113 protein-coding genes, 1 tRNA gene, 1 pseudogene and 1 riboswitch (2 of these 116 cut by a window edge) are annotated in these 111668 nt (G+C 57.5%); of the genes and pseudogenes, 57 read left to right on the forward strand and 58 right to left on the reverse strand.

The annotated features are described in order from the left end of the window. Both dnaG and rpsU read right to left on the reverse strand, forming a co-directional pair. Positions 1-1405, reverse strand: partial view of a DNA primase gene (gene dnaG / locus AC0TN7_RS13355; RefSeq protein ID WP_023294585.1) — the 5' portion only. It extends 341 nt beyond the left edge of the window; the window shows 1405 of its 1746 coding nt (coding positions 1-1405); it begins with the start codon at positions 1403-1405; the stop codon falls past the left edge of the window. 115 nt (positions 1406-1520) lie between these two features. Beyond that, positions 1521-1736 (reverse strand): 30S ribosomal protein S21, encoded by a 216-nt coding sequence (gene rpsU / locus AC0TN7_RS13360; RefSeq protein ID WP_001144069.1) that lies wholly within the window; start codon positions 1734-1736, stop codon positions 1521-1523. 236 nt (positions 1737-1972) lie between these two features. On the opposite strand from rpsU, the gene tsaD reads away from it, so the two are divergent. Beyond that, complete coding sequence (gene tsaD, locus AC0TN7_RS13365) at positions 1973-2986, forward strand: tRNA (adenosine(37)-N6)-threonylcarbamoyltransferase complex transferase subunit TsaD (protein ID WP_032650276.1); 1014 nt, start codon at positions 1973-1975, stop codon at positions 2984-2986. A gap of 87 nt (positions 2987-3073) precedes the next feature. On the opposite strand, the gene ureG is transcribed toward tsaD, so the two are convergent. The 10 genes from ureG to plsY form a co-directional block, all read right to left on the reverse strand. Next, positions 3074-3691 (reverse strand): urease accessory protein UreG, encoded by a 618-nt coding sequence (ureG, locus tag AC0TN7_RS13370; protein ID WP_157189741.1) that lies wholly within the window; start codon positions 3689-3691, stop codon positions 3074-3076. A 9-nt stretch (positions 3692-3700) separates the two neighbouring features. Continuing rightward, complete coding sequence (locus tag AC0TN7_RS13375; RefSeq protein WP_032650275.1) at positions 3701-4375, reverse strand: urease accessory protein UreF; 675 nt, start codon at positions 4373-4375, stop codon at positions 3701-3703. Beyond that, positions 4375-4914 (reverse strand): HupE/UreJ family protein, encoded by a 540-nt coding sequence (locus AC0TN7_RS13380; protein ID WP_032653478.1) that lies wholly within the window; start codon positions 4912-4914, stop codon positions 4375-4377. Before AC0TN7_RS13380 ends, AC0TN7_RS13375 begins: the two co-directional genes overlap by 1 nt. A 9-nt stretch (positions 4915-4923) precedes the next feature. Beyond that, a complete protein-coding gene (gene ureE, locus AC0TN7_RS13385; protein ID WP_045909994.1) occupies positions 4924-5388 on the reverse strand; it encodes an urease accessory protein UreE in 465 nt (154 codons plus the stop codon). Positions 5389-5397: 9 nt separating this feature from the next. Next, positions 5398-7101, reverse strand: coding sequence for an urease subunit alpha (gene ureC / locus AC0TN7_RS13390; protein WP_473702198.1), 1704 nt, complete (start codon positions 7099-7101; stop codon positions 5398-5400). Next, positions 7094-7408, reverse strand: coding sequence for an urease subunit beta (locus tag AC0TN7_RS13395; RefSeq protein WP_024906478.1), 315 nt, complete (start codon positions 7406-7408; stop codon positions 7094-7096). The genes ureC and AC0TN7_RS13395 overlap by 8 nt, the downstream gene beginning before the upstream one ends. A gap of 10 nt (positions 7409-7418) precedes the next feature. After that, the gene (locus AC0TN7_RS13400; protein WP_003862556.1) at positions 7419-7721 is read right to left on the reverse strand and encodes an urease subunit gamma; all 303 of its coding nucleotides are present in this window, start codon (positions 7719-7721) and stop codon (positions 7419-7421) included. A gap of 10 nt (positions 7722-7731) precedes the next feature. Further along, positions 7732-8559, reverse strand: a complete 828-nt coding sequence (locus tag AC0TN7_RS13405; protein WP_473702199.1) for an urease accessory protein UreD — start codon at positions 8557-8559, stop codon at positions 7732-7734. Between the two features lie 116 nt (positions 8560-8675). Continuing rightward, positions 8676-10142 (reverse strand): MFS transporter, encoded by a 1467-nt coding sequence (locus tag AC0TN7_RS13410; RefSeq protein WP_024906480.1) that lies wholly within the window; start codon positions 10140-10142, stop codon positions 8676-8678. Positions 10143-10226: 84 nt separating this feature from the next. After that, a complete protein-coding gene (gene plsY / locus AC0TN7_RS13415; RefSeq protein WP_023309216.1) occupies positions 10227-10847 on the reverse strand; it encodes a glycerol-3-phosphate 1-O-acyltransferase PlsY in 621 nt (206 codons plus the stop codon). A gap of 107 nt (positions 10848-10954) precedes the next feature. Here plsY and folB point away from each other — a divergent pair, with 107 nt between their 5' ends. Together folB and bacA are read left to right on the forward strand one after the other, a co-directional pair. Continuing rightward, complete coding sequence (gene folB, locus AC0TN7_RS13420; protein WP_032645073.1) at positions 10955-11323, forward strand: bifunctional dihydroneopterin aldolase/7,8-dihydroneopterin epimerase; 369 nt, start codon at positions 10955-10957, stop codon at positions 11321-11323. A 105-nt stretch (positions 11324-11428) separates the two neighbouring features. After that, the gene (bacA, locus tag AC0TN7_RS13425; protein ID WP_024906482.1) at positions 11429-12250 is read left to right on the forward strand and encodes an undecaprenyl-diphosphate phosphatase; all 822 of its coding nucleotides are present in this window, start codon (positions 11429-11431) and stop codon (positions 12248-12250) included. Positions 12251-12260: 10 nt separating this feature from the next. On the opposite strand, the gene AC0TN7_RS13430 is transcribed toward bacA, so the two are convergent. Both AC0TN7_RS13430 and AC0TN7_RS13435 read right to left on the reverse strand, forming a co-directional pair. Then, the gene (locus AC0TN7_RS13430; protein WP_024906483.1) at positions 12261-13502 is read right to left on the reverse strand and encodes a multifunctional CCA addition/repair protein; all 1242 of its coding nucleotides are present in this window, start codon (positions 13500-13502) and stop codon (positions 12261-12263) included. Positions 13503-13562: 60 nt separating this feature from the next. Continuing rightward, complete coding sequence (locus tag AC0TN7_RS13435) at positions 13563-14183, reverse strand: TIGR04211 family SH3 domain-containing protein (RefSeq protein WP_024906484.1); 621 nt, start codon at positions 14181-14183, stop codon at positions 13563-13565. A 229-nt stretch (positions 14184-14412) separates the two neighbouring features. Here AC0TN7_RS13435 and AC0TN7_RS13440 point away from each other — a divergent pair, with 229 nt between their 5' ends. The 3 genes from AC0TN7_RS13440 to hldE are packed head-to-tail and all read left to right on the forward strand — an operon-like array spanning position 14413 to position 20062. Further along, complete coding sequence (locus tag AC0TN7_RS13440; protein WP_267217255.1) at positions 14413-15714, forward strand: CYTH domain-containing protein; 1302 nt, start codon at positions 14413-14415, stop codon at positions 15712-15714. 21 nt (positions 15715-15735) lie between these two features. Then, positions 15736-18591 (forward strand): bifunctional [glutamate--ammonia ligase]-adenylyl-L-tyrosine phosphorylase/[glutamate--ammonia-ligase] adenylyltransferase, encoded by a 2856-nt coding sequence (gene glnE, locus AC0TN7_RS13445; RefSeq protein WP_267217256.1) that lies wholly within the window; start codon positions 15736-15738, stop codon positions 18589-18591. 40 nt (positions 18592-18631) lie between these two features. After that, entirely contained in the window at positions 18632-20062 is a 1431-nt protein-coding gene (gene hldE, locus AC0TN7_RS13450) for a bifunctional D-glycero-beta-D-manno-heptose-7-phosphate kinase/D-glycero-beta-D-manno-heptose 1-phosphate adenylyltransferase HldE (protein WP_003862540.1), read from the forward strand. Between the two features lie 80 nt (positions 20063-20142). On the opposite strand, the gene ubiK is transcribed toward hldE, so the two are convergent. After that, positions 20143-20439, reverse strand: coding sequence for a ubiquinone biosynthesis accessory factor UbiK (gene ubiK / locus AC0TN7_RS13455; RefSeq protein WP_014071796.1), 297 nt, complete (start codon positions 20437-20439; stop codon positions 20143-20145). 119 nt (positions 20440-20558) lie between these two features. After that, positions 20559-20709: riboswitch (FMN riboswitch) on the forward strand. Between the two features lie 106 nt (positions 20710-20815). On the opposite strand from ubiK, the gene ribB reads away from it, so the two are divergent. Next, positions 20816-21469: a 3,4-dihydroxy-2-butanone-4-phosphate synthase gene (gene ribB / locus AC0TN7_RS13460; RefSeq protein ID WP_010435670.1), complete on the forward strand. Its 654-nt coding sequence runs from the start codon at positions 20816-20818 to the stop codon at positions 21467-21469. Positions 21470-21501: 32 nt separating this feature from the next. Here the strand turns inward: ribB and zupT are convergent, their stop codons facing one another. Beyond that, positions 21502-22275, reverse strand: coding sequence for a zinc transporter ZupT (zupT, locus tag AC0TN7_RS13465; protein ID WP_417927751.1), 774 nt, complete (start codon positions 22273-22275; stop codon positions 21502-21504). A 196-nt stretch (positions 22276-22471) separates the two neighbouring features. Between zupT and ygiD the strand changes: the two genes are divergently transcribed. Then, positions 22472-23260 carry a 4,5-DOPA-extradiol-dioxygenase gene (ygiD, locus tag AC0TN7_RS13470; protein WP_473702200.1) on the forward strand — a complete coding sequence of 263 codons (789 nt, stop codon included), beginning with the start codon at positions 22472-22474 and terminating at the stop codon, positions 23258-23260. Positions 23261-23353: 93 nt separating this feature from the next. On the opposite strand, the gene AC0TN7_RS13475 is transcribed toward ygiD, so the two are convergent. The 3 genes from AC0TN7_RS13475 to tolC all read right to left on the reverse strand — a co-directional run bounded on the left by AC0TN7_RS13475 (position 23354) and on the right by tolC (position 26863). Beyond that, positions 23354-24514 (reverse strand): glutathionylspermidine synthase family protein, encoded by a 1161-nt coding sequence (locus AC0TN7_RS13475; RefSeq protein ID WP_032650261.1) that lies wholly within the window; start codon positions 24512-24514, stop codon positions 23354-23356. 2 nt (positions 24515-24516) lie between these two features. Continuing rightward, on the reverse strand, positions 24517-25185 hold the full coding sequence (locus AC0TN7_RS13480) for a DUF1190 family protein (RefSeq protein ID WP_024906490.1): 669 nt from the start codon (positions 25183-25185) through the stop codon (positions 24517-24519). Positions 25186-25375: 190 nt separating this feature from the next. Further along, positions 25376-26863, reverse strand: coding sequence for an outer membrane channel protein TolC (tolC, locus tag AC0TN7_RS13485; protein WP_417927752.1), 1488 nt, complete (start codon positions 26861-26863; stop codon positions 25376-25378). Between the two features lie 204 nt (positions 26864-27067). Here tolC and nudF point away from each other — a divergent pair, with 204 nt between their 5' ends. From nudF to parE, 5 genes are read left to right on the forward strand one after another with little or no spacing between them, the layout of a single operon-like run. After that, positions 27068-27700 carry an ADP-ribose diphosphatase gene (gene nudF / locus AC0TN7_RS13490; RefSeq protein ID WP_024906492.1) on the forward strand — a complete coding sequence of 211 codons (633 nt, stop codon included), beginning with the start codon at positions 27068-27070 and terminating at the stop codon, positions 27698-27700. Next, on the forward strand, positions 27697-28119 hold the full coding sequence (locus AC0TN7_RS13495) for a DUF1249 family protein (RefSeq protein ID WP_014833293.1): 423 nt from the start codon (positions 27697-27699) through the stop codon (positions 28117-28119). The genes nudF and AC0TN7_RS13495 overlap by 4 nt, the downstream gene beginning before the upstream one ends. Positions 28120-28146: 27 nt before the next feature. Beyond that, the gene (gene cpdA / locus AC0TN7_RS13500) at positions 28147-28974 is read left to right on the forward strand and encodes a 3',5'-cyclic-AMP phosphodiesterase (protein ID WP_024906493.1); all 828 of its coding nucleotides are present in this window, start codon (positions 28147-28149) and stop codon (positions 28972-28974) included. Continuing rightward, positions 28974-29555: an esterase YqiA gene (gene yqiA / locus AC0TN7_RS13505; RefSeq protein ID WP_008502976.1), complete on the forward strand. Its 582-nt coding sequence runs from the start codon at positions 28974-28976 to the stop codon at positions 29553-29555. The genes cpdA and yqiA overlap by 1 nt, the downstream gene beginning before the upstream one ends. A gap of 28 nt (positions 29556-29583) precedes the next feature. Continuing rightward, on the forward strand, positions 29584-31476 hold the full coding sequence (gene parE / locus AC0TN7_RS13510; RefSeq protein ID WP_024906494.1) for a DNA topoisomerase IV subunit B: 1893 nt from the start codon (positions 29584-29586) through the stop codon (positions 31474-31476). 83 nt (positions 31477-31559) lie between these two features. Here the strand turns inward: parE and AC0TN7_RS13515 are convergent, their stop codons facing one another. Continuing rightward, the gene (locus AC0TN7_RS13515; protein ID WP_417927753.1) at positions 31560-33701 is read right to left on the reverse strand and encodes a TonB-dependent siderophore receptor; all 2142 of its coding nucleotides are present in this window, start codon (positions 33699-33701) and stop codon (positions 31560-31562) included. A gap of 382 nt (positions 33702-34083) precedes the next feature. Between AC0TN7_RS13515 and AC0TN7_RS13520 the strand changes: the two genes are divergently transcribed. From AC0TN7_RS13520 to AC0TN7_RS13540, 5 genes are read left to right on the forward strand one after another with little or no spacing between them, the layout of a single operon-like run. Then, the gene (locus AC0TN7_RS13520; RefSeq protein ID WP_024906496.1) at positions 34084-34896 is read left to right on the forward strand and encodes an ABC transporter ATP-binding protein; all 813 of its coding nucleotides are present in this window, start codon (positions 34084-34086) and stop codon (positions 34894-34896) included. Beyond that, complete coding sequence (locus AC0TN7_RS13525) at positions 34893-35876, forward strand: FecCD family ABC transporter permease (RefSeq protein WP_473702201.1); 984 nt, start codon at positions 34893-34895, stop codon at positions 35874-35876. The genes AC0TN7_RS13520 and AC0TN7_RS13525 overlap by 4 nt, the downstream gene beginning before the upstream one ends. Next, on the forward strand, positions 35873-36913 hold the full coding sequence (locus AC0TN7_RS13530; protein WP_048990497.1) for a FecCD family ABC transporter permease: 1041 nt from the start codon (positions 35873-35875) through the stop codon (positions 36911-36913). Before AC0TN7_RS13525 ends, AC0TN7_RS13530 begins: the two co-directional genes overlap by 4 nt. A gap of 9 nt (positions 36914-36922) precedes the next feature. Next, positions 36923-37873, forward strand: coding sequence for an iron-siderophore ABC transporter substrate-binding protein (locus AC0TN7_RS13535; protein WP_473702202.1), 951 nt, complete (start codon positions 36923-36925; stop codon positions 37871-37873). Beyond that, the gene (locus AC0TN7_RS13540) at positions 37870-38745 is read left to right on the forward strand and encodes a MurR/RpiR family transcriptional regulator (RefSeq protein WP_048990494.1); all 876 of its coding nucleotides are present in this window, start codon (positions 37870-37872) and stop codon (positions 38743-38745) included. Before AC0TN7_RS13535 ends, AC0TN7_RS13540 begins: the two co-directional genes overlap by 4 nt. A 96-nt stretch (positions 38746-38841) precedes the next feature. Here AC0TN7_RS13540 and AC0TN7_RS13545 read toward each other — a convergent pair whose 3' ends face one another. The 4 genes from AC0TN7_RS13545 to qseB form a co-directional block, all read right to left on the reverse strand. Further along, positions 38842-39156 (reverse strand): putative quinol monooxygenase, encoded by a 315-nt coding sequence (locus tag AC0TN7_RS13545; protein WP_032640570.1) that lies wholly within the window; start codon positions 39154-39156, stop codon positions 38842-38844. 31 nt (positions 39157-39187) lie between these two features. Next, positions 39188-39769, reverse strand: a complete 582-nt coding sequence (locus AC0TN7_RS13550; protein ID WP_047650114.1) for an NAD(P)H-dependent oxidoreductase — start codon at positions 39767-39769, stop codon at positions 39188-39190. Positions 39770-39874: 105 nt separating this feature from the next. Next, entirely contained in the window at positions 39875-41224 is a 1350-nt protein-coding gene (qseC, locus tag AC0TN7_RS13555; RefSeq protein WP_267217267.1) for a quorum sensing histidine kinase QseC, read from the reverse strand. After that, positions 41221-41880: a quorum sensing response regulator transcription factor QseB gene (gene qseB / locus AC0TN7_RS13560; RefSeq protein ID WP_090418686.1), complete on the reverse strand. Its 660-nt coding sequence runs from the start codon at positions 41878-41880 to the stop codon at positions 41221-41223. Before qseB ends, qseC begins: the two co-directional genes overlap by 4 nt. A 138-nt stretch (positions 41881-42018) precedes the next feature. On the opposite strand from qseB, the gene AC0TN7_RS13565 reads away from it, so the two are divergent. The 6 genes from AC0TN7_RS13565 to AC0TN7_RS13590 all read left to right on the forward strand — a co-directional run bounded on the left by AC0TN7_RS13565 (position 42019) and on the right by AC0TN7_RS13590 (position 49991). Then, a complete protein-coding gene (locus AC0TN7_RS13565) occupies positions 42019-42420 on the forward strand; it encodes a YgiW/YdeI family stress tolerance OB fold protein (RefSeq protein WP_023344926.1) in 402 nt (133 codons plus the stop codon). A 118-nt stretch (positions 42421-42538) separates the two neighbouring features. After that, a complete protein-coding gene (gene parC / locus AC0TN7_RS13570) occupies positions 42539-44797 on the forward strand; it encodes a DNA topoisomerase IV subunit A (RefSeq protein ID WP_032650247.1) in 2259 nt (752 codons plus the stop codon). Positions 44798-44960: 163 nt separating this feature from the next. Then, a complete protein-coding gene (gene plsC / locus AC0TN7_RS13575) occupies positions 44961-45698 on the forward strand; it encodes a 1-acylglycerol-3-phosphate O-acyltransferase (protein ID WP_024906505.1) in 738 nt (245 codons plus the stop codon). A gap of 58 nt (positions 45699-45756) precedes the next feature. Then, positions 45757-47169 (forward strand): cell division protein FtsP, encoded by a 1413-nt coding sequence (ftsP, locus tag AC0TN7_RS13580; protein ID WP_032650246.1) that lies wholly within the window; start codon positions 45757-45759, stop codon positions 47167-47169. Positions 47170-47300: 131 nt separating this feature from the next. Then, positions 47301-49475 (forward strand): YgiQ family radical SAM protein, encoded by a 2175-nt coding sequence (locus AC0TN7_RS13585; protein ID WP_473702203.1) that lies wholly within the window; start codon positions 47301-47303, stop codon positions 49473-49475. A 114-nt stretch (positions 49476-49589) separates the two neighbouring features. Beyond that, a complete protein-coding gene (locus AC0TN7_RS13590; RefSeq protein ID WP_024906508.1) occupies positions 49590-49991 on the forward strand; it encodes a transthyretin-like family protein in 402 nt (133 codons plus the stop codon). A 41-nt stretch (positions 49992-50032) separates the two neighbouring features. Here AC0TN7_RS13590 and dkgA read toward each other — a convergent pair whose 3' ends face one another. Both dkgA and yqhD read right to left on the reverse strand, forming a co-directional pair. Next, the gene (dkgA, locus tag AC0TN7_RS13595; protein WP_024906509.1) at positions 50033-50860 is read right to left on the reverse strand and encodes a 2,5-didehydrogluconate reductase DkgA; all 828 of its coding nucleotides are present in this window, start codon (positions 50858-50860) and stop codon (positions 50033-50035) included. 105 nt (positions 50861-50965) lie between these two features. Further along, the gene (gene yqhD, locus AC0TN7_RS13600; RefSeq protein WP_024906510.1) at positions 50966-52129 is read right to left on the reverse strand and encodes an alcohol dehydrogenase; all 1164 of its coding nucleotides are present in this window, start codon (positions 52127-52129) and stop codon (positions 50966-50968) included. Between the two features lie 195 nt (positions 52130-52324). Here yqhD and AC0TN7_RS13605 point away from each other — a divergent pair, with 195 nt between their 5' ends. Next, on the forward strand, positions 52325-53224 hold the full coding sequence (locus AC0TN7_RS13605; protein WP_473702204.1) for an AraC family transcriptional regulator: 900 nt from the start codon (positions 52325-52327) through the stop codon (positions 53222-53224). A 48-nt stretch (positions 53225-53272) separates the two neighbouring features. Here AC0TN7_RS13605 and yghB read toward each other — a convergent pair whose 3' ends face one another. Then, positions 53273-53932, reverse strand: coding sequence for a DedA family general envelope maintenance protein YghB (gene yghB / locus AC0TN7_RS13610; protein WP_024906512.1), 660 nt, complete (start codon positions 53930-53932; stop codon positions 53273-53275). 143 nt (positions 53933-54075) lie between these two features. After that, on the reverse strand, positions 54076-55263 hold the full coding sequence (gene metC, locus AC0TN7_RS13615) for a cystathionine beta-lyase (protein WP_407821001.1): 1188 nt from the start codon (positions 55261-55263) through the stop codon (positions 54076-54078). 251 nt (positions 55264-55514) lie between these two features. Here metC and exbB point away from each other — a divergent pair, with 251 nt between their 5' ends. The 3 genes from exbB (at position 55515) to AC0TN7_RS13630 (ending at position 58401) form a co-directional block, all read left to right on the forward strand. Beyond that, positions 55515-56246: a tol-pal system-associated acyl-CoA thioesterase gene (gene exbB / locus AC0TN7_RS13620; protein WP_024906514.1), complete on the forward strand. Its 732-nt coding sequence runs from the start codon at positions 55515-55517 to the stop codon at positions 56244-56246. A gap of 4 nt (positions 56247-56250) precedes the next feature. Next, positions 56251-56676, forward strand: coding sequence for a TonB system transport protein ExbD (gene exbD / locus AC0TN7_RS13625; RefSeq protein ID WP_024906515.1), 426 nt, complete (start codon positions 56251-56253; stop codon positions 56674-56676). 273 nt (positions 56677-56949) lie between these two features. Further along, on the forward strand, positions 56950-58401 hold the full coding sequence (locus AC0TN7_RS13630; protein ID WP_473702205.1) for a methyl-accepting chemotaxis protein: 1452 nt from the start codon (positions 56950-56952) through the stop codon (positions 58399-58401). On the opposite strand, the gene AC0TN7_RS13635 is transcribed toward AC0TN7_RS13630, so the two are convergent. Both AC0TN7_RS13635 and AC0TN7_RS13640 read right to left on the reverse strand, forming a co-directional pair. Further along, positions 58398-58844, reverse strand: coding sequence for a hypothetical protein (locus AC0TN7_RS13635; RefSeq protein WP_061714475.1), 447 nt, complete (start codon positions 58842-58844; stop codon positions 58398-58400). The genes AC0TN7_RS13630 and AC0TN7_RS13635 overlap by 4 nt on opposite strands. Before the next feature lies 1 nt (position 58845). Continuing rightward, on the reverse strand, positions 58846-59250 hold the full coding sequence (locus AC0TN7_RS13640; RefSeq protein ID WP_048990472.1) for a hypothetical protein: 405 nt from the start codon (positions 59248-59250) through the stop codon (positions 58846-58848). Positions 59251-59353: 103 nt separating this feature from the next. On the opposite strand from AC0TN7_RS13640, the gene AC0TN7_RS13645 reads away from it, so the two are divergent. Both AC0TN7_RS13645 and AC0TN7_RS13650 read left to right on the forward strand, forming a co-directional pair. After that, positions 59354-59857, forward strand: coding sequence for an ESA_00282 family adhesion-associated protein (locus AC0TN7_RS13645; protein WP_023309170.1), 504 nt, complete (start codon positions 59354-59356; stop codon positions 59855-59857). Positions 59858-59938: 81 nt separating this feature from the next. Further along, entirely contained in the window at positions 59939-60427 is a 489-nt protein-coding gene (locus tag AC0TN7_RS13650; RefSeq protein ID WP_023333400.1) for a TIGR00645 family protein, read from the forward strand. Positions 60428-60488: 61 nt separating this feature from the next. Here AC0TN7_RS13650 and AC0TN7_RS13655 read toward each other — a convergent pair whose 3' ends face one another. Next, positions 60489-61529 carry an aldo/keto reductase gene (locus AC0TN7_RS13655; RefSeq protein ID WP_473702206.1) on the reverse strand — a complete coding sequence of 347 codons (1041 nt, stop codon included), beginning with the start codon at positions 61527-61529 and terminating at the stop codon, positions 60489-60491. Between the two features lie 219 nt (positions 61530-61748). On the opposite strand from AC0TN7_RS13655, the gene AC0TN7_RS13660 reads away from it, so the two are divergent. The 3 genes from AC0TN7_RS13660 to AC0TN7_RS13670 all read left to right on the forward strand — a co-directional run bounded on the left by AC0TN7_RS13660 (position 61749) and on the right by AC0TN7_RS13670 (position 64153). Next, positions 61749-63296 carry a methyl-accepting chemotaxis protein gene (locus AC0TN7_RS13660; RefSeq protein WP_024906520.1) on the forward strand — a complete coding sequence of 516 codons (1548 nt, stop codon included), beginning with the start codon at positions 61749-61751 and terminating at the stop codon, positions 63294-63296. 127 nt (positions 63297-63423) lie between these two features. Beyond that, positions 63424-63678 (forward strand): hypothetical protein, encoded by a 255-nt coding sequence (locus AC0TN7_RS13665; RefSeq protein ID WP_473702207.1) that lies wholly within the window; start codon positions 63424-63426, stop codon positions 63676-63678. Positions 63679-63880: 202 nt separating this feature from the next. Beyond that, positions 63881-64153 carry a hypothetical protein gene (locus tag AC0TN7_RS13670; protein WP_463727311.1) on the forward strand — a complete coding sequence of 91 codons (273 nt, stop codon included), beginning with the start codon at positions 63881-63883 and terminating at the stop codon, positions 64151-64153. A gap of 119 nt (positions 64154-64272) precedes the next feature. On the opposite strand, the gene AC0TN7_RS13675 is transcribed toward AC0TN7_RS13670, so the two are convergent. Beyond that, a complete protein-coding gene (locus tag AC0TN7_RS13675) occupies positions 64273-64605 on the reverse strand; it encodes a glycine zipper domain-containing protein (protein ID WP_008499797.1) in 333 nt (110 codons plus the stop codon). A 158-nt stretch (positions 64606-64763) separates the two neighbouring features. After that, a complete protein-coding gene (gene yghU, locus AC0TN7_RS13680) occupies positions 64764-65630 on the reverse strand; it encodes a glutathione-dependent disulfide-bond oxidoreductase (protein ID WP_008499796.1) in 867 nt (288 codons plus the stop codon). A 245-nt stretch (positions 65631-65875) separates the two neighbouring features. Here yghU and AC0TN7_RS13685 point away from each other — a divergent pair, with 245 nt between their 5' ends. From AC0TN7_RS13685 to gss, 6 genes are all read left to right on the forward strand, one after another. Next, positions 65876-67465 (forward strand): ABC transporter substrate-binding protein, encoded by a 1590-nt coding sequence (locus AC0TN7_RS13685; protein ID WP_473702208.1) that lies wholly within the window; start codon positions 65876-65878, stop codon positions 67463-67465. Positions 67466-67510: 45 nt separating this feature from the next. Then, the gene (locus tag AC0TN7_RS13690) at positions 67511-68464 is read left to right on the forward strand and encodes an ABC transporter permease subunit (RefSeq protein WP_024906524.1); all 954 of its coding nucleotides are present in this window, start codon (positions 67511-67513) and stop codon (positions 68462-68464) included. A gap of 5 nt (positions 68465-68469) precedes the next feature. After that, a complete protein-coding gene (locus AC0TN7_RS13695; RefSeq protein ID WP_021242100.1) occupies positions 68470-69315 on the forward strand; it encodes an ABC transporter permease in 846 nt (281 codons plus the stop codon). Then, positions 69308-70285 (forward strand): ABC transporter ATP-binding protein, encoded by a 978-nt coding sequence (locus AC0TN7_RS13700; protein ID WP_157189719.1) that lies wholly within the window; start codon positions 69308-69310, stop codon positions 70283-70285. The genes AC0TN7_RS13695 and AC0TN7_RS13700 overlap by 8 nt, the downstream gene beginning before the upstream one ends. Then, positions 70282-71259: an ABC transporter ATP-binding protein gene (locus AC0TN7_RS13705; RefSeq protein ID WP_463727309.1), complete on the forward strand. Its 978-nt coding sequence runs from the start codon at positions 70282-70284 to the stop codon at positions 71257-71259. The genes AC0TN7_RS13700 and AC0TN7_RS13705 overlap by 4 nt, the downstream gene beginning before the upstream one ends. Before the next feature lie 111 nt (positions 71260-71370). Continuing rightward, positions 71371-73233, forward strand: a complete 1863-nt coding sequence (gss, locus tag AC0TN7_RS13710) for a bifunctional glutathionylspermidine amidase/synthase (RefSeq protein ID WP_061714481.1) — start codon at positions 71371-71373, stop codon at positions 73231-73233. Between the two features lie 52 nt (positions 73234-73285). Here gss and pgaD read toward each other — a convergent pair whose 3' ends face one another. Genes pgaD through pgaA form a run of 4 tightly spaced genes read right to left on the reverse strand, consistent with a single transcriptional unit; the run spans position 73286 to position 79422 of the window. Continuing rightward, positions 73286-73717 carry a poly-beta-1,6-N-acetyl-D-glucosamine biosynthesis protein PgaD gene (gene pgaD / locus AC0TN7_RS13715; protein WP_061714482.1) on the reverse strand — a complete coding sequence of 144 codons (432 nt, stop codon included), beginning with the start codon at positions 73715-73717 and terminating at the stop codon, positions 73286-73288. Then, positions 73714-75045, reverse strand: coding sequence for a poly-beta-1,6-N-acetyl-D-glucosamine synthase (gene pgaC / locus AC0TN7_RS13720; RefSeq protein WP_473702209.1), 1332 nt, complete (start codon positions 75043-75045; stop codon positions 73714-73716). The genes pgaD and pgaC overlap by 4 nt, the downstream gene beginning before the upstream one ends. Beyond that, positions 75038-76975, reverse strand: a complete 1938-nt coding sequence (gene pgaB / locus AC0TN7_RS13725) for a poly-beta-1,6-N-acetyl-D-glucosamine N-deacetylase PgaB (RefSeq protein ID WP_473702210.1) — start codon at positions 76973-76975, stop codon at positions 75038-75040. Before pgaB ends, pgaC begins: the two co-directional genes overlap by 8 nt. Positions 76976-76983: 8 nt before the next feature. Beyond that, positions 76984-79422, reverse strand: coding sequence for a poly-beta-1,6 N-acetyl-D-glucosamine export porin PgaA (gene pgaA / locus AC0TN7_RS13730; RefSeq protein ID WP_473702211.1), 2439 nt, complete (start codon positions 79420-79422; stop codon positions 76984-76986). Positions 79423-80094: 672 nt separating this feature from the next. On the opposite strand from pgaA, the gene AC0TN7_RS13735 reads away from it, so the two are divergent. Together AC0TN7_RS13735 and AC0TN7_RS13740 are read left to right on the forward strand one after the other, a co-directional pair. After that, positions 80095-80622: a helix-turn-helix domain-containing protein gene (locus AC0TN7_RS13735; RefSeq protein WP_048990453.1), complete on the forward strand. Its 528-nt coding sequence runs from the start codon at positions 80095-80097 to the stop codon at positions 80620-80622. A gap of 282 nt (positions 80623-80904) precedes the next feature. Further along, entirely contained in the window at positions 80905-81231 is a 327-nt protein-coding gene (locus tag AC0TN7_RS13740; RefSeq protein WP_071995311.1) for a hypothetical protein, read from the forward strand. Here the strand turns inward: AC0TN7_RS13740 and AC0TN7_RS13745 are convergent. Continuing rightward, positions 81209-82027 carry a DUF4225 domain-containing protein gene (locus AC0TN7_RS13745; protein WP_024906534.1) on the reverse strand — a complete coding sequence of 273 codons (819 nt, stop codon included), beginning with the start codon at positions 82025-82027 and terminating at the stop codon, positions 81209-81211. The two genes, AC0TN7_RS13740 and AC0TN7_RS13745, sit on opposite strands and share 23 nt — an antisense overlap. A gap of 321 nt (positions 82028-82348) precedes the next feature. Here AC0TN7_RS13745 and AC0TN7_RS13750 point away from each other — a divergent pair. The 3 genes and pseudogenes from AC0TN7_RS13750 to AC0TN7_RS13760 all read left to right on the forward strand — a co-directional run. Next, positions 82349-82549 (forward strand): annotated as a pseudogene (locus tag AC0TN7_RS13750) (hypothetical protein); the annotation flags it as partial. 108 nt (positions 82550-82657) lie between these two features. Then, entirely contained in the window at positions 82658-83110 is a 453-nt protein-coding gene (locus tag AC0TN7_RS13755; protein WP_024906536.1) for an STM2901 family protein, read from the forward strand. Beyond that, on the forward strand, positions 83110-83427 hold the full coding sequence (locus tag AC0TN7_RS13760; protein ID WP_024906537.1) for a DUF1493 family protein: 318 nt from the start codon (positions 83110-83112) through the stop codon (positions 83425-83427). Before AC0TN7_RS13755 ends, AC0TN7_RS13760 begins: the two co-directional genes overlap by 1 nt. Positions 83428-83451: 24 nt before the next feature. Here the strand turns inward: AC0TN7_RS13760 and AC0TN7_RS13765 are convergent, their stop codons facing one another. The 3 genes from AC0TN7_RS13765 to AC0TN7_RS13775 form a co-directional block, all read right to left on the reverse strand. Next, positions 83452-83934 (reverse strand): Hcp family type VI secretion system effector, encoded by a 483-nt coding sequence (locus AC0TN7_RS13765; RefSeq protein WP_024906538.1) that lies wholly within the window; start codon positions 83932-83934, stop codon positions 83452-83454. 272 nt (positions 83935-84206) lie between these two features. Beyond that, a tRNA-Phe gene (locus tag AC0TN7_RS13770) sits at positions 84207-84282 on the reverse strand. Between the two features lie 95 nt (positions 84283-84377). Next, positions 84378-85094 (reverse strand): DUF554 domain-containing protein, encoded by a 717-nt coding sequence (locus AC0TN7_RS13775; protein ID WP_048989588.1) that lies wholly within the window; start codon positions 85092-85094, stop codon positions 84378-84380. A 181-nt stretch (positions 85095-85275) separates the two neighbouring features. Between AC0TN7_RS13775 and AC0TN7_RS13780 the strand changes: the two genes are divergently transcribed. Further along, positions 85276-87411 carry an ornithine decarboxylase gene (locus AC0TN7_RS13780; RefSeq protein ID WP_473702212.1) on the forward strand — a complete coding sequence of 712 codons (2136 nt, stop codon included), beginning with the start codon at positions 85276-85278 and terminating at the stop codon, positions 87409-87411. 54 nt (positions 87412-87465) lie between these two features. Here AC0TN7_RS13780 and AC0TN7_RS13785 read toward each other — a convergent pair whose 3' ends face one another. Then, positions 87466-88158, reverse strand: a complete 693-nt coding sequence (locus tag AC0TN7_RS13785; RefSeq protein ID WP_473702213.1) for a response regulator — start codon at positions 88156-88158, stop codon at positions 87466-87468. Continuing rightward, positions 88148-89773, reverse strand: coding sequence for an ATP-binding protein (locus AC0TN7_RS13790; protein ID WP_061714489.1), 1626 nt, complete (start codon positions 89771-89773; stop codon positions 88148-88150). Before AC0TN7_RS13790 ends, AC0TN7_RS13785 begins: the two co-directional genes overlap by 11 nt. Positions 89774-90118: 345 nt before the next feature. On the opposite strand from AC0TN7_RS13790, the gene AC0TN7_RS13795 reads away from it, so the two are divergent. The 8 genes from AC0TN7_RS13795 to citG are packed head-to-tail and all read left to right on the forward strand — an operon-like array spanning position 90119 to position 97427. Continuing rightward, entirely contained in the window at positions 90119-91480 is a 1362-nt protein-coding gene (locus tag AC0TN7_RS13795; RefSeq protein ID WP_032650157.1) for a 2-hydroxycarboxylate transporter family protein, read from the forward strand. Between the two features lie 17 nt (positions 91481-91497). Further along, entirely contained in the window at positions 91498-92361 is an 864-nt protein-coding gene (locus AC0TN7_RS13800; RefSeq protein ID WP_045134818.1) for a fumarylacetoacetate hydrolase family protein, read from the forward strand. A 10-nt stretch (positions 92362-92371) separates the two neighbouring features. After that, on the forward strand, positions 92372-93394 hold the full coding sequence (gene citC / locus AC0TN7_RS13805; protein WP_061714490.1) for a [citrate (pro-3S)-lyase] ligase: 1023 nt from the start codon (positions 92372-92374) through the stop codon (positions 93392-93394). A gap of 16 nt (positions 93395-93410) precedes the next feature. Continuing rightward, positions 93411-93704, forward strand: coding sequence for a citrate lyase acyl carrier protein (citD, locus tag AC0TN7_RS13810; protein WP_021242087.1), 294 nt, complete (start codon positions 93411-93413; stop codon positions 93702-93704). Next, the gene (gene citE / locus AC0TN7_RS13815; RefSeq protein ID WP_023326048.1) at positions 93701-94576 is read left to right on the forward strand and encodes a citrate (pro-3S)-lyase subunit beta; all 876 of its coding nucleotides are present in this window, start codon (positions 93701-93703) and stop codon (positions 94574-94576) included. Before citD ends, citE begins: the two co-directional genes overlap by 4 nt. A 10-nt stretch (positions 94577-94586) precedes the next feature. Beyond that, a complete protein-coding gene (citF, locus tag AC0TN7_RS13820; protein WP_473702214.1) occupies positions 94587-96110 on the forward strand; it encodes a citrate lyase subunit alpha in 1524 nt (507 codons plus the stop codon). Beyond that, positions 96107-96646, forward strand: a complete 540-nt coding sequence (citX, locus tag AC0TN7_RS13825; protein ID WP_023618643.1) for a citrate lyase holo-[acyl-carrier protein] synthase — start codon at positions 96107-96109, stop codon at positions 96644-96646. The genes citF and citX overlap by 4 nt, the downstream gene beginning before the upstream one ends. After that, positions 96624-97427 carry a triphosphoribosyl-dephospho-CoA synthase CitG gene (gene citG / locus AC0TN7_RS13830; protein WP_061714492.1) on the forward strand — a complete coding sequence of 268 codons (804 nt, stop codon included), beginning with the start codon at positions 96624-96626 and terminating at the stop codon, positions 97425-97427. The genes citX and citG overlap by 23 nt, the downstream gene beginning before the upstream one ends. Positions 97428-97507: 80 nt before the next feature. Here the strand turns inward: citG and AC0TN7_RS13835 are convergent, their stop codons facing one another. From AC0TN7_RS13835 to mutY, 4 genes are all read right to left on the reverse strand, one after another. Continuing rightward, positions 97508-98764, reverse strand: coding sequence for a nucleoside permease (locus AC0TN7_RS13835; protein WP_008499767.1), 1257 nt, complete (start codon positions 98762-98764; stop codon positions 97508-97510). A 218-nt stretch (positions 98765-98982) separates the two neighbouring features. Next, entirely contained in the window at positions 98983-100059 is a 1077-nt protein-coding gene (gene mltC / locus AC0TN7_RS13840; protein ID WP_024906549.1) for a membrane-bound lytic murein transglycosylase MltC, read from the reverse strand. A 56-nt stretch (positions 100060-100115) separates the two neighbouring features. Beyond that, positions 100116-100388, reverse strand: a complete 273-nt coding sequence (locus tag AC0TN7_RS13845) for an oxidative damage protection protein (protein ID WP_023309138.1) — start codon at positions 100386-100388, stop codon at positions 100116-100118. A 26-nt stretch (positions 100389-100414) separates the two neighbouring features. Next, entirely contained in the window at positions 100415-101467 is a 1053-nt protein-coding gene (gene mutY, locus AC0TN7_RS13850) for an A/G-specific adenine glycosylase (protein ID WP_473702215.1), read from the reverse strand. A 144-nt stretch (positions 101468-101611) separates the two neighbouring features. Between mutY and trmB the strand changes: the two genes are divergently transcribed. Genes trmB through AC0TN7_RS13865 form a run of 3 tightly spaced genes read left to right on the forward strand, consistent with a single transcriptional unit; the run spans position 101612 to position 103430 of the window. Continuing rightward, positions 101612-102331, forward strand: a complete 720-nt coding sequence (gene trmB / locus AC0TN7_RS13855) for a tRNA (guanosine(46)-N7)-methyltransferase TrmB (protein ID WP_023333355.1) — start codon at positions 101612-101614, stop codon at positions 102329-102331. Next, entirely contained in the window at positions 102331-102657 is a 327-nt protein-coding gene (locus AC0TN7_RS13860) for a YggL family protein (RefSeq protein WP_014885198.1), read from the forward strand. The genes trmB and AC0TN7_RS13860 overlap by 1 nt, the downstream gene beginning before the upstream one ends. A 56-nt stretch (positions 102658-102713) precedes the next feature. After that, complete coding sequence (locus tag AC0TN7_RS13865; protein ID WP_024906551.1) at positions 102714-103430, forward strand: YggN family protein; 717 nt, start codon at positions 102714-102716, stop codon at positions 103428-103430. Between the two features lie 82 nt (positions 103431-103512). Here AC0TN7_RS13865 and AC0TN7_RS13870 read toward each other — a convergent pair whose 3' ends face one another. The 6 genes from AC0TN7_RS13870 to AC0TN7_RS13895 all read right to left on the reverse strand — a co-directional run bounded on the left by AC0TN7_RS13870 (position 103513) and on the right by AC0TN7_RS13895 (position 107229). Next, a complete protein-coding gene (locus AC0TN7_RS13870) occupies positions 103513-103851 on the reverse strand; it encodes an endonuclease domain-containing protein (protein ID WP_407820494.1) in 339 nt (112 codons plus the stop codon). Between the two features lie 63 nt (positions 103852-103914). Continuing rightward, a complete protein-coding gene (gene hemW, locus AC0TN7_RS13875; RefSeq protein ID WP_024906552.1) occupies positions 103915-105057 on the reverse strand; it encodes a radical SAM family heme chaperone HemW in 1143 nt (380 codons plus the stop codon). Next, the gene (locus AC0TN7_RS13880) at positions 105050-105643 is read right to left on the reverse strand and encodes an XTP/dITP diphosphatase (RefSeq protein WP_024906553.1); all 594 of its coding nucleotides are present in this window, start codon (positions 105641-105643) and stop codon (positions 105050-105052) included. The genes hemW and AC0TN7_RS13880 overlap by 8 nt, the downstream gene beginning before the upstream one ends. Positions 105644-105646: 3 nt before the next feature. Further along, complete coding sequence (gene yggU / locus AC0TN7_RS13885) at positions 105647-105943, reverse strand: DUF167 family protein YggU (protein WP_023309131.1); 297 nt, start codon at positions 105941-105943, stop codon at positions 105647-105649. Then, positions 105940-106506 (reverse strand): YggT family protein, encoded by a 567-nt coding sequence (locus AC0TN7_RS13890; protein ID WP_473702216.1) that lies wholly within the window; start codon positions 106504-106506, stop codon positions 105940-105942. Before AC0TN7_RS13890 ends, yggU begins: the two co-directional genes overlap by 4 nt. A 21-nt stretch (positions 106507-106527) precedes the next feature. Further along, positions 106528-107229: a YggS family pyridoxal phosphate-dependent enzyme gene (locus AC0TN7_RS13895; protein ID WP_024906555.1), complete on the reverse strand. Its 702-nt coding sequence runs from the start codon at positions 107227-107229 to the stop codon at positions 106528-106530. Positions 107230-107246: 17 nt separating this feature from the next. Between AC0TN7_RS13895 and AC0TN7_RS13900 the strand changes: the two genes are divergently transcribed. Then, positions 107247-108227 (forward strand): type IV pilus twitching motility protein PilT, encoded by a 981-nt coding sequence (locus AC0TN7_RS13900; RefSeq protein WP_061714497.1) that lies wholly within the window; start codon positions 107247-107249, stop codon positions 108225-108227. 10 nt (positions 108228-108237) lie between these two features. Here the strand turns inward: AC0TN7_RS13900 and ruvX are convergent, their stop codons facing one another. The 5 genes from ruvX to endA all read right to left on the reverse strand — a co-directional run. Beyond that, a complete protein-coding gene (ruvX, locus tag AC0TN7_RS13905) occupies positions 108238-108654 on the reverse strand; it encodes a Holliday junction resolvase RuvX (protein WP_021242076.1) in 417 nt (138 codons plus the stop codon). Then, the gene (locus AC0TN7_RS13910) at positions 108654-109214 is read right to left on the reverse strand and encodes a YqgE/AlgH family protein (protein ID WP_032645077.1); all 561 of its coding nucleotides are present in this window, start codon (positions 109212-109214) and stop codon (positions 108654-108656) included. The genes ruvX and AC0TN7_RS13910 overlap by 1 nt, the downstream gene beginning before the upstream one ends. 87 nt (positions 109215-109301) lie before the next feature. Continuing rightward, entirely contained in the window at positions 109302-110249 is a 948-nt protein-coding gene (gene gshB / locus AC0TN7_RS13915) for a glutathione synthase (protein ID WP_061714498.1), read from the reverse strand. 19 nt (positions 110250-110268) lie between these two features. Then, on the reverse strand, positions 110269-111000 hold the full coding sequence (gene rsmE / locus AC0TN7_RS13920) for a 16S rRNA (uracil(1498)-N(3))-methyltransferase (protein ID WP_024906558.1): 732 nt from the start codon (positions 110998-111000) through the stop codon (positions 110269-110271). Between the two features lie 51 nt (positions 111001-111051). Next, positions 111052-111668 carry the 3' portion of a deoxyribonuclease I gene (gene endA, locus AC0TN7_RS13925; protein WP_023333343.1) on the reverse strand. Its footprint extends 91 nt past the window's final position, so only the last 617 of its 708 coding nucleotides appear in the window; the start codon falls outside the window, past its right edge; its stop codon occupies positions 111052-111054.

The following is a 111668-nucleotide window of genomic DNA, read 5'->3' on the forward strand; positions in this document are numbered from 1 at the left end:
GCACCTGTGGCGCCAGTTCGGGGTTTTGCACCAGTAACCCTATCAGTATACGCATGGTTGTGCGTTTTAGCTGAGGCGCGGGGCGAACCGCGCCGTTTTCAGCCTGTTTAGGCATTAAACGTTCAAGCTGGCTGTCATCCAGAATGCCGAGCTTGTTGCCTAACTCCTGACGCAGATAGATGCGCAGCGTTTCGCCGGGCACCTGGCTGATTAACGGCAGCGCCAGCGTGCTGAGCTGCGCGCGCCCGTCAGGGGTACTCAAATCGACCTGCGGCATCAGGCTGTTAAACAAAAACGTGGAGAGCGGCTGAGCCTGCTCCATCCGCGCTTCAAACGCCGCTTTGCCCTCTTTACGCACCAGCGTATCCGGGTCTTCACCGTCGGGCAGAAACATAAAGCGTAGCTGACGCCCGTCGGTCATATAGGGTAGCGCGGTTTCCAGCGCGCGCCAGGCGGCGTCGCGTCCTGCGCGGTCACCGTCGTAACAGCAAATCACGTTGTTGGTCACGCGGAACAGCAGTTGAATGTGATCCGCTGTCGTGGACGTTCCTAACGACGCAACCGCGTAGTTGATGTCGTACTGCGCCAGTGCCACGACGTCCATATAGCCTTCGACGACCAGAAGACGCGGAGGTTCCGCGTTATCCTGCTGCGCCTCATAAAGACCGTAAAGCTGGCGGCCTTTATGGAAAATATCGGTTTCCGGGGAGTTGAGGTACTTCGGCAGGGCATCACCCAGCACGCGACCACCAAAACCAATTACCCGGCCTCGCTTGTCGCGGATTGGGAACATCACCCGTTCGCGGAAGCGGTCGTAGCTTCGTCCCTGGTCGTTGGTGACCAGCATGCCTGCATCGATGAGAGACTTACGATCTTCGCTATTGCCGCCAAAACGCTTTAACACGTTGTCCCAGCCGGGCGGGGCGTAGCCAATAGCGAAGCGCGCAATGACATCGTCGCTCAGTCCGCGCTTGTTCAGATACTGACGCGCAGGCTCAGCCGCAGAGTGCTTAAGAGACTGTTGGTAAAACGAATTCAGGCCATCCATCAGTTGATACAGCGTTTGCCGTTGATGGCGCTCGATCTGACTTGGCCCACTGCCTGCTTCATACGGCACTTCAAGGTTATGCATCGCCGCCAGCTCTTCGACGGTTTCAACGAACTCGAGCTTGTCGTAGTTCATCAAAAAATCGACGGCATTACCGTGTGCGCCACAGCCGAAGCAATGGTAGAACTGCTTTTCACCGTTTACGGTGAAGGAGGGGGTTTTTTCGTTATGGAACGGACAGCACGCATGGTAGTTCTTGCCCTGCTTTTTCAGCTTTACCCGCGCGTCGATGAGATCGACGATGTCGGTTCTGGCAAGCAGGTCATTGATGAAAACGCGTGGGATTCTTCCGGCCATATGCCCCAAAATTTTAAGCGACTTATAAACGAAAACAAGCCGCGCATTCCTTCCGGAAGCACGGCCTTACGACTATTACTCTGTCTGTCAATTGAGGGCTGAGGCCCTCAACCAATTAGTACAGACGAGTACGGCGTGCGTTTTCGCGAGCCAGTTTCTTCGCGTGACGTTTCACAGCGGAAGCTTTAGCGCGCTTACGTTCGGTCGTTGGTTTTTCATAAAACTCACGACGACGAACTTCAGCCAGAACACCTGCTTTCTCGCATGAACGTTTGAAGCGACGCAGTGCTACGTCGAACGGCTCGTTTTCACGTACTTTAATTACCGGCATGTAACTCTCACCTTTAATAAATTCGGTTTGCCGCTGGCATCAACGCCAGCTTATTTCAAAATGGTGCGGAATTTTACTGCAAATGCTGCTGCTTTGTAAAGCACCGATGCGATTTTGAAAGGGACTTTAATAAGGGTGAGGAGTATACACGAGCCTTCTTCCTGGGGCGAACAAAGTTTTACATCAACCCGCCCAGGCTCTACACTGCGCGGTATTGAAACGAGGTAAAACAAGTCATGCGTGTACTGGGTATTGAAACATCCTGCGATGAAACCGGCATCGCCATTTACGACGACGAAAAAGGGCTTCTGGCCAACCAACTGTATAGTCAGGTGAAATTGCACGCTGACTACGGCGGCGTCGTGCCTGAACTGGCCTCTCGTGACCACGTGCGTAAAACGGTTCCCCTGATTCAGGCGGCGCTGAAAGAAGCAGGATTAACGGCAAAAGAAATTGATGCAGTGGCGTATACCGCAGGCCCGGGCCTGGTCGGTGCGCTGCTGGTTGGCGCAACGGTTGGCCGTTCGCTGGCCTTCGCGTGGGATGTGCCGGCGATCCCGGTTCATCATATGGAAGGGCACCTTCTGGCGCCGATGCTGGAAGAGAATCCGCCTGAATTTCCGTTTGTGGCGCTGCTGGTCTCCGGCGGTCACACGCAGCTGATTAGCGTCACGGGCATTGGCAAGTACGAGCTGCTGGGCGAGTCGATCGACGATGCCGCCGGTGAAGCGTTCGACAAAACTGCCAAGCTGCTGGGGCTGGATTACCCTGGCGGCCCGATGCTGTCGAAAATGGCGTCACAGGGAACGGAAGGGCGCTTTGTCTTCCCGCGTCCGATGACCGACCGTCCGGGGCTGGACTTCAGCTTCTCCGGGCTGAAAACCTTCGCGGCCAATACGATCCGCAATAACGATGACAGCGAGCAGACCCGCGCCGATATCGCCCGCGCGTTTGAAGATGCGGTGGTGGATACGCTGATGATCAAGTGCAAGCGCGCGCTGGATCAGACCGGCTTCAAGCGTCTGGTGATGGCGGGCGGCGTGAGTGCCAACCGTACGCTGCGCGCGAAGCTCGCCGAGATGATGCAAAAGCGTCGCGGGGAAGTGTTCTATGCCCGTCCGGAATTCTGTACCGATAACGGGGCAATGATCGCCTACGCGGGTATGGTGCGCCTGAACGCTGGCGCAACGTCCGACCTGAGCGTGTCCGTGCGTCCGCGCTGGCCGCTGGCGGAACTGCCTGAAGCGTGAGTTTTTTTGCCCGGTGGCGCTGCGCTGACCGGGCCTACGGTTTTGTAGGCCGGGTCAGGCGAAGCCGCCACCCGGCAACAAACCGCACTACACCCGCAGCATCCCTTTCTCTTCCAGAAACGCAATAATCGTCGCTAAACCGTCCCCCGCCTTCAGGTTGGTAAACGTCCACGGACGATCGCCGCGCATGCGGTTGGTATCGCGCTCCATCACCTCCAGCGACGCGCCGACGTACGGCGCGAGATCGGTTTTGTTGATCACCAGAAAATCGGACTTAGTGATCCCCGGCCCGCCCTTGCGCGGGATTTTTTCCCCTTCGGCCACGTCGATCACGTAAATGGTCAGATCCGCCAGCTCCGGGCTGAACGTCGCGCTCAGGTTATCCCCGCCGCTTTCCACGAAGATCAGATCCAGGTTGCCGAACTTCTCGCTGAGCGCTTCCACCGCCGCCAGGTTCATTGAGGCGTCTTCGCGGATGGCGGTATGCGGACAGCCGCCCGTCTCCACGCCCACGATGCGCTCCGGCGCCAGCGCGCCCGCCTCGGTCAGGATGCGCTGATCCTCTTTGGTGTAGATATCGTTGGTTACCACCGCAAGATGGTAGGTATCGCGCATCGCCTTGCAGAGCGCTTCCAGCAGCGCGGTTTTGCCCGACCCTACCGGGCCGCCCACGCCCACGCGCAGGGGATGTTTGTAATCAGCCATGTTGACTCCTCAGGAACGGAATAGTCGTGAATATTGGGTTTCGTGGCGCGCGGAGGCGATGGCGGACAGCGGCGTTGCTGCCCCCAGCGCGTCGTCGCGACGTAAAAATGCCTGTTCAAAACCAGCGGCGTAGTGGTCGCTCAGTTCGATAATCAGCTGCTGTGCGGCCTGCTGCCCAAACGGCACCAGCTTGACGCCTGCCATCACCGCGCTCTCAATCCAGCTGTAGCCAAGGCTCAGCGCCAGCTCGCGCACGCTAATGCCCCAGCGTACGCCGAGCCAGGCCATGCCGCAGAGCTGGCTTTGCATAAACAGCGGCAGCCATTCGGGCGGACAGTCAGGTTCCCAGCTCTTAATCAGTCGCGTAAAGGCCGCCCCACGGTTGCGCTCCTCTTCGCGCAGCTCGCGCGTTTCACGGCAGGCGAGAAGGTATGCCGTCCAGCGTTTTGCATTTGTAAGAGAGGATTGCTCACAGGCCTGATAAAGACGGATAAACAGCGGCAGATCGACGCAGAAAAAGCTCTGCTCCATCTGCTGTATTTGCCAGCGTTTAAAGGCCCCGGCGTCCGTGACCCAGCCCGCCTCAACGGCCCACTCCAGGCCCTGGGACCAGGTAAACGACCCGACCGGCAGGCTGCTGCTGGAGAGCTGCATCAGGCGCAGCCTCTGGCGAGCGTGCTCCATCAGCTCATCAGCGCCAGCAGGGCGGAGACAATCAGCCCGCCGCCGAAGGTTTTACGCAGGCCGTCGTGACGGCGCAGCAGCAATCCTGCGGCGAAACTGGCGCACAGCACCGTGGCGCTGGCGAACATAAACCCGCTGGTGAAGAGCCAGAAGCTGTGGCCGGACATCTCCACGCCGTGCGCCCAGCCGTGGAACATCGCCAGGGCAGGCACCGCCAGCAGCAGACGGTTTTCCGTTTTAAACATCATCACGCCGCTGACCGCCAGCGAGGCGATAATCAGCATCTCCATGCCGCTGAAGCCGCCGAGCAGGCTGCCCGCAATGGCGCCGACAAGCATCATCCCGAGGGTGGCAAACGGCAGCAGGAGCTTGCGGCCGCTCAGCGCCGAGAGCACGCCTGCACCGGTCAGCATCAGGAGATGATCGAGCCCGGTCAGCGGGTGGAAAAAACCGGCCTGAAAGCTGTCGGCGCCGTGGCCGGGATGCGCGAGCGCGGGAACGGAAAAGGCCAGCAGTAACAGGGGGAGTAACTTGCGCATGATGGATCCTTAATGTGAATGGGTATGAGCGTGGCTATGGCTGTGGGCATCGCTGGCGTACGCGCCCGCTTCCGGTTCAAACGGCAGGCTGGCGTAGGTTACCTCCAGCCCAAACTGGCGCAGCATGTCGTCGAGAACGTGATCGTGGTGATAGCGCAGCTCGCCGGGCATGACCTGCAGCGGCACGTGGCGGTTGCCCAGGTGGTAGCAGGCGCGGGCGAGCAGGAACGGATCGGCACAGCGCACCACGGAAACCGACTCCGGGGCGGCGATCACTTCAATCACCTCGCTGCCGTCGTCGGTAGTCAGCAGGTCGCCCCCGCGCAGCAGCAGGCCGCGCGGCAGCATCAGCCCGGCTTCGCGGCCGTCGTTCAGCGCCACGCGGGCGCGGCTTTTCACCCGCACGTCAATCGGCAGCGTGACGCTGGCGGTAGTCTGATGCGCATGGTCCAGGCGTTGGGTTAAATAGATCATCATCACTCCTCAAAACAGGAAATAGCGTTGCGCCATCGGCAGAACGTCAGCCGGTTCGCTGGTAATCAGTTCGCCGTCGACGCGCACCTCGTAGGTTTGCGAGTCGACGGTGATATTCGGCTGCAGCCCGTTGTGGATCATGTCCGCCTTTTTCACCGTCCGGCAGCCTTTTACCACCGCGGTGGCGCTTTGCAGGTTGAGCTGCTGCGGGATACCGTTCGCACTGGCCGCCTGCGAGACAAACGTCAGTCGGGTGGCGTGGCGCGCGGCGCCCAGCGCGCCAAACATCGGGCGGTAATGCACCGGCTGCGGCGTGGGGATTGAGGCGTTGATATCCCCCATCGGCGCGCAGGCGATCATCCCGCCCTTGACGATGGTGGCGGGTTTGACGCCGAAGAACGCCGGAGACCAGACGACCAGATCCGCCAGCTTGCCCGCCTCAATCGAACCGACCTCATGGGCGATACCGTGGGTCAACGCCGGGTTGATGGTGTATTTGGCGACATAGCGCTTCACGCGGAAGTTATCGTTCTCGCCGGTCTCTTCCGGCAGCGCGCCGCGCTGGACCTTCATGCGGTGCGCGACCTGCCAGGTGCGGATAATCACTTCCCCGACGCGGCCCATGGCCTGAGAGTCTGACGAGGTGAGCGAGAACGCGCCGATGTCGTGCAGCACGTCTTCGGCGGCGATGGTCTCCCGGCGAATGCGGGATTCGGCAAACGCCACGTCCTCGGCGATATCCGGATCGAGGTGATGACAAACCATCAGCATGTCGAGATGCTCGTCGATGGTATTGACCGTGTAGGGCAGCGTCGGGTTAGTGGAGGAGGGCAGAATATTCGGGTGTGCGCAGGCGGTGATGATATCCGGCGCGTGGCCACCGCCCGCCCCTTCAGTGTGGAAGGTGTGGATGGTGCGCCCGCCAATGGCGGCCAGCGTATCTTCGACAAACCCGGACTCGTTCAGCGTGTCGCTGTGCAGCGCCACCTGAATGTCCATCTCTTCGGCCACCTCCAGAGAACAGTTGATCGCCGCAGGCGTCGCGCCCCAGTCTTCGTGGATTTTAAGCCCGATGGCGCCCGCGGCAATCTGCTCGCGCAGGGCGTCCGGATTGGATCCGTTACCTTTGCCGAGCAGGCCGATATTCACCGGCAGCGTATCGGCGGCCTGCAGCATGCGGGCGATATACCACGGCCCTGGCGTGCAGGTGGTGGCGTTGGTGCCCGCCGCCGGTCCGGTGCCGCCGCCGATCATGGTGGTGACGCCGGAGACCAGCGCCTCCTCCGCCTGCTGCGGGCAGATCCAGTGGATGTGGGTGTCGATCCCGCCTGCGGTGACGATCTTCCCTTCGGTGGCGATGACTTCGGTTGCGGCACCAATCGGGATCGTCACGCCGGGCTGAATGTCCGGGTTGCCGGCTTTGCCGACGGCCAAAATCCGCCCGTTCTTGACGCCGATATCGGCTTTCACGATCCCCCAGTGATCGACGATCAGCGCGTTGGTCAGCACCAGATCCACGCAGTCGTCTGCGGTCATCTGCCCCTGGCCCATGCCGTCGCGGATCACCTTCCCGCCGCCGAACTTGACCTCTTCGCCGTAGATCGTGAGATCGTCTTCCACTTCAATCCACAGCTCGCTGTCGGCCAGCCGCACTTTATCGCCGGTGGTGGGGCCGAACATATCGGCATAGGCCTGGCGCGAAATCTCAGCCATGTTTCACCTCGCCCATTACCTCGCCGCGAAAGCCGACAATGCGCTGCGCCCCCGTGACCTGAACCAGCGTCACTTCGCGCTTCTGGCCGGGCTCAAAGCGCACGGCGGTGCCTGCCGGGATGTTCAGCCGGTAGCCCCGGGTCACCTCACGGTCAAACTTCAGCGCCGGGTTGACCTCGTAAAAGTGATAGTGCGATCCGACCTGGATCGGCCTGTCGCCGTGATTTTCGACAATCACGGTTTGGGTTTCGCGCCCGACGTTGATCGCAATCGCGCCGGGCTGGATCTGGTATTCGCCTGGGATCATCACGCGCTCCTTAGACGATCGGGTTGTGGACGGTGACGAGCTTGGACCCGTCCGGGAAGGTGGCTTCCACCTGGATATCCGGAATCATCTCCGGTACGCCCTCCATCACCTGGTCGCGGGTCAGGACGTGGCGGCCTGCCTCCATCAGCGAGGCGACGGTTTCACCATCGCGCGCGCCTTCCATGATGAAGGCGCTGATCAGCGCGACCGATTCCGGGTAGTTGAGCTTTACCCCGCGCGCAAGGCGGCGTTCGGCAACCAGCGCGGCGGTGAACAACAACAGCTTGTCTTTTTCTCTGGGGGTCAGTTCCATAACGTTTCTCTTATGTCTGCCAGATACGCGGCGAACAGGCGGTTTTGGTGGTGAGAAGCGGGCGAAGCGACTGCCAGACGTCGCGCATCACCCGCTGACAAATCAGGTTGTCGTGGGAGAGAAAACGGACCGACAGCAGGTCATCGGTGAGCGTTGCACCTGCATAATTTTCCAGCGGTGCGAGGCGTTCACGCACCGCGTCGAGATGTTCTTCCTGGGCAGGGTAGAACAGCAGCGTGCCGAGCCACGGATGCCCGGCGACGGGCGTGAGATCGCCGTCGCTAAGGTGCTGACGCTCAATCAGGCGCGGCTCGTCATCTACCCACACCTCAAGACGGCTCTCGAGCGTGCCGTGGCTGAAGGTTTCGTTTATCACCGGGCGGCCCAGGCAGTACAGCTCCCATGCCAGCAGCGTGCTGGAGGCCTTCAGGTGGAAAACGGAGCGCAGCGCGGCATTCGCGCCGGGAAAAATAATCGTGTCCTGCGGCAGCCACTCCAGGGTGGAATCTTCCTCGAGATAAAAATGCTGGCTCAGACGAGCCTGCGGGCCGCTGCTGCGATAGAACTTGCTGGCGCCGGGCATGGTGATAAGCGCATGGCTTTTGGCGTCCAGACGCACGGTGATATCCAGCGTGTCACCGCCCACAATCCCGCCCGGCGGGTGCAGCAGGTAAAGGTGGCAGGTTTCCCCTTCGGGATAAAATGGACGCTGAACGGTAAGCGGCCCGACGTGGTGGGCGGAGTGCAGGAGGGTTTTCTCAGGGGTGTGACAAAACTGCAGGGCAAGCGATGCCTGCCAGCCTTTGTACGAATTATCAGTGACCTGAGCTGCTAACATGCTGCATCCATTTCCACACCATCGGGATACGTTTCAGTATGCCCTGGCGGAAATGAAGGCTGTCATATGAGTCGCTTATGGATAAAAAACCGGCTCTTGTGAGCCGGTTTGCGGGACTAGCGGTAATCCTCCGCATCCACATCATACCCCGACGGCTCCCAGCGGATTGCCAGCAGCGATGCCAGGCCGATAAACGGTGCCAGCGCAATCACCCAGAACACGGCGGTATCCAGCGAGGCGACCAGCAGCGGGAACAGGAACAGCGACAGCGTCGAGCTGCTGCGCATCAGCGTCTGGTTGAGACCCACACCCACGCCGCGCAGCGAGGTCGGGTAGCTCAGCGAGGCGAACGTCATGGTATGCGCGCCCGGGCCAAAGCCCTGACCGAACAGGAATAGCGCCAGCATCGCGACGGCGAGCACCCCTTCAGAAGCGCCTTCAGGGCGGCCAATCAGCGCCAGTCCCAGCAGCGCGACCAGCTGGCAGGCATAACCCGCAAGCGACATCCGCCAGGCACCGAAGCGCGGTACGTAGCGTACCGCCAGTAGTCCGCCAACGAAGGCAAACAGCAGGTTAAGAACCAGAGAAATGAGAATGGTGGTGAGCATCGACTGGACAAAGAAGCTGGAGATGATCACCGGCAGGCCAAACGCCACGGCGTTATAGGCAAACGAAGAGACGACGGACAGCAGCGTGGCGAGCGTCGTGCGGCGTAAGTAGATGCCGCGGAACAGGTTCAGGTAGTTGGACCATTTCGCTTTATTCACGACAGGGGCCGGCTGGCTGAGCGCGTCCTGCGGCACGTGGGCATTGATGTTATACGACTGGCGTAAAATGGACGCCGCCTCTTTCAGGTTGCCCTGATTCGCCGCCCAGACCGGCGATTCGCTCATGTAGCGGCTGCGTATGGCGATAATCACCAGCGCGGGCACCGCGCCAAAGCCGAGAATCAAACGCCACAGCCAGTCGCTGTGGCTTTCCGGCAGCACGGCGTAGAAGAAAAGCACCAGCAGGTAGGAGATACTGATGGCGGCATACCAGGTGGGGCACCACATCGCGACGCTGGAGGCCTTATTGCCGGGCCCTTTCAGCCTGGCGAACTCGCTTAAAAACGCCATCGCCACGGGAAGATCGATCCCGACCCCGAGCCCCATCACAAAGCGGGCGCCCGCGAGCACATATTCGTTCGGAGCCAGTGCACAGGCGATAGCGGCGACGACAAAGAAGATCATATCAGCCATAAACACGCGGTAGCGCCCGATTTTATCCGTGAGGTAACCGCCAAGCAGCGCCCCGACAATGGCGCCAAAGGTAATGGCCGAGGCCACCATACCGGTACCGGCGGGCGTCAGGTTAAATTCGCGGGTGATGTCTTTAATGCCGAATGCCAGCGCGCCCAGATCGTAGGCATCGAGGAAAATGCCGCCCAGCGCGATACCGACTACGATACGGGCGTTTGCCCGGCCCTGAGAACCGTCATTAACGAGGCGTGATACATCCGATGCGCTGCGCACCCACTGGATGTCGCCATCAGGGGGAATACCTGCCGTTGAAAGGGGAGTAGATTCTGTGATTTCAGCCATTTTCTTCTTATGTGGTTGTGTTGTGTCCCTAACAGTTACCACAGGCAGAAGGTGACCAAAATCACATTTGGCTATAAGGCATAACTAACCCTTCGGAGCGTCTTTTTTCTTTCTCTTGAGCTTCGTCCAGATTTTGGTCTCCTGACGACGCCACAGGCGCTGGATATTGTCGTGATGACGCAGCAGGATAAGACAGGAGAGCATCGACACCGGGAAGGTGAACTGGGGTTTGAACCACCAGACGTAGAACGGGGCGATCAGCGCGCTGACGATAGCGCCCAGCGACGAATAGCCGCTCAGCAGAATGGTCAGAAGCCAGGTCCCGGCCATCACGCCGGTCAGGTCCCAGCCGATGGGCGCAATGGCACCAAAGGCGGTCGCCACACCTTTACCACCTTTGAAGCCGAAGAATACGGGCCAGATGTGGCCGACGCAGGCAGCAATAGCAATGAGCCCCAGCCAGAACGGCGTGACGCCCAGCGCATACGCGCCCCAGACGGGTAGCATCCCTTTCAGAACATCAAAAATCAAAACCGCTACGGCTGCTCCCTTGCCGCCAATTCGTAGTACGTTGGTCGCCCCCGGATTCCCGGAACCATTTTCACGCGGGTCAGGTAACCCGGCAATGCGGCAGACCAGAATGGCGCTGGAGATTGAGCCGCAAAGATAGGCGAGGAGGATCATTCCAGGCGCGATTGCACTCATAACGCTGTTCCGTTTTGAAAATGTATCTGTATTCTCAGCATCTGTGGATAATACGCATAATTCGCCGGAAGTGGTATCCGGTTTAGCCAAAAAGCAGGCAGGTCGTGATGGATATTGTATTTATAGAGCAACTTTCGGTAATCACCACTATTGGTGTTTACGACTGGGAACAGACCATCGAGCAGAAACTGGTGTTCGATATCGAAATGGGCTGGGATAACCGCAAATCGGCAAAAAGCGATGACGTGAACGACTGTCTGAGCTATGCCGACATCAGTGAAACGGTCATCAACCATGTGGAAGGGCAACGTTTTGCGCTGGTCGAACGGGTGGCTGAAGAAGTCGCAGAATTGCTGCTGAAAAAATTCAACTCACCGTGGGTGCGCATCAAGCTGAGTAAACCGGGCGCGGTGGCGCGCGCCGCCAACGTTGGCGTCATCATTGAGCGTGGCACAAATCTGAAAGGCAAGAATTAACGTCATAATTGCTAAACCAATTTAGTTTATACCGGTCTCAGGACTGTATCTTATCGGTTGTCCGTGTGGGACACCGTTTTTTTATATCTTTTTAGGGGTTTATAGATGAGCGATATGCACTCGCTGCTGGTGGCGGCAATACTGGGTGTGGTCGAAGGATTGACGGAGTTTTTGCCGGTGTCCAGTACGGGCCATATGATTATCGTTGGCCATCTGCTGGGCTTTGAAGGCGATACCGCCAAAACGTTCGAAGTGGTGATCCAACTGGGGTCTATTCTGGCGGTGGTGGTGATGTTCTGGCGCCGTCTGTTTGGTCTGATCGGTATCCATTTTGGCCGTCCGCCGCAGCACGAAGGGATGAGTAAAGGTCGCCTGTCGCTGATCCATATTCTGCTAGGGATGATCCCTGCGGTGGTGCTGGGCCTGGTTTTCCACGACGCCATCAAATCGCTGTTTAACCCAATTAACGTGATGTACGCGCTGGTGGTGGGGGGCTTCCTGCTGATCGCCGCGGAAGTGCTGAAGCCAAAAACGCCGCGCGCGGAAGGTCTGGACGATATGACGTATCGTCAGGCGTTTATCATTGGCTGCTTCCAGTGTCTGGCGCTGTGGCCGGGCTTCTCGCGTTCAGGCGCTACCATCTCCGGCGGGATGCTGATGGGCGTAAGCCGTTACGCCGCGTCAGAGTTCTCGTTCCTGCTGGCAGTGCCGATGATGATGGGCGCTACTGTACTCGACGTCTATAAGAGCTATCACTTCCTGACGGCTGGCGACATTCCGATGTTCGCCGTTGGCTTCATCACCGCGTTTATCGTGGCGCTGATTGCCATCAAAACCTTCCTGCAGTTGATTAAGCGTATCTCGTTTATTCCGTTCGCGATCTATCGCTTTATCGTCGCGGCTGCGGTGTACGTGGTCTTCTTCTGACCGATGGCCCTCAGTCTTTTGGCTGAGGGCAATGCTTTTCTTTCCAGTCAGACACCGCCTGAATTCGCCGTTTCGTGAGTTCTTCGCGAATTTCCGGTCCTTTGAATCCCGCCTCGACAACGTCCTTCGTGGGCACCGCTTTCGCGACGTCCCAGGCTTTACGCAGTAAACGTCCCTGCGGGTAGTCGCACGCTTCAAACCCGGTACGCCCGCGCACGTCAGCTTCGCTGGTCAGCGCGATTTGCTCCACGCGCTGGGGTTTGCGCCAGGCGTCGATGTTATCGAAAAGCTTAACGATGGTGGCCGGTTTCAGGATCGGGAAGGTGTGGATCAGATCGTGGAATTCGGCCACCAGTTTCGCCAGATCGCGGATCTCGTTCGGCACGCGCAGACGCTGGCACAGCCCCTCGACCAGCTTCACCCCTGCCGGACCGTGTCCGTGGTGGCGAGGCCAGAATTCTTTTGGCGTTAAGCCTTTGCCGAGATCGTGGCACAGGGTGGAAAAGCGCACGTCCACGTCAGGGCTGAGCATGGCCGCCATGCTCAGGGTCATCAGCGTATGTACGCCGGTATCAATTTCCGGGTGCCATTTTGCCGGGGCAGGTACGCCAAACAGCGCGTCTATTTCCGGGAACAGCACCTTCAGCGCGCCGCAGTCGCGCAGGACCTGGAAAAAGACCTGCGGGTTGCGCGTGGTGAGCGCATTTTCCGTCTCTTTCCAGACGCGCTCTGGCGTCAGGTGTTCCAGCTCGCCCGCCTCGGTCATGGCGGTCATCAGCGCCATTGTCTCATCGGCAATACGGAAACTGAGATGGGCGTAACGCGCGGCAAAGCGCGCCACGCGCAGCACGCGGAGCGGATCTTCAGAAAACGCCGGGGAGACGTGACGTAAAAGACGGTTGCGCAGATCGTCCTGACCGCCATAGGCGTCAACGATCTGCCCGTGCTCGTCCTGCGCCAGCGCGTTGATGGTGAGATCGCGGCGCAGGAGATCTTGCTCCAGCGTCACGTCCGGCGCGGCATAGCAGGTGAAGCCCGTATAGCCCGAGCCCGATTTCCGCTCGGTACGCGCCAGGGCATACTCTTCACGGCTTTTCGGGTGCAGGAACACGGGAAAATCGCGGCCTACCTGCTGGTAGCCCGCGTCGAGCATCTCTTCAGGGGTGGCGCCAACCACCACCCAGTCTTTATCTTTGACCGGCAGACCTAACAACGCATCACGTACCGCACCACCGACCAGATAACTCTTCACGCCCAACTCTCCCGTTTTCTCTTTTCCAGAATGATACGTAAGTCTGGCAGAGAAGACGAATTAGTTCATCCAGCGGTCTTTACGCTTACGGCTTGGGATCAGATGCGGCAGGACCAGACCCAGTACCAGACCCACGCCCAGCACGCCACCGCCATACATAAACCACTGCATGATAATGGTGCGCTGTTTGTCGTCGAGCTGCAGGTTGGCGGCATTCACTTTCTTCTGCGCGACAATCAGCTCGTTTTTCAGTTTCTGGTTCTCTTCTTTCAGGCCGTTAATCACACCGTCGCTTTGCGCCACTTTCTGCTGCATTTCAGCGGTGCGCTGGTTCCAGGTGCCGTCGATGTTGTTCAGCTTGTCGGTCAGGGTCTTCACCTGGTTTTCCAGATCCGGCACGCGCGTGCGCAGGCTTGGCACGGTGCTCAACTCTTTCAGCGGGATCCAGGAAGTACGACCGGTACTGTCGCGAACCTGACCGTAGTTGGTGTCCGCATTGGTTTGTAACAGGGTGACTTCCTCGCCGGCATTTACCGTGCCCACGAGGCGATAATTATCTCCGGGGCCACTGCGTACCCAGGTGTTCAGTTCGTCAGAAACGTAACGCTTTTCTTCAGCGTGCACGGCGGTTGCGGCGCTAAAAGCGAGTAAAGTAAGTCCAATCAGGCGTAATTTAAGCATCATTAGTCGTTATTTTCATAAATAGTGGAACGATAGTAGTGGCAACAGTGTCTCTACGCAAAGCATTCGTCAGCAATCAGAATCATCTGTGTCACGACTCTACACATTTACGCCCGACAAATTGCTCATTGCATGGCAATTTGGCGCAAAATACTATGTACTGACAAACAAATGGCGAGGAAGTTCGCCCTCATTGACGCGTCTGTGACGCACGCAAAAGTACAAGGCTATGGCACAAGAAATCGAATTAAAGTTTATCGTCGAAAAAGACAGCGTTGACGCACTCCGCCAGCATCTGCATACGCTTTCCGGCGAACACCATGCACCGGTACAACTGCTTAATATCTATTACGAAACGCCAGACAACTGGCTGCGCCGCCACGATATGGGGCTGCGTATCCGCGGCGCGGGCGGGCGCTACGAGATGACGATGAAAATTGCCGGTCGCGTGGTCGGCGGTTTACATCAGCGCCCGGAATACAATATCGACATCAGCAAGCCAGAACTTGAGCTGGAACGTTTCCCGGCGGAGGTCTGGCCGGAAGGCGAACTGCCTTCCACGCTGGCGGAACAGGTACAGCCGCTGTTCAGCACCGATTTCTGGCGCGAAAAATGGCTGGTGACGGAAGGCAAAAGCCGCATCGAAATCGCCCTCGATCTGGGGGACGTGAAGGCGGGTGAGTTCCAGGAACCGATTTGCGAACTGGAGCTTGAGCTGCTGGAAGGTGACGCAAATGACGTGCTGAAGCTGGCGCGCAGGCTGGTAAACCAGTCCGGATTACGTCAGGGAAGCCTGAGTAAAGCCGCGCGAGGTTACCATCTGGCCGCCGGAAATGCGCCGCGCGTGCTGAAAGAGACGACCATTTTGCACGTTGCGCCGAAAGCCAGCGTTGAACAGGGTCTGGAAGCCGCGCTGGAGCTGGCGCTTTCTCAGTGGCAATACCATGAAGAGCTGTGGGTGCGGAATGTGAAAAACGCCAAATCCCACGTGCTGGTGGCGATTGCTCTGGTGCGCCATACCCTTGCGCTGTTCGGCGGTATTGTTCCTCGCAAAGCGAGCGCTCACTTACGTGACCTGCTGACGCAGACCGAAACGCTGATGCTCTCCGATGTCTCGGCGCAAACGGCGATCTACAGCCCGCAAACCGCCACGGCAAAACTGGCGCTGACCGAGTTTCTGGTGACGCGCGGCTGGCGCGCCTTCCTGGATGCGAAAGCAGAGGCCAAAATCGCGGAAAACTTTAAGCGTTTCGCGGATATTCATCTTTCCCGTCATGCCGCTGAACTGAAGAGCACCTTTGCCTATCCGCTCGGCGATAAGTATGGCGATCAGCTTCCCCGTCTGTCGCGCAACATCGACAGCATGCTGCTCCTTTCCGGTGCCTACGACGGGCCACAGGCGCAGGCGTGGCTGGAAAACTGGCAGGGGCTGAAGCATGCCATCGAAACCCGCCAGCATATTGAGATTGAGCATTTCCGTAACGAGGCCATTTCGCAGGAGCCGTTCTGGCTGCACAGCGGAAAACGTTAACTCTGGCAAGGAACCCCTAGAATGCCGCTTTCTTCACCGTTACAGCAGCAGTGGCAGACCGTTTGCGAACGTCTGCCTGAGTCATTACCGGCGTCATCGTTAAGCGAGCAGGCGAAAAGCGTGCTCGTCTTCAGTGATTTTGTGCAGGAAAGCATCACCGTCTTCCCGGACTGGCTGGCTGAGCTTGAGAACGCACCGCCGCAGGCGGACGAGTGGCGGCACTATGCCGGCTGGCTGCATGCCGCACTCGAAGACGTAGCGGATGAGACGACGCTGATGCGCGTCCTGCGTCAGTTCCGCCGTCGGGTGATGGTGCGCATTGCCTGGGCTCAGGCGCTGGAGCTGGTGAGCGAAGAGAGTACGCTGCAGCAGCTAAGCGAGCTGGCGCAAACGCTGATTGTCGCCGCGCGCGACTGGCTCTACGCCGCCTGCTGTAAAGAGTGGGGCACGCCTTGCAGCGAGGAAGGGGTTCCTCAGCCGCTGTTGATTCTGGGGATGGGCAAGCTGGGCGGCTGCGAGCTGAACTTCTCCTCCGATATCGACCTGATTTTTGCCTGGCCCGAGAACGGCTCCACGCGTGGCGGCCGTCGCGAGCTGGACAACGCCCAGTTCTTTACCCGTCTCGGGCAGCGTCTGATTAAGGCGCTGGATCAGCCCACGCAGGACGGCTTTGTTTACCGCGTGGACATGCGCCTGCGGCCGTTCGGTGACAGCGGCCCGCTGGTGCTGAGCTTTGCAGCGCTGGAAGATTATTACCAGGAGCAGGGGCGCGACTGGGAGCGTTATGCGATGGTTAAAGCGCGGATCATGGGCGACAGCGACGACGCCTACGCCAACGAGCTGCGCGCCATGCTGCGCCCGTTCGTGTTCCGTCGCTATATCGACTTCAGCGTCATCCAGTCCCTGCGCAATATGAAAGGGATGATCGCCCGTGAGGTTCGCCGTCGTGGGCTGAAGGACAACATCAAGCTTGGCGCGGGCGGCATTCGCGAAATCGAATTTATCGTCCAGGTCTTCCAGCTGATTCGCGGCGGGCGTGAGCCGTCGTTACAGTCCCGTTCACTGCTGCCGACGCTGAGCGCCATCGAGCAGCTGCACCTGCTGCCGGACGGCGACGCGCAAACCCTGCGCGAGGCCTATCTATTCCTGCGTCGTCTGGAGAACCTGCTGCAAAGTATCAACGACGAACAGACTCAGACCCTGCCGGGGGATGACCTTAACCGGGCGCGTCTGGCCTGGGGGATGCGCGTGGACGACTGGTCAATGCTGACCGAACGGCTCGATGCCCATATGGCAGGCGTGCGCCGCATCTTTAACGAACTGATCGGTGATGACGAAAGCGAATCGCAGGACGATGCGCTCTCCGAGCACTGGCGCGAGCTGTGGCAGGATGCGCTCCAGGAAGATGACACCACGCCGGTGCTGACGCACTTAACCGACGACGCGCGCCATCGCGTGGTGGCGCTGATCGCCGATTTCCGTCTTGAGCTGAACAAACGCGCCATCGGCCCGCGCGGCCGTCAGGTGCTGGATCACCTGATGCCGCACCTGCTGAGCGAGGTCTGCTCGCGGGCGGATGCGCCGGTGCCGCTGTCGCGCATGATGCCGCTGCTGAGCGGGATCATCACGCGTACCACGTACCTTGAGCTTTTGAGCGAGTTTCCGGGGGCGCTGAAGCATCTGATTACGCTCTGCGCCGCCTCGCCGATGGTGGCCAACAAGCTGGCGCGCTATCCGCTTCTGCTGGATGAACTGCTCGACCCGAACACCCTGTATCAACCCACGGCGACGGATGCCTACCGGGACGAGCTGCGTCAGTATCTGCTGCGCGTGCCGGAAGAGGACGAAGAGCAGCAGCTGGAGGCGCTGCGGCAGTTTAAGCAGGCCCAGATGCTTCGCGTGGCGGCTGCGGATATCGCCGGAACGCTGCCGGTGATGAAAGTGAGCGATCACTTAACCTGGCTCGCGGAGGCGATCATCGACGCGGTAGTGCAGCAGGCGTGGGTGCAGATGGTGGCCCGCTACGGCCAGCCGAAGCACCTTGCTGACCGTGAGGGGCGAGGCTTTGCCGTGGTCGGTTACGGCAAGCTCGGCGGCTGGGAGCTGGGATACAGCTCCGATCTGGATTTAATCTTCCTGCACGACTGCCCGGTTGACGTGATGACCGACGGCGAGCGCGAGATTGACGGGCGTCAGTTCTACCTGCGCCTGGCGCAGCGCATCATGCACCTGTTCAGCACCCGCACCTCGTCGGGCATTTTGTATGAAGTCGATGCGCGCCTGCGTCCGTCCGGCGCGGCGGGCATGCTGGTGACCTCAACGGAATCCTTCGCCGATTACCAGAAGAATGAAGCCTGGACGTGGGAGCATCAGGCGCTGGTGCGCGCCCGCGTGGTGTATGGCGATCCGCAGCTCAAAACGCAGTTCGATGCCATCCGTAAGGACGTCATGACCACCCCGCGCGAGGGCAGTACGCTGCAGACCGAAGTGCGCGAGATGCGCGAGAAAATGCGCGCGCATCTCGGCAATAAACACCGCGATCGTTTTGATATCAAAGCCGACGAGGGCGGGATCACCGATATTGAGTTCATTACCCAGTATCTGGTGCTGCTCCACGCCCACGACAAGCCGAAGCTGACCCGCTGGTCTGATAACGTGCGCATTCTGGAACTGCTGGCGCAAAACGACATCATGGACGAACAGGAGGCGCAGGCCTTAACCCGCGCCTACACGACGCTGCGCGACGAGCTTCATCACCTGGCGCTGCAGGAGGAACCGGGGCACGTGGCGCTGGACTGTTTCACTGCTGAACGCGCTCAGGTAACGGCCAGCTGGCAGAAGTGGCTGGTGGAACCGTGCGTAACAAATCAAGTGTGATATTATCGCGCGCAAATTGTGAATCTTTCTGGAGTCAGGAATGAAAGTAACACTGCCAGAGTTTGAACGTGCTGGGGTAATGGTTGTTGGGGATGTGATGCTGGATCGCTACTGGTATGGGCCGACCAGCCGCATCTCTCCGGAAGCACCGGTACCGGTGGTAAAGGTCGACACCATTGAAGAGCGTCCCGGCGGCGCGGCAAACGTGGCGATGAACATTGCCTCTCTGGGCGCGCACTCGCGTCTGGTTGGCCTGACCGGTATCGACGATGCGGCGCGCGCGCTGAGCAAGTCGCTGGCGGACGTGAACGTGAAGTGCGACTTCGTTTCGGTTCCGACCCACCCAACCATCACCAAGCTGCGCGTGCTGTCTCGCAACCAGCAGCTGATCCGCCTCGACTTTGAAGAAGGGTTCGAAGGCGTTGATCCCGAGCCGCTGCACGAGCGCATTAACCAGGCGCTGGGCAATATCGGCGCGCTGGTGCTGTCCGACTACGCGAAAGGCGCGCTGGCGAGCGTGCAGACGATGATCCAGCTGGCGCGTAAAGCCAGCGTGCCGGTGCTGATCGACCCGAAAGGCACCGACTTTGAGCGCTATCGCGGCGCGACGCTGCTGACGCCAAACCTCTCCGAGTTTGAGGCGGTGGCGGGCAAGTGCAAAACTGAGGAAGAACTGGTTGAGCGCGGCATGAAGATCATTGCTGACTTTGAGCTATCCGCGCTGCTGGTGACCCGCTCCGAGCAGGGGATGACGCTGTTGCAGCCGGGCAAGGCACCGCTGCATATGCCAACCCAGGCGCAGGAAGTGTACGATGTGACCGGTGCCGGTGATACGGTGATCGGCGTGCTGGCGGCGACGCTGGCCGCAGGAAACTCTCTGGAAGAGGCGTGCTACTTCGCTAACGCCGCGGCGGGTGTGGTCGTTGGTAAGCTCGGTACCTCAACCGTTTCCCCAATCGAGCTGGAAAACGCGGTGCGCGGCCGTGCGGACACCGGTTTTGGCGTTATGACCGAAGACGAGCTTAAAGTGGCTGTCGCCGCCGCGCGCAAGCGCGGTGAGAAAGTGGTGATGACCAACGGCGTGTTTGACATTCTGCACGCGGGTCACGTCTCCTATCTGGCGAATGCGCGCAAGCTGGGCGATCGCCTGATTGTGGCTGTGAACAGCGATGCGTCGACGAAACGCCTGAAGGGTGAAACGCGTCCGGTGAACCCACTTGAGCAGCGGATGATCGTACTCGGCGCGCTGGAAGCCGTGGACTGGGTAGTGTCGTTTGAAGAAGACACACCGCAGCGTCTGATTGCCGGTATTCTGCCGGATCTGCTGGTAAAAGGCGGTGATTACAAGCCGGAGCAAATCGCGGGCAGCGAAGAGGTCTGGGCCAATGGCGGTGAAGTGATGGTGCTCAACTTTGAGGACGGGTGTTCCACCACCAACATCATCAAGAAGATCCAGAAAGACAGTCAGTAAAAAAAACGGGCCAGCTGGCCCGTTTATTTTTTCACCCTCTCCCTGTGGGAGAGGGCTGGGGTGAGGGCATCAGGCCGCACTTACTCCTGGTCATCCACCGGTGGAATGGCCGGTGCTGGCTTCACTTCTTCCGGCGCATTGCGGTTTTCCAGCTCGGTCAGACGCTGTTCCAGCAGCGCCAGCTTCTCGCGGGTGCGCAGCAGAACCTGGGTCTGCACGTCAAACTCTTCGCGGCTGACTAAATCAAGGCGAACCAACTGCGCCTGCAGCGTCTGGCGGATTTTCTTCTCAACGTCATCACCAAATTCACGAATGCCTTTTGGCATGGATTCATGAACCTGACGCGCGATCTGCTCAATTTTCTTCGGGTCAATCATTGTCGTTTCCCTTGATGGAAAGGTGTTAGTGTCCATTGTAGCGCGTCATGCCCGGGGTAAACAAAATTGTTTGATGCTTATGCATTGCCCAGGATAATCAATAGCGTTATAGTTATCTCGCTTATTCTCAGGGCGGGGCGAAATTCCCCACCGGCGGTAAATCAGCGTGACGCTGAAAGCCCGCGAGCGCTTTGGGTGAAAACTCAAAGGTCAGCAGATCCGGTGTAATTCCGGGGCCGACGGTTAGAGTCCGGATGGGAGAGAGTAACGATCCAGTCGGGCATGGGCCCGCTCACGTTATCTTTTTGCCGCTTATACGGCGCTCCTAAGACTGCCCTGATTCTGGTAACCATAATGTTAATGAGGTTTTTTTACCATGAATCAGACGCTACTTTCCTCTTTTGGCACTTCAACTCAACGTGTTGAACATGCACTGGATGCACTGCGCGAAGGCCGCGGTGTGATGGTGCTTGACGATGAAAACCGTGAAAACGAAGGCGACATGATTTTCGCCGCCGAAAACATGACCGTTGAACAGATGGCGCTGACCATCCGTCACGGCAGCGGCATCGTATGCCTGTGTATTACCGAAGATCGTCGTAAGCAGCTCGAGCTGCCGATGATGGTCGAAAACAACACCAGCGCCTTTGGTACCGGTTTTACCGTGACTATTGAAGCGGCGCATGGCGTGACCACCGGTGTGTCTGCGGCTGACCGTCTGACCACCGTACGTGCCGCGATTGCTGACGGTGCGAAGCCATCCGATCTGCATCGTCCAGGCCACGTCTTCCCACTGCGCGCGCAGGCGGGCGGCGTCCTGACCCGCGGCGGTCACACCGAAGCGACCATCGACCTGGTGACGCTGGCGGGCTTCAAACCTGCGGGTGTGCTGTGTGAACTAACCAACGATGACGGCACCATGGCGCGCGCGCCGGAGTGCATCACCTTTGCGCGTCTGCACAACATGCCGGTGGTAACGATTGAAGATCTGGTGGAGTATCGCCAGGCGCACGAGCGCAAAGCCAGCTGATAATAAAAACGCCGGGATATCCCGGCGTTTTTTTACCCGATTCCTGCGGTCTGCAGCAGAACCAGGCTTAATCCCATCACCGACATTCCGCACAGCACGCCATAGCTGGGGTTGTTGTTAGGATCTATCTCCTTCGCCAGCGGCATCAGTTCATCCACCGAAAGTGCAACCATGATCCCGGCTACCGCTGCCATAATCGCCGCCATCACTACCGGAGAGACCAGGCTACCAAGGATCAGCCAGGCCAGCACGCCGCCAAGGATTTCGGCCATCCCGGAAATACCTGCCCAGAACACCGCGGTGCGTTTCGAGCCCGTGGCGGCATAGACCGGACCGGCGACGGCCAGTCCTTCAGGAATATTGTGTAAGGCGACCGCCAGCGCGATGCCAAAGCCCATTTCCAGATTGCTGCTGGCCGTCACGTAGGTGGCGACCCCTTCCGGGAAGTTATGCAGGCTGATGCCCAGCGTCAGCAGAACCGCCGTTCGCTTAATATTCCGCGGCATGGGCGTTACGCTTTTCTGCATTAAATCCTGCGGATGCGCGTGCGGCAGCATCCGGTCGAGGGCAAAGTACCCCAGCAGGCCAAAAACAAACATGCCGTAACCCAGCAGCGGAGACATGCCTTCTGTGCCCAGCGCGGCAGGCAGCATCTCCATCAGGGAGATGAGCAGCATGATCCCGGCAGCAAAGCCCAGCGAGAAGGCCAGTACGCGGTTAGAGGGCTTTTGACCAAGTACGCCGAGGATCGCACCGATAAAGGTCGCAGCGCCCGCGAGTATGGTCAGGATCAAGGGGACTGACATGCATAACTCCTTGTGATAATGATTCTCATTAATATAAATGATTCATTTCTGGCAAAGCGAGGGGCGAACCCCGGCTTTACACGTTCCTTACATTCAAATTTCCTGATGATGATCTTCACGCTTATCTGCGTTCATCTTTGCCGGATTGCGCGTAATGTAGCACCATTAAATTGACACCTTCTGTAAGGATATCATCATGACTTCTTCCCGTATGCCAGCCCTGTTTTTAGGCCACGGCAGCCCAATGAACGTTCTGGAAGACAACGTCTATACCCGTGCCTGGCGTCATCTGGGCGAGACGTTGCCGCGTCCAAAAGCGATTGTGGTGGTATCCGCGCACTGGTTCACCCGCGGCACGGGCGTGACCGCCATGGAGGCGCCTAAGACCATTCATGATTTTGGCGGCTTCCCGCAGGCGCTGTATGACACGCATTATCCAGCCCCCGGCTCGCCTGAGCTGGCACAAAGGCTGGTGGATCTGCTGGCGCCTGTCCCTGTAACGCTGGATAAAGAAGCCTGGGGTTTTGACCATGGCTCCTGGGGCGTTCTGATTAAAATGTATCCTGATGCGGATATCCCGATGGTGCAGCTGAGCATCGACAGCACTAAACCGGCCGCCTGGCATCTGGAGATGGGCCGCAAGCTGGCAACGCTTCGTGATGAAGGCATCATGCTGGTGGCAAGCGGCAACGTGGTGCACAACCTGCGCACGGCGCGCTGGCACGGTGAGAATACGCCTTACCCGTGGGCGACCGCTTTTAACGACTACGTTAAAGCGAACCTGACCTGGCAGGGTTCGGCTGAGGAGCATCCGCTGGTTAACTATCTGGATCATGAGGGCGGTTCGCTCTCTAACCCGACGCCGGAACATTTCCTGCCGCTGCTGTACGTACTTGGCGCGTGGGATGGTCAGGAGCCGGTTACGATCCCGGTCGACGGGATTGAGATGGGGAGTCTGAGTATGCTGTCGGTGCAGGTGGGGTAATAAAAGCAAAACGGCAACTTCAGGTTGCCGTTTTTAGTGTGTGCACCCTCTCCCACAGGGAGAGGGCTGGGGTGAGGGCATCAGGCCGCAGTCTTACTCCACAAAAATATGCGGATAGAACCGCGACAGATCCTGCGTGATCAGCGCGCGATCTTCGCGAATGCCAATCCCGGCCGGTTGATCGTTGATGAGCCAGCTGCCAATCAGCGTATAGCTGTCGCCAAATTTTGGCAGCTGCCAGAACTCCTGGACGATCATCCCTTCTTCGCCGTACGGCCCTTCAACCGCTTCCAGCGTCTTACCGTTTTCGATAATCGACACGTTCGCACCTTCGCGGGAGAAGATCGGCTTAACGACGTATTTCTCCATTTGCGGGTAATCATCTTCCGCAAAGTACGCTGGCAGCAGGTTCGGATGGTTCGGGAACATCTCCCACAGCATCGGCAGCAGGGCTTTGTTAGAGATAATGCTCTTCCAGGCCGGTTCCAGCCAGCGCACGCCCGCGTCTTCCAGCTTGGTGGAGAACATCTCGCGGAGCATGTACTCCCACGGGTAGAGCTTGAACAGGTTGCTGATCACCTGATCCTGCGTATCCGTAAACTGACCTTTTTCACCCAGTCCGATATCCTCGATATAGAGGAACTCGGTCGCCACTTCCGCTTCGGCAGCGCAGTCCTGCAGATACTGAACCGTGCCACGGTCTTCTTCCGTGTCGCGGCAGCAGGCGAGATGCAGCAGGTTGAAGCCAAACTGCTCGCGTAGCTCGGCGAAGCGCTCGATCAGCTTCTCCTGCAGGCTGTTGAACTGGTCGCTGCCTTCCGGCAGGTTTCCGGCATTGGCCTGGTCTTCCAGCCAGATCCACTGGAAGAACGCCGCTTCATACAGGGAAGTTGGGGTATCGGCGTTGTTTTCCAGAAGCTTCGGTTCACCTTTGCCGTCCCACGCCAGATCCAGGCGAGAGTAAAGCGAAGGCTGATTTGTTTTCCACGACTGGCGGACAAAGCTCCAGGTGTGCTTCGGAATGCGGAACTTTGCCATCAGCTCGTCGCTGTCGATGACCTTTTCCACGACCTTCAGGCACATCTGATGCAGCTCGGCCGTCACCTCTTCCAGCTTCTCAACCTGGGCCAGCGTGAGCTTGTAGTAAGCGTCTTCACACCAGTACGGCTCGCCGTACATGGTGTGGAAGTTAAAACCGTACTCGGTGGCTTTTTCGCGCCAGTCCGGGCGCTCGGTGATACTGACTCGTTCCATGATCAGCCGCCCATTGAGCGAGTAGAGGAGGTGCCTGTCGCACTGCGCTGCATGCTGGTCTGCTTCGCCACCGATTCACCAAACCCGCCGCGGGTGATGGTGCTGGTCGTCGCAGGCTTCGGCGCCATTGCCGTTTTCGGTACCGTCACGGTGCGGCCAGGCGTCGCTGCGCCGTAGCCTTTACCGCTGGCATCGGTATATTGACCGTAAGCCGGGCTGGCCGGGTTTTTCGAGCTAAACAGCGGCTGCTGCTGGTAGCCTGCACCGCCGCCCATCAGGCGACCCATCATGTAGCCTGCCATCAGCGGCATCCAGAAGCTGCCGCTGGACTGCGCCTGCGCCTGATTTTCAGGTGCGGTGCTGGCCTGGGCCGGTGCCTGCTGGCACTGACCTTCACCGAATTCCGCCACGCAGTCTTCGCGTGAGGCATATTTCGGCGCGGTACGTTCTGCTTCTTTCAGCGCGCTCGTATAAGCCGTTTTACACTCGGCGGCTTTGCCGGTTGCGGCAGAGCAGTCGTCTGCGTTTTGATACAGCGAAACCGTTTCGTCATTTTTCTCACAGCCTGCCAGCATAAAGACAGCCGTGACCGCCAGCGCGACAGGGGTGAGGTGACGCGCGTTCCAGCTCTTGCGGAACGAAGCGTGATTTATAGATTTTGTCCGTTTCATCTTTGTCTTCCAGGACCCAGTGGTAATAACGCTCAGGATAGAGGATGAGTGGTTGAAAATGAAGCGAAGAGGGGCGGAATCAGGGGGATCTTTACGTTGGCTTACGTTCGGATGTGATTCAGATGCGCCCTCTCCCTGTGGGAGAGGGGCGGGGTGAGGGCATCAGGCCGCAGCAGGCCTGATGACACTCTTAATTACGGAACGGATTATTGCCCTTGCTGGCAGGCGCTGTGGTGCGTGCGGCAGCGGGCTGTGCAGCAGGGGTGTTGCTGTTAGCGTTGAAGTTATCAACCGCGGCAACCTGATCAGGATTCTCTGGTGCAACGCTCTCCGGAGAGGTGGAGACCGGCTTGCCCAGTGCGCTGTTCAGCATCTGCAGGTCTTGCTCGTTCAGCGTACCCAGAGCCTGCTTAATGTTCAGCTGGTTAATCAGGTACTGATAACGCGCGCTGGAGAGCTGCTGTTTCGCGTTGTACAGCGTGGTGGTCGCATCGAGCACGTCAACGATAGTACGTGTACCGACCGAGTAACCCGCTTCCATCGCGTCCAGAGAGCTCTGTGCAGACACAACGGCCTGTTTATAGGCGTTGATGCTGCTGATTGAGGCGTTCACGTTGTTGAAGGATGAACGTACGGTCTGCACCACGTTACGATGCGCGCTTTCCAGCTGCTCGCTCGCGCCAACAAAGTTGTACTGCGCCTGTTTCACCTGAGAGTTGACCTGACCGCCCTGGTACAGCGGCAGAGAGAAGCTCAGGCCCACCTTGTTCTGGCCCATATTGCTGTCATTATAACCCTGCGAATTGGCACCATTCGTTTTAGAGCCACTGTAGGTGGTGTCAGAGATACCGGTAGAGGCGCTCAGGCTCAGGGTTGGCAGATGACCGTCCTGCGCCTGACGAATTTGCTCGCGGGCCAGGTCCTGGCTCAGACGCGCCTGCAGCAACGTCAGGTTGCGGTTTTCCGCCTCTTTCAGCAGGGCGTTAACGGCCTGCGGTTTATCCGTTTTAAAGCTGTCGACGTTCAGAGACGCCAGCTCAGGATAATAATTCCCGGTGACCTGACGCAGGGATTCCAGCGCGTTATCGAGGTTGTTACGCGCGGTCACTTCGTTGGCCAGCACGGTGTCGTACTGTGAACGGGCGTTCTGCACGTCGGTGATCGCCACCAGGCCCACGTTGAAGCGCTGGGTAGTTTGATCTAACTGGCGGTAAATCGCCTGTTTCTGCGCTTCGGTGTAGGAGAGTGCGTCAATCGCGCTCAGCACGTTGAAATACGCCGTGGCCGTGTTCAGGATCAGCGTCTGCTGGTCGGTCTGATAGGTCACATCCTGGATGCCTGCGCTCTTTTCCTGCAGGGTCAGAGCACGCCATTTGGACATATCAAACAGCGTCTGTGTCAATTGCAGTGAGGCGTTGGTAGCATTGGAGTTTACGCCGTTAGCGTCGCGGAAACCGTTGCTGTAGGTATAATCTGCACCTAAACCTAACTGTGGCAGCAAGGGGCTACGCGCTTCGTTAATCTTTTCAAACGCAGCATCACGATCGGCCGCTGATTTACGTAAATCAGGGTTGCCCAGACGTGCCTGCTGGTAGACCTGTAACAGGTTTTCCGCCTGGCTCATTGCACTGAAGCCCGTCAGGCTCAGGCCGATAAGGATGGGGAGCAATTTCTTCATTTGCATTCCTTGTTGTGAAGCAGTATTAGCGCTGATCTAATTAAAAAATAATTGCCGATTCTAACAGAATCTTCCATACCAAAAGGTTGGCGTTACGTGCCATCTGGCGGTAATTTGCACCAATCTACCATATAGCCTTACAAACGGCAGCCAAACAGCCTTGAAATTCACAATTTCATCACCATTGCTACCAGGACTCGACTCATGCAAAAACCAGATAAGTTGCCCGTGACTTTCGCCAAAAACGATGTAGAAATTATTGCACGAGAAACGCTTTATAGCGGTTTTTTTTCAATGGATCTTTACCGTTTCAGGCATCGCCTGTTTAACGGGGAAATGAGCGGCGAAATCAGACGCGAAATTTTTGAGCGCGGGCATGCGGCAGTCTTGCTACCCTTTGACCCAGTGCGTGACGAAGTTGTGCTGGTGGAGCAGATCCGCATCGCCGCTTATGACGTCAGTGAGAGCCCGTGGCTGCTGGAGATGGTGGCCGGGATGATCGAAGAAGGCGAGTCGGTCGAGGACGTCGCCCGGCGCGAGGCGCTGGAAGAGGCGGGGCTGGTGGTTGGCCGAACCAAACCGGTGCTGAGCTATCTGGCAAGCCCGGGAGGCACCAGCGAACGCTTATCCATAATGGTGGGCGAAGTGGACGCCACGACCGCAGAAGGCATTCACGGTCTGGCTGATGAAAACGAAGATATTCGGGTTCATGTGGTAAGCCGGGAACAGGCTTATCAGTGGGTAGAAGAGGGGAAAATCGACAACGCAGCGTCTGTCATCGCCCTGCAATGGCTACAGCTGCATTATCAGACATTACGAAACGAGTGGAAAAAATGAAGCGCTATACGCCTGACTTCCCAGAAATGATGCGCCTGTGCGAAACCAATTTCGCACAATTGCGCCGCCTGCTGCCGAAAAACGACGCACCCGGCGAAACGGTAAGCTATCAGGTGAGCAACGCGCAGTATCGATTAACGATAACAGAATCAACGCGCTACACTACGCTGGTGGAGATTGAGCAAACGGCACCCAGCATTAGCTACTGGAGCCTGCCGTCGATGACGGTACGCCTCTATCACGACGCGATGGTCGCTGAAGTGTGTTCAAGCCAGCAGATCTTTCGCTTCAAGGCGCGGTATGATTACCCGAATAAAAAGTTGCATCAACGCGACGAAAAGCATCAAATTAACCAGTTTTTAGCCGACTGGCTAAGATATTGTTTAGCACATGGAGCAATGGCGATTCCGGTTTGTTAGCGTCATAAACCTACCTAAGGACACCATTTGGAAAGCCTGTTGAACCTGACTGTTGCTGGTGGGGCGCCAGTCAGGATATTACAAATCACCGATACCCACCTTTTTGCCGAAAAGCATGAAACGCTGCTGGGGGTGAATACCTGGGAGAGTTATCAGGCGGTACTGAGCGCCATTCACGCTGAAAACCGTGCATGCGATCTGATTGTCGCAACGGGCGATCTGGCGCAGGACCAATCTTCCGCGGCCTACCAGCATTTTGCTGAAGGCATCGCGAGCTTTAGCGTGCCTTGCGTCTGGCTGCCGGGAAACCATGACTTCCAGCCCGCCATGTACAGTTCTCTTCAGGATGCGGGAATTTCTCCGGCGAAATGTGTTTTTGCGGGTGAACAGTGGCAGATCCTGCTGCTGGACAGCCAGGTGTTTGGCGTCCCGCACGGTGAGTTAAGCGAGTTTCAGCTCGACTGGCTTGAGACCAAACTGGCTGCTGAACCGGAACGCCACACGCTGCTGTTGCTTCATCATCATCCTCTGCCGGCGGGCTGCAGCTGGCTCGATCAGCACAGCCTGCGCAACTCCGCGGCGCTGGATCGCGTGCTGGCGAAATTCCCGCGGGTGAAAAATCTGCTGTGTGGGCATATTCACCAGGAACAGGATCTCGACTGGAACGGGCGCCGCATGCTGGCGACGCCGTCGACCTGCGTTCAGTTTAAGCCGCACTGCGCCAACTTTACGCTGGATACCATCGCGCCAGGCTGGCGCTGGCTGGAACTGCATGCCGACGGCACGCTGACCACGGAAGTCTGCCGTTTGACCGGTGCAAAATTCCGCCCGGATACCGCTTCAGAAGGCTATTGATGTCTACGCTCCTTTATCTGCACGGATTCAACAGCTCGCCACGCTCCGCAAAAGCGACACAGTTTCGCCAGTGGCTGAGCGAGCATCACCCCGACGTTGAGATGATTATCCCTCAGCTGCCGCCTTACCCGGCAGAAGCCGCGGAGATGCTGGAATCCATTGTGCTTGCGCACGGCGGCGAAACCTTCGGTGTGGTCGGTTCATCCCTGGGCGGGTATTACGCCACCTGGCTCTCGCAATGCTTTATGCTGCCCGCCGTTGTGGTTAATCCGGCGGTTCGGCCATTTGAGCTGCTGCGGGACTTTCTTGGCGAAAACGAGAACCCCTACACGGGCCAGCAATATGTGCTAGAGTCACGCCATATTTACGATCTCAAAGTTATGCAGGTCGACCCGCTCGAGGCGCCGGATCTCATCTGGCTGCTGCAGCAGACGGGAGATGAAGTGCTGGATTACCGCCAGGCAGTGGCGTATTACGCCTCCTGCCGCCAGACAATAGAAGAGGGCGGAAACCATGCTTTCACGGGCTTTGAGAATCATTTCACCCAGATTGTCGATTTTCTTGGACTGCACAGCCACTGACAATCAATGCGAATTGCTAGTTTAAATCATGACGCAAACCTATAACGCTGATGCCATTGAGGTCCTCACCGGGCTTGAGCCGGTTCGCCGCCGCCCGGGGATGTACACCGATACGACGCGCCCAAACCATCTGGGCCAGGAAGTTATTGATAACAGTGTGGACGAAGCGCTGGCGGGCCATGCCAAACGCGTTGACGTCATCCTGCACGCCGATCAGTCGCTGGAAGTCATTGACGACGGGCGCGGCATGCCGGTGGATATCCACCCGGAAGAGGGCGTCCCGGCCGTTGAGCTGATCCTCTGTCGTCTGCATGCGGGCGGCAAGTTCTCCAACAAAAACTACCAGTTCTCCGGCGGCCTGCACGGCGTGGGGATTTCCGTCGTCAACGCCCTGTCAAAACGCGTGGAAGTGAACGTCCGTCGCGACGGTCAGGTGTACAACATCGCGTTTGAGAACGGCGAGAAGGTGCAGGATCTGCAGATTGTCGGCACGTGCGGCAAACGCAACACCGGCACCAGCGTTCACTTCTGGCCTGACGAAAGCTTCTTCGACAGTCCGCGCTTTTCCGTTTCCCGCCTGACGCACCTGCTGAAAGCCAAAGCGGTGCTGTGCCCGGGCGTGGAAATTACCTTTAAGGATAACGTCAACAACACCGAGCAGACCTGGCGCTACGAAGATGGCCTTAATGACTATCTGTGCGAAGCGGTAAACGGCCTGCCGACGCTGCCGGAAAAACCGTTCGTCGGCAATTTCACCGGCGACACCGAAGCGGTGGACTGGGCGCTGCTGTGGCTACCGGAAGGCGGCGAGCTGCTGACCGAAAGCTACGTTAACCTGATCCCAACCATGCTGGGCGGTACGCACGTCAACGGCCTGCGTCAGGGCCTGCTGGATGCGATGCGTGAGTTCTGCGAATACCGTAACATCCTGCCGCGCGGCGTGAAGCTGTCGGCGGAAGATATCTGGGATCGCTGTGCCTACGTGCTCTCCGTGAAGATGCAGGATCCGCAGTTTGCCGGTCAGACCAAAGAGCGCCTGTCGTCACGTCAGTGCGCGGCGTTCGTTTCCGGCGTGGTGAAAGATGCATTTACCCTGTGGCTGAACCAGAACGTTCAGGCGGCAGAGATGCTGGCTGAAATGGCCATTTCCAGCGCCCAGCGTCGTCTGCGCGCCGCCAAGAAAGTGGTGCGTAAAAAGCTGACCAGCGGCCCTGCGCTGCCGGGCAAGCTGGCGGACTGTACCGCGCAGGATCTCAACCGTACCGAGCTGTTCCTCGTGGAAGGGGACTCGGCGGGCGGGTCGGCCAAGCAGGCGCGCGATCGTGAATATCAGGCGATCATGCCGCTCAAGGGTAAGATCCTGAACACCTGGGAAGTCTCGTCTGATGAAGTGCTGGCCTCGCAGGAAGTCCACGATATCTCGGTCGCGATCGGCATCGATCCGGACAGCGACGATCTGAGCCAGCTGCGCTACGGCAAGATCTGTATCCTCGCGGATGCGGACTCCGATGGTCTGCACATCGCCACGCTGCTGTGCGCGCTGTTTGTGAAGCACTTCCGCACGCTGGTGAAAAACGGTCACGTCCACGTCGCGCTGCCGCCGCTGTACCGTATCGACCTCGGCAAAGAGGTTTACTACGCGCTGACGGAAGAAGAGAAAGCGGGCGTGCTGGAACAGCTGAAGCGTAAGAAGGGCAAGCCTAACGTGCAGCGCTTTAAAGGGCTGGGCGAGATGAACCCGATGCAGCTGCGCGAAACGACGCTGGATCCGAACACGCGCCGTCTGGTGCAGCTGACGATCAGCGACGAAGACGAACAGCAGACAAACGCCATGATGGATATGCTCCTTGCCAAGAAACGTTCGGAAGACCGTCGTAACTGGCTGCAGGAGAAAGGCGATATGGCGGATATTGAGGCCTGATGCCCTCACCCTAACCCTCTCCCACAGGGAGAGGGAATGGATCGTAGGCCCGGTAAGCGTTAGCGCCACCGGGCTTTTTTACGTCAAAACTCCATCTTCACCGTCAGCTGCACTTCGCGCGGATCGCCAATCTGATTACCCAGATTGTTGGTGGCGATAGATGAGGTGTAGTAGGTCTTATCAAACAGGTTTTTCACGTTCACCTGCAGCGTCACCGGATACTGCAGCTTCATCTTATACGCCGCAAACGCATCCGCCACGAAATAGCCCGGCAGATAGTAATCCGCACCGTTGGTTGCGGAACGACGGCTTACGCCGTGACCGCCGCCGCCCAGCGTCAGGGTATTCCCGGCAAACGCATTGTGAATATCGTAGGTCAGGAACAGGGAGCCGGTATGGCGCGGCACGTTCGGCAGCGGTTTGCCCGCATAGTCCGGGTCTTCCAGCACCTTAGCGTCGGTATAGCCATAGCTGGCGATGATATTGGTGTTCTCGGTCAGCGATCCGGCAAGATCTACCTCCACGCCCTGGGAGCGCACGCGGCCCGCCGTTTTGGCGATGGTTTCACCCCCCACGCTTTCGTTATACAGCACGTTGCGTTTGTGAATATCAAACAGCGCGATATTGGCGGTAACCCCGTCGAACAGGTCGAATTTTGCGCCCACTTCGTAAGCATTCGACGTTTCCGGCGGCAGGTCGCCGATGTAGCTCGCAATGGACGACTGCGGCATAAACGTTTGCGAGTAGTTGGCAAACAGCGAGACGGATGGCGTGAGCTTATAGACCAGCCCCAGCTTCGGCGTCCACTGTTCGTCGCGGCTGTCGGTGTTGACGTTGAACGGACGGCCTTTGCCCGCGTACTGGGTGTAATACTGATAGCGCATCCCGGCGACGGCGATCCACTTATCAGTCAGGTACAGGGCATCCTGCGCGTACGCAGAGTAGCTTTCCTGTTTGAGCGTCTGGTCGCTGTCGGACGCCGACACGGTGGTGCATTTGCCGAGATTGCCATACGTCGGGTGATAGATATTGAAATCCTTCACGTTTTTACAGCGCATCATGTCCGTGCGCAGCAGATCGTAATTCTCATACGACACGCCGGTCAGGATCTCATTGTAAAAGCCCGCAATATCGACATTCCCCTGCAGATCCGCACGGGTGCTGTGCATGCGCTGGGTCGAGCCCTGGGTCGCATCCACGCGGCGGGTCAGGTTGCCGGTTTTTGAATCGTAGGCCATCACGCGGGCCTGGTTATCGCTGTATTTGTCCTGGCTGTAGCTGTAGTCAAACTTCGCGGTCCACTGGCTGTTGAGGCGATATTCCGCGTTGAGCTGAGCGAGATCGGACTGGCCGTCGGTCACGTTAAACGGCTCATCGAAGCGGGTTTTGCGATCGACGTCGACGGCTTTCTTGGTATTGAGATCGAAGATCGTTCCGCGATCGAACGGCGTCTTATAGTCACGATGCGAATAGAGCACGGTCACGGTGGCATCATCGCCGAACCAGGTGAGGGATGGGGCGATAAAGGTGCTGCGTTCGTTGCCGAAATTACGCCAGTAATCCTCGTCCTGATATTCGCCCGTGAGGCGATACGCCAGGCGCGTGCCGTCAATCGGGCCGGTAACATCGACCTGTCCGGTGCCGCCGCCAAAGCTGGAAGAGGTGGCAGAAATCGAGCCGCCGAAGATTTTCTCCGGGCTTTTGGTGACGACGTTGATCAGGCCGCCCGGATCGAGAATGCCGTACAGGGTCGAGGCCGGACCTTTCAGCACCTCCACGCGCTCGGTGGCGGCATTGAAGCTGCGCGGCAGGACGGTGCGCAGGCCGTTGGTCATGATCGAGCCGTCGCGGTTCGCGCCAAACCCGCGGCGCACAAAGGCATCCTGCGTACCGCCCAGGGTGTTGGTCTGCACCACGTTGCTGACGTTATAGAGCGCCTCATCCAGCGTGGTGGCGTGCTGATCCTCCAGCACGTTATCGCTGACGGTATTGACCACCTGCGGGATATCCAGCATCGGCATGGTGGTTAACGTCGCGGTGGAGGTATTCAGCGGCTGATAGCCGTTGGTGGCTTCCGCTGCAGTATTTGGATCGGCGGTGACGGTAAGCGTTTCGCCGTCTTTAGCCGCGGTGGTGTCTGCTGCCTGCGCCAGCGGCGCCATAAACAGCAGTGAAAAGAGCGCGCGCCCTTTTACCCCAGAGAGTGAAGGTGTGAACGTAGCCATTACATCTGTTATCCCGAAATATACCGCGAATGCGTTCGCGGCAAACTGTGTGAGTCATTGCCCTTTACGGTCTGTCCGTTAGCCGGAAGTGGCATCGGACATGTAATTGAGAATCATTCAACCATGCAGGGATGTAGTAGTAAATGGAAAAAAGAAAAAATCGACTACAGCGTTTAAACGTGCGGATAAGCGCAGAGGGATGTTAATTAACTTATTGAAATTAATATTTTTATAAACCTTAATGCATTCATCTTTACTCTGGCTTACCCCTGATTTTTTCAGGGTGTTTCTTCGCTTGACTACTACATGGCGCAGCGTCAAACTCTCAAAAGAGAATGAGTTTTATTTTTATTTGTTGTTTTTTCATTACGTTGGCGTTCACGTGGCTCACAACACACACAAACCGGGTCTGGTTCTGGAGAACCTCTCTGCGGGCTATCAGAAAAAAATCATCGTTGATGATATCTCTCTTGCCATCCCTCAGCAGAAAATGACGGTGCTGGTAGGGGCGAACGGCTGTGGAAAATCCACGCTGTTGAGCACTATCGCGCGGCTGCTGCAGCCGCTGGGGGGAACCGCGCTGCTGGACGGTAAAGCCATTCATGAGCAGCCCACCAAAGCGGTCGCCCGTCAGCTTGGCATTCTCCCGCAGTCTCCGCTGCTGCCGGAAGGGTTGACCGTCTTTGAGCTTGTCTCGCGCGGGCGTTTTCCCTGGCAGAACTTTATGCGTCAGTGGAGCGACGAGGACGAACTGGCGGTGGAAGAGGCCCTGCGGCTGACCGGCACGGCAGAGTTTGCCCATATGCCGGTGGAAAGCTTGTCCGGCGGCCAGCGTCAGCGCTGCTGGATCGCCATGGCGCTGGCGCAGCAAACGCCGTATATCCTGCTTGACGAGCCGACGACGTATCTCGATCTCCGCTACCAGGTGGAGATCCTGGAGCTGCTGCACGCCCTGACCCGCCAGCACGGGCGTACGGTGGTGGTGGTGCTGCACGATCTCAACTTCGCCGTGAACTACGGCGATTCGCTGGTCTTTTTACGCCAGGGAAAAGTTGAGGGCGTATTGCATGAGGGCGATGCCTGCACGCCGGAGCTGATCAAAGCGGTGTTTGATGTGGACGTGCATATGTCCCTAAACCCGTTGACCGGCAAGCCGTTCTTTATGCCGTTTCGCCAGAGCATCGAACAGCCATGATGCGTGCTTCTCTGGCCTTCCTGATTTTTACATTGCTGCTGGCACTGGGCGCGATTATGCATCTGGGCATCGGCGCACGTTTTATCGCCCCGCAGACGGTGGTGGAGGCATTCTTTCATTTCGACCCGCGCAATTTCGACCATAACATCATCATCAGACTACGACTGCTGCGCCTCTGCGCCGCAATGGTGACTGGCGCCGCGCTCGGCGTGGCGGGTGTGCTGCTACAGTCCGTGATCCGCAACCCGCTCGGCGAGCCGCATATTCTGGGGCTCAACGCCGGGGCCGCGCTGGCGGTAGTGATTACCAGCGCGCTTGGGCTGTCGCTGCCGTTTGGTCGCCCGCTGATTGCCGCCGCCGGTGCCGCCGCGCTATTTTTGCTGGTGCTGATGTTTTCCTCGTCCGGTCGCACCGGGCTCACGCCGATGAAGGTCACGCTGTGCGGCGTGGCGATGTCGGCGTTTGCCTCATCGATTACCGCCGCGGTGTTACTCCTCGATGAACAGACGCTGCTCGCCATGCGCACCTGGCTGGCGGGTGATATCGCCGGAGTCAACGCGCAGATGCTTCAGAGCGCCCTGTGGGCGGCAGCAGCCGGTTTTGTTCTCGCTATCGGGCTGTCGCCCTCGCTCAACATGCTGGCGCTGGGAGACCGGATGGCCCAGGGGCTTGGCGTGTCGCTGCTGAAAACCCGCCTGCTCGCCCTGCTGGCCATCGCGCTGCTCTGCGGCGCGGCCGTCTCTGTCGCCGGGCCGATTGGCTTTATCGGCCTTGTGGTGCCGCAGCTCATCCGCCGTCTGGTGTCGGTCGATTTACGCGTCATGGTGCCGCTGTCGGCCCTGTGCGGCGCGCTGGTGCTGCTGCTGGCGGACATCGCTGCCCGCACGCTGTTTACTCCCTGGGAGCTGGCAACCGGCATCATGACGGCCCTGGTCGGCGCGCCCGTGTTCATCTTTATGGCGTCGAGGATGTTCAAATGAACCGGGCCGGACTCCGCGCGATCCGCGTTGGCTACCTGTCGGCGCTGGTTCGTCCGAAGGCGCTGGCGTACCTGTCGCTTTTCGCGCTGGCGGCGCTAAGTCTGCTGGGCTTTGGCCTGACGCACGGTTCTCTACCCATTCCCGCCTCTGCCATCGGGCGCGCGCTTTTTTCGCCTGAAAGTCTGACGGCCGAGACGCGCTACGTCGTGTTGGACATCCGCCTGCCGCGCCTGCTGATGGCGATACTGTGCGGCGCCATGCTCGGCATGGCAGGGGCGGCAATGCAGTCCATCACCCGCAACGGTCTGGCTGACCCCGGGCTTATCGGCGTAAAGGAGGGCTGTAGCGCGGCGGTACTGCTGTTGATTTTTCAGTTCCCGGCGCTGGGCCTGGCCTGGCGTCCGCTGGTCGGCATGGCCGGTGGGCTGCTCACCGCGCTGCTGGTTATCGCCCTGGCGCGCGATATCTCGCGCCCGCGATTCATCCTGATCGGCATCGGCGTGTCGTGGGCGTTTGCCGCGGCAATGGGCGTCTTTATCACCACCGCCGACGTGCGCGACGTGCAGACGGCGATGCTGTGGCTGGCGGGAAGCCTGCACGCGGCCAACTGGACGCTGGTAGGGCTGGCCGCGCTCTGGACGGCTCCCGCGTTTGCGCTGCTGCTGTTTACCGCCCGGGCCGCGGACGTGGCGTTGCTTGGCAATCAGGCCGCCGCAGGTCTTGGCGTGCGCACAACCCGGCTGGCGCTGCTGCGGGTTCTCGCCCCGGTGGTGCTGACGGCGGCCTGCGTCTCCTGCGTGGGCAGTATTGGCTTCGTGGGGCTGATTGCTCCGCACATGGCGCGCCTGCTGCTGCGCGGTGGGCAAACCGCGCTCCTGACGGGAAGCGCCGTGCTGGGCGCGCTGCTGGTGCTGCTGGCGGATAACGTCGGACGTCTGGCATTCCTCCCGCTGCAGCTGCCGGCGGGGATTGTAATTTCATTGATTGGCGGACCGTTTTTCCTGCTGCTGCTCTGGCAGCGTCGGGACAGATTTTAGGGGACTATGATGCGCGTACTGTTTTCGATGCTGTTGCTGGTGGGGTTCGCGGTGAGCGCGGCGGAGCAGACGCAGGTATTTACCGACGATTTGGGACGTAAGGTCGTTGTGCCGGTTCATCCGAAGCGGATTGTTTCATTACACGATCTGGATATCACCATTCCGCTGATTGAACTTGGCGTGCCGCCGGTGGCGAGCCATGGCCGCACGCGGCCGGACGGCAGCCACTTTCTGCGCTCCAGCGGCATGTTGACCGGCGTCGACTTCGATAATTCCGATATCAAATTTATCGGCACGGCCGATATCGACATAGAGGCCATCGCCGCCGCAAAGCCTGACCTGATTATCACCGAGCCGACGCGCAACACCCCGGTGGAACAGCTGGAAAAAATTGCCCCGACGGTGAGCATCGATCATCTCGACGGCGGCGCGCCGGAAATCTACCGCAAGCTGGCGCAGCTCACGGGCACGCAGGCAAGGCTAAACACTCTGGAACGCCGCTATCAGGAACAAATCAAGGCGCTGAAGGCGACCATCGACACGCGCAAAATCACTGTGTCGGTGATTCAGGCTAATCAGGGGAAAATCAACGCCATGCACAGCTACCACTCGCTGGGTCGCGTGCTGCGCGACGCCGGATTCAAATTCCCGCCACTGATTGAGTCCATCCCGGAAGGGGGGCGGATTGACGTCAGCGCCGAGCGCCTGCCGGAGCTGGATGCCGATTTCGTCTTCGCCACCTGGCGCGGGGATACGGGCGGTAAACCGCAGGACGAGCTGGCGGCGATGGATGCGGTCATGCCGGGCTGGTGTCAGTTCCTGAATGCCTGCCGAACCGGGCACTACGTGCTGATCTCGCGTGAAGAGGCGATCTCGAATTCGTTCGCGTCATTAGGGCTGATGGCCGCGCAGGTGCAGTCGCAGATTGCCGGGCGTCCGCTCCCGGAGGCGTCACGGTGATCCGAAGAGTCGATGTTTACGGTGAGCGATTCCGCTCGCGGGCGCATCAGCTGACGCCGCGTCTGCTGCAGGTCGCACGCTATATCCATGACAACCGCGAAGCGGTGATGGAGCAGACCGCCATGGAGATTGCCGCCGTATTGAAAACCTCGGATGCCACGGTAGTCCGCGCCATTCAGGCGCTGGGGTTCGCCGGGCTGCGCGATCTCAAGCAGACGCTGGAGCAGTGGTTTGGCCCAGTGGTCACCTCCAGCGAAAAGATGTCCACCACGGTGAACACGCTCGCCAGCGACGTTAACGCGAGCATTGATTTCGTGCTTGAGGGGCATCAGCACACCTGCGAGGTGTTATCCGAGCCCCACAACCGCTACGCGATGGCGCAGGCGGTCTCTCTGCTGGCGCAGGCGAGGCAGGTCGCCATATTTGGTATTGGGGCCTCCGGCATTCTGGCCGAGTACACCGCCAGGCTGTTCAGCCGTATGGGATTACCCGCCACGCCGCTCAACCGTACCGGGATCGGGCTTGCCGAACAGCTGATTGCGCTTCAGCGCGGCGACGTGCTGGTGATGATGGCGCAGAAATCCGCGCACCGGGAGGGGCAAACCACCCTGCGTGAAGCAAAACGACTGGGCATTCCCACCATCCTGCTGACCAACGCCCTTGATTCGCGCTTCAGTAAGGAGGCCAGCGTGGTGATCCACGTTCCGCGCGGCGGCGAAAAGGGCAAAATCCCGCTCCATGGCACGGTGCTGCTGTGTCTGGAGATGATCATTTTATCCGTCGCTTCCACCGAGCCGCAGCGCACCATTAAGTCAATGAAGCGCATCAACGAGCTACATCGCGGGTTAAAGCCGGGGAAGAAAAGCAGCTAAAAACAACAAAGCCCGGTGGCGCTAGCGCTTACCGGGCCTACGGTTCAGGTTTTGTAGGCCGGGTAAACGCAGTGCCACCCGGCAAATTCCACGAACTTAAACCCCTTGCTCCAGAATGCGGATGTGGGTTTCCAGCACGTCACCCTTCACCGCGTCGCTCCACGCTTTCATGTGCGGGGTCTGCAGGTGCGCTTCAAGATGCGCGACGGTTTCCCACTGCTCAACCATGATGATCGAGTCCGGCGCGGTCGCCTGGAAGCTGGCGTCAGTGGCGGCATCCACCATCGGCGCGTAGCCGTGGCAGCCTTCTTCTTTCAGTACGGTCGGGATGATTTTCGCGAACTGATCCAGCACCGCCTGGCGGTGATGTTGACCTGGACGAGTACGGATTTCTGCGATAACGGTAAGCATGTTTACTACTCCTTTAATTCCAGGCTACCAGTTAAGCAAAAATTTCCGCGAGATGCTTGCGATATTCTGCGATATAGCTCGGGACATCAGGCATTTTAATCACGTCGTTGACGATAAAGGTCGGCAGCGGATCCATGCCCAGGAACTGATTCGCCTTGTGGAACGGCAGATACGCACCGTCCACGCCCACGCCTTCGAAGAACTGATCTTTCTCGGTGAAGGCTTCCAGCGGCGCGTTCCAGGTCAGTGACAGCATATATTTTTTGCCCTGAATCAGACCGCCTGAACCGTATTTTTTGGACGCGTCAGAGCGGGTGCGGCCATCGCTGGCATACAGTGAGCCGTGACCTTCGGTGAACACGTCGTCCATGTATTTTTTCACGGTCCACGGCGCGCCCATCCACCAGCCTGGCATCTGCCAGATCACCACGTCAGCCCACAGGAAGTTCTGCACTTCGGCTTTCACGTCGTAGTTGCTGTCTGCACGCACGACCTTAACATCATGCCCGGCGTCGCGCAGGAAACCGTCCGCGACCTCGGTCAGGGTGTCATTCAGCTGGCCTTTAGAGTGCGCAAATTCTTTTGCACCGTTAATAATCAGAATGTTGCTCATTTTTTGTCCTCGACGATGAGAGTATGCCGGGTATTCTACGCGCGAGGACGGAGCGGAAAAATGAGCAAAATGTGCAAAGTCTTTTGCATTAAACGCAATAATTCCTTACCAGCTGACCTTCGCTTCAAAACCACCTTCAGGGGCATTGCTCAGCGAGACGCGCATCCCGTGCAGCGCGGCGATGCGTTTTACGATGGATAATCCCAGCCCGCTGCCCGTCGCATCCTGACCCGGCGGACGATAAAAGCGCTCGCCGATGCGCGCCAGCGCGTCCGGTGAAATGCCGGGACCGTTGTCGCGCACGCTAAAGCTACGCGCGTCCAGCGTCACGTCCACCACGCTGCCGTGCGGGCTGTAGCGAATCGCGTTATCCAGCAGGTTGCGCACCAGCAGGCTCAGGAGCAGCGGCTGGCCCGTACGTGTAACCTCTGGTGCATGGATATTCAGGCGAACATCAATGCCCGCCTGCTGCGCCGGATGCCAGATATCCAGCACCGCCGACTGCAGTAGATCGGCAAGCGTTATAGGTTCGACATCGTCCAGGTTGTCCAGCGTATCCAGACGCGACAGCGTGAGGAGCTGGTCCACCAGCCGGGAAGCGCGGTCGATTCCCGCATGCAGTTGCATCAGCGCCTTTTCCCGCGCCTGCGGATCGTCATGAGAGAGCTGCGCCACGTCAGTTTGTACCTTCAGGGCCGCCAGCGGGCTGCGCAGCTCGTGGGCCGCATCGGACGTAAAGCGGCGCTCGCGGGTCATCATCTCCTGGGTGCGCGCGAAGAGATGATTCAGCGCGTCGAGCAGGGGGCGTACTTCTGTTGGTACGCCCTCCGTCGGCAGGTTATCTGTGGCGTCCGGCGAGCGGGAGCGCAGGGTCTGTGCCAGCTTTTTCAGTGGCTTCAGCTCCCGACTGAGGAGGAGAACCAGCAGCAGCAACATCACGGGCAGCGCCACCAGCCAGGGGGTCAGCTGCGAGCTGACCACGTCCAGCGCCATATCCTGGCGGTACTCCCACTCCTGACCGACCACCACGCGGTACTTCCCGTCGGGTGAGGTCAGCCACAGGAAACGCCATTCGTCGTTGTCGTCCTGGAGCTGCCCGTTATCAAACCCGTCGCGGCGATAGTGGTACGGAATATCGCGCCCGTTCTCGCCGTCGTTCAGCAGCATTTTGCCCTCGACGCTGTAAATGGCGAAAGCCAGCGCGTCGTCATCGAGACGGCCATGCTTCACTTTTTTGGGGATCTCGCGCATGCGTTCGGGGGCGCGGATCTCGTCAAGATCCATCGTCAGCAGCCGTTTGGCAAACAGCATCTGCTGCGTGTCGAAGAGCTTATCCAGCTTGTGGGTGGTCTGCTGCCAGGCCACCAGGCTGGCGGCAAACCATGCCGTCAGGGAAAGCGCTAAAAAAAGGAGCGTCAGGCGCAGCTTCAGGCTCAGGCGTTGCGTCAGCTTCATGCGTCACCCAGGATATAGCCGATGCCGTGCACGGTGCGGATAAACTCGCTGCCAAGCTTGCGGCGCAGATGATGAACGTGCACTTCGATGGCGTTGCTGGAGACGTCGTCGTCCCAGGTATACAGTTTTTCCTCGATAAGCTTTCGCGGCAGCACCCGGCCCGCGTTACGCATTAACAGCTCCAGCAGCGCGAACTCTTTCGGCTTCAGCGTCAGCGGCTCACCGTCCAGCGTGGCGACGAGTCGGGTCGGATCGAGCGTGACCTTGCCGTGGCGTAGCTCGCTATGCGTCTGGCCGTGGCTGCGGCGGACCAGCGCCTCAAGGCGGGCACCCACTTCAATCAGCGCGAACGGCTTGCAGAGATAATCATCCGCGCCAAGACGCAGCCCTTCCACGCGCTGGTTAAGCGCATCCCGCGCGGTCAGGATCAATACCGGCTCGCTGCGCCCGCTTTCGCGCCACGCGCGCAGGATCTCCAGACCGTCGATTTCCGGCAGCGTCAGATCCAGCACCACGGCATCATAGGGCGCAGAAGCGAGCGCGGCCTGACCGGTTTTACCGTCGGTAAACCAGTCCACGCTAAAGCCCATTTTGCTTAACCCCGCCTTGATACCGTCACCGATTAACCTGTCGTCTTCTACCAGTAAAATGCGCATGTTCCCTCCTTGATGCCGTCAGTAAACCCTCTGTAAGCGCCTGCTGTACAGCAATAATAAATAAATTTTTCCCTTAAGAAGTTGTTAAGGATTACCCTGTTTAATGGACTGCGAAACCAGATTAAAGGGAGAGTTAATATGAAAAAATTCGCTGCTATTGCCGCCATCATGATGATGACCACTGCCCCCGTTTTTGCCGCGCAGGGCGGATTTAACGGCCCGTCTGCCGCACAGACCCAGACCCAAACGCAGGCAGGCGGTTTTGTCGATAACGACGCTAACCTCACCACCGCGGTGAAGGTGAAAGAGATGAAGGACGACAGCTGGGTGAAGCTGCGCGGGAACATCACCCAGCGCCTGTCTGATGACCGTTACACCTTCCGCGATGAGACCGGCACGGTGAACGTAGAAATTGACCACAAGCGCTGGAACGGCGTGACCGTCACTCCTCAGGATAAAGTGGAAATCCAGGGCAAGGTCGATAAAGAGTGGAACGATTTTGAAATCGACGTGAAGCAGGTCATTAAGCTGAACAAATAACCCGGAAAGGGCCGCATAAGCGGCCCTTTTTCTTTGTGACTCAACTCGCCAGATAAGGTAGTATCTGCGGCAATATTGCCTGAAACCCTTCGGTTTCTGAGTTGAGGAATCACACGTAATGAGCGATATGGCAGAGCGCCTCGCGCTACATGAATTCACGGAAAACGCCTACCTGAACTACTCCATGTACGTCATCATGGACAGGGCGTTGCCGTTTATCGGGGATGGCCTGAAGCCCGTTCAGCGCCGCATCGTCTATGCGATGTCCGAGCTGGGGCTGAACGCCACCGCCAAGTTCAAGAAATCCGCCCGTACCGTCGGTGACGTGCTGGGTAAATACCATCCGCACGGCGACAGCGCCTGTTATGAAGCGATGGTGCTGATGGCCCAGCCGTTCTCTTACCGCTACCCGCTGGTGGATGGCCAGGGGAACTGGGGGGCGCCGGACGATCCGAAATCCTTCGCGGCGATGCGTTATACCGAATCCCGTCTGTCTAAATATGCCGAAGTGCTGCTGGGCGAGCTGGGTCAGGGGACCGTTGACTGGGTACCGAACTTCGACGGTACGCTGCAGGAGCCGAAGATGCTGCCTGCGCGTCTGCCGAATATCCTGCTGAACGGCACCACCGGTATTGCGGTCGGTATGGCGACGGACATTCCGCCGCACAACCTGCGTGAAGTGGCGAAAGCCGCCATCACCCTGATTGAGCAGCCGAAAGCCTCGCTCGACGATCTGCTGGATATCGTGCAGGGGCCGGATTTCCCGACCGAAGCCGAAATCATTACCTCGCGTGCGGAAATCCGCAAAATCTACCAGAACGGTCGCGGCTCCGTGCGCATGCGCGCGGTGTGGAATAAAGAAGACGGCGCCGTGGTGATCACCGCGCTGCCGCATCAGGTTTCCGGTGCCAAAGTGCTGGAGCAGATCGCCTCCCAGATGCGCAATAAAAAGCTGCCGATGGTGGACGACCTGCGCGACGAGTCTGACCACGAGAACCCGACCCGTCTGGTGATTGTGCCGCGCTCCAACCGCGTGGACATGGAGCAGGTGATGAACCACCTGTTTGCCACCACCGATCTGGAAAAAAGCTACCGCATCAACCTGAACATGATCGGCCTCGACGGACGCCCGGCGGTGAAAAACCTGCTGGAGATCCTCACCGAATGGCTGACGTTCCGCCGCGATACGGTACGCCGTCGTCTGAACCATCGTCTGGAGAAAGTGCTTAAGCGCCTGCATATCCTTGAAGGTTTGCTGGTGGCGTTCCTCAATATCGACGAGGTGATTGAGATCATCCGTACCGAGGACGAGCCGAAGCCCGCCCTGATGTCGCGCTTTGGCATCAGCGAAACCCAGGCCGAAGCGATCCTCGAGCTGAAGCTGCGCCATCTCGCCAAACTGGAAGAGATGAAGATCCGCGGCGAGCAGAACGAGCTGGAAAAAGAGCGCGATCAGCTGCAGGCGATCCTCGCGTCCGAACGCAAGATGAACACCCTGCTGAAGAAAGAGCTGCAGGCCGATGCCGACGCCTTCGGCGACGACCGTCGTTCTCCGCTGCACGAGCGCGAAGAAGCGAAGGCGATGAACGAGCACGACATGCAGCCGTCCGAGCCGGTGACCATTGTCCTGTCGCAGAGCGGCTGGGTGCGCAGCGCCAAAGGCCACGATATCGACGCGCCGGGGCTGAGCTACAAAGCGGGCGACAGCTTCAAAGCGGCGGTGAAAGGGAAGAGCAACCAGCCGGTGGCGTTTATCGATTCCACCGGCCGCAGCTACGCCATCGACCCAATCACGCTGCCTTCCGCGCGCGGGCAGGGCGAGCCGCTCACCGGCAAGCTGACGTTGCCGCCGGGCGCGACGGTTGACCATATGCTGATGGAAGCCGATGAGCAGAAGCTGCTGCTGGCGTCTGATGCAGGCTACGGCTTTATCTGTACCTTTAACGATCTGGTTTCCCGCAACCGTGCCGGTAAGGCGCTGATTAGCCTGCCGGACAACGCCCACGTGATGGCACCGCTGGTGATTGAGAACGAAAGCGACATGCTGCTGGCGATCACCACCGCCGGACGTATGCTGATGTTCCCGGTCAGCGATCTGCCGGAGCTGTCGAAAGGCAAGGGCAACAAGATTATCAACATCCCGTCGGCAGAGGCCGCGAAAGGCGAAGATGGCCTGGCGCACCTCTTCCTCCTGCCGCCGCAGAGCACGCTGACCATTCACGTCGGCAAGCGCAAAATCAAGCTTCGTCCGGAAGAGCTGCAGAAGGTGGTGGGTGAGCGCGGTCGCCGTGGCTCGCTGATGCGCGGTCTGCAGCGTATTGACCGCGTGGAGATTGACTCTCCTGCACGCAGCACCGCGGGTGACAGCGAAGAGTAATGTCGTGATATCCCCCTCTGTCCGGAGGGGGAATTTCAATAAAATTTCCCGTAAAATCGTTGTTAATTCGTGCGTTGCGATTAACAATACGCGCTCGTAATAAAGTCCTTACCTGGCCACAGGTGAAGTATAATTGTCAGCTGTTGGGGCTTCAGAGGTCGCTATGCTATATATTGTTCGTCTTATTCTTACCGTTATCTACTGCATTCTGGTCTGTATTTTCGGCTCTATTTATTGCCTGTTCAGCCCGCGTAATCCGAAGCATGTCGCCACCTTCGGCCATATGTTTGGTCGCCTTGCGCCGCTGTTCGGTCTGAAGGTTGAAAAACGTCTGCCGGAAGGGGCGGAGAATTTCGGTAACGCCATCTATATCGCCAACCATCAGAACAACTACGATATGGTGACGGCCTCTAATATCGTGCTTCCACCGACCGTGACGGTGGGCAAAAAAAGCCTGCTGTGGATCCCGTTTTTTGGTCAGCTGTACTGGCTTACCGGTAACCTGCTGATCGACCGTAACAACCGTGCAAAAGCGCACAGCACCATTGCGGAAGTGGTGAATCATTTTAAAAAGCGCAAAATTTCAATCTGGATGTTCCCGGAAGGGACGCGCAGCCGCGGCCGCGGCCTGCTGCCGTTTAAAACCGGTGCGTTTCATGCCGCAATTGCGGCAGGTGTTCCAATTATTCCTGTGTGCGTTTCCAATACTTCGAATAAGATTAATCTTAACCGCCTGAATAACGGGCTGGTGATTGTCGAAATGCTGCCACCCGTCGATACCAGCAAATACGGTAAAGATCAGGTGCGCGAGCTGGCCGCGCACTGCCGTGATCTGATGGCTGAGCATATTGCGCTGCTCGACAAAGAAGTCGCAGAGAGAGAAGCCGCCGGTAAGATTTAATCCGGCGTTGAAGGGAAAACGAATTCCCGCGTTGTTAGTCGTTTCAGATGGAGCTTATATGTCACTCAGTCGGCGTCAGTTTATTCAGGCTTCGGGGATCGCCCTTTGTGCGGGTGCGATGCCGCTGACAGCCAGCGCCGCCGGGCAGCAACAGCCGCTGCCTATTCCGCCACTCATTGAATCCCGTCGCGGTCAGCCGCTTTTTCTGACGCTGCAGCGCAGCCACTGGTCCTTTACCCAGGGGACGCGTGCACCCGTCTGGGGCATTAACGGACGTTACCTTGGGCCGACCATTCGCGTGTGGAATGGCGATGACGTAAAGCTCATCTACAGTAACCGCACCCCTGAAAATGTCGCCATGACCATCAGCGGCCTGCAGGTGCCTGGCCCGCTGATTGGCGGCGCGGCGCGCATGATGTCCCCCAGCGCCGACTGGGCGCCCGTTCTGCCGATTCGCCAGAGCGCGGCAACCCTGTGGTATCACGCCAACACGCCTAACCGCACGGCGCAGCAGGTCTATAACGGCCTGGCCGGAATGTGGCTGGTGGAAGATGAGGTCAGCAAATCCCTGCCGATCCCGAACCACTACGGCGTGGATGACTTCCCCATTATCATCCAGGACAAACGTCTGGATAATTTCGGTACGCCGGAATACAGCGAACCGGGCAGCGGCGGCTTCGTTGGCGATACGCTGCTGGTAAACGGCGCGCAGAGCCCGTATGTAGAAGTGTCCCGTGGCTGGGTGCGCCTGCGTCTGCTCAACGCGTCTAACTCGCGCCGCTATCAGTTGAAAATGAGCGATGGCCGTCCGCTGCACGTAATTTCCGGCGATCAGGGCTTTTTACCGGCGCCGGTTTCCGTCAAACAGCTGGCGCTCTCGCCGGGGGAACGTCGCGAAGTGCTTATTGATATGACCAATGGGGATGAAGTGTCTGTCACCTGCGGCGAAGCGGCCAGCATTGTTGACCGTATTCGCGGGTTCTTTGAACCGTCGAGCATACTTGTCTCGACCCTGGTGCTGACCCTGCGTCCAACCGGTCTGCTGCCGCTGGTGACCGACAGCCTGCCAATGCGTCTGCTGCCGCAGGAGATCATGAGCGGCTCGCCGGTGCGCAGCCGTGATATCAGCCTGGGCGACGATCCGGGGATCAACGGCGCGCTGTGGGACGTCAACCGCATCGACATCACCGCGCAGCAGGGCACCTGGGAGCGCTGGACGGTTCGTTCGGATATGCCGCAGTCGTTCCATATTGAAGGGGTGTCATTCCTGATCCGCAACGTCAACGGCGCGATGCCGTTCCCGGAAGATCGCGGCTGGAAAGATACCGTCTGGGTGGACGGTCAGGTCGAACTGCTCGTCTACTACGGTCAGCCTTCGTGGCCGCACTTCCCGTTCCTGTTCCACAGCCAGACGCTGGAGATGATGGACAGGGGCTCGGTAGGGCAGATGCTGATCAATCCGGCGCCGTAAATTGCTTTTCTCCCTCTCCCTGTGGGAGAGGGCTGGGGTGAGGGCAACAGCCCGCATAATACCCCTTCATTTCCCACATTGATCCAGCGTATAATCCCGCTCCTTTTGTCTATTTTTTCTTCGGAAGCATTATGAGCGCAATTTCCCTGATCCAGCCGGATCGTGACCTCTTCTCCTGGCCCCAGTACTGGGCGGCCTGCTTTGGACCGGCGCCGTTCCTGCCGATGTACCGGGAAGAGATGGACCAACTGGGCTGGGACAGCTGCGACATTATTCTGGTCACGGGCGATGCCTACGTTGACCATCCGAGCTTCGGCATGGCCATCTGTGGCCGTATGCTTGAGGCGCAGGGCTTCCGCGTGGGGATCATCTCCCAGCCTGACTGGAACAGCAAAGACGACTTTATGCGTCTGGGTAAACCCAACCTGTTCTTCGGCGTGACCGCAGGCAACATGGACTCGATGATCAACCGCTATACCGCCGACCGTAAGCTGCGTCATGACGACGCCTACACGCCGGATAACGTGGCGGGTAAACGCCCCGACCGCGCGACCCTCGTCTATACCCAGCGCTGCAAAGAAGCCTGGAAAGACGTCCCGGTGATCCTGGGCGGCATCGAGGCGAGCCTGCGCCGTACCGCGCACTACGATTACTGGTCTGATACCGTTCGCCGCTCGGTGCTGGTGGACTCCAAAGCCGACATGCTGATTTACGGCAACGGCGAGCGTCCGCTGGTGGAAGTGGCGCACCGTCTGTCGCAGGGCGAGCCGGTGAACAGCATCCGTGACGTGCGCAATACCGCCATCATGGTGAAAGAGGCGCTGCCGGGCTGGCGCGGTGTGGATTCCCGCATCATTGATATGCCGGGCAAAATCGACCCGATCCCACACCCGTACGGTGAAGATCTGCCGTGTGCCGATAACAAGCCGGTTGAGCCGAAAAAAGCGGAAGCAAAGGCTATCGTCGTGCAGCCGCCGCGCCCGAAACCGTGGGAAAAGACCTACGTGTTGCTGCCGTCCTACGAGAAGGTGAAAGCCGACAAGGTGCTCTACGCGCACGCGTCCCGTATTCTGCACCATGAAACCAACCCGGGCTGCGCCCGCGCGCTGATGCAGAAGCACGGCGAGCGCTTTATCTGGATCAACCCGCCGGCCATCCCGCTCTCCACCGAAGAGATGGACAGCGTCTTTGCGCTGCCGTACAAGCGCGTGCCGCACCCGGCGTACGGCAACGCCCGCATCCCGGCGTATGAGATGATCCGTTTCTCGATCAACATCATGCGCGGCTGCTTCGGCGGATGCTCCTTCTGCTCCATTACCGAGCACGAAGGCCGTATTATCCAGAGCCGTTCGGAAGAGTCGATCATCAATGAGATCGAAGCGATTCGCGACACGGTGCCGGGCTTTACCGGTGTGATTTCTGACCTCGGTGGCCCAACCGCCAACATGTACATGCTGCGCTGCAAGTCGCCGCGCGCGGAGCAAACCTGTCGTCGCCTCTCCTGCGTCTATCCGAGCATTTGCGAGCACATGGACACCAACCACGAGCCGACGATCAACCTCTACCGCCGCGCGCGCGATCTGAAGGGCATCAAGAAGATCCTCATCGCGTCCGGGGTACGTTACGACATCGCCGTGGAAGATCCGCGCTACATCAAAGAGCTGGCGACGCATCACGTCGGCGGCTATCTGAAGATTGCGCCGGAGCATACCGAAGAAGGCCCGCTGTCGAAGATGATGAAGCCGGGCATGGGCAGCTACGATCGCTTTAAAGAGCTTTTCGACACCTATTCCAAGCAGGCGGGCAAAGAGCAGTATCTGATCCCGTACTTCATCTCCGCCCACCCGGGCACGCGCGATGAGGACATGGTGAACCTGGCGCTGTGGCTGAAGCAGCGTCGCTTCCGTCTGGATCAGGTGCAGAACTTCTATCCATCACCGCTCGCCAACTCGACGACTATGTATTACACCGGCAAGAACCCGCTGAGTAAGATTGGCTATAAGAGTGAAGAGGTGGTGGTGCCGAAAGGGGATAAACAGCGTCGTCTGCACAAGGCGCTGCTGCGTTACCACGATCCGAAAAACTGGCCGCTGATCCGCCAGGCGCTGGAAGAGATGGGTAAAAAACACCTGATCGGCTCGCGCCGCGACTGTCTGGTACCGGCCCCGACGCTGGAGGAGATGCGCGAAGCGCGTCGCCAGAACCGCAATACGCGCCCGGCGCTGACCAAGCACACGCCAATTGTGCATCAGCGTTCGAACGGTGGGGCGGGAACGAAGAAGAACGTAAAACGTAAGATCGGTTAAACCTGTAACAATGCCCGGTGGCGCTGCGCTTACCGGGCCTACAGGTCAGTGCGTAGGCCGGGTAAGGCGCACCCGCCACCCGGCTTTTTTCTGCATAAGGATAGGAGGCCCAAAATGAAAATAAGGAAGTTAACAGGAACGATGCTGATTGGCCTGACGTTATGCGGTTGTGTAATGCACCGCCAGACACAGCCAGAAGTGGAAGGACGTCTAATCGACAGCGCAGGTAAGCCAGTCTCTGGCGCTAAAATAACATTAGAGAGGGAGCAAACGCTTTCTGACGACAACGGTCGTTTTGCTTTTCAGAGCCAGCATGAGTGGATCTTTTTTCTGCCAATAGGTCCGATGGACTGGATTTATCACACCCCGCTCCAGATAAGTGTCAACGGAAAGGAATATGATGCAGAAGCAGGCGGCGGTCTCGGTGGGCCACATAAACTTGAAGGGAAAGTGTATAACGTTATTTGCACATTGCCTGATCTTCCCGGAGAAGCGAGATGTCAGTCCGGTTTATAGATTAAAACGAGCCCGGCGGAAGACCAGGCTCGTTTTAGGTATTACCCGCCAAACTGATCCGGGTCCGGCCCAAGCCGCTTACCCTTATCCAGCTTCGCAATCTCACCCAGCTCGTCTTTGTCCAGACGGAAATCCCAGACGTCGAAGTTCTCGGCGATGCGCGACGGCGTGACTGATTTCGGTATCACCACCAGGCCGTTGTCCAGATGCCAGCGAATGACGATCTGCGCCGGGCTTTTGCCGTATTTATCCGCCAGTTCGCGGATAATTTTTTGATCGAACACGCCCTGGCCACCCTGCGCCAGCGGGCTCCAGGACTCGGTCTGGATTTTATGCGTGGCGTTCCAGGCATGAAGCTGGCGCTGCTGCATCAGCGGGTGCAGCTCGATCTGGTTAATGACAGGCGCGACGCCCGTCTCGTCAATCAGCCGCTGCAGGTGATGAACCTGGAAATTACAGACGCCGATGCTTTTCACCAGCCCCTCTTTCTGCAGTTCAATCATCCCTTTCCAGGCATCAACGTAGTGATCGATAGCCGGAACCGGCCAGTGCATCAGCCAGAGATCGACGAAGTCGAGCTGGAGTTTTTCCAGGCTCTCTTCCAGGGCCTCGCGGGGACGTTTTTGGTCGTCGTTCCAGAGTTTAGTGGTGATGAACAACTCATCGCGAGGGACACCGGCGCTGGCCAGTGCGGTACCCACGCCGTCCTCGTTTTTGTACGCGGCGGCAGTGTCAATCGACCGGTAGCCGACTTCCAGGGCTTTATGAATGGCGGAGACGACCTCGTCGTTACCGGCTTTCCATACACCTAGCCCCAGCTGGGGCATCACGTTGCCGTCCTGCAGCTTGATTACGGTTTGGTTTGCCATTTTTCCTCCTTCAGGTGCGCATCGCCGGAGGGTTCCTCCGGCGATGGGGTGTGCATTAAGTCTGGACGAAATGTCAAAAAACGAAAGTCGGGGGGACAAAAACGCTTAGCGTGCCGCCTCGTAAATACGACGGCTGACGTCCAGCGTGATGTCGCCGTGCTCGCCCAGATGGGTCATACCGTGCTCTTCGAGTTTCGCCAGCAGGGCAGGGATAGAGCTGCCGTCCAGGCCGTAGCCAGACAGACGCGTTGGCACGCCCAGACCTTCAAAGAAGCTGCGGGTCGCTTCGATGGCGGCATCAATACGCGCATCGTCAGAACCCTCGGTGATGTTCCACACGCGTTCAGCGTACTGCAGCAGTTTGGCGCGTTTGGTGTCGCGTTTTTCGTTCCACAGGGCAGGCAGCACAACGGCCAGCGTCTGAGCGTGGTCCAGACCGTGCATTGCCGTCAGCTCGTGGCCCAGCATGTGGGTTGCCCAGTCCTGCGGCACGCCAGCCCCGATCAGGCCGTTCAGCGCCTGCGTGGCGGCCCACATTACGTTGGCGCGAACGTCGTAGTTTTCCGGCTCTTTCAGCGCTTTCGGACCTTCTTCGACGAGCGTCAGCAGAATGCCTTCCGCGAAGCGATCCTGAATTTTGGCATTCACCGGATACGTGACGTACTGCTCAACGGTATGAACAAAGGCGTCGACCACGCCGTTCGCTACCTGACGAGCAGGCAGGGTATAGGTGTAAACCGGATCCAGAATGGCGAACACAGGCTGAACGTGTTCGTTCATGAATGCTTGTTTGTCACCGGTGGTTTTACGGGAGATCACCGCGCCCTTGTTGGATTCAGAACCGGTGGCCGGAAGGGTCAGCACGGAGCCCATCGGGATAGCGCTTTTGATGTCGCTGCCGCGGGTTTCCAGAATGTGCCATGGATCGATGCCGTCAGCGTAGTGCGCTGCCGCCGCGATGAATTTGGTACCGTCCAGCACGGAGCCGCCGCCGACCGCCAGCAGGAAGGTGATGTTTTCTTCGCGGGCGATTTTCACCGCGTTCATCAGCGTTTCGTAAGACGGGTTTGGCTCGATGCCGCCGAACTCACGAACGTCCAGACCGTCCAGCGCGCTGTAAACCTGATCCAGCACGCCGGTTTTTTTCACGCTGCCGCCACCGTAGGTGATCAGCACGCGGGCGTCAGCAGGGATCTGCGCGCGCAGATCGGCGATAGCGTCTTTACCAAACAGAATGCGGGTTGGGGTGTGAAGATTAAAGTTGTTCATTGCTCGTTCCCTTTAGTGGGTGAAAAACCGTGGTGGCGCAGAGGGCGACCTGATGCTGCTCATTGTGGCCGCCCGGGGCTACGCCCTCAATGCACATTCCTGCCGATGTCTTGCCCATTTCTACAGAGCACTGGAGAAAGCGCGGAAAACGACGCACACTGTCAACGTCGAAAACCGCACCCGGAGTAACGCAAGATGAACCGTGAGGCTATCTGCCAGCAGCTCACTGCGCAGATTAAAAGACTGATAGATATCGAAAATGGCGTCAGTGGCCTGCTTCCTGACATTCGCCTGCTTTATGGCACGCAGCCAGGGACGCGCACGCCGGTCATGTACCAGCCGGGCATCGTTTTTCTCTTCTCGGGCCATAAAATTGGCTATATCAACGAGCGCGTGTTCCGCTACGACACCAACGAATATCTGCTTCTGACGGTACCTTTACCCTTCGAATGTGAAACCTTCGCGACAGAGGCGGTTCCGCTGGCCGGTATTCGCGTCAACGTCGATATTCTGCAGCTGCAGGAGCTGCTGATGGAGATAGGCGAAGATGAACTCTTCCAGCCTTCTATGGCGTCGAGCGGGATTAACTCGGCGACGCTGTCGGAAGAGATCCTCTGCGCCATTGAGCGTCTGCTGGACGTGATGGAGAGGCCGCTGGACGCGCGCATTCTGGGCAAGCAGATTATCCGCGAAATTCTCTACCACGTGCTGCTGGGGCCGGGGGGCGGGGCGTTACTGGCCCTGGTGAGCCGACAGACCCACTTCAGTCTGATAAGCCGCGTGCTCAAGCGTATCGAGAGCCAGTACACGGAAAACCTCAGCGTCGACCAGCTGGCGGCGGAAGCGAACATGAGCGTCTCGGCGTTTCACCATAATTTTAAATCGGTGACCAGCACCTCGCCGCTGCAGTACCTCAAAACCTACCGGCTGCATAAGGCGCGGATGCTGATGATCCACGACGGCATGAAGGCCAGCGCGGCGGCGATGCGGGTGGGCTACGAAAGTGCGTCGCAGTTCAGTCGGGAGTTTAAGCGCTATTTCGGCGTTACGCCGGGAGAGGATGCGTCACGTATAAGAACGATGCAGGGAGTCTGACGAAAAACGTAGGCCGGGTAAGCGATAGCGCCACCCGGCTTTGTTGAATTATGCGCTGCAGTACTTCTTCTTAATCACCACCGCGATAGTCCCCACCAGACCCGCCACCAGCAGGAACATCGGCAGCACCATCAGGAAGGTCATCACCTGATCTTCGTGGTGTTTCACGAAGGGGATCATATTCAGCGCGTAGCCGAGCGTCGTCACCACGCCAACCCACAGCAGGGCGCTCAGCCAGTTGAAGAACTGGAAGCGGCGGTTCGACAGGCCGGAAATGCCCGCCATCGTCGGCAGAAGGGTGCGAACGAACGCCAGGAAACGCCCCGCCAGCAGCGCCAGCAGGCCGTGCCGGTCAAACATGCAGGTCGCACGCTGGTGATACTTATGCGGCAGCTGCGCCAGCCAGCTTTTGACGACGCGCGTGTTCCCCAGCCAGCGGCCCTGCAGATAGCTCAGCCAGCAGCCCAGGCTGGCAGCGGAGGTCAGGATTACCATCGTTGGCGTGAAGTCCATGACGCCTTTACCGATTAACGCCCCGGCAAGTAAAAGCAGGCTGTCACCGGGTAAAAACGAGGCTGGCAGTAATCCATTTTCCAGAAACAGAGTTGCGAACATCACGAAATAGACGATACCGACGACGTGAGGATCCGCCAGCGCGGCAAAATCGTGGTGCCAGAGCGCCGCGATAATATCTTGAATAACAGCCATGGACTTTCCTGTGGAACAGCAGATATAGCGCTATTGTACTCCCTTATTCGCCCGTCGGGTTTGATCCCGGGCGCAACTCATGCAGACTTTTCCGCTTGCGGTGTCCACAAAAGCGTCCAGGGAGTACATTTTCAGCCAGCACTCTACACGATACGCTCGAACCCTGCTGCTAAATCCGCAATCAGATCGTCAACATTTTCTAAACCGATATGCAGTCGAATCAGGGTACCGCTGAAGTCCACGTCGCCACCGGGGCGCAGGGCCGCAATCTGTTCCGGCTGGTTAGCCAGGATGAGGGATTCAAAACCGCCCCACGAGTAGGCCATGCTGAAGAGAGTAAAATTATCCAGATAGCTTGCCAGCTCGTCATTATTCAGCCGTTTTTTCAGCACAAACGAGAACAACCCGCTGCTGCCTGTAAAGTCACGCTGCCAGAACTCATGGCCTTTACTGCCGGGTAGCGCGGGGTGATTCACGCGCTCAACCTGCGGATGCTGCGCCAGCCATTCGGCCACCTTCAGGCTGCTTTCATGGTGCTGACGCAGGCGAACGCCCAGCGTGCGGAGTCCGCGGCTGGTCATGTAGGCCGTGTCGGCATCCACCATCTGGCCCATCAGGTAGGCGTTTTCACGCAGCTGATCCCAGCAGCGCGCGTTGGAGACCGCAGTACCGATCATGCCGTCCGAGTGGCCAATCAGGTATTTGGTCGCCGCCTGAATCGAGATATCAATGTCGAAGTCCAGCGCTTTGAACAGCACGCCTGCCGCCCAGGTGTTGTCGATCATAACGATCGCCTCTGGCGCTTTGCTGCGCACGGCCTTCACGATAGCCGGCACGTCGTGAACTTCCATGGTGAGCGACCCCGGCGATTCCAGGAACACAATGCGCGTGTTTGGCTGAATAAGTTTGGCAATACCTTCACCAATCAGCGGGTCGAACCAGCCGGTGGTCACGCCGAGCTTGCTGAGAATTTTGGTACAGAAGTCCTGGCTGGGTTCGTAGGCGGTGTTGGTCATCAGGATGTGATCGCCCTGTTCCACGAACGCCAGAATGGTGTTGGCGACCGCAGCCGCTCCGCACGGGAACAGCGCGCAGCCTGCGCCTCCTTCCAGCTCGCACATCGCCTCCTGCAGAGAAAAATGGGTTAGCGTGCCGCGACGGCCATAAAACAGGCCGCCTTTCGCGCGGTTGCGCGTGGCGATTTTTTTCTCCTCAACGGTATCAAACACCAGCGAGGAGGCGCGTTGAATCACGCTGTTGACAGATCCCTGAGTATATTTTTTGCTGCGTCCTGCCTGTACCAGCGTGGTATCAAGATGCTTCTTTGTCATGTTCGCTAACCCTGTTTTTATACGTCTGGACGTCCAGACTACCACGATTGGAAAAAACTGCACCCGCAGGCTTATCGAATAAGCAGAAAATATTAGCAAAAAAACGCATAAGAAATTTTTACTGCGTAAGCGCAAGGAAAGTGAACGAAAATTGCGGCACTATGCAAATACTAATGAGAACTACTATCAATTCGACGACGTTTTGATATTATTACGTTCAGATTTTGTGATTTGCGTCCTGGAGATACAGAGTGGGTAATAATTTGATGCAGGCGGATCTCTCCGTTTGGGGCATGTATCAGCATGCTGACATCGTGGTTAAGATTGTGATGATCGGCCTGATTCTGGCGTCCGTTGTCACCTGGGCTATCTTCTTCAGCAAGAGCGCCGAGCTGCTTTCGCAGAAGCGTCGCCTCAAGAGGGAACAGCAGCAGCTGGCTGAAGCCCGCTCTCTGGATCAGGCTTCAGACATGACCTCATCCTTCCACGCGAAAAGCCTGACCACCCTGTTAGTGAATGAAGCGCAGAACGAGCTGGAACTCTCCGCGGGCAGTGAAGATAACGAAGGCATCAAAGAACGTACCGGTTTCCGCCTGGAGCGTCGCGTGGCGGCCGTTGGCCGACACATGGGGCGCGGCAATGGTTATCTGGCGACCATCGGGGCGATCTCACCGTTTATCGGTCTGTTCGGTACGGTCTGGGGCATCATGAACAGCTTTATCGGTATCGCGCAGACCCAAACCACCAACCTGGCGGTTGTGGCCCCGGGTATCGCAGAAGCGCTGCTGGCGACGGCGATTGGTCTGGTCGCGGCGATTCCGGCGGTGGTTATCTATAACATCTTCGCGCGTATGATTGGCAGCTACAAAGCCACGCTGGGTGACGTTGCCGCGCAGGTTCTGCTGCTGCAAAGTCGCGATCTCGACCTGAATGCCAGCTCGGTTAAGCCGGTGCACGCGGCGTCCAAACTGCGCGTGGGTTGATAGTATGGCGATGCGTCTAAACGAAAATCTGGACGATAACGGCGAAATGCATGAGATCAACGTGACGCCGTTTATCGACGTTATGCTGGTTCTGCTGATTATCTTCATGGTGGCTGCGCCGCTGGCGACGGTGGATGTGAAGGTAAATCTGCCTGCCTCATCCAGCCAGCCCCAGCCGCGCCCGGAGAAGCCTATCTACCTGTCGGTGAAGGCGGATAAATCCATGTTCCTCGGCAATGACCCGGTGACGGCCGACTCTGTCATCCCGGCCCTGGATCAGCTTACGGGCGGTAAGAAAGACACCACGGTCTTCTTCCGTGCGGATAAAACCGTTGATTATGAAACCATGATGAAGGTAATGGACACGCTGCATCAGGCGGGTTACCTGAAGATTGGGCTGGTCGGCGAAGAAAAAGCGGCCAAAAAATAGAACGAAAGCTGGCGAAAGCCAGCTTTTTTGTTTTCTGCCACGCAACATCGTTATTATTTTCTGCTGTATATCCCCATTCTTCATATTTCCTTATCAATAAAGCAATAATTAATAATCCATTGATAGTTAAGTAAATATCAGTATTCGGCTGAGCCATTAAAATATATCGTTGGCTGAAATGGCGTCGTGGAATATCCCCACTACGCTTAAAAAAGATAATAAAAACAAACCTTCTTCGAAGGATCTTTTCACCTGCACAGCAAGAGACTCCCTATGGCTACGATGACATGGCTGTATCCGCACGCGCCTCAAAACGATCTGTTTTCGCTTTCTGCCATTCGACGACGCGCCGACAGGCTAATACTGGTGCTCATCTGGTCGCTGTGGGCCATCTCGCTGGGGGTGGGCTATATCAACGAGAATATCGTGCAGGGGGCGATTATTGGCACCTCTCTGGTCTGTTTATCGACGCTGCTGACGCTGTTGTTTCCCGGCGCGCTGTTGCTCCGCCTGAGCTCTGCGTTTGTGCTAATGGCATTTTCCGCGCTGCTGATTCATCTGGGCGAAGGCGAAACTGAATACCATTTCTCGGTTTTCGTCCTGCTCTCCGCGCTCCTTGCCTGGCGAGACTGGCGCCCGCTGGTGATGGGGGCGGCGGTCATCGCGTTACATCATCTGGTGTTTAACTATCTGCAGGAGAATGACCTTTACGGCGTCATGGTGTTCATGCACACCGGCTTTCATATGGTGGTTTTCCACGGGCTGTTTGTGGTGGTCCAGACCGCAATTCTGGTTCTGCTGGCGATACGAATGGAGCAGGACGCCCGCTCGGCGAGCGAGGTGGCAAGGCTGGCGGGGGTGATCAACCGTGAACCGGGGTACCTCACGCTGGTCGTCGATGCGGTCCCCGCAGAGTCTTCCTTTGCCCGCACGTTCAGCCTGACGCTGGGCACCATGCGCGCCACGCTTGAGCAGGTCAGCGCCAATATTGGGCAACTGCTGGAGGCATCCCGCGCGTTAGGACAACGCAACAGCGCGCTGTCGGAACGTACCGATCACCAGGCAAGTTCGCTGGCGACGGCGGCCAGTGCGATGGAACAGTTAAGGGCTGTTGCCACCCTGACCAGTGAAAAAGCCCGCCAGGTTCGGGAGGTGGCATTCAGTACCAGTAACGTGGCGGAGCAGGGGGGCCATAACGTACGGCAGGCGATTGCGGCGATGGAGCACATTCGCGAGGAGTCGCAGCGCATTTACGCCATTCTGGAGCTGATCGACGGGATTGCGTTCCAGACCAATATTCTGTCGCTCAACGCCTCGGTCGAGGCTGCCAGAGCGGGCGAACATGGCAAAGGCTTCGCGGTGGTTGCCTCGGAAGTGCGCGTGTTGGCCCAGCGCAGCGAGGGGGCTGCAAAAGATATCCGCCAGCTTCTGACCGCATCGCAGGCAACCACGCTGCAGGGCGTCGAGCAGGTTGAGCAGGCGGGTATGACAATGAAGTCGATCATTGAGAGTATCGAAGGGCTTCGCTCTCTGCTGGAGGAGCTGTCGCAGATGAGCGAGCAGCAGCGGGCGAGCATTGCGCAGATGAACGACAGCATTGCCAGCATCGATGCCAGCGTGCAGGAGAACGTGCGTCACGTAGCGCAAACAGTGCAGGTGGCTGAAGCGCAGCGCCAGCAGACGGGTCAGTTAAAAGAGGCGATTGCCGTATTCAGATTTAATTAGCGTTGCGGTTCGGAAGGGGCGCTGGCACCAGACGCCAGCGCGTCTTCATCAAGCGCCACGCAGGTGACGTTTGAGGTACGGAACTCACCGTCTGACAGCTTGCGCGTCAGGCGCAGGGTGGCGATTTCTCTGGCAAGCAGATACTGGTAATTGGCCTCGAGGCGACCCAGAAGCTTCTCTTTCAGCTCTGGCCGCTGTTCCATGATGGTGTTCATCACGGCACCGTAAATTTCTTCTTTGACCTGTAGCGGATAAATTTCACGGCGATTCTGCCATTTCAGCCGCACCAGCGTTGCCGGGATCGATACCAGGTCCTGGGTAATACGCGTCATCTCGTCATTTTTTGTGTTTCGCAGCGCATCGAGATTTTGCTTTAAGATAAATTCATCACTTTTCTTATCATCTAAAGTCAAATAAACGTCGTTGTTTTTAACTTCCTTCACGTTAATCCTCCCCAAGGCTATAAAAAATTGGGTTGTTTTTTTCGCGCGTAATTAAGTTAAGCCAAATTTCATTGCCCGCTTTGTTAATTTCTTCGGTTTTCTCGGCCAATATTTGACTTAGTTTCTGGGCATCTATTTCACCCTCGGCCTGCAGGTCATTCAGCAGGTGGACAAAGGCTTCAATTTTTATGGCGCGAAATAAGCGGTCTTTTATATGGCGATCGTGCTCTTCCAGCAACATATTTCGGGATTTGCCAGTTCGGGAAACACCAATTAATATATCGGGCTCGAAATCAGAGAGCTTTCTTTTCCCCTGAGTGAAACTGGCCTCTTTTTCTGCTTCCGTCGGTTGCTGTTCCACAGGCGTGATGTGGTACTTAGCCGGGACGAGATAGTCGGGCAGCATTTTCAATTTCCTTTAATTTCAACAGGGTGGGGTTGGTAAAGGCGTGAGATTCGTTGACAATATCATGAGGCAAATTTAAAATCAAAAAAAATGGAGCCTACCCATGAACAGCATCTTTTTTACGGTCATCACATTACTATTACTGACCGCTGGTGTTCTTTTATTGATGCAGGAGTTCAATAAAACGAAAGTGTCGAAAGACACCAGTGAACCCCCGCAACCTGAACTGATGACAAAAGAGGAAGGTGAAGACCATTTCTCTGTATTGATGAACTCCGTTACGCCGGTCTGGTACTGGCGGGTGAACCACGAATATATCGACTTTTTACACGCGACAATTAAGCGCATGAAAATGTCGGAAATTAATGATACGCCCGGACTGTTTGAGGCGCAGCGTCGCTGTAGCGACCTGAATTCAGCCGTGTATAAATATTATGACAATATCAAAAAGCGCTGCCTTAACGGCGAGAAGGTCTCTTATTCCGATCTGGACGTATTAAATTTGCGGCAGTGTTTTCGCGAGTTCAGTCTGGAAGCCTATCCTGAGCTGGTGGCGCTTGTCTGGCCGGAGTACGCCCGTCCCGAGGTTAACCCGGACAACGTCTGAGTGGCGTACTGTTGAGTTATTGCAAACAGTCAGCGCCGTTGAGATATACTGGGCGCTGGTTTCTTTTGCAAACAGGACTTTATGGAACGCTTTTTTGAAAATGCCATGTACGCCTCTCGCTGGATACTGGCCCCCGTCTATTTTGGCCTTTCGCTGGCGCTTGTCGCGCTGACGATTAAGTTCTTTCAGGAAATCCTGCATGTTCTGCCGAACATTTTTTCCATTGCCGAAGCGGATTTGATTCTGGTTCTGCTGTCGCTGGTGGATATGACCCTGGTGGGCGGGCTGCTGGTGATGGTGATGTTCTCCGGCTACGAGAATTTTGTCTCCCAGCTTGATATCGACGAGCGTAAAGAGAAGCTCAGCTGGCTGGGCAAAATGGATGCGTCATCGCTGAAGAATAAAGTGGCCGCGTCGATTGTGGCGATCTCCTCTATCCACCTGCTACGCGTGTTTATGGACGCGAAGAACGTGCCGGATAACAAACTGATGTGGTACGTCATTATCCACCTGACGTTTGTGCTCTCTGCGTTTGTGATGGGGTATCTGGATAAGATCAGTAAGAAGTAATTCCCCCTCACCCTAACCCTCTCCCACAGGGAGAGGGCCGGGGTGAGGGCATCAGACCGCACTATTTATCCGACGACGCCTGCCACAGATTCAACTCCCCATCCGCAACATGCTGGTCAATCCGCTTGAGTTCGTCCTCCGTAAAGCGCAGGTTTTCCAGCGCCTGAACATTCTCTTCCAGCTGTTCCGGGCGGCTTGCGCCAATCAGCACGGACGTCACGCGCGCATCTTTCAGCAGCCAGCTTAGCGCCATCTGCGCCATGGTCTGACCGCGCGCCTGCGCCATTTCACTCAGTAAACGCAGGCTGTTCAGGTTGGCTTCGGTCAGCATTTTTTCGTTCAGACCACGGACTTTCTTGCCTTCACGCTGCATGCGTGAATCTTCAGGAATACCGTTCAGGTATTTTCCGGTCAGCAGCCCCTGCGCCAGCGGGGTAAAGGCGATACACCCGGTCCCGTTTGCTGCCAGCGCATCCAGCAAACCGGTCTTATCGACCCAGCGGTTGAGCAGGTTATAGGACGGCTGGTGGATCAGCAGGGGGATCTTCCACTCGCGCAGCAGCTCGGCCATTTTTTGCGTGCGCCCGGTTGAGTAGGAGGAAATGCCCACATACAGCGCTTTCCCACTCTGCACCGCCTGTGCCAGCGCAGAGGCTGTCTCTTCCATCGGCGTGTTTTCATCCACGCGGTGGGAATAGAAAATATCCACGTATTCGACGCCCAGGCGCTTCAGGCTCTGATCGAGGCTGGCAAGCAGATATTTGCGTGAACCGCCCGAGCCGTACGGCCCTGGCCACATGTCGTAACCCGCCTTGGTGGAGATAATCAGCTCGTCGCGGTACGCGGCGAAGTCCTCCCGCAGCAGGCGGCCGAAATTCTCTTCCGCGCTACCCGCCGGAGGTCCGTAGTTATTGGCGAGATCGAAATGGGTGATGCCGAGGTCGAAGGCTTTGCGCAGCAGCGCGCGCTGGGCATCAAGAGGCTGGACGTGGCCGAAGCTGTGCCACAGTCCCAGCGACAGCGCAGGAAGGCGCAGACCGCTCTTTCCACAGTAGCGGTACTGCATATGTTCATAGCGGGTAGCGTCAGGGTACCAGGACATGATGTCTCCTTTTCTTATCGATAATTTTTTGAAACGTCGTTTTCATTCTGAACTTATCACATCACTAAGCGCGAAGATAATGGTTAACGGCGGCTGTGCGACCAGTGAAGCCACGCTAATTAAAAATGATCACAAAACGTTATAATTTCCCTCGTTCCTGCCGATAACGAGAGTAGTACTCGCCTCTGGGCGAACTCACCCTCACGGCAAGGAAGACTTATGAATATGCTCCGTAATTTCACGATCCGCTTCGTCATGCTGGCGATTCTCGGGATCTTTTGTTTAATGTGGGCGGGTGTTGGACTGTACAGCACCTGGTCCCTGTCTCGCGTTACAGATGGCAACGAGGTGGACCGCCAGTTGGTCAAACAGATGACGGTGCTCAGTCAGGGCAACGATCAGTATTTCCGCTTTGTGACCCGTCTGAGCCGAGCGATGGAAGTCAAAGCTGCAGGCGGCACGCCGGATCTGGCCTCTGCCCAGCAGGCGCTGGATAACATGGGCAAGAAGCTGGCCGAGATGAAAGCCATTTCTCCAGGCCCAATGGATGAGCAGATCTCTTCCCGGGTGATCGGCACCTGGCAGGCGCTGCTTGAACAGGGCGTGACGCCGCAAATGCAGCAGGCGAAGCTGGGCGCGCTGGACGGCTACCGTCAGCAGGCCAACAACGTCACCCCACCGCTGAGCCGCGCGTTCGGCGCGGCGGCTGAAGAGTTCAACAATGCTGCCGCGAAGTCGCTCGACAGCACCCGCGTGGTGGTGGACGGCCTGACCAGCATGACCCGCACGGTGATAATCGTCGCCACGATTATCGGCCTGCTGATCCTGCTCTTCACCGACCGCTATCTGGTGGCGATGCTGGTCAAACCGCTGGATCGCATTCGCCAGCAGTTCCGCCAGATTGCCCAGGGCGATCTCAGCCAGCCCATTGAGCCGTTCGGCCGCAACTGCGTGGGACAGCTGGTACCGCTGCTGAGCGCCATGCAGGACAGCCTGCGTGAAGCGGTCAGCACGATCCGCTCCGGCAGTGAGAATATCTGGCGCGGCGCGACGGAGATCTCCAGCGGTAACAACGATCTCTCGTCCCGTACCGAAGAGCAGGCGGCTGCGCTGGAAGAGACGGCAGCCAGCATGGAACAGCTGACCGCCACGGTGAAACTGAACGCGGAAAGCGCGCGTCAGGCAAGCCAGCTGGCCGATGTGGCCTCTACCACTGCCAGCCGCGGCGGCTCGCTGGTGGAAGAGGTGGTGACCACCATGAGCGGGATTTCGGAAAGCTCGAAGAAAATTGCTGAAATCACCAACGTCATTAACAGCATTGCCTTCCAGACCAATATTCTGGCACTCAATGCGGCGGTTGAAGCGGCGCGCGCGGGCGAACAGGGCCGTGGTTTCGCGGTCGTCGCAGGCGAAGTCCGCAACCTGGCAAGCCGCAGCGCCAACGCGGCCAAAGAGATTGAGGGGCTGATTACCGACTCCGTTTCCCGCGTGGAGCAGGGGGCGAAGCTGGTGGGCGACACCGGCACCACCATGGATGCGATTTTGCGTGACGTGACGGAAGTGACGACCATTATGAAGCAAATTGCCTCTGCCTCTGAGGAGCAAAGCAAGGGCATTTCGCAGGTCGGGGTTGCCATTACCCAGATGGACGGCGTTACCCAGCAAAACGCCTCGCTGGTGGAGGAGGTTTCCGCGGCGGCGGCGGCGCTGGAGCGCCAGACCGAAGATCTTCAGCGCTCGGTGCAGAAGTTCCGCCTGACGGCATAACGCAGCGTTGCAAGGCCGTCTTGTGCGGCCTTGCATTATTAACGTATTCCCCTCCAGCTCGCGCTGAAACTGCTATTCTTTTGCTAACCCCCCTGACGTTCTGAGCTCTCTTCTATGAGGTATTGCTATGAACAGATCGTTATCTGTCATCCCTGTTCTCTCTTTCATTTTTCTGATGCTGTTTTCGGTTTTTGCCAGTGCGACCCAGCAGGCGCAGGAACGGCGCGTGGCGCGTGATGTCAGGCAGGAAACCCGCGATACGTCACGGCAGGTGAAGCAGACCTGCGTGGCAAACGATAACCAGAGTAATCACGACTGCCGCCAGGACAAGCGCCAGATGAAACAGTCCGGACGGCAAAAAGCGCGGGATATTAAGTATTAACATAACAGGTGAGGCGGCATGCAAGCGTATTTCTTGCCGCCTTTTTAAAAAACGTAAGTCACTATTTTTTAAATATTAAAGTATTTGCTTGTAACAATATATTTGGCATTTTCTGCACATTCCAGAACATGAAAATTAATATTGTCTTAAGATTCAGTCGACATAATGAATTATCTTCTTGATACCGGAAATAATTCAATTTATGAAAAACCGTATTATTTTATTTGCTGCCCTGGCAGGTTTTGCCGTGGTCAATACAGCGATGGCCCAGAGCGTCACGGTCGATGTCCCTGCCGGGTATAAGGTCGTGATTGTTCCGCAGTCAGCCACGGTTCCTGAGGCGGTAAGCGTTGCGCCTGCACCTGCACAAACAACGTATGTCGCCCCTGCACCGGTCTATCATCCGCGTGCACGCCATGTGGCGAGCGTGGCGGAAGGGATGGTGATTGAGCATCAGTATGACGATCACCATTGATGTATTCCGGGTGACATTTCTGGCCATAAGTTGAGGGCAAATAGTCGTGATTGGGTGCAGGGAGTTATTACTGAACAGTCATGAGGCCGGGCACGCGCTGCGACGCCCGGCGAAGTTTATCAGTGCGTCGCTTCACCAATCAGCGCGCCCGTTCCCGCGCCAACGGCCGCACCTTTCAGCACGCTCTTGCCGGTAACCGCCGCGGCACCTGCGCCCACGGCAGCACCTACCGCACCACCTTTACGCGCGGCTTTACCTTTGTCGCCGTTTTTGAACATGGCACCGGTGCCTGCGCCAACGACGGCGCCGCCAACCGTCGATTTCAGATCTTTACCCGTCGCCGCGCCAATGGCTGCGCCTGCTACCGCGCCAGCGGCGGTTTTGTCGATGGCCATTCCCGAGGTGGAAAAAATGAGGGCGCTGATAACCAGCGTTGTTTTAATAAGTTTCATAACAGATCCTTTGTGACTGCTGTCGGTTGATACGTTGCTTCTCACTCTGAGGTGAGAAAAACGCACAGATAGTGCCAGCAATGCCGGCTCAACCTTTAGGCCAATCATGCCCTGAGCAAGGATCTCTGTTGCCGGGCGGCGAACCGCCCGGCTAGTCGTCACGCCTGACGTTTGTCTTCTGTATTGGTCTCGAAGTCGCTCGCCGCGTGGCGTTCGTGGAGCTGCTCGTTCAGCTCACCGCTGGTGCGGTTAACGATACGTCCGCGCTTAACGGCATGGCGGTTCGCCACGTCTTTCGCCCAGCGCTGCACGTTGGTGTACTTTTCTGCGTCGAGGAACTCGGCGGCGTTGTACACGCTGCCCAGCGCCACGCAGCCGAACCACGGCCAGATGGCGATATCCGCGATGGTGTACTCCTCACCCGCCACGTAGCGGCCGCGCGCCAGCTGTTTATCCAGCACGTCGAACAGGCGTTTGGCTTCCATGGTGAAGCGGTCAATCGCGTACTCGATTTTCACCGGGGCGTAGTTGTAGAAGTGGCCAAAACCGCCGCCGAGGAACGGCGCCGCGCCCTGGAGCCAGAACAGCCAGTTCAGCGTTTCGGTGCGTCCCGCCGGATCTTTCGGCAGGAAGTGGCCGAACTTCTCCGCCAGATAGAGCAGAATATTGCCGGATTCAAATACGCGCGTTGGCGGGTTCGTGGAGTGGTCACGAAGCGCCGGTATTTTCGAGTTCGGGTTCACCTCAACGAAGCCGCTGGAGAACTGATCGCCCTCGCCGATGCGGATCAACCACGCGTCGTACTCCGCGCCCGTCACGCCCAGCGCCAGCAGCTCTTCGAGCATGATCGTCACTTTCTGGCCGTTCGGTGTTCCCAGCGAGTAGAGCTGCAGCGGGTGCGAACCGACAGGTAGATCTTTCTCATGGGTCGCGCCGGAAATGGGGCGGTTGATGTTGGCGAACGCGCCGCCGTTGTTCTTTTTCCATTCCCACACTTTTGGTGGCTGATACGTGTTGTCTGACATGTTGGCCTGCCTTTTGAGTGATGTGTTGAGGCAGTGTAGCAGGAGATTTGTGAAGCGTTTAACCAACTGAGCGTAATCGATCTGCCGCTATTCCTTCCGGCGCTTATATATATCAAATGCGGCATAAGCTTAATCGAAAATCGCATTTTCATAATTAATGCGTAAACGGATAAAGCTGCATATGATGCTTCAACATAAATAAAAGATGCAGTCATAAACACTTTATAAGGCAAGGAGTTAGTGAGATGCGCAAGCTTCTGTTATCGGCAGTGGTCGTTTCGCTCGCGTTAGGCCTGGCGGGCTGTGATGATGCGAAAAATAAAGAGACCAATACCCCCCCTGCGGCAAAAAGCGACGCGCCAAAAGAGGGCGGTTCGCTGATTATCGGTATTACCTCCGGCGACCCGTTAGCCGTTAATCCGCTCTATGCCAGCGACCGTACCACGTTAACGATCATGCAGGCGCTCTATGCCCCGCTCTATAGCTTCAACAACGGTAAGATCGAGTGGGGCCTGGCGGAAAGCCTGAAGCCCTCCGCCGACAACCTGAGCTACACCCTGACGTTAAAACCCAATCTGAAATGGCAGGACGGACAGCCGCTGACGGCGGACGACGTGGTCTTTACGTTCAATAAGCTGCTGGATGCCAAACAGCACAGCTTCTTCCGCAGCATGTTCACCTACGGCGATAAGCCGGTACAGGTAAGCAAGGTTGACGACCGCACCGTTAAGTTCACCTTACCGCAGGTCAGCGCGGCCTTTACCGGCACTCTGGTTCAGATCTACCCGATTCCGCAGCACGTGTTCGCAGGTGAAGGTGACCTGGAAAAGAGCAGCAAAAACGATGCGCCGGTCGGCTCCGGGCCGTTCAAATTCAAAGAGTACCGCGCCGGGCAGTATTACGCCCTGACCCGTTTCGATGATTACTGGAACGGCAAAGCGAAGCTTGATTCGGTTACCTACCGTTTCGCCAAAGACAGCAACGCCGCCAACCTTGCGCTGCAAAACGGTGAAATCAACCTCAAGATGGTTGACCCGCAGGACGTGAATCGCCTGAAAAATACCGGTAAGTTCGACTTCGTGGTCTATCCGGAAGGCCGCCTGGCCTATATGACGTTCAACCAGAACGTGCCGGTGATGAAGAGCAAAGCGCTGCGTCAGGCCATCGCGTATGCCATCAACAAAGACGAGCTCACCCAGACCGCGTTTACCTCGCTGGACTACGCTAAACCGGCGACCTCGTTCCTGACGCCCGATACGCTTTACAAGACGGATGACGTTGAACAGTACAAATTCGATCTGCAAAAAGCCAAAGAGCTGCTTAAAGCGTCCGGCGCGCCGGACAACCTCAAGCTGCGCCTGGCGTATGTGAACACCAACAAAACCCAGGAGAGCATGGCACTCTATATTCAGCAGGCGCTGAAGGCGATTGGGGTGAACGTGGAGCTGATGCCGCTGGACTCCAACGCCATGTCTCAGCGCAGTCTTGATATGAACAACACCGCGTGGGAGCTGAACCTGGGCGGCTACATCATGGGCTCCGAGCCGGACGGTTACAAATCGCTGTTCATGAGCAACGAAGCCTATAACTATGCGCACTACAAAAATCCGCAGTTTGATGCCCTGTGGGATAAAGGCGCAGTGGAAACCGACGCCGCGAAACGTGCCGATATCTACAAGCACATTCAGCAGACCGTGGCGAACGACATGACCTACTACCCGATTGCCTACACCAATGCGACCGTCGCGGTGGACAAGCGCTTCGGCGGCACCCAGGAGGCAGAGCCGAAACCGGTCTATCTTTTCCAGGATCTGTCAAAAATCTATCAGAAATAAGTGATTGCCCCGGCCGTCAGGTCGGGGATTTTGTAAGGGCACGTCGTGAACACACTCCTCACCCGTCGGTTGCTGCAGCTGCTGCCGATGCTGTTCTTTATTTCACTGGTGGCGTTTTTGCTGGTCAAGCTCGCGCCCGGCGATCCGGTGGCGGCGTACATTACGCCGCGCATGGCCCCGGAAGATATCGAGCGTATTCGCCAGAGCCTGGGGCTGGATAAGCCGCTGGTCACGCAGTACGTCCTGTGGCTGAAAAACGTCCTGCAGGGCGATCTCGGCTATTCGCTGATTTATCACCGCCCGGTGCTGGAGATGATCGGCGAACGCATTCCGGCCACGCTGGGGCTGATGGGCGCGTCGCTGCTGATGGCGATCGTGCTGGCGATCCCGCTGGGCCTGCTGGCGGGGGCATTTAAGCACCGCTGGCTGGATCACCTCCTGAACCTGTTCGCCTATATCGGCATCTCGGTGCCGATTTTTTGGTTCGGCATCTTGCTCATTACGGTCTTTGCCGTGCAGCTTAACTGGTTCCCCAGCATGGGTATGCGCACCATCGGCATGGAAGATAACGCGCTGGACGTGCTGCGTCACGGCGTGCTGCCGTGTATTGCCCTCACGTTCTACAACCTCTCCAGCTACGTGCGCTACATCCGCTCCAACACCATCTCGCAGCTCTCGGCCGACTACGTGCAGACCCAGCTGGCCTACGGCGCCACGCGTTCCAGCATTCTGTTCCGCCACGTGCTGAAAAACGTGCTGCTGCCGGTGATCACCCTGTTCGGCCTGTCGTTCGGTGAGCTGATTGTGGGGGCCTATGTGACGGAAAGCGTCTTCTCGTGGCCGGGGATGGGGCTGCTCGGGATCCAGTCGATCGCCTCGCTGGACTATCCGCTGATCATGGCGATCATCATGCTCTCGTCGATGATGCTGATCGTCGGTAACCTGATCGCCGATCTGCTTTATCGCTTCGCCGATCCCCGCATTCGTACGCTGAGGTAACCCGGATGAGCAGACGCTGGCAGCAGGTTCGTCACCAGCTGCGCCGCAACCGTCCGGCGCAGTTCTCCCTGTTTGTGCTTTTTATTTTCGTTGTCGCCGCGCTCTGTGCGGGCCTAAGTCCGTACGATCCGGATCGGATGGCGCTCGGCGCGCGTACGCTACCGCCGGATGCCGCGCACTGGTTCGGCACTGACGAGTATGGCCGCGACTACTTCACCCGCGCGCTGTATGGCGGCCAGATCTCCCTGATGGTCGGTTTTCTCGCCATGCTCTTTTCCACGCTTATCGGCACGGTGGTAGGAACGGTGAGCGGCTATTTTGGCGGCTGGCTGGATAACCTGATGATGCGCGCCGTGGATATCCTGATGGCCATTCCGGCCTTCTTCCTGCTGCTGGTGGTGAATGCTTACCTCAAGCCGGGCGTGGATAACATCATTCTGATCATCAGCCTGCTGACGTGGATGAACATGTCGCGGCTGGTGCGCGCAGAAACCTTATCGGTGAAAGAGCGCGAGTATGTGCTTTATGCCCGCGCGTCGGGGGAAAACCCGCTGCGCATTATCGTGCGCCACATTATTCCCGGCGTGCTGCCGACCATTATCGTGGCCGCCACGCTCAATATCGCCTCGGCCATTCTGATGGAGTCGACGCTCAGCTTCTTAGGGCTGGGCGTGCAGGCGCCTGCGGCATCGTGGGGAAGCATGCTCAACAACGCCCAGTCGTATATTGGCGAAGCGTCGTGGCTGGCGATGTTCCCCGGCATTTTGATCCTGCTGACGGTGTTCAGCTTTAACGTGCTGGGCGATGTGTTCCGTACCGCCTTTGAGCCAGGAGCGAATCGCGATGAGTAACCTGTTAGCGCTTGAGAACCTGCAAACCACCTTCCGCACCCGCGAGGGCGAGGTTCACGCGGTGCGCGGCGTGAGCTTTCAGGTACAGCCGGGAGAACTTGTCGGCATCGTCGGCGAGTCGGGCTGCGGGAAAAGCGTCACCTGTAAGTCGATCATTCAGCTTCTGGGGAACAACGGACGGATAACCGGCGGCAGCATCCGCTTCCAGAATGACGATCTGGCGCAGAAAACCCCTGAGCAGATGCGCGCCATTCGCGGCAACGAGATCGCGATGATTTTCCAGGATCCGATGACCGCCCTGAACCCGGTGCTGACCATCGGCAAACAGATGGCGGAGATCCTGATGCGCAATAAAGGACTGACCAAAAAAGCGGCCAAAGCGGCGGCCATCGCCATGCTGGAACAGGTGGGCATTGCCGAGGCGGAACGCCGATACGACCAGTATCCCCACGAGTTCAGCGGCGGGATGCGCCAGCGGGTGATGATCGCGATTGCGCTCTCCTGCGACCCGAAGCTTCTTATTGCCGATGAGCCAACCACCGCGCTGGACGTGACCATTCAGGCGCAGATCCTGCGTCTGCTGAAAAGCCTGCAACAGCAGACCCAAACCGCGATTCTGCTGATCACCCACGATCTCGGCGTGGTGGCGCAGGTCTGCAGCCGCGTGGTGGTGATGTACGGCGGGCTGGTGATGGAGGAGGGGAGCGTGGAGGACATTTTTTATCGCCCTGCACATCCTTACACCCAGGGGCTGCTGGCCTCGCTGCCGCGCCCGGACGAGGTTAATCAACGCTTATCGCCCATCGAAGGCGCGCCGCCCGGGCTGCTTAACCCGCCGCCGGGCTGTCCGTTCGCCGAACGCTGCCCGAAACGCATGCCCCAGTGTGAACGGCAGCCCGCATTTTACACCACCGGAGAGGGTCATCGCGCCGCCTGCTGGCTATGGGCCGATAAGGAGATTCAGGCATGAGTGAACAACAGGCGCCATTAGTGAGCGTTCGCGATCTGCGCAAACATTATCAGCTTAACGGTGGTTTGCTGCGTAAAGGCGTGGCCGTGAAGGCGGTTGATGGCGTGAGCTTTGATATTCAGCCCGGCGAGACGTTTGGCCTGGTGGGAGAGTCCGGCTGTGGGAAATCCACCCTCGGGCGCGCCATCCTGCGCCTTTTCGATATTACCTCTGGCGAGATCCACTTTGCCGGGCAGGCGATCGCTCACGCCCGCGAAAGAGAGCTCAAGCCGCTGCGTAAGCGGATGCAGGCGATTTTTCAGGATCCTTACTCCTCGCTCAACCCCGGCATGACGGTACGACAGCTGGTGGCCGAGCCGATGCAGATCCACGGCTACAGCCGCGAAGAACAGCGGGAACGTACGGAAACGCTGCTCTACAAAGTGGGGCTGAAGCACGAACACCTTGAACGATTCCCGCATGAGTTCAGCGGGGGGCAGCGTCAGCGCATCAGTATTGCCCGCGCGTTGTCCGTGCGTCCTGAATTTGTGCTGTGCGATGAACCGCTTTCGGCGCTGGACGTCTCGGTGCAGGCGCAGGTGGTGAATATTTTGCAGGATCTGCAGCAGGAGCTGGGGCTGACCTATCTGTTCATCGCCCACGATCTCTCCATGGTGCGCCATATCTCCAGCCGCATTGGGGTGATGTATCTCGGTAAGCTGGTGGAGGTGGCCCCGGCGAATGAACTGTATCAGCGTCCGGCGCACCCTTACACCCGCGCGCTGCTGGCGGCGGTTCCCCAGCCCGATCCGCGCATCCGCAATCTCGAAGACGCCACCCTGCGCGGCGACATTCCAGGCCCCACGTCCGCGCTGCCGGGCTGTAAGTTCTGCAGCCGCTGCCCGCATGCCATGCCGGTTTGCCAGACGCAGGAGCCTGCCATGCGGGAGATTGCGCCAGGGCATTTCGCGGCGTGCTGGTTGTTTAACGTGTAATTAATGCCCCACGCAGGTGTATGATAAATGCCCCTCTGTCAGGTTAATTACAACGTGCAGACGACGACAACCCTTAAAAAAATTGCCGCCTGCCTGTTTTAGGTTGGATACATGCGTAAAGGAAAGTTAAGCAGTGATGCGCCATTCGGGACATTGTTAGGCTATGCGCCCGGTGGCGTGGCGATTTACTCTTCAAATTACGGCAGTCTGGACCCGCGCAACTACCCGCAAGACGCGGATTTTCGCAGCTATATTGGCAACGAATACATGGGCCACAAGTGGCAGTGCGTTGAGTTTGCCCGCCGTTTCCTGTTTCTCAACTATGGCTTCGTGTTTACCGACGTCGGCATGGCGTGGGAGATCTTCTCCCTGCGCTTTTTGCGTCAGGTGGTGAACGATAATATTCTGCCCCTTCAGGCTTTTGCCAATGGCTCAAAACGCGCGCCGCGCGCCGGGGCGCTGCTGATCTGGCAAAAGGGCGGCGAGTTTCACGAGACCGGCCACGTGGCGGTGATCACCCAGCTTCTGGACGATAAGGTGCGTATCGCCGAGCAGAACGTGATCCACTCTCCGCTGCCGCTCGGGCAGCAGTGGACGCGCGAGCTGCGTCTGAGCGTGGAGAACGGGTGTTATACGATCCATGACACTTTCAACGACACGGAGATCCTCGGCTGGATGATCCAGACCGACGACACGGAACACAGCATTCCCCAGCCGGAAATCGACGGCGAACTGCTGAAAATCAGCGGCGCGCGGCTGAAAAACAGGCGTCAGTTCGACGGAAAATGGCTTAACGAAAATGACGCATTGCAGCAGGCGTATATCCGCGCCAACGGCCATGTGATCAACAAAGATCCCTGCCAGTACTTCACCATTACCGAAAGCGCCGAGCAGGAGCTGATCAAGGCCACCAACGAACTGCACCTGATGTACCTGCACGCGACGGACAAGGTGCTGAAAGACGACAGCCTGCTGGCGCTTTTCGACATCCCGAAAATCCTCTGGCCGCGCCTGCGCCTCTCCTGGCAGTGGCGTCGTCACCATATGATCACCGGTCGTATGGATTTCTGCATGGATGAGCGCGGGATCAAGGTCTACGAGTACAACGCCGACTCCGCCTCCTGCCATACCGAGGGCGGGCTGATTCTCGAAGAGTGGGTGAAAAACGGCTATCGCGGCAACGGGCATAACCCGGCGGAAGGGCTGCTGGAAGAGCTGACCGGCGCCTGGAAGCACAGTCACGCGCGGCCGTTTGTCCACATCATGCAGGACAACGATGTCGAAGAGGACTATCACGCGCTCTTTATCCAGCGTTCGCTGATGCAGGCCGGGTTTGAAACCAAAATCCTGCACGGGCTGGGGGCGCTGAGCTGGGATGCCGCCGGACAGCTGATTGACGACGAAGGTCGCCACGTCAACTGCGTGTGGAAAACCTGGGCGTGGGAGACGGCGATAGAGCAGATCCGCGAGGTCAGCGAAACCGAATATGCCGCCGTGCCGATCCGGACCGGACATCCTGAAGGCGAGGTGCGCCTGATTGACGTCCTGCTGCGCCCGGAGGTGCTGGTCTTTGAACCGCTGTGGACCGTCATTCCCGGCAACAAGGCGATTCTCCCGGTACTGTGGCAGCTGTTCCCGAACCACCGTTACCTGCTCGACACCGATTTTGAGGTTAACGATCTGCTGAAGCAGACCGGCTATGCCGTCAAGCCGATTGCCGGACGCTGCGGCAGCAATATCGACCTGATTAGCGCCCAGGACGAGCTGCTGGATAAATCCAGCGGCAAGTTTGTCGACCGTAAAAACATCTACCAGCAGCTGTGGTGCCTGCCGAAGGTCGACGGCAAGTACATTCAGGTCTGCACCTTCACCGTGGGTGGGAACTACGGCGGAACCTGCCTGCGCGGCGATGACTCGCTGGTGGTGAAGAAAGAGAGTGATATCGAGCCGCTGATTGTAGTTAAAGATAAGTAGCTCTTACCCGCAGTAAAAAAGCCCCCGCAGGGCATTCTGCGGGGGCTTTTCGTTACTGTTCTTCCTCTTCCAGCCCGTTGATCTTCAGATCGATGATGCGGCCAATCTGGTCATGATAGACCGTCAGCAGGTTGTACTGGCTCATCTCGGAGATGATCTGCGGTGAGACATTAAAGCTGCGGGCCAGCTCCTCCTGGTGAAAATAGCCCGGCTGACGCCGCCTCACGTGGGCGCGGCGGCGGTTGTACTGATACCACAAAATCAGCAGCCAGCCGTTGAGCGCGGCGAACAGTAAATAGATCAACACCGTATTAAAGGACGCAATAATGACGCCCCAGCGGTGGTCGCTCTCCTCGGTGAGCTGCATCCAGAGCCGGGCATACAGGAAAAACAGAAAGCCTCCCCACGCCACCAGCGTTAACGCGGCATCGAAAACACGTGGCAATAGCCGATGTTCGGTCAAAATTAAGGTATTTTCGTTCATTGAATGCGTCCTTTTCCCCGGTCCGGACTGATCCAGCGCGCGCGGGCGCGCTGGCGTTTAAGCATGACTTTTGGAAATGCGACGAGGGTGGTGAACAGGCCAATCATCCAGTACACCATCGGGAACCAGATCACCCAGAAAAGCGAGCTGGCCACCTTCCGTTCATAGCGCCGCTCGATGTACAGGCTGACCAGGAACTGCAGGAGGCACATCACCCCCAGCAGCAGCCCGGTAAACTCCGGTGGAAAAAGGCTCTCCACGGTCAGCCTGGCAGGAACAGGGGCGATATGGCTGAGGATAAATAACAGCACCGTCATGGCGTACGCGAAGGCCCACAGCGTTGACAGGGCATACTCAAGAAACAGGGGCCACATGCGGTGATGCTCCCAGCGCACAATCCTGCGCAGGTTGACCAGAAACACCTCCGCGCCGCCCTGGGCCCAGCGCAGACGCTGTTTCCACAGACCCTTGAGCGTCTCCGGCATCAGGATCCAGCACAGCGCCCGCGGCTCGAAAAAGATATCCCAGTGGCGCAGCTGGAGCTTCCAGCTGATGTCGATGTCTTCGGTGATCATGTCCGGGCTCCAGTACCCGACGTCCGCCAGCGCCTGTCGGCGAAAGGCGGCGATGACGCCCGAGACGGTAAAGACCCGGCCATAGATCCGCTGCGTCCGCTTGATGAGCCCAATAATCGATGAGAACTCGCCCACCTGGATGCGACCAATCAGCGTGGAACGCGTGCGAATACGCGGATTGCCGGTGACCGCCCCGACGTGGGGATACTGAATCAGCGGTGCCACCAGATACGCTGCCGTATCGCGATCGAGCAGGGCGTCACCGTCAATGCAGACCAGCAGATCGCCCCGGGCCGCCGCTGCCCCGGCTTTGAGCGCCAGCGCCTTCCCCTGGTTCTCCGCGAGGTTAATCACCCGCAGGCGCGGATGTTCCTGCGCCAGAGCCTGCAATACCTCCGCCGTGTTGTCAGACGAACCGTCGTTGATGGCGATAACTTCTATATTTTCATACCGCTGATCCAGCGCGGCGCTGATGGTCTCCCGGGCATTTCGTCCCTCGTTAAAGCAGGGGATCAGAATGGAGATGAGCGGCTCACCGGCTAGCGTCGGCGCGGGCGTGTCTTTATCCCACGACCAGTGGCGTTCAAGCTGAAACCAGAAATAGAGGCCGCCGGTTATCCAGAGCACCGACATGAACAGCGGCCAGAAGAACACAAAATCCAGAATCAGCTCACCGGTAAAGAGGGCGGCCACGCCTAACGGCAACCCGAATACCAGACATAAAATAGAAAAGGCGATAATGCGATCAGTCATTGTCAGGGTACCAGTACGAAGAAAATACAGGCCTGATACGTGAGATATCAGGTTGGTTGTTGATGAAATCATCGGGGTAGTAGCCGTAGTTTTTGACGCCGTTCAGCTGGAGCACGCGCATCCACTGTGCCAGCTGGCTGTCGGAAACGGCGCGCGGCGGTTTCCGATCCCAGTCTCTGGCCTGCAGCTCGAAAATGGTTTTATCGAGCGCGGCGGGACGCGTGGCGACCGCTTTAACCAGACGCGTCAGCCAGGCATCGCTTTCGTCTACCGGGACGGACTCCATCAACGGCATGGCCATCGGCACCGTCCAGTCATACTCCGCCAGAAAATCGTCAAGATTCTGCGCGAACCACGCCTCGCTTTCGGGCTGCAGAATGGGTAAGGCGAACATGTTGCGCGCGGTTTTTATCTGCGGGCCACGGATATGCTTCACCGCCAGGCTCAGGGCGTGGGTAAACCCGATAAGCAGTTGGCTCTTCTGGCGAGTCGTGTCCTGCCCGGCATCGTCCACGTCCGTCAGCACCGCATCGTCATGGAACAAAATCCCATTGAAGCTGGCATAGCGGGACAGATCTTCATAGATGTCCGTCACCTGATGGCGCACCTGCGGGTCCCACGGGGAGAGCCGGATATAGGGCTCGGTGGCCTCGCTCAGCTGGCCTGTCTGGCGATCCCGGCGCTGCACGCGCGGCAGAGCAGGATCGAGATCGAACGAGAGCACCGGCATCCACGCGAAGACTTTCACGCCCGCGCGGGTTTGCAGCTGCCAGGAGACAAAATTAAAGAGATCGGCCCGGACCGGTAGCCGACGGTTGGGAAAATAGAGTGCCTTGATCCTGCCGTCGCCCTGCGGGTCGGCAAACGCCTGCAGGAAAACATGGCTGATTTTCATGTCGTAGACCCGCTGGATCAGCCTGTTGATATTTTGGGTCTGCTGGGCCGGATCGGGATCGTAAACGTAGTCGAGATCGACGTGCATGACGCGCACGGGCTCGCGCTCCTGAACCTGGCTTACCGTACTGGCAAACGCCTTGAGGGAGGGATTACCGGCGATCAGCAGACGAGGGATGTTCCCCAGCTCCTGCACGTTTCCCAGCCCGTCTTCAAGGGTAAAGGCCAGCTGATAACCCTGCTGTCTGGCGATCGCAAGCGACGTACCGTTAGCAGCACCGTAGGGCCAGACCCAGGCGCGCGGCGCCTTGCCCGTCACCTGCGTGATTTTTTCGGTCACTTTACGAACGTCATCGCCGATCCGCTGGTTGAACTGTTGGTCGGTTTCATAGCGGCCCGTGGCTTTATCATAAAAGCGATTGGCGATCGCCGGTTCGCGGCTGCCCTGCGGGTTGGCCGGAATGCCGTAATGCGAGGCCCAGGTATGCGATCCAATCTCAATCAGCGGGGACTGGCTGAGCTCGCGCACCATGTCCCACGTCGCGAAGCGATCGCGGGGCGTCATCAGGCCGCCGAAGTTAACTTTTTGATTTTCGGGCGTATCCACCCAGCTGCCCACCGGCGCCCACAGCGCAGGAACGTTCCACGCCTGAAGCAGCGGCCAGACGCGGGTGTAAAAGCTGCTGTAGCCGTCGTCAAAGCTGAGCAGAACGGCTTTGGGCGGCAGCGTTTTTTTCCCGTCATGCGCATCGAGAATGTCCTGCACGCTGATGACGTGATAACCGTTGTGCAGCAGCCAGCTTATCTGCTCGTTTAGCGCGCTGGTACGCACGGAGAGGTAGCGCTGATCGGCGGCATCGTCTTCGACGTCGTGGTAGGCCAGTACCAGAAACTGGTTCTGCGGCCAGGGTTTGCTCGCCTCCAGCTGTGGCCGCGCGTTGGGCGCAATAAACGAAAATGCCTGCGCGCAGACGCTCGCGCTGAGGCAGAGCCAGCCGATGAGTATCAGGCTCACGGAAAAACGTGTGTTCATCATCATCATCCTTAAAAGCGTAAAGTCGCATCAAACGTGACGGAGAGGTTGCTCTCGCGTTTGCCGTCGTAAGGGCGCTTGTCCCAGTTCAGCATCACGCCGGTGTCCATGACGTTGTTCCACTGAACGCGTTGTCCGTAACCCAGCAGGGTGATGGCGCCAGCGGACTGATTTTTCTGCCAGTAGCCGCCGCCACCCGCCACGAACTGCTGGCTCCAGAGGGTGTCGTAATGGCGATACATTTCATGGTCGACGGACAGGGCGGCCGTCACGGACAGGTCCCGCGCCGGGTTGTAATAGAGCGTGTCGTGCAGGCTGTTTTTACTGGCGGCGATCCCTGGTTCGAGATCCAGCGTCAGGGACGGGGTCTGCCAGAGACGCTCCTTACCCGTGAGGGTGTATTCCTGTCGGCGGTTATGGTCCGAAAAGCGGCTGAGGGCGGCGCTGAACTGGTACTCACGGCGCTCGTTTTGATACCAGCGCACCCCGCCTTCCCCCCGGTTGGCGCTGATCCCGTTGCGTAACGCCCGCAGGGGCGTAGTGCGCGACAGGCGTTCAAGGCTGCCGCTGACCTGCCAGTTATCCGTCAGAACGTACGAGGTTGAGAGGCGAGCGCCCGGCTTGTTTTCCCCGTGATAGCGGTTGCTGGAGAGCTCGGCTTCGAGCTGGAGGTCGCGTGGTCGCCATTCGACGCCGCCCAACAGGTGACGGCTGGTGCCTTTGCCTTCTTCGAAATTACTCTGCGCATAGCGGGTGCCGGCAAATAGCCGCCAGTTATCCGCTACGGGCGGGCCATAGAGCGTGGCGTCCCAGTTGAGGTCGTGCGTCCCGCTGACGGGGTTATCGGAGTGCAAGCCCTTGCTCGCGTTGAGGCGCAGTTCGGACATATGGTGGACGGTGCGTAGCCTGTCCAGACGCCTGGCGCTGCGATCGACGGGCGTGCGGGTGATGACGTCGTCGGCCAGTAAATCCATCTGCCGCCACTCCTGCAGATCCATGGCGACGTAAGCCTGCTGCTGCTCAAGTTCCAGATTCGAGGGCTCCAGCGCCTCGGCCATTTTCAGCGTTTGCTCGGCCGCGCGCGGCAGACCCCGCGCCTGAAGCAGCGTGGCGTAGTCAATCTGTAAGCCCTGATTGCCCGGCGCCGTTGTCGCCAGATGGTGCGCCAGCTTTTCGGCTTCCGGCAGGGCATTCGTCGCCAGCAAATAGTTAAAACGGAGCGACTGCCCGGTAAGCCACAGATCGTTAGGCTGAGGGGTAGGTGAGCCGAAATCGTAACGGGTCCAGGGGACGTTGCGGGTCTGGCGCTCTGCATACCGGCGGGCGGACGGATACTCTCCCGTATCCAGCCAGGCGTAGAAAAGCGCGTGCTCCTCGTCCTGCGGGTCGGAAGCGTATTGCGGATAGCGTTGCAGAAGCGAGAAGGCGGCAGCCGCGTTTTTCTCCTGCAGGTACGCGGAGATCACCCAGCCGATTGCCCAGCCCGGCACCGGATGCTGGGCTGCCGTCAGATCCTGATATTCGCTGATGACCCGCGGGTAATCACCATGGGCGTACAGCGCGCCGAGCCGGTCGATACGCGCAAGGATGATGTCTTCCGCCGCCTGCGGCTCGCGTTGCCAGCGAGCAAGCAGCGCGCCGTAACGATTCAGCGCAGATTGCGCAAGCTGCAGGCGCTCCTTTTCTGTTCGGCCAGGCACATCGGCAAGGCGAACGCTTTCGGCTGCGGCATTCAGCTCAAGGCGACGACGCTCCGCGGGGGACAGCGCCACCTTTTGTGAAAGAAGGAGCGCGGGGGTATTGACCCGGTTATCCGTTAGCGCATCGATCAGCTCCCTGAGGAGCGTTTTATTCTCAGGTGAGATATTCAGCGCGCGCGTGTCTGCTAATAGCCGATCCCAGCTTTTTCCCTGGCGTAACCAGACATACGCCAGCGTCTGAAGATGCGCCTGAGAGGGATTTTCCGCCACCAGCCGCCGGGCTTCCTGCAGGGCAAGCGTATCTTTGCGGGCATCGGCCAGGGTTTTGATATAGCCGATACGATAATCATCGTTATCCGGCGCAAGGCTGCGCGCCTTTTCCCAGAGCGCCAGGGCGGGCTGCCACGCCTTTTGATTTCGCCTGGATTGCGCGACAGCCGCAACGCCACGGGCGGGCAGCGGCATATAAATGCTGTAGCGCTGCCAGACCTGAATAACCTCGTCATCATGACCTGCCCAGGCCGCCACCTGTAACCAGTCCGCGACGTGTTCAGGCGTCAGGGCATGCTGCTGCTGATAACGCTGAAGATAATCGAGAAACGACGTGTAATTACCGTTACGCGCCTGTTGAATCTGTTGCTCATAAACGGATTCCGTAGCCTGAACCAGAACAGGAAAGAGTAATAACAGAAACAATAATGTTGGGGTGCGATAAAAGAATAATGTACTGAAGCTAAGTGATCTTTCCATATCTATTTGCCATTTGTTTATCATGAATCCATTGCATAACACGGCCGCCTTTAAGCTCAGCGTAAAAGGCCATAAATGAGAACATTAAATCTGAATGCAGTGATGTTACGGGGTACTTACTTAAAGGTAATTATGGATCCTCATCTCAGTAGACTGGATGGGAGGTAATGTACACCTGATATGTTGCCGGATAAATATGCTGAAAAGCGGCTGAGTAGTTTTGAGATAATTCTGGAATGAGCAGGTTTTAATGATTATTTTGAATTGGAGGGTTAATCGTAACTGACTGAAATAAAATGATTTTATTTTTATTGTGACAATTTTGTATATATTTTTAATGACGTTTATCCGCCTCAATTAAAGTACTTTCTGGTGCATGTTTGGGAAGTTTCATGACAAAAATTCTTAATGTTTAGAGAAGTGACTTTTCTGCGATTGTTTTTTATTTATAATTAATGGCAGACATTGAATGATAGTCTACAGGAAGTCTTACTCATCAATGTCTGTATTGAGGGATGTCCAAAGCCAGAATACATTTATCGTTAATATAACAGCGCTATAAAACGAAGGCGGCCTTCTTTCTGAAGGATCGTTCTTGCTTTAATCTAAAAGGGATGGTTAGTGGCAACTTCAATAGTGTTAGTGACTCAGGATCGCTACCTTGTCAGAGGAATGCGGATATTTTTTCCGGATATTATCCTGCTCGACTCGATTGACAGAAACATATTTGATAACGGTGCAGATGAATATTCTGTATTGATTGATAGTCGTTGTCCGCTCCGTTTATATGATTACCTGATACGCCATCCGGCCAGAACGAAAAAAACAATCTGCTGCGTTATGCTTGATATGCGTCACCGCGAGGAGAATCTGCTCAGTATGAAGCTGTTTATGAACACGTCGCTCACTGCGCCGGATATGGCCTCGCTGTTTAATCTGGTGCTCAATATGAAAGGCAGGCGCCTGACCACGAAGTGGCTGCTGAATTTACGGCTTAGCACGCACGAAGCGATCATGCTGCGCTTGCTGAGGGCAGGGATGTCGATGGAAGCTATTGCCGATGAGCTGAATACGTCGGTGAAAAGCCTCTACCGCAAACGCACGGCGCTCTCGGAACGCCTGGGGGCGGAGAACTTTAATGAGGCGTGTTTGTTTATTTTTAAAAACAAACTGCTGGACGCAGGTGGGAACGATCCCTAGGGTGAGGATAGATTAAAAGCAAAATTGCGGGCGGTATTCTGAGCTTTGAGAATGCTGGATGAGGACAACTTCCTGGCCTTGGGTTTGGATTTACTCTGGCAAAACGACACAAGGACGTTGTCATGGACACGATTGAAGAGTCTGGTCACCGCTACTGTGTAGCATATCTTCAAATATTTGATTTAAATAAAAATTTTACAAATATCGTCAAGGAGCGATTTATCCGTCAAATTAAGTTAAACTTCGTCACAGGTTTCAGTGAGTTATGGGACGGATGGCAGAATGACGAGCGAAGAAGCACTTTTAAAATCAGGTTTTAGTAAACGAGATCTTCAAAAGCTAAAAAACAATATCGAGAATTACGGTGGTTCGTTTGATAGCGTAACTCATGATCTGGCCAATCGTTTTAAGGCAATGAAGTGGATAACTATTATTGCCTTTATCATACTGGCTTTAACTCTTTTACTTGCATCCAGGGATACAAGTCTGACACTTGCGCTCACGTTATTGATTGTACTCCCTTTTATCTGGTATATAACGCCAGCAAAACTTGGCTACAAATCCTGGCGTTATCGTAAAATGCTGACTAATTCTGGGACGGGTCGCTGACGGACAACAGATCAAAAATAATCTTAGCTTTGACCCCATAACCAGCAATTTTCATTGTAAGCTGCGGGCGGCTCAGTGTGCTCACCTTTCGGTAATAGTCTGTGGGCATATAACGAAACAGTCGCCAGGTACCTGGTCGCCGCAACAAGCCAAAAATGGTATAAGCGTTAGCGGCCAGTGAAATTGATTTGTAGACACCTAACCCGTTCTCACGACTAAAGCCCATAAACTCAGCTGTAGACATCGCGGCATCCGCGACCAGCCCTTCACTGGTAGTGTTGTTCGTTGCGTAGCGAGCCACTTCTTTACTGATGCTGTTTGCCCCGTCAGTAACCAGAACCGCACCAGCAAGGACCCCGAGAGGGGTCATAGTGCCAATAAGGGTAAATCCTGCGGCTATTTCAGCACCGGCCAGGACAACACTAACTGCCGAGATCACATACCCAACAATTTTGTTATTCTCTCGGATGAACTCGACTTTAGCGTAAAGCTTCGCTGCCTTAGTTCGTAATAAACGAGCTTGTTCCAGAAGGTTATAGTTTTCTTCTCTAAGTTTTTTAACGCATTCCATGCATTCTTCATCTGATTTAGCACGACGAGCTAACGTAAACTGTTGTTCTATGAGGTCCCGAATTTCCTGAATAAACTTCATTCGAGTCAGACCATCGCTGAGATGAAAAGCCGACAGAGTGTTGGCTGTATTTACCAGTTTTCTGGCTTCCATATTCACCATCGTTTCCGCCCAGGCTTTATTTCTTCCACCTGATTGCATCATGTTAAGCAATGCTGCATCCATTGTAATTCCTCTCAATTGCTTTACCGGCATCTGTTTAGACTGATAAACGGCTCCCTCTGACAGCCATGCGTGCCAACGCATGGACAATATAGTAGCAATGTAGTTACGGGGTCTGAAGCAGAAGTCGCTTTTTACAGCTTCGCTCCTCGGCCTGATTTGTTGCTGGTGCTCACATATGTTGTGCCACTCCTGCTCCAGTGAATAGCTGCCCTACATATCTGAAAGCAATCTTTGCAGTTTCGATAAAGCCGGATGACGGGGAGAGCCCCTATCCTGTTGAGTAATTTACTCATTTCGCTGAGTGGTTGGCGGGGTCAGTCCATGTTGAGGGCAGGGATGTTAATGGAGGAGGTTGCAGGCGAGCTGAATACGTCGGTGAAAAGTCTCTATCGTAAACGGACGGCGCTCTCGGAACGGCTGGGGGCGGAGAATTTTAATGAGGCGTGTTTGTTTATCTTCAAAAACAAACTGCTGGGCGCAGGTAGGAACGATCCCTGGGTTGGGGAGAGACCAAAAGCATAAAACTGTCTTGCGGGCGCTATTCTGAGTTTTAAGAAAAATGGACGGTGACAGCATCCTTGTTTCAGATATGGATTTACTCTGGCTCAAAACGAGAGAAAGGACGCTGTAATGGACACGGTTGAAGAGTCTGGTGGAACATATTTCTATCACGGTAATGCTAACGTAACAGCGCAGGAGCTATTTTTGCTCATATTTGCTGAAGGTCTTGCAAATCATATAGGGGTGACGGTTGAGACTGCTGCAACCATTTTGGCTGGGCAACCCCTTCTGCCTAAGCGAAAGGTCCTGGGTGCATCCGGATCACGGACAAGTATTGCCTCGAAAGTGGCGCGGCGTATTTTAAAGGGAGCACGTTTCCCCGATGGCATAAGGGTCGAAACCACCATTGGTATGGGTAAGACACGTCTAACAAACAAGGTCGGGGCAGCAGTAGGGCGGGCGGTTCCGTATGTTGGCTATACTCAGGCGGTGATTATTTTTATTACGGTTGCCAGAGAAACGAGAAGCAAGTACAACCTCATCGCGCGACCTAAAGATCGTATTGCCTGGACATACTTCTGATGTTGCTTCCTGATGAGCAAGAATTACTAGATTACATCACTGAGAATTATAGTGACCGTAAAACTCCGGCAAGGAAAGAATGGACCTTCCAGGAGCATTTCAATCTCGTACCAGAAGATCTTGAGGACATGCTGCTTGACCTTTTCACCCGGTATGGAATTGAATATAGCAACTTTGTGATGGACCATTATTTTGAACCGGAGCTGTATTGGTTTCAGTTTCGGCTCAGAAAAAAATTCCGCGATCGGCAGTACAAGCCGCTAAATCTCGAAATGATTATTGAGTCGGCAAAAGCGGGGCGCTGGCTATATGACTAAGGGGCTGAAAGCCCCTTATGATGTTTACGCCGATTGACGCTCGTTCCATGCATCACTAAAGATGATGATCCCATCGTTATGCTTCCAGGTGATTTTCTCGTACCTGAGTTCGATGGTTTCCATATGGTTTTCGTTAGGGTTATCGCCTGAAGCCATCGCAGGGGAAATCGACACTATCCTGACGTCTTCAAGCAACATGTTGAAATACTCTTCTTCCATGCCAGAGTAATTTATCCGATACCACTTTATCTCAGCTGATGACAGGTTTTGACCTGTCGCAACGGCTTTGTAGAGGTACGGGCTTGAACAATCGAATTCCTTAATGATCAACATAGGTGAGTGCATTCGCGTACCGGTTATTTTACCGGTTGCGTTATCTGTTGGGATAACAAGGTTATGATGAAAACCTTTCACTTCAATGCTGCATTCTCTGTGTTGAACATCAACTCCGCCTTTAATCAACGCGCCACCATCGTCCTTCAGCCATAGATAAGCCGCTATAGCCATTCGAATATTCCTTCCTTTTTGCGTGTGGATCTCCGTCCTGCTTTCGCAGACCATTCGGGCAAGCGTATACGCGTAGCTGGTATAGAAGTTCAAAACAGATCATGTTTACGGCCTGTCTTTGTTTTTTTAAGACAATGACTTGTTATTTTTTAATCAAAAATTAAAAGGAAGTCTGACGCTGGAAGCGTAATACTATGTCAGTGATTGGCTGTATGAGCTGCTGGACTAGCGCAAAAGCAAAAACCCGCCACGAGGGCGGGTTCTTTAAATAGTGGTGCCCGGACTCGGAATCGAACCAAGGACACGGGGATTTTCAATCCCCTGCTCTACCGACTGAGCTATCCGGGCAACGGGGCGCATTAAACCCGATCTGCCCGGTGGCGTCAACGAAAAATGTTGTTTTCGTTACAGACTGCGCAATCTCTCACCATTTCGCCGCATCCTTAAGCGAAAAAGTGCGTCCAGAGTGCGGAGAGCGGCATGGCGAGCAGCAGTGCGGGCAGCATGTTCACCACGGCAAACATCTTAATCCCACAGATACGCAGCCCGGTAGCCAGCAGCAGCAGGCCGCCGACGGCGGTAAAGTCTGCCATCATCGCTGGCGTGGTGAGCGGAAGAATCAACGTGGCGCAGGTAGCCAGTGCCAGCTGGATCAGCAGCATCGGGACGCAAATCGCCGCCACGGCGACGCCAAGAGTAGTGGCGAAAATGGTGGCGGTGAAGAAATCAAGAAACGCCTTCGCAATCAATATGCTCGGGTCGCCCGTCATCCCTTCCTGCATCGAACCGAAAATCCCGGTGCCGCTGGCGCAAAACAGAATGATGATAGCGACATAGTTTTGAATAAACGACTCATGCGTACCGTGTTTCGCCTTGCCGCCGGGTCGGGCAATCAGGTTTTTGGCTTTACTCACCGCGCCGTTAATGCCTTTTTCCAGATAGCAGAACTCGCCAATCAGCGCGCCGAGCAGGGTGGCCAGCACCATCACCGGCAGGTTGGCGCATTTGATGACTAAAAGAATACCGATCCCTAACGATGCCAGGCCGAATATCGAGGGCATGGAGGTGCGAATCCGCTCCGGCAACCGCTGGCTCAGCACGGCGCCGAGTACGCCGCCCAGCAATACGGCTCCTGCGTTGATAAATGGCCCGATAACCAAAGTTAACTCCTGTTATTTAATCATTGATATTGCATTATTATGGCACGTCAGGCCTGCGCGAGCCTTAGCTTTGGGTGGTTTCGTGCATACTGATTCCTTCTTGCACCTCAAAATAAAAGGTGACATTATTGCGCGAATTTTCTCCTCCCTGTCTCACCGCTCGGTGAGGGTAACTGCGCCTATGAAAACCATGAAAATTGCCGTCAGCCGCGAGCTGGCCTCCACTGTGTCTACGCACCGCGAAAAGGTGATGCTGGACAGCACTGATTTTACCGATGTGGCGGCCGTCGTCATCACAACAGCTGAAAGTCGCAGCGGCATTCTTGCACTGCTGAAACGTACGGGCTTTCAGCTACCGGTGTTTATTTTCTCGCAGGAGGCAACGGACGTACCTGACGGTGCCACCGCGGTCATCTCGGGTAAAGCTCAGGAGTTTCTGGAACTGGAGACCGCTGCCAGCCGTTACGAAGAGAACCTGCTGCCGCCGTTTTTCGACACCCTGAGCCAGTATGTGGAGATGGGCAACAGCACTTTCGCCTGCCCGGGACACCAGCACGGTGCCTTTTTCAAAAAACACCCGGCAGGGCGGCAGTTCTATGATTTCTTCGGTGAGAACGTGTTTCGCGCCGACATGTGCAATGCCGACGTGAAGTTGGGCGATCTGCTGATCCACGAAGGGTCCGCCAAGCATGCGCAAAAGTTCGCGGCGAAAGTGTTCAACGCGGATAAAACCTACTTCGTGCTGAACGGAACGTCGGCGGCCAACAAGGTAGTGACCAACGCGCTGCTCACCCGCGGCGACCTGGTGCTGTTCGACCGCAACAACCATAAATCTAACCACCACGGGGCGCTGATCCAGGCGGGTGCCACGCCGGTTTATCTGGAGGCTGCACGTAACCCGTTTGGCTTTATTGGCGGGATTGACGAGCACTGCTTTGACGACGTGTATCTGCGGGACCTGATCCGCGAGGCGGCGCCGGAGAAAGCCGACGAGGCGCGTCCGTTCCGCCTGGCGATCATTCAGCTCGGCACCTACGATGGGACGATCTACAACGCCCGTCAGGTGATCGACAAGATCGGCCATCTGTGCGACTACATCCTCTTTGACTCCGCCTGGGTGGGCTACGAGCAATTTATTCCGATGATGGCGGCAACGTCCCCGCTGTTGCTGGAGCTGAACGAGAACGATCCGGGAATTTTCGTGACCCAGTCGGTGCACAAACAGCAGGCCGGGTTCTCACAAACGTCGCAGATCCATAAAAAGGATAACCACATCCGCGGTCAGGCGCGTTTCTGCCCGCACAAGCGGCTGAACAACGCCTTTATGCTGCATGCCTCCACCAGCCCGTTTTACCCGCTGTTCGCGGCGCTGGATGTGAATGCCAAGATCCACGAAGGGGAAAGCGGGCGCAGGCTGTGGGCCGAGTGCGTTGAGCTGGGGATTGAGGCGCGTAAGGCAATCATTGCCAACTGTCATATGATCAAACCGTTTATCCCACCGGTGGTGGCGGGGCGCCCGTGGCAGGATCATCCGACGCACGCCATTGCCAGCGAGCTGCGCTTCTTCAGCTTTGAGCCGGGGGCCAAATGGCACGGGTTTGAGGGCTATGCTCACGAGCAGTACTTTGTCGACCCGTGCAAGCTGCTGCTGACCACGCCGGGTATCGATGCCGAAACCGGGGAGTACACCGATTTCGGGATCCCGGCGACGATTCTGGCGCACTACCTGCGCGAAAACGGCATCGTGCCGGAGAAATGCGACCTCAACTCGATCCTGTTCCTGCTGACGCCTGCCGAAAGCAGCGAGAAGCTGGCGCAGCTGGTGGCGATGCTGGGCCAGTTTGAACAGCATATTGAAGACGACACGCCGCTGGCGGACGTGCTGCCGACGATCTTCCAGAAATACCCGGTGCGCTACCGGGATTACACCCTTCGCCAGCTGTGCCAGGAGATGCACGATCTCTACGTCAGCTTTGACGTCAAGGATCTGCAGAAGGCGATGTTCCGCAAGGAGAGCCTGCCGGAGGTGGTGATGAACCCGCAGGATGCCAATCAGGTGTATATTCGCGGAGAGGTGGAGCTGGTTCGCATACGGGATGCCGAAGGGCGAATTGCGGCCGAAGGAGCGCTGCCCTATCCGCCGGGCGTGCTGTGCGTGGTGCCGGGTGAAGTCTGGGGCGGGGCGGTACAGCGTTACTTCCTGGCGCTGGAGGAGGGGATCAACCTGCTGCCGGGCTTCTCGCCGGAGCTGCAGGGGGTTTACAGCGAGAAGGATGCTGACGGGATCAAGCGGCTGTATGGGTATGTGTTGAGATAGTGCGGGCTGCAGCCCTCACCCTAACCCTCTCCCACAGGGAGAGGGAACCTTTCATCAAATCGCGCTACGCTTGTACATCCTCCTCGGATGCCCAATCTTGCCGTACAGCATCTCCACCGTCAGAAAACCCGCCTCCACGCAGTGTTCCAGATAGCGCCGGGTGGTGGTTTTGCTTAATCCCGTTTCGCTCACCACTTCATCCACGGTAAAGCAGTGCGTTGCCTTGTCGTTAAACAGCGACTGCACCCGCGCCAGCGTATTTTCCTCAATACCCTTGCTGCCGTTGTCCTGGCGGTAGTTTTTCGCCTGTAGCTGATACAGCGAATCGACGTTCTGCTGGTCGACAATCTTCCAGACCCGCTGCTGTTCGGCAAACTGCACAAACCGCTCCAGCGACTGGCTGAGCCGTTTCCAGGAGACGGGTTTGAGGATGTAGTCGAATGCGCCGTTGCGGATCGCCTGGCTGCAGGTATCCATATCGCTGGCGGCGGTTATAAAAATCACCGAGCAGTTGGCGCGGGCCAGCATGGGGTTATTGATCAGCGAGATCCCTTTGCCGTCCGGCAGATAGTTATCCAGCAGCACCAGCTGCGGCTGTTTGTTTGCAAGTACTGCCTGAGCCGCAGCCAGCGACGAGGCAATGCCCACCAGCCTCAGTCGCGGATGTTTGCTTATCAGCTCCGCGTGCAGTTGCGCCAGCTCGTTCTCGTCTTCAACAATCAGTACGTCGATAAGTTCATGTTGCATAATCGGTGTCTTCCAGTTGCCGGGCGGTTCCCGTGGCCGGGATAAACAAGGAGAAAATGGCGCCGCGCGGGGTATTATCGGCAACTTCTATCGCGCCGCCAGCCTGTGTGACATAGCTTTCGATCAGATACAGGCCAATCCCATGATCGCCGCGTGTTTTGGTGGTGATGCCGCGTTCAAAGATCCGGTCACGGATCTCCGGTGTAATGCCAACGCCCTGGTCGGCCACTTCAATAATCAGCTCCTGTTCGCTGAGTTTTATCAGCACTTCTACCGGCGCATGGGGAAGCGGCGATCGCTGTGTCGCTTCGATGGCGTTATCCAGCAGGTTGCCAATAATCGAAATCAGCTCTTGCTCCCCTAACGGCAGGAACGGCCTGTCCAGCCGACATGCCGGGTCGAAACTCAGTTCGACGCCTTTCTCCCGCGCGCGGGCGGCTTTCCCCAGCAGCAGGCCGCACAGGGTCGGGGAGCTGAAGCGCGAAGAGATAAAGTCCAGCAGCTCCTGGGCATGCTCCGACTGCGCCTGAATGTAGCCAATGGCTTCCTCATAGCGGCCCATATGCAGCAGGCCGGAGAGCGTGGTCATTCGGTTTAACTGCTCATGGCGCATAATACGCAGGTTATCGACATAGCGTTTTACCTGGCTGAGCTGGGCGCTCAGCGAGTCGATTTCGTTGCGATCGCGGAAGGTGATCACCCACCCCTGCAGCGACCCCTCAAGCATGATGTGCACCCGGCTGGCAATTACCGTGAGATCGTTAAAACGGCAAATCTCGTCATGGGTATCTTTCGCCAGCATCGTCTGCGTGTCGAAGAACGGGACCGGATCGATAACCTGGCTTATCAGCTGCCCGCGCAGCTCACGGGCCGGCTGGCTCAGACCCAGCAGCTTGCGCGCCGCCTGGTTGATCACCTCAATCCGCCGCCGATCGTCAATGGCAATCACCCCTTCATAAATAGACTCCATTAGCGCCTTCTGCTGGCGCACCAGCAGCCCGATTTCTCGCGGCTCAAGAGAGAAGATCTGCTTCTTGATGCTGCGGGTAAAGAACCAGGAGAAGATAAAGAGAGCGATCAGCAGCAGCACGGCGGCAATCAGGATATTGACCACCTTACTGACGGTAATGGTGTCCAGGTAGCTGGTGAGATAGCCGACCGAAACAATGCCGACCACCTGTCCGGCAGCGTTGAAGATGGGGGCCTTACTGCGCAGCGAAATACCCAACCCGCCTTTGCGAATGGTGGTGGTGCTTTTACCCTGCAATACGGCTTCGTTGTCTCCGCCAACCAGGGTTGTGCCCACTCTGTCGGCAAAGACGGAGTGAAAAAGATGCTGACCCTTATTATCACCAATCACAATAAAGCTGGCGTCACTGTGCGCAGAAATCTTCTGCATAAAATCATGGATGGCGCTGATATTTTTTTGTTCAACTTCATTACGCAATGTCGGAATAAGCGCAATTTCTTCAGCCTGTATTTTGGCTCGCGTACTCATTTCCTGATATAGCTGTTTTCCGACGTCGGCATAATAATATCCGCCCAGTAACGCAAAAAGTACTGAGAAAAAGGCAACCAGCGAAATAAACAACTTGATCTGGAAAGAGACTTTCATAACTATCACGCAAGGTAGCAGCAAAGATCGCCAATATATCATCTTTTTTCACGCGGACGCCCGCTTTGCCGAAAACTTGTGATCCCTTGCACAGCGGGCGCTGTAAAAGCGTTATCCTAAAGTCTGCCGTGCCTCTGGCTGCATGAACAAATGTTATTTGTTTGTTCGATTCGGAAAAGAAACCATAAAAACCACGCTAATAAATAAGGTATAAATCACATTAAATAAAAGAAACCATTAAAACCATAGCTGCCATTAAAACTTCGCTTTTAATATGCCATTCCTCACATAAAGTAAGCCTTTGTGACTCTAAGCTGAACGCACAAAATAACCAAGGGGCTTATTATGAGCACAACTGACGATTCTTTCTCTGTTACCCACGACCCGATTGAAATTCAGCGACCTTCGCTCAAAGAGCGTTGGTGGCATATTATGGATACCTGGAAAATTGGGATTATTCCTCTGCCGCTGTTCGTTCTGGCGGGCGCACTGATCGCGATTGATTGCCTGGGCGGAAAACTGCCGAGCGATATCGTGGTGATGGTGGCAACGCTGGCCTTCTTCGGCTTTGCCTGCGGCGAGTTTGGCAAACGCCTGCCGATTGTCGGCAAGCTCGGCGCGGCGGCGATTTGCGCCACCTTTATTCCTTCCGCGCTGGTCTACTATGGCCTGCTGCCGGACGTGGTGGTCGAGTCCACCACCAAGTTCTACAAATCCACCAACATTCTCTATCTCTATATCTGCTGCATTATTGTCGGCAGCATCATGAGCATGAACCGCACGGTGCTGATTCAGGGCTTCCTTCGCATCTTCTTCCCGATGCTGTGCGGCGAAATCGTCGGCATGCTGGTGGGGATGGGCGTCGGCCTGGCGCTGGGTCTTGAGCCGTTCCAGATCTTCTTCTTTATCATTCTGCCTATTATGGCGGGCGGCGTCGGGGAAGGGGCGATCCCGCTTTCCATCGGCTATGCCACCTTACTGCACATGGACCAGGGCGTGGCGCTCGGCCGCGTGTTGCCGATGGTGATGCTCGGTGGTCTGACGGCGATCATCATCTCCGGCTGCCTGAACCAGCTCGGTAAACGCTTCCCGCACCTGACCGGTGAAGGCCAGCTGATGCCTAACCGCGCCAATGCCGATACCACCGTCTCTCAGCCTGCGTTCTCCGGCAAAGCGGATGTGACCACTATCGCCTCCGGCGCGCTGCTGGCGGTGCTGCTCTACATGCTGGGCATGCTCGGCCACAAGCTGATTGGCCTGCCTGCTCCGGTCGGCATGCTGTTTATGGCGGTGCTGGTGAAGCTCTGCAACGGCGCCTCTCCACGCCTGCTGGAAGGTTCTCAGGTGGTGTACAAATTCTTCCAGACTTCTGTGACCTACCCGATCCTCTTCGCCGTTGGCGTGGCCATCACCCCATGGCATGAACTGGTGGCGGCGTTCACCGTCAGCAACCTGCTGGTGATTGTCAGCACCGTTTCTGCACTGGTCGCCACCGGCTTCTTCGTCGGCAAAAAGATTGGTATGCACCCGATTGATGTCGCCATCGTCTCCTGCTGCCAGAGCGGCCAGGGCGGTACCGGCGACGTGGCGATCCTGACCGCAGGTAACCGCATGAGCCTGATGCCGTTCGCCCAGATTGCTACCCGTATCGGCGGGGCGATTAACGTCTCTGTCTCACTGCTGATTCTGGGCAACTTCCTCGTTTAAGTTTTCAGGAAAGAACAATGAAACTCGCAAGCTTTTTATACCAGGGAAAACGCAGCTACGGCATCGTCCAGGCCGACGGCGTGATTGATTTAGGCCGCCGTCTGGGCGACCGCTACAGCGACCTCAAGGCGCTGCTGCAGGGCAACGGGCTGGCGCAGGCCACCCGCTACCTGAACGATGCCGTGGACGTGCCGATGAGCGCCATCACCTTCTTACCGGTGATTGAGCAGCCGGAAAAAATCCTCTGCGTGGGCATGAACTACGCCGACAAGCGCAAGGAGTTTGACCAGCACAACCCGGCTCCGACGCTGTTTGTCCGCTTCCCGGATTCACAGACCGGCCACAACGAGCCGGTGCTGAAGCCGCGCCACTCCAGCGAATTCGACTACGAAGGCGAGCTGGCGGTGATCATCGGTAAAGGCGGGGAGAACATCAGCCGTGATGATGCCCTGCGCCACGTGGCGGGCTACAGCTGCTATATGGACGGCTCCGCCCGCGACTGGCAGCACACCTGGTTTACCGCCGGTAAAAACTGGCGTCAGACCGGCGCGTTCGGCCCGTGGATGGCAACGGCGGACGAGATCCCCGATCCGCACCAACTGGCGATCCGCACCTGGCTGAACGGCCGCATGGTGCAGGAAGACAACACCAGCAGCATGATCCACAAGGTTGCGGAGCTGATTGAGTACATCAGCACCTTTACCCGCTTAAGCCCAGGCGACGTGATCATCACCGGCTCCCCGGGCGGCGTGGGTAAAAAGCGCAATCCGCCGCTGTTTATGAAAGAGGGCGATCGCATTGAGGTGGAGATCGAGCATATCGGTCATCTGAGCAACGTGATCGTGGAAGCGCCAGCCGTCGGGCTTGCGGCAGCACACTGAGTAAGGCGGCATGAACAGTCAACCCATCGATTTTCGCCACACCCTCGTGGCGAAGCATCCGGAACGCTTAAGCCAGATCCGTTACCTGCTGGCAGACAGCGGCCTTGGCCTGGACAACGACATCACGCTGTTTGTCGAAGCCTGGTCAGGCCCGCAGCTGGTGGGTTGCGCAGGGCTTGCCGCCAACGTCATCAAATGCGTGGCGGTTAACGAGCAGCTTCGCGGCGAGAACCTCAGCGCGCGGCTGCTGGCAGAGGTGGAACATGCGGCGCTGGAGCGCGGCCATTTTCACCTCTTCCTCTGCACCCGTCCGTGCAACCGGGAGCGCTTTGCCCGCAGCGGCTTCTGGCCGATTGCCCAGAGCGGGAACAACGCCGTGCTGATGGAGAACACCCCGCAGGGGATCGAGCGCTACTGCCGTTCTCTGCGCGCGAACCGCAGGTGCGGGGAGAAGATTGGCGCCATCGTGATGAACGCCAATCCGTTCACCCTCGGCCACCGCCATCTGGTGGAGCAGGCGGCGGCGCAGTGCGACGCCCTGCACCTGTTCGTGGTGCGCGAAGAGGCGTCGTTCTTCCCGTTCAGCGCGCGGCTCGAGATGGTGCGCGCGGGCGTGGCGCATCTGCCGAACGTGGTGGTGCATGAAGGCTCTCAGTACATCATCTCTCGCGCCACCTTTCCGGCCTACTTCCTGAAGGAGACCGGCAAAGTGCAGCAGGCGTGGAGCGAGATCGACGTGCTGATCTTCCGGGACTTTATCGCCCCGGCGCTCGGCATCACGCACCGCTTCATCGGCTCGGAGCCGTTCTGCGATATCACCCGCCAGTACAACCAGACGCTGCACGACCTGCTGGCCTCGCATATCGAGGTGGTGGAGATGCCGCGCATCAAGGCCACCGGCAACGCCATATCGGCGTCCGAAGTGCGTCGATTACTGAAGACACAGCAGTTTTCCCGGATCCGGGAGATTGTCCCGGACTCCACCTTCGCGCATCTCGAAACGCATTACCGTGCGAGTGCGGAAGTCGCTTAACTACCAGGAATTTATCATGAAAATTGTAAGGGAGGCGCTGGCCGGAACGCAGGAGTCCAGCGACCTGATGGTGAAAATCGCTCCCGCTCACGGCGAGCTGGAGATCGTCATCCACAGCGAAGTGATTAAGCAGTTTGGCGAGCACATTCGCCAGGTGGTCAACGACACGTTGCGCGCCATGAACGTGCACCAGGGGTTAATCATTATTGAAGACAAAGGGGCGCTGGACTGTGTGATCCGCGCCCGTCTGCAAAGCGCGCTGATGCGTGCCGCCGATGAACAGGCCATTAACTGGGGGGCGCTGAAATGAGCAAACTCCGCCGCAGCATGCTGTTCCTGCCTGGCGCCAACGCCGCCATGCTCTCCACCGCCTTTATCTACCGTCCCGACTCAATCATGTTTGACCTTGAGGACGCCGTTGCCCTGCGCGAGAAGGATACCGCGCGCATGCTGGTGTTTCACGCGCTGCAGCATCCGATGTATCAGGATATCGAAACCGTGGTGCGCATTAACCCGCTCAGCACGCCGTTTGGCCTGCTGGATCTGGAAGCCGCCGTGCGGGCCGGCGTGGACGTGATCCGCCTGCCGAAAACCGACACGCCAGACGACATCTACGAGCTGGAGGGCCACCTTGAGCGTATCGAGCAGGCGTGCGGCCGCGAGGTCGGCTCCACCCGCGTGATGGCGGCGATTGAGTCGGCCATTGGCGTCATCAACGCCGTGGCGATTGCCCGCAGCTCCCCGCGCCTCATTGGCATCGCGCTGGCCGCCTTTGACTACGTGATGGACATGCAGACCGAGCGCGGCGACGGCACCGAGCTGTTCTACGCCCGCTGCGCCGTGCTGCACGCCGCCCGCGCCGCGGGCATCGACGCCTTCGACGTGGTGTGGTCAGACGTTAACGACGAGGCCGGGTTCCTGCGCGAGGTCGATCTGATCCGCAAGATGGGCTTCAACGGCAAATCGCTGATTAATCCGCGCCAGATTGACCTGCTGCACAACGCCTACGCCCCGACGCAGGAAGAGGTGGATCACGCCAGAAGGGTGATTGAGGCGGCGGAAGAGGGCGAGCGTAACGGCCTGGGCGTGGTGTCGCTTAACGGCAAAATGGTGGATGCACCGATTATTAACCACGCGCAGGTGGTGCTGGAGCGCGCGGCAGCCTCCGGCGTGCGTCGGTAAGGATAAGATGATGAACCAGACTGAACTTCTTCACGTGAATTTTCCCCATCTGCGGGACTTAAAACCCTTCGATACCGCCCACAGCGCCACGCCGTGGCTGGCGGACAGCGACGCGAAGCACAGCCGTAAGCTCTGCGCCTCTGTTGAAGAGGCGGTTAAGCGCTGCGGCCTGCAGGACGGGATGACCATCTCCTTCCACCATGCGTTTCGCGAAGGCGACCGGGTGATCAACACCGTCGTGGCGCTGCTGGCGCGGATGGGTTTTAAAAACCTGACGCTGGCCTCCAGCTCGCTGATGACCTGTAACGACGCGCTGATCGAACATATCGAAAGCGGCGTCATCACCCGGATTTACACCTCCGGCATGCGCGGCAGGCTGGCGGACGCCATCTCCCACGGGTTGATGGACGAGCCGGTGCAAATTCACTCCCACGGCGGGCGCGTGAAGCTGCTCCAGGACGGCGAGCTGAATATCGACGTGGCGTTTCTCGGCGTGCCGTGCAGCGATGAGTTTGGCAACGCCAACGGGACGCACGGCAAATCGTGCTGCGGTTCGCTCGGTTACGCGATGGTAGACGCCCACTTTGCCCGCAAGGTGGTGCTGCTGACTGAAGAGCTGGTGCCGTTCCCCAATATGCCCGCCAGCCTGGTGCAGGACCAGGTGGACTACATCGTGCAGGTTGAAAGCGTGGGCGACCCGGCGAAAATCAGCGTCGGCGCGGCGCGCGTCACCAGCAACCCGCGCGAGCTGATGATCGCCCGCTATGCGGCGGACGTCATTGAACACTCCGGCTACTTCAAACCGGGCTTCTCGATGCAGACCGGCTCCGGCGCGGCGGCCACGGCCTGCACCCGCTTTATGGAAGAGAAGATGGAGCGCAGCGGCGTGAAGGCGCGCTTTGCGCTCGGCGGCATCACCGGCAGCCTGGTGGATCTGCACGAGAAGGGGCTCATCGAAAAGCTGCTCGATACCCAGTGCTTTGACGGCCAGGCGGCGGCCTCGCTGGCGCGCAACCCGAACCACGTGGAGATCTCCACCAACGTTTACGCTAACCCAGGCAGCAAGGCGGCAAGCTGCGACCAGCTCGACGTGGTGATCCTCAGCGCCCTGGAAATCGACGTCGAGTTCAACGTCAACGTCATCACCGGATCCGACGGCGTGATGCGCGGCGCGTCCGGCGGGCACTGCGACGTGGCCGCCGCGGCGAACCTGACCATCGTCGTTGCCCCTCTGCTGCGCAGCCGCATTCCGACGGTGGTGAAGCGGGTTACCACGCGCCTCACGCCGGGCGAAAGCATCGACGTGCTGGTTACCGATCACGGCATCGCGGTCAACCCGGCGCGCCCGGAAATCCGCGAGCGGCTGCTGGAGGCCGGGCTGAAGGTTGTGGATATCAACGCGCTGTACGAGCGGGCGATCTCCCTGACCGGCGTCCCGAAACCGATTGAATTTACCGACAAAATCGTCGGGGTGATCCGCTACCGCGACGGCAGCGTGATCGACACCGTGCGACAGGTGAAGGAGGACGTATGACTTTAGCGACACCCGTGCGGGCGGGTGTCAGCCTTGACGAACTGCTGGCGGCGAAAGAGCGCCGCGCAGCGCGCCAGGCTGACATGCTCGAGCACTATCAACAACCGGTGATTTCCCTCACGCTGGTCACGCCCGGGGAAATCAAGGACAGCCTGCGCTACCGCAATACCATGGGCGTGGCGCTGCAGATGTGCGACCAGCTGCTGTGGGAAAACCGCTGGCAGGTGCTGGACCGTCAGGTGCTGTGGCTCCCGACCGGACCTGAAGCCCTCTGGTGCGTGGCCCATCCGGCGGTGGAAATCAAAGCGCACTGTGCGGATCTGGAGCAGACGCACCCGCTCGGCAGGCTGTGGGATCTGGACGTGATCTGCCCTCAGCATGGCCACGTCGGGCGTCAGTCGCTGGGGGCGAATCTCAGGCGCTGCCTGATCTGCGACGCGCCCGCTCATGCCTGTTCCCGTTCGCGCAACCACCCCGTTGAGCAGGTGGTTTCCCGCGTGGAGAAGACGATCGATGACTGGTTTGCTCGCGACTAAACCGCGCCCGGCTGACGTGCCCGCGCTTGCCGAAGCGGCGCTGTGGCAGGAGCTGGAGCTGACGCCCAAGCCGGGGCTGGTGGACACGCTCAACAACGGTTCCCATCGGGATATGGACCACGCGCTGTTCGTCCGCAGCATCGCGGCAATTACGCCGTGGTTTTCGCGCTTTGCCGAGCTGGGCAGCGCGCATGCGGATAAACCCGCTGGCGTACAGCTACGGTTTCTCCGCCCGATGGGGCTGGCCTGCGAGCAGGCGATGTATGCCGCGACGAACGGAGTGAACACGCACAAGGGCGGGATTTTTGCCCTGGGTTTACTGTGCTTCGCCGCCGGTCGTGTGAAAAATATCTCCGCAGACAGCCTCTGCTGTGAGGTGAGTAACATCTGCAGCGGGCTGGTTTCGCGGGAGCTGGCCGCACGCAGCGGACAGGCGACGGCTGGCGAGCGGCAGTTCCAGCAGTACGGCTTAACCGGTGCGCGCGGTGAGGCGGAGAGCGGCTTTGCGACGGTGCGTAAGGCGCTGGCGCAGTGGAACGGACATTCACTTCATGGCCTGCTGTTACGCCTGATGGCCGTCAATCAGGACAGCAATCTGGTATCTCGCGGCGGCATGGAAGGGCTGCACTACGTTCAGGGCTACGCGCGGGAACTGCTGGCTAACGGCTGGGACCGCGAGGCGTTGCTTAAAATGGATAACGCATTGATTGAACGCAATCTGAGCCCGGGCGGCAGTGCGGATTTGCTGTCGGTAGGGTGGGTACTGTCTGGAATAAAATAGCCGGGTGGCGGCTTCGCCTTACCCGGCCTATGGTCTGGTTTTGTAGGCCCGGTAAGCGTTAGCGTCACCGGGCACAACAATCAATGCGCGATCGGCTGCGCACCGTGTGGTTCACGTACGTGCTTGTACTTGAACAGCGCGATGAACGCGAAGAACAGCACCAGCGAGTACGCCGCGAAGATCAGCCATACAGGCTGCCAGTTGGTGATACCGTTGGTGGTGTACATCTCCACCACTTTACCGCTCACCACGCCGCCAAGAATACAGCCGAAGCCGTTGGTCATCATCAGGAACATACCCTGCGCGCTGGCGCGGATTTCAGGCTTCACCTCTTTTTCCACAAACACCGAACCGGAGATGTTGAAGAAGTCGAAGGCGCAGCCGTAAACGATCATCGACAGCACCAGCAGCACGGTGCCGAACGGGCTTGGGTCGCCGTAGGCGAACAGACCGAAGCGCAACATCCACGCCGCGATACTGATCAGCATGACGTTCTTGATGCCATAGCGGCTCAGGAAGAACGGGATGGTCAGGATAAACAGCGTCTCAGAGATCTGAGAGATGGACATCATCACCGACGCATGTTCAACGATAAAGCTGCCGGAGAACAGCGGATTGTTATCGAAGCTGTGCAGGAAGGTGTTGCCGAACATGTTGGTGATCTGCAGCTCCGCGCCCAGCAGCATGGAGAAGATGAAGAAGATCGCCATGCGTTTGTTTTTAAACAGCGCGAAGGCGTCCAGGCCGAGCATGGTGCTCCAGCTCTGGTTTTTCTGCTGGTTAGACACCGGGATGGTTGGCAGCGTCAAGGTGAAGATCGCCAGCAGCACGGAGAGCGCTGCACCGATATAGAGCTGCATATGGCTCAGTTCGAAGCCCGCGAAGCTCACGCCCCACATCGCCATGATAAAGCCGATGGTGCCCCAGATACGGATTGGCGGGAAATCGGTCACGATATCCATATCCGCGGATTTCAGGCGGTAGTAGGAGATGGTGTTGATCAGCCCAAGCGTTGGCATATAGGCCAGCGAGTTAAGCAGGATCACCATGAACATTGCCCCCGGCGTGGTCACCTGGGCTGCCATAAACAGCGTCCCCGCGCCCACCAGATGGCAAAGCATGTACAGCCATTTGGCGCTTAGCCATTTATCCGCCACGATCCCCAGCAGCGTTGGCATGAAGACCGCCGCAATACCGAGCGAGCTGTATACGGCACCGATTGACGCACCATCGAACTTGAGCGTCACAAACATATAGGAGCCGAGTGTAGTCAGCCAGCTACCCCACAGGCAGAACTGCAGAAACGACAATATTTTAAGCTGCAGCTTAAGGTTCATGTTACTTTCCTCACAAGTGAGCGGGAGATATGTTGTTATAGGAACATTCAGGGTTGTTATTTGATGCAATTCTATCAGTTGGCAACGATATGTTTTGTTACCTCCCGCAAAAAAATGCAATCCACATTAATTTGCAGTTTGGATTGTGATGCAAATAACATTTTCGTATGGGTGGGGGGAAGCAGAACACCTTCTCCTTGCAGGAGAAGGTGTGCCGATCACCGACGACGATAGTTTTTCTGCGCCGTATTCACCTTATACAGATACCGACGGGATTCCGCAGACGGGTGGCGGGTGGTGAGGGTGGAGTAAACATCCCCCGGCGCCATGCTGTTGATGATGTTCGCGGCCTGCACTTTGTCATTCGAGAAGACGCGCAGCACGCTGCCCGCGCCGCCGTTATAGGCGGTGATCACCGCATAGCGGCGCGACGTTGGGTTATCAATTCCGCCCAGATACACATTGTTCAGCATCGCCAGATAGGCGGTACCGGTATCAATGTTGCTCTGCGGGTCGAACAGATAGCTGCGGCTCGGCGTGCCGGATTTCCCCTGCGCGCGGAAGACGTCTTTCCCGGCGCTGTGCTGCACCACCTGCATCAGCCCCAGGGCGTCGGAACGGCTTACCGCATACGGGTTAAACGACGATTCGGTCTGCATAATCGCCAGGATCAGCGACTCATCCACGCCGTACTTACGTGAGGCCTGACGCACCATCCCAATGTACTTATGCGCACGCTTGTCGAGGTGGTTCGGGACAAGGTTGATGGTGACGCTGTAGATGATCTTCAGACCGTTAGAGCGGCTTTTCAGGCGCGTCTGCAGCAGGTAGTCGGCAAATTTCGTGGCGCGACCTTCCCAGCGGATCGGCTGGCCGGTCTGATCGACAACCTGGCCGTACAGGAACGGCTCTTTCGAGATCGTAATATCGTCGGCATCGGAGTAGAGATCGATAGATCCCGGATCGTCACCCATCAGCAGCGTTTTGATAATGGCCTGACGGAGTCGTGCCGCAGGGTCAGTGCCTGCAATGGTCTCAATCGTGATCGTACCCTCATCAAAGTTGATGTGGCTACGGGTCAAATAGGCGTCGGTGTACTTAACGTAGTCCTTGGGTCCGGCAATAAGAACTTCGTTAAATCCCCATATGTTCTCGATGTTGTGGGCAAACTGCCCCATCAAAATGTCAAAACCGTTGGTGTCCTTGATCCAGGCTTCGTTGTAATCTTCGCCTTTTTTTGACGAACACGAAACAAGCAACGGCGCAACAAGGGCTAGCGCTAAAAGTTTTTTCATCATTCCGGGAGTGCGTGTTGTGTTTGCTTTAACGGCGGGGTTTCCCCCGCACGCTGTTATTTTTCCGGTGGCGTATAGCCTTCGATGTGCACGTCTTTACCTTCGAACAGGAAGCTCACCATCTCCTGCTCCAGCAGCTTGCGGTGTTCCGGGTTCATCATGCTGAGTTTCTTCTCGTTGATCAGCATGGTCTGCTTTTTCTGCCACTGTCCCCAGGCTTCTTTGGAGATTTCATTGTAGATGCGTTTACCCAGGTCGCCCGGATAAAGCTGGAAATCCTGGCCCTCAGCGTCACGCTGCAGGAAAGTACAAAAAATCGTTCTGGCCATACACATTCCTCTTTTTCTTGTCGATGCTAAACCATTGCACCGGCACGTAATTGCTGTAACAGGCGCTCCACGGGAGCCGCCAGTCCGACTGATGGCGGTTGCGCTAAGTTATACCAGAGAGCGGTGCCTTCATCCATGCACGAGGCAAATGACGACACGGGAAGCCACATGGGTACAATATCCAGGTGGAAATGGCTGAAGGTATGGCGAAACGCGGTCAACTGCGTCAGGATATCGGCAGCAATCCCGCGCTTTTTAAGCCATTCACGCAGCAAGTCTTCATCTTCAAACTGTGGGAAGCAGTATAGACCACCCCACAGGCCGCTCGGCGGACGCTGGGCCAGGAAGACCTCGTCGCCGTGCTGCATCAGCAGCATATAGCCTGTGCGCTCCGGCAGCGTCTGTTTGGGTTTCTTACCCGGATACTGCGCCCAGGAATGGTTGGCATACGCCACGCAGAGAGTATTCACCGGGCAGAGTTCGCATTTTGGTTTTGAGCGCGTGCAGACCATGGCGCCGAGATCCATCATCGCCTGGTTGAAACGCTCGACGCCGTTGGCCGGGGTGACCGCTTCACTAATTTCCCAAAGACGTTTTTCAACGTCCTTCTTCCCCGGCCAGCCGTCAACGGCATAGCAGCGTGCCAGCACGCGCTTTACGTTGCCGTCGAGGATCGGGAAATGCTTGCCTAAAGACAGGGAGAGAATAGCGCCTGCGGTTGAGCGTCCGACGCCGGGGAGATCGGCCACCTCATCGAAGGTTTCCGGGAATTTCCCGTTGTGGCGCGTCGCGACCTGCTGTGCGGCCTTGTGAAGGTTACGCGCGCGGGCGTAATAGCCAAGACCGGTCCACAGGTGCAGGACCTCGTCCAGCGGGGCGTTGGCCAGATCGGTCACCGTCGGGAAGCGCGCCATAAAACGCTCGAAGTAAGGGATCACCGTGGCGACCTGCGTTTGTTGCAACATCACCTCGGAGAGCCATACTTTGTAAGGCGTTTTTTCAATTTGCCAGGGCAGGGTTTTACGCCCGTATTTGTCGTACCAGTCCAGCACCTGGGCTGAAAATTGAGAGGCTTGCATGGTCATCGATTCGCATAATCAGGGACGCAGATTGCAGCACAGCGTCAATCTGCTGTAAACCGGATCTTTCCCATGCTTGCATAGAAGCCTTAACTTTGGATAATGCCCGTTTCCCGAACATTCTCACAAGCAGACAACTCTTTTATGAAAAACGACGTCATTTCACCGGAATTTGATGAAAACGGTCGCCCGCTGCGCCGTATTCGCAGCTTTGTCCGTCGTCAGGGCCGCCTGACAAAAGGTCAGCAACACGCGCTGGACAACTACTGGCCGGTGATGGGCGTTGAGTTCAGCGAGCAGCCTCTGGACTTTACTGAACTGTTCGGCCGCGAAGCACCCGTCACGCTGGAGATCGGTTTTGGTATGGGCACCTCGCTGGTGACCATGGCGAAAGCCCGCCCGGAGCAGAACTTCCTCGGTATTGAAGTCCACTCCCCGGGCGTGGGTGCATGCCTGGCAACGGCCCATGAAGAGGGCGTTGAGAACCTGCGCGTGATGTGTCACGACGCGGTGGAAGTGCTGCACAAAATGATTCCTGACAATTCTTTAACCATGGTTCAGCTCTTTTTCCCTGACCCGTGGCACAAAGCACGTCATAATAAACGCCGTATCGTTCAGGCGCCGTTTGCCGAGCTGGTGAAAAGCAAGCTGAAGCTGGGCGGTGTCTTCCATATGGCGACCGACTGGGAACCGTATGCGGAACATATGCTGGAAGTGATGTCGTCGCTGGACGGTTACAAAAACCAGTCTGCGAGCAACGACTATGTACCGCGTCCGGAATCGCGTCCGGTAACGAAATTTGAACAGCGTGGCCATCGTCTTGGTCACGGTGTATGGGACTTAATGTTCGAGAGGGTGAAATAATGGCAAAGAATCGTAGCCGTCGTCTGCGTAAAAAGATGCACATCGAAGAATTCCAGGAAGTGGGCTTCTCCGTTGCGTGGCGTTTCCCGGAAGGCACCAGTGTAGAACAGATCGATCAGGACGTGGATGCGTTCATCAACGACGTGATTGAGCCAAACAAGCTGGCCTTCGACGGTAGCGGCTACCTGGCATGGGAAGGTCTGATCTGCACCCAGGAAGTGGGTAAATGCACCGAAGAACATCAGGCGCTGGTGCGTAAATGGCTTGAGGACCACAAGCTGGAAGATGTCCGCGTCAGCGAACTTTTCGACGTTTGGTGGGACTAATAAAGAAGTCAGGGGCCAGCATTAGCTGGCCCATTTTGTCTGAGGGAGTGTTTAAGATGCGCAAAACGTTGCTGGCTGTTGCTTTGATGGCAACTGGATTCACCGCCCATGCGGATTATCAGTGTAGCGTCACCCCGCGTGATGACGTGGTGTTAAGCCCGCAAACCGTGCAGGTCAAAGGCGAGAACGGCAATCTGGTGATTACGCCGCAGGGGAACGTCACCTTTAACGGCAAGCAGTACAACCTGACTGCCGCACAGCGTGAGCAGGCGAAAGACTATCAGGCCGATTTGCGTACCGCGCTGCCGTGGATTAATGAAGGTGCCCTGACGCGCGTCGAAAAGAGCCGCGTGGCGCTGGATAAGATCATCACTAAAGAGGTGGGGGAGAGCAGCAATATGCGCACCCGCCTGACGAAGCTTGATAAGCAGCTTAAAGAACAGATGAACCGCATTATCGAGACGCGCTCCGACGGCCTGACGTTCCACTACAAGGCGATTGATCAGGTCCGCGCTGACGGGCAGCAGCTGGTGAACCAGGCGATGGGCGGCATCCTGCAGGACAGCATCAACGAGATGGGCGCCAAAGCCGTGCTAAAAGGCGGCGGTAACCCGCTGCAGGGCGTGCTGGGCAGTCTGGGCGGCCTGCAAACCTCTATTCAGAACGAGTGGAAGAACCAGGAAGATGATTTTCAGCAGTTTGGCAAAGACGTGTGTAAACGCGTGGTGTCGCTGGAAGATAGCCGGAAGGCGCTGGTGGGGACGCTGAAGTAAGATCTCTGCGCGCTGGGCCCCTCACCCCATCCCTCTCCCCAGGGGAGAGGGTGTAATCGTTCCCTCTCCCTGTGGGAGAGGGTTAGGGTGAGGGCATCAGGCATTGCAGTCGTTGCAGAATAGCCATCATTACCTCCTCCTCATTAGCTCTGAATTCATTATTCCAGAACCGTAGTATTTCCCAGCCGTTTACATTCAAAAATTCAGCACGACGTGAATCATACATTTCGTTGTTCTGATGTTGTCCACCGTCCAGCTCGATAATCAGCTTTGCCTTAAAACAGGCAAAATCCACGATATACGCACCAATCGGCATCTGGCGGCGAAACTTATAGCCAAAGAAGCGGCGTCCCCTGAGTAAATACCAGAGGCGTAACTCTTCGGGCGTCATTTGTTTGCGGAGTTGTTTTGATTTGTCCATCCCCACACTCTGCCAGCCTTTCCCTCAGCCGGCAGAACGGGATGCAAAATTCTGAATCAGCCTTCAGGAATCTTCGGCGAGGAACAGCTCAAGAAGGGAGTTTAAGAACAGTTTGCCGTGCTCGGTGATCTGCCAGTATTCATCACACTCGGTGAGATACCCCTGGGCCAGCGCCTCGTCGATTTGCGGGCGAATCACCGACTCCGGCAGCCCGGTGTAACGTGTAAATTCCGCGCGCGGCGCGGCCTCTAGCAGGCGGAAGCGGTTCATAAAGAACTCAAACGGCTTATCCGCCGCCTCGACGTCGTGCTGACGCTCCAGGTAGCGGCCTTCCATATACCCGCGCGGGTGGCGCGTTTTGGCGGTACGCAGAATGCGCCCGTCCGGGAAGGTCACCTTGCCGTGCGCGCCGCAGCCAATACCGAGATAGTCGCCAAAGCGCCAGTAGTTCAGGTTGTGCTGACACTGATAGCCCGGCTTCGCGTACGCGGACGTTTCATACTGCTGATAGCCCGCAGCGGTTAACAGCTGGTGGCCCTGCTCGAAGATATCCCACAGCGCGTCGTCGTCCGGCAGCACCGGCGGGCGGGAACCGAACAGCGTGTTTGGCTCGATGGTGAGCTGGTACCACGACAGGTGCGGCGGGTTCAGTTCGATCGCCTGGCGAAGGTCATCCAGCGCCTCGTCCAGCGACTGATCCGGCAGGCCGTGCATCAAATCGAGGTTGAAGCTGCGAAGATTAAGCCCGGTCGCCAGGTTTGCCGCGCGCTTCGCCTCTTCCGGGCCGTGAATGCGCCCAAGACGTTTTAGCTTCGGTTCGCTAAAGCTCTGCACGCCGATGGAGATGCGGTTTACGCCCGCGCGCTGATAGTCGACAAAACGGTCGGCCTCAACGGTGCCGGGGTTGGCTTCCATCGTAATTTCAGCATCCGCTGCCAGGTTCAGGCGCGCACGCACGCCGTCCAGCAGCGTCTGCATCGCCGGGCCGGACAGCAGGCTCGGCGTACCGCCACCAATGAAAATGGTCTTAACTTCACGTCCCTGTGCGTAAGGTACATCGGCGTCCAGATCGGCCAGCAGATGCGCAACGTAATCATCGTGAGGCACTTCGCCCTTCAGCGCGTGCGAGTTGAAATCGCAGTACGGGCATTTCTGCACGCACCACGGGATGTGAATATAAAGACTCAGAGGCGGCAAATTAGCCATTACGCAGTGCTTCCAGTAACAGTTTCAGCGCGCGTCCACGGTGGGAAATCGCGCTTTTCTCTTCGCGGGTCAGTTCCGCAGCGGTTTTGCCCTCGGTCGGGACAAAGAAAATCGGGTCGTAGCCAAAGCCGCCGTTGCCAGCCGCTTCACGGGTAATCACGCCCGGCCAGCTGCCGTGGCAGACGATAGGCGTAGGGTCTTCCGCGTGACGCAGATAGACCAGCACGCAGTGGAACTGCGCGGTGCGCTGCTCGTCCGGTACGTCTTTCAGGGCGACAAGCAGCTTTTCGAGATTCTGCTGGTCGGTAGCGTCAGCGCCGGAATAGCGCGCGGAGTAAATCCCCGGCGCGCCGCCGAGAAAATCCACGGCCAGGCCGGAGTCGTCGGCAATCGCGGGCAGGCCCGTAATCTGCGCGGCGTGGCGCGCTTTCAGGATCGCGTTTTCGATAAACGTCAGCCCCGTCTCTTCGGCGGAATCCACGCCAAGATCGGTCTGGGCGACCACGTCCAGCCCAAAATCATTTAATAGCGAGGCCAGCTCGCGCACTTTACCAGCGTTGCCGGTCGCGAGAACAACTTTCTGCATGGTTTAGTCCTGTTCTTTCAGTGCCGCGACTTCCGTCGGGATAGATTGCGGATTAAGGATTTTTACCTGTTTATGTCGCCCAAGTTCACCTTTTTCAATGATGACCTGGCTTTTGGCGACGCGAAACTGTTTTGCCAGATATTTAGTCAGATGCGCGTTCGCCTGGCCGTCAACCGGCGGGGCGGTGATGGCGACTTTTAACTCGTCGCCATGCAGCCCGACAATACCGTCACGGCTGGCTTTTGGCTGAATATACAGCCGCAAAACCAGCCCGTCAGCGCAGGTGCTTACGGCACTCATAGCGCCATCCACAGCCCCGGCAGCAGCGTATTGCCCGTGGACTGTAACAGCTCAGCGATCCCCATGTTGACCACATAGAGCAGCAGAACCAGGATCATCGGGGAAAAATCGATGCCGCCCATAGACGGAAGCAGGTTACGGATTGGACGCAGCAGCGGCTCTGCCAGCTGAATCAAAGCATACTCCACCGGGCTACGCCCCTGGCTGACCCAGCTCATGATGGCCATCACCAGCAGCACCCAGAAAATAAGCAGACCGATGGTTTTGACCAGAATCAGGACCGCAGCAATCCAGATAATCGGCTGGAAGGTAATGACCATAAACAGCACGATCGCTTTGATAACGCTCAGAATAAACGCCACCAGCAGAGACGAACTGTCGATGGGGCCCATGGCCGGGATAATACGGCGCAATGGTCCGACAACAGGCTGCGTGATTTTCACGACAAACTGCGAGAACGGATTGTAAAAATCACAGCGGGCCCACTGCATCCAGACGCGCAGCAAAAGCGCCATCGTATACAGCTCAAGCACAGTTGAGAGCAGGAAAGTCAACGTCTTCATGGCGTTCCTCAGGTTTCCTTATTATTTTGAGTAGTCGCGCGCACCGAAAATTGCCGTGCCGATGCGCACCATAGTGCTGCCTGCCGCGATGGCGGCTTCCATATCATCCGACATGCCCAGAGAAAGCGTGTCTACCGTGTTATAGCGCGCTTTAAGCGCCTCAAATGCTACAGCCATTTGCTGTGCCACGGCAAACTGCCTTTCATAACTTGACTCAGGCGCCGGAATGGCCATCAGCCCGCGCAGGGTTAAGCGCGGCAGTTCGGCCACCTCTGCGGCCAGCGCGTCCAGCTCGCTCAGCGCAATGCCGGACTTGCTGTTTTCGTCGCTGATGTTGACCTGAATCAGCACGTTAAGCGCTGGCATCTCTGCCGGACGCTGGTCGTTCAGACGTGTCGCAATACGCAGACGGTCGATGGTGTGACACCAGTCGAAGTGCTCTGCCACCAGACGGCTTTTGTTCGACTGCAGCGGGCCAATAAAGTGCCACTGCAGATCCGTCTTCCCCTGTTCCTGGAAGTAGCGAATTTTATCCACGCCTTCCTGCACGTAGTTTTCACCAAACGCCCGGTGGCCTGCCGCTATCGCTTCTGCGATGGCGCTCGCAGGCTTGGTTTTGCTGACTGCAAGCAGGGTAATTTCTTCTGAAGCCCGGCCGCAACGCGTTGCTGCGGCTGAGATTTTGTCCCGGACCTGTGCCAGGTTATGCGCAATGTCGTTCATTTTCCGAGGAGTAGTCTATGGATGTGGAAGAAATTGTGGCCCTTAGTGTAAAGCATAACGTCTCCGATCTACACCTGTGCAGTGATTCGCCACCCCGCTGGCGCAGAACGGGCCGCCTTGAGCCGGCACCGTTTCCTCCTCCCGACGTCGGGGCGTTGTTAAAAGCGTGGCTCAACGACGAGCAGCAGGGGATATGGTGGGCCAGCGGGCAGGTGGATTTTGCCGTGACGGTGGCGGGAGGCCAGCGTCTGCGCGGCAGTGCCTTTAAGCAGATGAGCGGTATCTCTGTAACGCTCCGGCTGTTGCCGCGTACCTGCCCGCAGCTCGCTTCGCTGGGCGCGCCGCGGGCAATCCCGGAACTGTTGTCCAATGACGCCGGACTGATTCTGGTGACAGGAGCAACCGGCAGCGGTAAATCAACTACGCTGGCGGCGATGGTCGATTTTCTTAACCGCCATGCTGATGGCCATATCCTCACGCTTGAAGATCCGGTGGAGTTTATCTACCGGAGCGAACGTTGTCTGATCCAGCAGCGGGAGATAGGTCAGCACAGCCCGTCATTTGCAGAAGCGCTGCGCGGTGCCTTACGCCAGGATCCGGACGTGATTCTGCTTGGGGAGTTGCGCGACAGCGAAACGATCCGTCTGGCGCTGACGGCGGCGGAGACCGGGCATCTGGTGCTGGCGACGCTGCATACGCGCGGGGCATCGCAGGCGATTGAACGGCTGGTCGATACGTTCCCGGCGCAGGAGAAAGATCCGGTGCGTAACCAGCTGGCCGGCAGCCTGCGGGCGGTGCTGGCGCAAAAGCTGCTTCCCGATCTACAGGGCGGGCGCGTCGCGCTGTATGAACTGCTGGTGAACACCGCAGCGGCGGCGAATCTCATTCGTGAAGGGAAAACGTGGCAACTGCCCGGCATTATTCAAACCGGTCAGCAGGCAGGTATGCAGAACTTTGACCAGAGCCTGGCGGAGAGACGGGCGCAGGGGCGGCTGTAGGCCCCTGTGCTTAAAAGCCCTGTTCGAAATAGCTTTCGAGGATGATAACGGCAGAAGCGGAGTCCACGCTGCCTTTGTTGAGCGCCCGGAAGCCGCCGTGCTCAAACAGACCCGCACGCGCTTCGACGGTGCTCAGACGCTCGTCGTGCAGCTTCACGGAGACGCCAAAGCGGCCATGGATTTTGTTGGCGAACTTACGCGCCCGGGCGGTCAGCGGCTGTTCGGTACCGTCCATGTTCAGCGGCAGCCCAACAATCACGTCATCCGGCTGCCACTCTTTGAGCAGGCGCTCAATGAGGTTCCAGTCCGGCGTGCCGTCGTTGGCCTTCAGGGCCGTAAGCGGACGCGCGGTACCGGTGATGCGCTGCCCCACGGCGACGCCAATGCTTTTAGTACCAAAATCGAAGGCAAGAAGCGTTCCGCTCATCAGGCGTGCCCCGCTACGCCAGGCATGGTCAGGATATCAATGCCAATCAGCTTTGCCGCGTCACGCCAGCGATCGGCGATAGGGGTTTTAAACAGGATATTCATGTCCGCAGGGGCGGTGAGCCAGGCGTTATCGAGGATCTCTTGCTCAAGCTGGCCTTTCTCCCACGACGAATAGCCCAGCGCCACCAGCACTTCAGAAGGCTGCTCTGCGGTGCCCAGCGTTTCGAGCACGTCACGCGAGGTCGTGATAACGGTCTTGTCGGAGATGCGAATGCTGGAAGAGAATACCGGCGGCGTATGCAGGATAAAACCGCGATCTTCTGCAAGAGGTCCACCCAGCATCACGGGCTTATCAAGCCGGATTTCCGGCAGTCGCGCTTCAGCCGGGATTTTCAGCTTGTCCAGAATCCCTTCAACCTGAAGATTTTCCAGCGGTTTATTAATGATAATGCCCATCGCGCCGTCTTCATTGTATTCACAAATATAAACCACGGCGCGGCGAAAAATCGGGTCCTGGAGAGCAGGCATGGCAATAAGAAAGTGATGCTGTAAATTCATTGTCAGAGGTACTGTTTCCTGGTTTAAAAAGCGACAGCGCCCAGTATGGGGACAAACTCAGGCGCTGTCACTAATAGTATTGTTAGGTTATTTTTGTAAACGCTTTTCGATAGCGTCCATCAGCATGCCGGTGATTGAGACAGGGAATTCCGCCTCAATTTCACGAATGCAGGTCGGGCTGGTGACGTTCACTTCGGTAAGACGATCGCCGATGATATCCAGTCCGACGAAGATCAGACCTTTGGCTTTCAGCGTCGGGCCAACGCGGCGGGCAATTTCCCAGTCGCTTTCGGTCAGCGGACGCGGCTCGCCGCGGCCACCGGCGGCCAGATTACCGCGGGTTTCGCCACCCTGCGGGATTCGTGCCAGGCAGTAAGGAACCGGTTCGCCATCTACCACCAGAACGCGTTTGTCGCCGTCTTTGATCGCCGGAATATAGTTCTGTGCCATGCAGTAACGCGTGCCCAGTTCGGTCAGCGTTTCGGCAATCACGCCAATGTTCGGATCGCTCTCTTTCACGCGGAAAATCGATGCGCCGCCCATGCCGTCCAGCGGCTTCATGATGATATCGCCGTGCTTCTGCCAGAATTCTTTCAGCTGCGCTTTGCTGCGGGTCACCAGGGTTTCCGGCGTCAGGTCAGAGAACCAGGCGGTGTAGAGCTTCTCGTTACAGTCGCGCAGGCTCTGCGGCTTGTTGACGATCAGCGTGCCTTTCTCTTCAGCGCGTTCGAGAATATAGGTGCAGTAGATGTATTCGGTGTCGAACGGCGGATCTTTACGCATCAGGATGACGTTGAGATCGGCCAGGGAAATGTCCTGCTCGGTGCCGAATTCGTACCATTTGTCGTAGTTCTGCTCGACGTTAACGATGCGGGTGCGCGCGCGGGCTTCACCGTTGATCAGGTAAAGATCGTTCATCTCCATATAGTGGAGTTCATAGCCGCGACGCTGCGCTTCCAGCAGCATGGCGAAGCTGGAATCTTTCTTGATGTTAATGTTTGCGATGGGGTCCATCACGATGCCGAGCTTGATCATGTTCTTCTCCGTTAATGCTTCAACCCAGATCGCCAAACCGTACCTGTAGCGCGGTAATGGCCGTGAGTGCCGTTGTCTCAGTGCGCAGAACGCGAGGTCCCAACAGAATATCAGTAAACTGGTAACGTGCCGTCATCGCAATTTCGTCCGCCGACAGGCCGCCTTCGGGGCCAATCAGCAGGCGTACGCGCTCAACGGGCAGGGGCAGCGTATTGATGCTGGCGCTGGCGCGCGGATGAAGATTGAGCTTCAGCCCACTGTCCTCTTCTGCACACCACTCCTCCAGATCCATCGCCGGGCGGATCTCCGGAATACGGTTGCGGCCACTCTGTTCGCAAGCCGCAATGGCAATTTTCTGCCACTGCTGGATCTTTTTGTTCAGACGTTCCGCATCCAGTTTAACGCCACAGCGCTCAGAAAAAAGTGGCGTAATGAGGCTTACACCCAGTTCAATGGATTTCTGAATGGTGAACTCCATTTTCTCGCCGCGCGACATCACCTGGCCCAGATGAATGTGCAGCGGTGATTCCCGGTCGTCCACTTCGCCACGCAGGACGTTAACGTGTACGCTTTTTTTATCAGACCGCGTGATTTCCGCGTCGAAAACCTGGTTCGAGCCGTCGAACAGCTGTATTGCCTGACCTGCGCCCATGCGCAGCACGCGGCCAACGTGGTTGGCGGCGTCATCAGACAGGGCGATTTCGCGGCCTGCGGTAATCAGTTCAGGATGGTAAATGCGGGGAATGCGCATAGTCAGAAATTCCATGTGTCATGCGATATAAGCGAATTGCCGTAGTGTAGGTTAGCTCTTTTGCGCCTGGCAAGCCCGCTGGACGTAAGGGTTGTGATTCCCCTGGACTCTGGCGATACGTTCGTCGCGCTGGCATTCCCACTCCGTCACCGGGTACTGCTTGTCCCAGGCGTTGAACAGCTGCGTCTGCTGGCGGGAAAGGTTGAGGTCGTAACGGTCACGCATATAGAAGTAGGTGCGGGCAATGCTGCCGCGCGCGCGGGCAGGGGGCTCGGCGACTTTCTCTTTAAAATCAACCTTCATACCGCACTGGCCGTACTGGCCTTCGCCACCGTTCCACTGGCTGTACATGAAATTACCCCGGTCGCCGTTCACTTCACCCACGGCAGGCTGCAGGTTATGCATATCGCTTTCCATCTGGCGATACACCGGATCTTTGGCGCAGTTTTTACGTCCGCCATCCTGCCAGCACTGGCGCTGGTGGCCAAACTGCCAGGCCGGAACGACATGCTCCCATTCAATACGGCTGGCGCGGTTTTCGTTTTTACGCACCTTATAGCCGCAGGACTCAAGGTCAACGACCCCTTTTTTACCCTGCCAGTTAATTTTACAGCCGCAGTAGAAATCGCCCGGCACGTCGGCGTTGACCTTCACGCCTGCGGCCTTGG

The sequence above is a fragment of the Enterobacter sp. PL_is511 genome (assembly GCF_055816065.1).

Excerpts from the sequence above, each read along its gene's own strand:
- qseC (WP_267217267.1), bottom strand. The coding sequence starts at position 41,224 with ATGAAGCTGACGCAACGCCTGAGCCTGAAGCTGCGCCTGACGCTCCTT.
- mutY (WP_473702215.1), bottom strand. The coding sequence starts at position 101,467 with ATGCAAGCCTCTCAATTTTCAGCCCAGGTGCTGGACTGGTACGACAAA.
- rpsU (WP_001144069.1), bottom strand. The coding sequence starts at position 1,736 with ATGCCGGTAATTAAAGTACGTGAAAACGAGCCGTTCGACGTAGCACTG.
- pgaA (WP_473702211.1), bottom strand. The coding sequence starts at position 79,422 with ATGGAAAGATCACTTAGCTTCAGTACATTATTCTTTTATCGCACCCCA.
- AC0TN7_RS13795 (WP_032650157.1), top strand. The coding sequence starts at position 90,119 with ATGAGCACAACTGACGATTCTTTCTCTGTTACCCACGACCCGATTGAA.
- AC0TN7_RS13405 (WP_473702199.1), bottom strand. The coding sequence starts at position 8,559 with ATGTTAGCAGCTCAGGTCACTGATAATTCGTACAAAGGCTGGCAGGCA.
- AC0TN7_RS13675 (WP_008499797.1), bottom strand. The coding sequence starts at position 64,605 with ATGAAACTTATTAAAACAACGCTGGTTATCAGCGCCCTCATTTTTTCC.
- ureE (WP_045909994.1), bottom strand. The coding sequence starts at position 5,388 with ATGATCTATTTAACCCAACGCCTGGACCATGCGCATCAGACTACCGCC.
- folB (WP_032645073.1), top strand. The coding sequence starts at position 10,955 with ATGGATATTGTATTTATAGAGCAACTTTCGGTAATCACCACTATTGGT.
- AC0TN7_RS13630 (WP_473702205.1), top strand. The coding sequence starts at position 56,950 with ATGGCTACGATGACATGGCTGTATCCGCACGCGCCTCAAAACGATCTG.
- metC (WP_407821001.1), bottom strand. The coding sequence starts at position 55,263 with ATGACAAAGAAGCATCTTGATACCACGCTGGTACAGGCAGGACGCAGC.
- AC0TN7_RS13440 (WP_267217255.1), top strand. The coding sequence starts at position 14,413 with ATGGCACAAGAAATCGAATTAAAGTTTATCGTCGAAAAAGACAGCGTT.
- AC0TN7_RS13645 (WP_023309170.1), top strand. The coding sequence starts at position 59,354 with ATGAACAGCATCTTTTTTACGGTCATCACATTACTATTACTGACCGCT.
- AC0TN7_RS13395 (WP_024906478.1), bottom strand. The coding sequence starts at position 7,408 with ATGATCCCAGGCGAATACCAGATCCAGCCCGGCGCGATTGCGATCAAC.
- AC0TN7_RS13545 (WP_032640570.1), bottom strand. The coding sequence starts at position 39,156 with ATGCTTACCGTTATCGCAGAAATCCGTACTCGTCCAGGTCAACATCAC.
- AC0TN7_RS13845 (WP_023309138.1), bottom strand. The coding sequence starts at position 100,388 with ATGGCCAGAACGATTTTTTGTACTTTCCTGCAGCGTGACGCTGAGGGC.
- AC0TN7_RS13895 (WP_024906555.1), bottom strand. The coding sequence starts at position 107,229 with ATGAACGACATTGCGCATAACCTGGCACAGGTCCGGGACAAAATCTCA.
- AC0TN7_RS13530 (WP_048990497.1), top strand. The coding sequence starts at position 35,873 with ATGAACCGGGCCGGACTCCGCGCGATCCGCGTTGGCTACCTGTCGGCG.
- AC0TN7_RS13535 (WP_473702202.1), top strand. The coding sequence starts at position 36,923 with ATGCGCGTACTGTTTTCGATGCTGTTGCTGGTGGGGTTCGCGGTGAGC.
- citX (WP_023618643.1), top strand. The coding sequence starts at position 96,107 with ATGACTTTAGCGACACCCGTGCGGGCGGGTGTCAGCCTTGACGAACTG.
- AC0TN7_RS13780 (WP_473702212.1), top strand. The coding sequence starts at position 85,276 with ATGAAAACCATGAAAATTGCCGTCAGCCGCGAGCTGGCCTCCACTGTG.
- AC0TN7_RS13515 (WP_417927753.1), bottom strand. The coding sequence starts at position 33,701 with ATGGCTACGTTCACACCTTCACTCTCTGGGGTAAAAGGGCGCGCGCTC.
- AC0TN7_RS13605 (WP_473702204.1), top strand. The coding sequence starts at position 52,325 with ATGAACCGTGAGGCTATCTGCCAGCAGCTCACTGCGCAGATTAAAAGA.
- yqiA (WP_008502976.1), top strand. The coding sequence starts at position 28,974 with ATGTCTACGCTCCTTTATCTGCACGGATTCAACAGCTCGCCACGCTCC.
- AC0TN7_RS13745 (WP_024906534.1), bottom strand. The coding sequence starts at position 82,027 with ATGGATGCAGCATTGCTTAACATGATGCAATCAGGTGGAAGAAATAAA.
- ftsP (WP_032650246.1), top strand. The coding sequence starts at position 45,757 with ATGTCACTCAGTCGGCGTCAGTTTATTCAGGCTTCGGGGATCGCCCTT.
- AC0TN7_RS13660 (WP_024906520.1), top strand. The coding sequence starts at position 61,749 with ATGAATATGCTCCGTAATTTCACGATCCGCTTCGTCATGCTGGCGATT.
- AC0TN7_RS13765 (WP_024906538.1), bottom strand. The coding sequence starts at position 83,934 with ATGGCTATAGCGGCTTATCTATGGCTGAAGGACGATGGTGGCGCGTTG.
- AC0TN7_RS13475 (WP_032650261.1), bottom strand. The coding sequence starts at position 24,514 with ATGGAACGAGTCAGTATCACCGAGCGCCCGGACTGGCGCGAAAAAGCC.
- hemW (WP_024906552.1), bottom strand. The coding sequence starts at position 105,057 with ATGGCTAATTTGCCGCCTCTGAGTCTTTATATTCACATCCCGTGGTGC.
- AC0TN7_RS13865 (WP_024906551.1), top strand. The coding sequence starts at position 102,714 with ATGCGCAAAACGTTGCTGGCTGTTGCTTTGATGGCAACTGGATTCACC.
- AC0TN7_RS13900 (WP_061714497.1), top strand. The coding sequence starts at position 107,247 with ATGGATGTGGAAGAAATTGTGGCCCTTAGTGTAAAGCATAACGTCTCC.
- AC0TN7_RS13790 (WP_061714489.1), bottom strand. The coding sequence starts at position 89,773 with ATGAAAGTCTCTTTCCAGATCAAGTTGTTTATTTCGCTGGTTGCCTTT.
- AC0TN7_RS13410 (WP_024906480.1), bottom strand. The coding sequence starts at position 10,142 with ATGGCTGAAATCACAGAATCTACTCCCCTTTCAACGGCAGGTATTCCC.
- yggU (WP_023309131.1), bottom strand. The coding sequence starts at position 105,943 with ATGAGTGCCGTAAGCACCTGCGCTGACGGGCTGGTTTTGCGGCTGTAT.
- AC0TN7_RS13870 (WP_407820494.1), bottom strand. The coding sequence starts at position 103,851 with ATGGACAAATCAAAACAACTCCGCAAACAAATGACGCCCGAAGAGTTA.
- ruvX (WP_021242076.1), bottom strand. The coding sequence starts at position 108,654 with ATGAGCGGAACGCTTCTTGCCTTCGATTTTGGTACTAAAAGCATTGGC.
- citF (WP_473702214.1), top strand. The coding sequence starts at position 94,587 with ATGAACCAGACTGAACTTCTTCACGTGAATTTTCCCCATCTGCGGGAC.
- AC0TN7_RS13640 (WP_048990472.1), bottom strand. The coding sequence starts at position 59,250 with ATGCTGCCCGACTATCTCGTCCCGGCTAAGTACCACATCACGCCTGTG.
- AC0TN7_RS13495 (WP_014833293.1), top strand. The coding sequence starts at position 27,697 with ATGAAGCGCTATACGCCTGACTTCCCAGAAATGATGCGCCTGTGCGAA.
- yghU (WP_008499796.1), bottom strand. The coding sequence starts at position 65,630 with ATGTCAGACAACACGTATCAGCCACCAAAAGTGTGGGAATGGAAAAAG.
- AC0TN7_RS13550 (WP_047650114.1), bottom strand. The coding sequence starts at position 39,769 with ATGAGCAACATTCTGATTATTAACGGTGCAAAAGAATTTGCGCACTCT.
- AC0TN7_RS13480 (WP_024906490.1), bottom strand. The coding sequence starts at position 25,185 with ATGAAACGGACAAAATCTATAAATCACGCTTCGTTCCGCAAGAGCTGG.
- citE (WP_023326048.1), top strand. The coding sequence starts at position 93,701 with ATGAGCAAACTCCGCCGCAGCATGCTGTTCCTGCCTGGCGCCAACGCC.
- AC0TN7_RS13695 (WP_021242100.1), top strand. The coding sequence starts at position 68,470 with ATGAGCAGACGCTGGCAGCAGGTTCGTCACCAGCTGCGCCGCAACCGT.
- AC0TN7_RS13735 (WP_048990453.1), top strand. The coding sequence starts at position 80,095 with ATGCGGATATTTTTTCCGGATATTATCCTGCTCGACTCGATTGACAGA.
- pgaB (WP_473702210.1), bottom strand. The coding sequence starts at position 76,975 with ATGATGAACACACGTTTTTCCGTGAGCCTGATACTCATCGGCTGGCTC.
- AC0TN7_RS13860 (WP_014885198.1), top strand. The coding sequence starts at position 102,331 with ATGGCAAAGAATCGTAGCCGTCGTCTGCGTAAAAAGATGCACATCGAA.
- hldE (WP_003862540.1), top strand. The coding sequence starts at position 18,632 with ATGAAAGTAACACTGCCAGAGTTTGAACGTGCTGGGGTAATGGTTGTT.
- AC0TN7_RS13685 (WP_473702208.1), top strand. The coding sequence starts at position 65,876 with ATGCGCAAGCTTCTGTTATCGGCAGTGGTCGTTTCGCTCGCGTTAGGC.
- pgaD (WP_061714482.1), bottom strand. The coding sequence starts at position 73,717 with ATGAACGAAAATACCTTAATTTTGACCGAACATCGGCTATTGCCACGT.
- rsmE (WP_024906558.1), bottom strand. The coding sequence starts at position 111,000 with ATGCGCATTCCCCGCATTTACCATCCTGAACTGATTACCGCAGGCCGC.
- AC0TN7_RS13910 (WP_032645077.1), bottom strand. The coding sequence starts at position 109,214 with ATGAATTTACAGCATCACTTTCTTATTGCCATGCCTGCTCTCCAGGAC.
- AC0TN7_RS13400 (WP_003862556.1), bottom strand. The coding sequence starts at position 7,721 with ATGGAACTGACCCCCAGAGAAAAAGACAAGCTGTTGTTGTTCACCGCC.
- plsY (WP_023309216.1), bottom strand. The coding sequence starts at position 10,847 with ATGAGTGCAATCGCGCCTGGAATGATCCTCCTCGCCTATCTTTGCGGC.
- bacA (WP_024906482.1), top strand. The coding sequence starts at position 11,429 with ATGAGCGATATGCACTCGCTGCTGGTGGCGGCAATACTGGGTGTGGTC.
- gss (WP_061714481.1), top strand. The coding sequence starts at position 71,371 with ATGCGTAAAGGAAAGTTAAGCAGTGATGCGCCATTCGGGACATTGTTA.
- AC0TN7_RS13525 (WP_473702201.1), top strand. The coding sequence starts at position 34,893 with ATGATGCGTGCTTCTCTGGCCTTCCTGATTTTTACATTGCTGCTGGCA.
- citC (WP_061714490.1), top strand. The coding sequence starts at position 92,372 with ATGAACAGTCAACCCATCGATTTTCGCCACACCCTCGTGGCGAAGCAT.
- tolC (WP_417927752.1), bottom strand. The coding sequence starts at position 26,863 with ATGAAGAAATTGCTCCCCATCCTTATCGGCCTGAGCCTGACGGGCTTC.
- AC0TN7_RS13435 (WP_024906484.1), bottom strand. The coding sequence starts at position 14,183 with ATGCTTAAATTACGCCTGATTGGACTTACTTTACTCGCTTTTAGCGCC.
- ureC (WP_473702198.1), bottom strand. The coding sequence starts at position 7,101 with ATGGCTGAGATTTCGCGCCAGGCCTATGCCGATATGTTCGGCCCCACC.
- AC0TN7_RS13880 (WP_024906553.1), bottom strand. The coding sequence starts at position 105,643 with ATGCAGAAAGTTGTTCTCGCGACCGGCAACGCTGGTAAAGTGCGCGAG.
- citG (WP_061714492.1), top strand. The coding sequence starts at position 96,624 with ATGACTGGTTTGCTCGCGACTAAACCGCGCCCGGCTGACGTGCCCGCG.
- AC0TN7_RS13655 (WP_473702206.1), bottom strand. The coding sequence starts at position 61,529 with ATGTCCTGGTACCCTGACGCTACCCGCTATGAACATATGCAGTACCGC.
- AC0TN7_RS13585 (WP_473702203.1), top strand. The coding sequence starts at position 47,301 with ATGAGCGCAATTTCCCTGATCCAGCCGGATCGTGACCTCTTCTCCTGG.
- exbD (WP_024906515.1), top strand. The coding sequence starts at position 56,251 with ATGGCGATGCGTCTAAACGAAAATCTGGACGATAACGGCGAAATGCAT.
- parC (WP_032650247.1), top strand. The coding sequence starts at position 42,539 with ATGAGCGATATGGCAGAGCGCCTCGCGCTACATGAATTCACGGAAAAC.
- tsaD (WP_032650276.1), top strand. The coding sequence starts at position 1,973 with ATGCGTGTACTGGGTATTGAAACATCCTGCGATGAAACCGGCATCGCC.
- qseB (WP_090418686.1), bottom strand. The coding sequence starts at position 41,880 with ATGCGCATTTTACTGGTAGAAGACGACAGGTTAATCGGTGACGGTATC.
- AC0TN7_RS13700 (WP_157189719.1), top strand. The coding sequence starts at position 69,308 with ATGAGTAACCTGTTAGCGCTTGAGAACCTGCAAACCACCTTCCGCACC.
- plsC (WP_024906505.1), top strand. The coding sequence starts at position 44,961 with ATGCTATATATTGTTCGTCTTATTCTTACCGTTATCTACTGCATTCTG.
- AC0TN7_RS13755 (WP_024906536.1), top strand. The coding sequence starts at position 82,658 with ATGGACACGGTTGAAGAGTCTGGTGGAACATATTTCTATCACGGTAAT.
- AC0TN7_RS13665 (WP_473702207.1), top strand. The coding sequence starts at position 63,424 with ATGAACAGATCGTTATCTGTCATCCCTGTTCTCTCTTTCATTTTTCTG.
- AC0TN7_RS13670 (WP_463727311.1), top strand. The coding sequence starts at position 63,881 with ATGAAAAACCGTATTATTTTATTTGCTGCCCTGGCAGGTTTTGCCGTG.
- AC0TN7_RS13705 (WP_463727309.1), top strand. The coding sequence starts at position 70,282 with ATGAGTGAACAACAGGCGCCATTAGTGAGCGTTCGCGATCTGCGCAAA.
- pgaC (WP_473702209.1), bottom strand. The coding sequence starts at position 75,045 with ATGACTGATCGCATTATCGCCTTTTCTATTTTATGTCTGGTATTCGGG.
- zupT (WP_417927751.1), bottom strand. The coding sequence starts at position 22,275 with ATGTCAGTCCCCTTGATCCTGACCATACTCGCGGGCGCTGCGACCTTT.
- ygiD (WP_473702200.1), top strand. The coding sequence starts at position 22,472 with ATGACTTCTTCCCGTATGCCAGCCCTGTTTTTAGGCCACGGCAGCCCA.
- AC0TN7_RS13375 (WP_032650275.1), bottom strand. The coding sequence starts at position 4,375 with ATGGAGCACGCTCGCCAGAGGCTGCGCCTGATGCAGCTCTCCAGCAGC.
- dkgA (WP_024906509.1), bottom strand. The coding sequence starts at position 50,860 with ATGGCAAACCAAACCGTAATCAAGCTGCAGGACGGCAACGTGATGCCC.
- AC0TN7_RS13890 (WP_473702216.1), bottom strand. The coding sequence starts at position 106,506 with ATGAAGACGTTGACTTTCCTGCTCTCAACTGTGCTTGAGCTGTATACG.
- yghB (WP_024906512.1), bottom strand. The coding sequence starts at position 53,932 with ATGGCTGTTATTCAAGATATTATCGCGGCGCTCTGGCACCACGATTTT.
- glnE (WP_267217256.1), top strand. The coding sequence starts at position 15,736 with ATGCCGCTTTCTTCACCGTTACAGCAGCAGTGGCAGACCGTTTGCGAA.
- yqhD (WP_024906510.1), bottom strand. The coding sequence starts at position 52,129 with ATGAACAACTTTAATCTTCACACCCCAACCCGCATTCTGTTTGGTAAA.
- ubiK (WP_014071796.1), bottom strand. The coding sequence starts at position 20,439 with ATGATTGACCCGAAGAAAATTGAGCAGATCGCGCGTCAGGTTCATGAA.
- AC0TN7_RS13760 (WP_024906537.1), top strand. The coding sequence starts at position 83,110 with ATGTTGCTTCCTGATGAGCAAGAATTACTAGATTACATCACTGAGAAT.
- AC0TN7_RS13565 (WP_023344926.1), top strand. The coding sequence starts at position 42,019 with ATGAAAAAATTCGCTGCTATTGCCGCCATCATGATGATGACCACTGCC.
- AC0TN7_RS13835 (WP_008499767.1), bottom strand. The coding sequence starts at position 98,764 with ATGAACCTTAAGCTGCAGCTTAAAATATTGTCGTTTCTGCAGTTCTGC.
- ureG (WP_157189741.1), bottom strand. The coding sequence starts at position 3,691 with ATGGCTGATTACAAACATCCCCTGCGCGTGGGCGTGGGCGGCCCGGTA.
- ribB (WP_010435670.1), top strand. The coding sequence starts at position 20,816 with ATGAATCAGACGCTACTTTCCTCTTTTGGCACTTCAACTCAACGTGTT.
- citD (WP_021242087.1), top strand. The coding sequence starts at position 93,411 with ATGAAAATTGTAAGGGAGGCGCTGGCCGGAACGCAGGAGTCCAGCGAC.
- gshB (WP_061714498.1), bottom strand. The coding sequence starts at position 110,249 with ATGATCAAGCTCGGCATCGTGATGGACCCCATCGCAAACATTAACATC.
- nudF (WP_024906492.1), top strand. The coding sequence starts at position 27,068 with ATGCAAAAACCAGATAAGTTGCCCGTGACTTTCGCCAAAAACGATGTA.
- mltC (WP_024906549.1), bottom strand. The coding sequence starts at position 100,059 with ATGAAAAAACTTTTAGCGCTAGCCCTTGTTGCGCCGTTGCTTGTTTCG.
- AC0TN7_RS13740 (WP_071995311.1), top strand. The coding sequence starts at position 80,905 with ATGACGAGCGAAGAAGCACTTTTAAAATCAGGTTTTAGTAAACGAGAT.
- AC0TN7_RS13800 (WP_045134818.1), top strand. The coding sequence starts at position 91,498 with ATGAAACTCGCAAGCTTTTTATACCAGGGAAAACGCAGCTACGGCATC.
- trmB (WP_023333355.1), top strand. The coding sequence starts at position 101,612 with ATGAAAAACGACGTCATTTCACCGGAATTTGATGAAAACGGTCGCCCG.
- AC0TN7_RS13785 (WP_473702213.1), bottom strand. The coding sequence starts at position 88,158 with ATGCAACATGAACTTATCGACGTACTGATTGTTGAAGACGAGAACGAG.
- AC0TN7_RS13380 (WP_032653478.1), bottom strand. The coding sequence starts at position 4,914 with ATGCGCAAGTTACTCCCCCTGTTACTGCTGGCCTTTTCCGTTCCCGCG.
- parE (WP_024906494.1), top strand. The coding sequence starts at position 29,584 with ATGACGCAAACCTATAACGCTGATGCCATTGAGGTCCTCACCGGGCTT.
- AC0TN7_RS13590 (WP_024906508.1), top strand. The coding sequence starts at position 49,590 with ATGAAAATAAGGAAGTTAACAGGAACGATGCTGATTGGCCTGACGTTA.
- AC0TN7_RS13650 (WP_023333400.1), top strand. The coding sequence starts at position 59,939 with ATGGAACGCTTTTTTGAAAATGCCATGTACGCCTCTCGCTGGATACTG.